The 113878-nt window shown below is 71.5% G+C and carries 98 protein-coding genes, 1 other RNA gene and 4 pseudogenes (2 of these 103 only partly in view); 53 read left to right on the forward strand and 50 right to left on the reverse strand.

Features of this window, described 5'->3' with window-relative positions; translation table 11 throughout:
- From ACZ5C2_RS04120 to ACZ5C2_RS04135, 4 genes are all read right to left on the reverse strand, one after another.
- A protein-coding gene (locus tag ACZ5C2_RS04120; RefSeq protein ID WP_468786303.1) for a nitric-oxide reductase large subunit crosses the window boundary here: on the reverse strand, positions 1-1350 show its 5' portion. 1119 nt of this gene lie to the left of the window's left edge; the window shows 1350 of its 2469 coding nt (coding positions 1-1350); the start codon lies at positions 1348-1350; the stop codon falls past the left edge of the window.
- 186 nt (positions 1351-1536) lie between these two features.
- Positions 1537-2403 (reverse strand): hypothetical protein, encoded by an 867-nt coding sequence (locus ACZ5C2_RS04125; RefSeq protein WP_468786305.1) that lies wholly within the window; start codon positions 2401-2403, stop codon positions 1537-1539.
- A 159-nt stretch (positions 2404-2562) separates the two neighbouring features.
- A complete protein-coding gene (locus ACZ5C2_RS04130) occupies positions 2563-3537 on the reverse strand; it encodes an N-acetylmuramoyl-L-alanine amidase (protein ID WP_468786307.1) in 975 nt (324 codons plus the stop codon).
- A gap of 18 nt (positions 3538-3555) precedes the next feature.
- Positions 3556-4206: a class I SAM-dependent methyltransferase gene (locus ACZ5C2_RS04135; RefSeq protein ID WP_468786309.1), complete on the reverse strand. Its 651-nt coding sequence runs from the start codon at positions 4204-4206 to the stop codon at positions 3556-3558.
- Positions 4207-4505: 299 nt separating this feature from the next.
- On the opposite strand from ACZ5C2_RS04135, the gene ACZ5C2_RS04140 reads away from it, so the two are divergent.
- Both ACZ5C2_RS04140 and ACZ5C2_RS04145 read left to right on the forward strand, forming a co-directional pair.
- Positions 4506-5939, forward strand: a complete 1434-nt coding sequence (locus tag ACZ5C2_RS04140; RefSeq protein WP_468786311.1) for an MFS transporter — start codon at positions 4506-4508, stop codon at positions 5937-5939.
- A gap of 322 nt (positions 5940-6261) precedes the next feature.
- Complete coding sequence (locus tag ACZ5C2_RS04145; protein WP_468786700.1) at positions 6262-7119, forward strand: MaoC/PaaZ C-terminal domain-containing protein; 858 nt, start codon at positions 6262-6264, stop codon at positions 7117-7119.
- A 78-nt stretch (positions 7120-7197) separates the two neighbouring features.
- Here ACZ5C2_RS04145 and ACZ5C2_RS04150 read toward each other — a convergent pair whose 3' ends face one another.
- Together ACZ5C2_RS04150 and ACZ5C2_RS04155 are read right to left on the reverse strand one after the other, a co-directional pair.
- The gene (locus ACZ5C2_RS04150; RefSeq protein ID WP_468786313.1) at positions 7198-7365 is read right to left on the reverse strand and encodes a hypothetical protein; all 168 of its coding nucleotides are present in this window, start codon (positions 7363-7365) and stop codon (positions 7198-7200) included.
- A 95-nt stretch (positions 7366-7460) separates the two neighbouring features.
- Complete coding sequence (locus ACZ5C2_RS04155) at positions 7461-8708, reverse strand: hypothetical protein (RefSeq protein ID WP_468786315.1); 1248 nt, start codon at positions 8706-8708, stop codon at positions 7461-7463.
- A 268-nt stretch (positions 8709-8976) separates the two neighbouring features.
- Between ACZ5C2_RS04155 and ACZ5C2_RS04160 the strand changes: the two genes are divergently transcribed.
- From ACZ5C2_RS04160 to ACZ5C2_RS04170, 3 genes are read left to right on the forward strand one after another with little or no spacing between them, the layout of a single operon-like run.
- Positions 8977-9834 (forward strand): Nif3-like dinuclear metal center hexameric protein, encoded by an 858-nt coding sequence (locus tag ACZ5C2_RS04160; RefSeq protein WP_468786317.1) that lies wholly within the window; start codon positions 8977-8979, stop codon positions 9832-9834.
- Complete coding sequence (locus ACZ5C2_RS04165) at positions 9831-10574, forward strand: zinc ribbon domain-containing protein (RefSeq protein WP_468786702.1); 744 nt, start codon at positions 9831-9833, stop codon at positions 10572-10574. The genes ACZ5C2_RS04160 and ACZ5C2_RS04165 overlap by 4 nt, the downstream gene beginning before the upstream one ends.
- Positions 10575-10610: 36 nt before the next feature.
- Complete coding sequence (locus tag ACZ5C2_RS04170) at positions 10611-12056, forward strand: bifunctional RNase H/acid phosphatase (RefSeq protein WP_468786319.1); 1446 nt, start codon at positions 10611-10613, stop codon at positions 12054-12056.
- Here the strand turns inward: ACZ5C2_RS04170 and ACZ5C2_RS04175 are convergent, their stop codons facing one another.
- The 5 genes from ACZ5C2_RS04175 to ACZ5C2_RS04195 form a co-directional block, all read right to left on the reverse strand.
- Positions 12057-12698, reverse strand: a complete 642-nt coding sequence (locus ACZ5C2_RS04175; protein WP_468786321.1) for a bifunctional 4-hydroxy-2-oxoglutarate aldolase/2-dehydro-3-deoxy-phosphogluconate aldolase — start codon at positions 12696-12698, stop codon at positions 12057-12059.
- A gap of 72 nt (positions 12699-12770) precedes the next feature.
- Positions 12771-13553, reverse strand: coding sequence for a peroxide stress protein YaaA (gene yaaA / locus ACZ5C2_RS04180; RefSeq protein WP_468786323.1), 783 nt, complete (start codon positions 13551-13553; stop codon positions 12771-12773).
- Positions 13554-13580: 27 nt separating this feature from the next.
- Positions 13581-14027 carry a TetR/AcrR family transcriptional regulator gene (locus tag ACZ5C2_RS04185; RefSeq protein WP_468786325.1) on the reverse strand — a complete coding sequence of 149 codons (447 nt, stop codon included), beginning with the start codon at positions 14025-14027 and terminating at the stop codon, positions 13581-13583.
- 94 nt (positions 14028-14121) lie between these two features.
- Entirely contained in the window at positions 14122-14661 is a 540-nt protein-coding gene (locus tag ACZ5C2_RS04190) for a hypothetical protein (protein WP_468786704.1), read from the reverse strand.
- 119 nt (positions 14662-14780) lie between these two features.
- On the reverse strand, positions 14781-15536 hold the full coding sequence (locus ACZ5C2_RS04195) for a MerR family transcriptional regulator (protein WP_468786327.1): 756 nt from the start codon (positions 15534-15536) through the stop codon (positions 14781-14783).
- A gap of 171 nt (positions 15537-15707) precedes the next feature.
- On the opposite strand from ACZ5C2_RS04195, the gene ACZ5C2_RS04200 reads away from it, so the two are divergent.
- The 9 genes and pseudogenes from ACZ5C2_RS04200 (at position 15708) to ACZ5C2_RS04240 (ending at position 23559) form a co-directional block, all read left to right on the forward strand.
- On the forward strand, positions 15708-16277 hold the full coding sequence (locus ACZ5C2_RS04200; RefSeq protein WP_468786706.1) for a Uma2 family endonuclease: 570 nt from the start codon (positions 15708-15710) through the stop codon (positions 16275-16277).
- 78 nt (positions 16278-16355) lie between these two features.
- An RNA gene (gene rnpB / locus ACZ5C2_RS04205) (RNase P RNA component class A) lies at positions 16356-16759 on the forward strand.
- Positions 16760-17053: 294 nt separating this feature from the next.
- Positions 17054-18154 carry a M23 family metallopeptidase gene (locus tag ACZ5C2_RS04210; RefSeq protein WP_468786708.1) on the forward strand — a complete coding sequence of 367 codons (1101 nt, stop codon included), beginning with the start codon at positions 17054-17056 and terminating at the stop codon, positions 18152-18154.
- Positions 18155-18259: 105 nt separating this feature from the next.
- Positions 18260-18403 carry a hypothetical protein gene (locus tag ACZ5C2_RS04215; RefSeq protein ID WP_468786329.1) on the forward strand — a complete coding sequence of 48 codons (144 nt, stop codon included), beginning with the start codon at positions 18260-18262 and terminating at the stop codon, positions 18401-18403.
- Positions 18404-18901: 498 nt separating this feature from the next.
- Positions 18902-20800, forward strand: coding sequence for a sensor histidine kinase (locus ACZ5C2_RS04220; RefSeq protein ID WP_468786331.1), 1899 nt, complete (start codon positions 18902-18904; stop codon positions 20798-20800).
- A gap of 80 nt (positions 20801-20880) precedes the next feature.
- Positions 20881-21340 (forward strand): annotated as a pseudogene (locus ACZ5C2_RS04225) (roadblock/LC7 domain-containing protein).
- Positions 21337-21693, forward strand: a complete 357-nt coding sequence (locus ACZ5C2_RS04230) for a DUF742 domain-containing protein (RefSeq protein WP_468786333.1) — start codon at positions 21337-21339, stop codon at positions 21691-21693. The pseudogene ACZ5C2_RS04225 and the gene ACZ5C2_RS04230 overlap by 4 nt, the downstream one beginning before the upstream one ends.
- Positions 21674-22291, forward strand: coding sequence for a GTP-binding protein (locus ACZ5C2_RS04235; RefSeq protein WP_468786335.1), 618 nt, complete (start codon positions 21674-21676; stop codon positions 22289-22291). The genes ACZ5C2_RS04230 and ACZ5C2_RS04235 overlap by 20 nt, the downstream gene beginning before the upstream one ends.
- Positions 22288-23559 carry a cytochrome P450 gene (locus ACZ5C2_RS04240; protein WP_468786337.1) on the forward strand — a complete coding sequence of 424 codons (1272 nt, stop codon included), beginning with the start codon at positions 22288-22290 and terminating at the stop codon, positions 23557-23559. The genes ACZ5C2_RS04235 and ACZ5C2_RS04240 overlap by 4 nt, the downstream gene beginning before the upstream one ends.
- 483 nt (positions 23560-24042) lie before the next feature.
- Here ACZ5C2_RS04240 and ACZ5C2_RS04245 read toward each other — a convergent pair whose 3' ends face one another.
- Both ACZ5C2_RS04245 and ACZ5C2_RS04250 read right to left on the reverse strand, forming a co-directional pair.
- Positions 24043-25269: a cytochrome P450 gene (locus ACZ5C2_RS04245; protein ID WP_468786339.1), complete on the reverse strand. Its 1227-nt coding sequence runs from the start codon at positions 25267-25269 to the stop codon at positions 24043-24045.
- Positions 25270-25646: 377 nt separating this feature from the next.
- Complete coding sequence (locus ACZ5C2_RS04250) at positions 25647-27290, reverse strand: CBS domain-containing protein (protein ID WP_468786341.1); 1644 nt, start codon at positions 27288-27290, stop codon at positions 25647-25649.
- 208 nt (positions 27291-27498) lie between these two features.
- Between ACZ5C2_RS04250 and ACZ5C2_RS04255 the strand changes: the two genes are divergently transcribed.
- The 3 genes from ACZ5C2_RS04255 to ACZ5C2_RS04265 all read left to right on the forward strand — a co-directional run bounded on the left by ACZ5C2_RS04255 (position 27499) and on the right by ACZ5C2_RS04265 (position 37787).
- Positions 27499-28893 carry a serine/threonine-protein kinase gene (locus tag ACZ5C2_RS04255; protein WP_468786343.1) on the forward strand — a complete coding sequence of 465 codons (1395 nt, stop codon included), beginning with the start codon at positions 27499-27501 and terminating at the stop codon, positions 28891-28893.
- A gap of 112 nt (positions 28894-29005) precedes the next feature.
- Entirely contained in the window at positions 29006-32092 is a 3087-nt protein-coding gene (locus tag ACZ5C2_RS04260; RefSeq protein WP_468786345.1) for an SNF2-related protein, read from the forward strand.
- 85 nt (positions 32093-32177) lie between these two features.
- Positions 32178-37787 carry an Eco57I restriction-modification methylase domain-containing protein gene (locus ACZ5C2_RS04265; protein WP_468786347.1) on the forward strand — a complete coding sequence of 1870 codons (5610 nt, stop codon included), beginning with the start codon at positions 32178-32180 and terminating at the stop codon, positions 37785-37787.
- A gap of 71 nt (positions 37788-37858) precedes the next feature.
- On the opposite strand, the gene ACZ5C2_RS04270 is transcribed toward ACZ5C2_RS04265, so the two are convergent.
- Both ACZ5C2_RS04270 and ACZ5C2_RS04275 read right to left on the reverse strand, forming a co-directional pair.
- Positions 37859-38074: a DUF397 domain-containing protein gene (locus ACZ5C2_RS04270; RefSeq protein WP_468786349.1), complete on the reverse strand. Its 216-nt coding sequence runs from the start codon at positions 38072-38074 to the stop codon at positions 37859-37861.
- Positions 38071-38994 carry a helix-turn-helix domain-containing protein gene (locus ACZ5C2_RS04275; RefSeq protein WP_468786350.1) on the reverse strand — a complete coding sequence of 308 codons (924 nt, stop codon included), beginning with the start codon at positions 38992-38994 and terminating at the stop codon, positions 38071-38073. Before ACZ5C2_RS04275 ends, ACZ5C2_RS04270 begins: the two co-directional genes overlap by 4 nt.
- Before the next feature lie 147 nt (positions 38995-39141).
- Here ACZ5C2_RS04275 and ACZ5C2_RS04280 point away from each other — a divergent pair, with 147 nt between their 5' ends.
- From ACZ5C2_RS04280 to ACZ5C2_RS04305, 6 genes are all read left to right on the forward strand, one after another.
- Positions 39142-39684 (forward strand): ATP-binding protein, encoded by a 543-nt coding sequence (locus ACZ5C2_RS04280; protein WP_468786352.1) that lies wholly within the window; start codon positions 39142-39144, stop codon positions 39682-39684.
- 65 nt (positions 39685-39749) lie between these two features.
- Positions 39750-40007 carry a hypothetical protein gene (locus ACZ5C2_RS04285; RefSeq protein ID WP_468786354.1) on the forward strand — a complete coding sequence of 86 codons (258 nt, stop codon included), beginning with the start codon at positions 39750-39752 and terminating at the stop codon, positions 40005-40007.
- On the forward strand, positions 40007-40387 hold the full coding sequence (locus ACZ5C2_RS04290; protein WP_468786356.1) for a PIN domain-containing protein: 381 nt from the start codon (positions 40007-40009) through the stop codon (positions 40385-40387). Before ACZ5C2_RS04285 ends, ACZ5C2_RS04290 begins: the two co-directional genes overlap by 1 nt.
- Before the next feature lie 31 nt (positions 40388-40418).
- On the forward strand, positions 40419-40625 hold the full coding sequence (locus tag ACZ5C2_RS04295; protein WP_468786358.1) for a type II toxin-antitoxin system Phd/YefM family antitoxin: 207 nt from the start codon (positions 40419-40421) through the stop codon (positions 40623-40625).
- Positions 40626-40760: 135 nt separating this feature from the next.
- Positions 40761-47834, forward strand: a complete 7074-nt coding sequence (locus ACZ5C2_RS04300) for a DEAD/DEAH box helicase (protein ID WP_468786360.1) — start codon at positions 40761-40763, stop codon at positions 47832-47834.
- Positions 47835-47881: 47 nt separating this feature from the next.
- Positions 47882-50149, forward strand: coding sequence for a UvrD-helicase domain-containing protein (locus ACZ5C2_RS04305; protein WP_468786362.1), 2268 nt, complete (start codon positions 47882-47884; stop codon positions 50147-50149).
- Between the two features lie 558 nt (positions 50150-50707).
- Here ACZ5C2_RS04305 and ACZ5C2_RS04310 read toward each other — a convergent pair.
- The 5 genes and pseudogenes from ACZ5C2_RS04310 to ACZ5C2_RS04330 all read right to left on the reverse strand — a co-directional run.
- A pseudogene (locus ACZ5C2_RS04310) lies at positions 50708-51205 on the reverse strand (DUF234 domain-containing protein); the annotation flags it as partial.
- A 170-nt stretch (positions 51206-51375) separates the two neighbouring features.
- The gene (locus ACZ5C2_RS04315; RefSeq protein WP_468786364.1) at positions 51376-52656 is read right to left on the reverse strand and encodes a hypothetical protein; all 1281 of its coding nucleotides are present in this window, start codon (positions 52654-52656) and stop codon (positions 51376-51378) included.
- Positions 52653-52919 carry a hypothetical protein gene (locus tag ACZ5C2_RS04320; RefSeq protein WP_468786366.1) on the reverse strand — a complete coding sequence of 89 codons (267 nt, stop codon included), beginning with the start codon at positions 52917-52919 and terminating at the stop codon, positions 52653-52655. The genes ACZ5C2_RS04315 and ACZ5C2_RS04320 overlap by 4 nt, the downstream gene beginning before the upstream one ends.
- Positions 52916-55570, reverse strand: a complete 2655-nt coding sequence (locus tag ACZ5C2_RS04325) for an SUMF1/EgtB/PvdO family nonheme iron enzyme (RefSeq protein ID WP_468786368.1) — start codon at positions 55568-55570, stop codon at positions 52916-52918. Before ACZ5C2_RS04325 ends, ACZ5C2_RS04320 begins: the two co-directional genes overlap by 4 nt.
- Positions 55567-56355: a class I SAM-dependent methyltransferase gene (locus tag ACZ5C2_RS04330; protein ID WP_468786370.1), complete on the reverse strand. Its 789-nt coding sequence runs from the start codon at positions 56353-56355 to the stop codon at positions 55567-55569. Before ACZ5C2_RS04330 ends, ACZ5C2_RS04325 begins: the two co-directional genes overlap by 4 nt.
- Positions 56356-56885: 530 nt before the next feature.
- On the opposite strand from ACZ5C2_RS04330, the gene ACZ5C2_RS04335 reads away from it, so the two are divergent.
- Together ACZ5C2_RS04335 and ACZ5C2_RS04340 are read left to right on the forward strand one after the other, a co-directional pair.
- The gene (locus ACZ5C2_RS04335) at positions 56886-57086 is read left to right on the forward strand and encodes a DUF397 domain-containing protein (RefSeq protein WP_468786372.1); all 201 of its coding nucleotides are present in this window, start codon (positions 56886-56888) and stop codon (positions 57084-57086) included.
- Between the two features lie 136 nt (positions 57087-57222).
- Positions 57223-57954: a DUF7873 family protein gene (locus tag ACZ5C2_RS04340; RefSeq protein ID WP_468786374.1), complete on the forward strand. Its 732-nt coding sequence runs from the start codon at positions 57223-57225 to the stop codon at positions 57952-57954.
- A 396-nt stretch (positions 57955-58350) separates the two neighbouring features.
- Here ACZ5C2_RS04340 and ACZ5C2_RS04345 read toward each other — a convergent pair whose 3' ends face one another.
- Positions 58351-58614, reverse strand: a complete 264-nt coding sequence (locus ACZ5C2_RS04345) for a hypothetical protein (protein ID WP_468786376.1) — start codon at positions 58612-58614, stop codon at positions 58351-58353.
- Positions 58615-58857: 243 nt separating this feature from the next.
- Here ACZ5C2_RS04345 and ACZ5C2_RS04350 point away from each other — a divergent pair, with 243 nt between their 5' ends.
- Positions 58858-59907 (forward strand): aldo/keto reductase, encoded by a 1050-nt coding sequence (locus ACZ5C2_RS04350; RefSeq protein WP_468786378.1) that lies wholly within the window; start codon positions 58858-58860, stop codon positions 59905-59907.
- Between the two features lie 267 nt (positions 59908-60174).
- Here ACZ5C2_RS04350 and ACZ5C2_RS04355 read toward each other — a convergent pair whose 3' ends face one another.
- Positions 60175-60984, reverse strand: coding sequence for an SDR family oxidoreductase (locus ACZ5C2_RS04355; protein ID WP_468786380.1), 810 nt, complete (start codon positions 60982-60984; stop codon positions 60175-60177).
- 134 nt (positions 60985-61118) lie between these two features.
- On the opposite strand from ACZ5C2_RS04355, the gene ACZ5C2_RS04360 reads away from it, so the two are divergent.
- Positions 61119-62759: an alkaline phosphatase D family protein gene (locus tag ACZ5C2_RS04360; protein WP_468786382.1), complete on the forward strand. Its 1641-nt coding sequence runs from the start codon at positions 61119-61121 to the stop codon at positions 62757-62759.
- Here ACZ5C2_RS04360 and ACZ5C2_RS04365 read toward each other — a convergent pair.
- On the reverse strand, positions 62746-63819 hold the full coding sequence (locus ACZ5C2_RS04365; RefSeq protein WP_468786384.1) for a Gfo/Idh/MocA family protein: 1074 nt from the start codon (positions 63817-63819) through the stop codon (positions 62746-62748). The genes ACZ5C2_RS04360 and ACZ5C2_RS04365 overlap by 14 nt on opposite strands.
- 143 nt (positions 63820-63962) lie before the next feature.
- Between ACZ5C2_RS04365 and ACZ5C2_RS04370 the strand changes: the two genes are divergently transcribed.
- From ACZ5C2_RS04370 to ACZ5C2_RS04380, 3 genes are all read left to right on the forward strand, one after another.
- On the forward strand, positions 63963-65297 hold the full coding sequence (locus tag ACZ5C2_RS04370) for a multidrug effflux MFS transporter (protein ID WP_468786386.1): 1335 nt from the start codon (positions 63963-63965) through the stop codon (positions 65295-65297).
- Positions 65249-66427 carry a serine hydrolase domain-containing protein gene (locus tag ACZ5C2_RS04375; protein ID WP_468786388.1) on the forward strand — a complete coding sequence of 393 codons (1179 nt, stop codon included), beginning with the start codon at positions 65249-65251 and terminating at the stop codon, positions 66425-66427. The genes ACZ5C2_RS04370 and ACZ5C2_RS04375 overlap by 49 nt, the downstream gene beginning before the upstream one ends.
- A 287-nt stretch (positions 66428-66714) precedes the next feature.
- A complete protein-coding gene (locus ACZ5C2_RS04380) occupies positions 66715-67716 on the forward strand; it encodes a small ribosomal subunit Rsm22 family protein (RefSeq protein ID WP_468786390.1) in 1002 nt (333 codons plus the stop codon).
- On the opposite strand, the gene ACZ5C2_RS04385 is transcribed toward ACZ5C2_RS04380, so the two are convergent.
- Positions 67713-67907: a DUF6243 family protein gene (locus ACZ5C2_RS04385; protein WP_468786392.1), complete on the reverse strand. Its 195-nt coding sequence runs from the start codon at positions 67905-67907 to the stop codon at positions 67713-67715. The genes ACZ5C2_RS04380 and ACZ5C2_RS04385 overlap by 4 nt on opposite strands.
- Before the next feature lie 102 nt (positions 67908-68009).
- Between ACZ5C2_RS04385 and ACZ5C2_RS04390 the strand changes: the two genes are divergently transcribed.
- Complete coding sequence (locus ACZ5C2_RS04390) at positions 68010-68663, forward strand: TetR/AcrR family transcriptional regulator (RefSeq protein WP_468786394.1); 654 nt, start codon at positions 68010-68012, stop codon at positions 68661-68663.
- A gap of 18 nt (positions 68664-68681) precedes the next feature.
- Here ACZ5C2_RS04390 and ACZ5C2_RS04395 read toward each other — a convergent pair whose 3' ends face one another.
- Complete coding sequence (locus tag ACZ5C2_RS04395) at positions 68682-69557, reverse strand: glycerophosphodiester phosphodiesterase (RefSeq protein ID WP_468786396.1); 876 nt, start codon at positions 69555-69557, stop codon at positions 68682-68684.
- 292 nt (positions 69558-69849) lie between these two features.
- On the opposite strand from ACZ5C2_RS04395, the gene ACZ5C2_RS04400 reads away from it, so the two are divergent.
- Positions 69850-70593 (forward strand): bifunctional DNA primase/polymerase, encoded by a 744-nt coding sequence (locus tag ACZ5C2_RS04400; protein ID WP_468786398.1) that lies wholly within the window; start codon positions 69850-69852, stop codon positions 70591-70593.
- A 66-nt stretch (positions 70594-70659) separates the two neighbouring features.
- Here ACZ5C2_RS04400 and ACZ5C2_RS04405 read toward each other — a convergent pair whose 3' ends face one another.
- The 4 genes from ACZ5C2_RS04405 to efeO are packed head-to-tail and all read right to left on the reverse strand — an operon-like array spanning position 70660 to position 74905.
- On the reverse strand, positions 70660-71658 hold the full coding sequence (locus ACZ5C2_RS04405) for an SCO2278 family lipoprotein (protein ID WP_468786400.1): 999 nt from the start codon (positions 71656-71658) through the stop codon (positions 70660-70662).
- Positions 71609-72490 (reverse strand): iron uptake transporter permease EfeU, encoded by an 882-nt coding sequence (efeU, locus tag ACZ5C2_RS04410; protein WP_468786402.1) that lies wholly within the window; start codon positions 72488-72490, stop codon positions 71609-71611. Before efeU ends, ACZ5C2_RS04405 begins: the two co-directional genes overlap by 50 nt.
- A 3-nt stretch (positions 72491-72493) precedes the next feature.
- Entirely contained in the window at positions 72494-73732 is a 1239-nt protein-coding gene (efeB, locus tag ACZ5C2_RS04415; RefSeq protein WP_468786404.1) for an iron uptake transporter deferrochelatase/peroxidase subunit, read from the reverse strand.
- Positions 73733-73747: 15 nt separating this feature from the next.
- Positions 73748-74905, reverse strand: a complete 1158-nt coding sequence (efeO, locus tag ACZ5C2_RS04420) for an iron uptake system protein EfeO (RefSeq protein ID WP_468786406.1) — start codon at positions 74903-74905, stop codon at positions 73748-73750.
- A gap of 393 nt (positions 74906-75298) precedes the next feature.
- Here efeO and ACZ5C2_RS04425 point away from each other — a divergent pair, with 393 nt between their 5' ends.
- Complete coding sequence (locus ACZ5C2_RS04425; protein ID WP_468786408.1) at positions 75299-75664, forward strand: cupin domain-containing protein; 366 nt, start codon at positions 75299-75301, stop codon at positions 75662-75664.
- Positions 75665-75677: 13 nt separating this feature from the next.
- Here the strand turns inward: ACZ5C2_RS04425 and ACZ5C2_RS04430 are convergent, their stop codons facing one another.
- Positions 75678-76313 (reverse strand): ankyrin repeat domain-containing protein, encoded by a 636-nt coding sequence (locus tag ACZ5C2_RS04430; protein WP_468786410.1) that lies wholly within the window; start codon positions 76311-76313, stop codon positions 75678-75680.
- Between the two features lie 246 nt (positions 76314-76559).
- On the opposite strand from ACZ5C2_RS04430, the gene ACZ5C2_RS04435 reads away from it, so the two are divergent.
- On the forward strand, positions 76560-77204 hold the full coding sequence (locus ACZ5C2_RS04435; protein ID WP_468786412.1) for a PhzF family phenazine biosynthesis protein: 645 nt from the start codon (positions 76560-76562) through the stop codon (positions 77202-77204).
- A 27-nt stretch (positions 77205-77231) separates the two neighbouring features.
- Here the strand turns inward: ACZ5C2_RS04435 and ACZ5C2_RS04440 are convergent, their stop codons facing one another.
- On the reverse strand, positions 77232-77924 hold the full coding sequence (locus ACZ5C2_RS04440; protein ID WP_468786414.1) for a DUF4232 domain-containing protein: 693 nt from the start codon (positions 77922-77924) through the stop codon (positions 77232-77234).
- A gap of 166 nt (positions 77925-78090) precedes the next feature.
- Positions 78091-78405 (reverse strand): annotated as a pseudogene (locus tag ACZ5C2_RS04445) (biliverdin-producing heme oxygenase); the annotation flags it as partial.
- A 148-nt stretch (positions 78406-78553) separates the two neighbouring features.
- Here ACZ5C2_RS04445 and ACZ5C2_RS04450 point away from each other — a divergent pair.
- The 4 genes and pseudogenes from ACZ5C2_RS04450 to ACZ5C2_RS04465 all read left to right on the forward strand — a co-directional run bounded on the left by ACZ5C2_RS04450 (position 78554) and on the right by ACZ5C2_RS04465 (position 83165).
- Positions 78554-78730, forward strand: coding sequence for a hypothetical protein (locus ACZ5C2_RS04450; RefSeq protein WP_468786416.1), 177 nt, complete (start codon positions 78554-78556; stop codon positions 78728-78730).
- Between the two features lie 345 nt (positions 78731-79075).
- On the forward strand, positions 79076-81931 hold the full coding sequence (locus ACZ5C2_RS04455; RefSeq protein ID WP_468786418.1) for a polymorphic toxin-type HINT domain-containing protein: 2856 nt from the start codon (positions 79076-79078) through the stop codon (positions 81929-81931).
- Positions 81932-81954: 23 nt separating this feature from the next.
- Complete coding sequence (locus ACZ5C2_RS04460) at positions 81955-82380, forward strand: hypothetical protein (protein ID WP_468786420.1); 426 nt, start codon at positions 81955-81957, stop codon at positions 82378-82380.
- Between the two features lie 141 nt (positions 82381-82521).
- Positions 82522-83165: pseudogene (locus ACZ5C2_RS04465) on the forward strand (PhzF family phenazine biosynthesis protein).
- Here ACZ5C2_RS04465 and ACZ5C2_RS04470 read toward each other — a convergent pair.
- Both ACZ5C2_RS04470 and ACZ5C2_RS04475 read right to left on the reverse strand, forming a co-directional pair.
- Positions 83150-83368: a DUF397 domain-containing protein gene (locus ACZ5C2_RS04470; protein WP_468786422.1), complete on the reverse strand. Its 219-nt coding sequence runs from the start codon at positions 83366-83368 to the stop codon at positions 83150-83152. The pseudogene ACZ5C2_RS04465 and the gene ACZ5C2_RS04470 overlap by 16 nt on opposite strands.
- Positions 83365-84249, reverse strand: a complete 885-nt coding sequence (locus ACZ5C2_RS04475) for a helix-turn-helix domain-containing protein (protein ID WP_468786423.1) — start codon at positions 84247-84249, stop codon at positions 83365-83367. Before ACZ5C2_RS04475 ends, ACZ5C2_RS04470 begins: the two co-directional genes overlap by 4 nt.
- Positions 84250-84439: 190 nt before the next feature.
- Between ACZ5C2_RS04475 and ACZ5C2_RS04480 the strand changes: the two genes are divergently transcribed.
- Genes ACZ5C2_RS04480 through ACZ5C2_RS04490 form a run of 3 tightly spaced genes read left to right on the forward strand, consistent with a single transcriptional unit; the run spans position 84440 to position 86881 of the window.
- The gene (locus tag ACZ5C2_RS04480) at positions 84440-85063 is read left to right on the forward strand and encodes an ATP-binding protein (RefSeq protein WP_468786424.1); all 624 of its coding nucleotides are present in this window, start codon (positions 84440-84442) and stop codon (positions 85061-85063) included.
- Positions 85064-85107: 44 nt separating this feature from the next.
- Complete coding sequence (locus ACZ5C2_RS04485) at positions 85108-86304, forward strand: AAA family ATPase (protein WP_468786426.1); 1197 nt, start codon at positions 85108-85110, stop codon at positions 86302-86304.
- A complete protein-coding gene (locus tag ACZ5C2_RS04490) occupies positions 86294-86881 on the forward strand; it encodes a DUF4276 family protein (RefSeq protein ID WP_468786428.1) in 588 nt (195 codons plus the stop codon). Before ACZ5C2_RS04485 ends, ACZ5C2_RS04490 begins: the two co-directional genes overlap by 11 nt.
- Before the next feature lie 12 nt (positions 86882-86893).
- Here ACZ5C2_RS04490 and ACZ5C2_RS04495 read toward each other — a convergent pair whose 3' ends face one another.
- Both ACZ5C2_RS04495 and map read right to left on the reverse strand, forming a co-directional pair.
- A complete protein-coding gene (locus ACZ5C2_RS04495) occupies positions 86894-87541 on the reverse strand; it encodes a biliverdin-producing heme oxygenase (protein WP_468786430.1) in 648 nt (215 codons plus the stop codon).
- A 147-nt stretch (positions 87542-87688) separates the two neighbouring features.
- Complete coding sequence (map, locus tag ACZ5C2_RS04500) at positions 87689-88546, reverse strand: type I methionyl aminopeptidase (protein WP_468786432.1); 858 nt, start codon at positions 88544-88546, stop codon at positions 87689-87691.
- Between the two features lie 59 nt (positions 88547-88605).
- Here map and ACZ5C2_RS04505 point away from each other — a divergent pair, with 59 nt between their 5' ends.
- Positions 88606-88836 (forward strand): hypothetical protein, encoded by a 231-nt coding sequence (locus ACZ5C2_RS04505; RefSeq protein WP_468786434.1) that lies wholly within the window; start codon positions 88606-88608, stop codon positions 88834-88836.
- A gap of 27 nt (positions 88837-88863) precedes the next feature.
- On the opposite strand, the gene ACZ5C2_RS04510 is transcribed toward ACZ5C2_RS04505, so the two are convergent.
- Entirely contained in the window at positions 88864-89466 is a 603-nt protein-coding gene (locus ACZ5C2_RS04510) for a hypothetical protein (protein ID WP_468786436.1), read from the reverse strand.
- A gap of 141 nt (positions 89467-89607) precedes the next feature.
- Between ACZ5C2_RS04510 and npdG the strand changes: the two genes are divergently transcribed.
- Positions 89608-90333: an NADPH-dependent F420 reductase gene (npdG, locus tag ACZ5C2_RS04515; protein WP_468786438.1), complete on the forward strand. Its 726-nt coding sequence runs from the start codon at positions 89608-89610 to the stop codon at positions 90331-90333.
- 56 nt (positions 90334-90389) lie between these two features.
- Positions 90390-90581 carry a hypothetical protein gene (locus ACZ5C2_RS04520; RefSeq protein WP_468786440.1) on the forward strand — a complete coding sequence of 64 codons (192 nt, stop codon included), beginning with the start codon at positions 90390-90392 and terminating at the stop codon, positions 90579-90581.
- Here ACZ5C2_RS04520 and ACZ5C2_RS04525 read toward each other — a convergent pair.
- On the reverse strand, positions 90571-91371 hold the full coding sequence (locus ACZ5C2_RS04525; RefSeq protein WP_468786442.1) for a site-2 protease family protein: 801 nt from the start codon (positions 91369-91371) through the stop codon (positions 90571-90573). The genes ACZ5C2_RS04520 and ACZ5C2_RS04525 overlap by 11 nt on opposite strands.
- A gap of 332 nt (positions 91372-91703) precedes the next feature.
- Here ACZ5C2_RS04525 and ACZ5C2_RS04530 point away from each other — a divergent pair, with 332 nt between their 5' ends.
- Entirely contained in the window at positions 91704-94991 is a 3288-nt protein-coding gene (locus ACZ5C2_RS04530) for an AfsR/SARP family transcriptional regulator (protein WP_468786444.1), read from the forward strand.
- Here ACZ5C2_RS04530 and ACZ5C2_RS04535 read toward each other — a convergent pair whose 3' ends face one another.
- The 3 genes from ACZ5C2_RS04535 to panB all read right to left on the reverse strand — a co-directional run bounded on the left by ACZ5C2_RS04535 (position 94992) and on the right by panB (position 97981).
- Complete coding sequence (locus ACZ5C2_RS04535; protein WP_468786446.1) at positions 94992-95834, reverse strand: ABC transporter permease; 843 nt, start codon at positions 95832-95834, stop codon at positions 94992-94994.
- Entirely contained in the window at positions 95831-96853 is a 1023-nt protein-coding gene (locus ACZ5C2_RS04540; RefSeq protein WP_468786448.1) for an ATP-binding cassette domain-containing protein, read from the reverse strand. The genes ACZ5C2_RS04535 and ACZ5C2_RS04540 overlap by 4 nt, the downstream gene beginning before the upstream one ends.
- A gap of 252 nt (positions 96854-97105) precedes the next feature.
- Positions 97106-97981 carry a 3-methyl-2-oxobutanoate hydroxymethyltransferase gene (panB, locus tag ACZ5C2_RS04545; protein ID WP_468786450.1) on the reverse strand — a complete coding sequence of 292 codons (876 nt, stop codon included), beginning with the start codon at positions 97979-97981 and terminating at the stop codon, positions 97106-97108.
- A 242-nt stretch (positions 97982-98223) separates the two neighbouring features.
- On the opposite strand from panB, the gene ACZ5C2_RS04550 reads away from it, so the two are divergent.
- From ACZ5C2_RS04550 to ACZ5C2_RS04560, 3 genes are all read left to right on the forward strand, one after another.
- Positions 98224-99819, forward strand: a complete 1596-nt coding sequence (locus tag ACZ5C2_RS04550; RefSeq protein ID WP_468786452.1) for an MFS transporter — start codon at positions 98224-98226, stop codon at positions 99817-99819.
- Positions 99820-99892: 73 nt separating this feature from the next.
- The gene (locus tag ACZ5C2_RS04555) at positions 99893-100513 is read left to right on the forward strand and encodes a TetR/AcrR family transcriptional regulator (protein ID WP_468786454.1); all 621 of its coding nucleotides are present in this window, start codon (positions 99893-99895) and stop codon (positions 100511-100513) included.
- 183 nt (positions 100514-100696) lie between these two features.
- Positions 100697-101749: an endonuclease/exonuclease/phosphatase family protein gene (locus ACZ5C2_RS04560; protein ID WP_468786456.1), complete on the forward strand. Its 1053-nt coding sequence runs from the start codon at positions 100697-100699 to the stop codon at positions 101747-101749.
- 97 nt (positions 101750-101846) lie between these two features.
- Here ACZ5C2_RS04560 and ACZ5C2_RS04565 read toward each other — a convergent pair whose 3' ends face one another.
- From ACZ5C2_RS04565 to ACZ5C2_RS04575, 3 genes are read right to left on the reverse strand one after another with little or no spacing between them, the layout of a single operon-like run.
- The gene (locus ACZ5C2_RS04565; RefSeq protein WP_468786458.1) at positions 101847-103607 is read right to left on the reverse strand and encodes an NAD+ synthase; all 1761 of its coding nucleotides are present in this window, start codon (positions 103605-103607) and stop codon (positions 101847-101849) included.
- Positions 103608-103652: 45 nt separating this feature from the next.
- Positions 103653-104267 carry a DUF305 domain-containing protein gene (locus ACZ5C2_RS04570; RefSeq protein WP_468786460.1) on the reverse strand — a complete coding sequence of 205 codons (615 nt, stop codon included), beginning with the start codon at positions 104265-104267 and terminating at the stop codon, positions 103653-103655.
- Between the two features lie 5 nt (positions 104268-104272).
- On the reverse strand, positions 104273-104929 hold the full coding sequence (locus ACZ5C2_RS04575) for a DUF3105 domain-containing protein (RefSeq protein ID WP_468786462.1): 657 nt from the start codon (positions 104927-104929) through the stop codon (positions 104273-104275).
- Between the two features lie 174 nt (positions 104930-105103).
- Here ACZ5C2_RS04575 and ACZ5C2_RS04580 point away from each other — a divergent pair, with 174 nt between their 5' ends.
- Both ACZ5C2_RS04580 and ACZ5C2_RS04585 read left to right on the forward strand, forming a co-directional pair.
- Positions 105104-105547: an RrF2 family transcriptional regulator gene (locus ACZ5C2_RS04580; protein WP_468786464.1), complete on the forward strand. Its 444-nt coding sequence runs from the start codon at positions 105104-105106 to the stop codon at positions 105545-105547.
- 238 nt (positions 105548-105785) lie between these two features.
- Complete coding sequence (locus ACZ5C2_RS04585; RefSeq protein ID WP_468786466.1) at positions 105786-107147, forward strand: glutamine synthetase family protein; 1362 nt, start codon at positions 105786-105788, stop codon at positions 107145-107147.
- A gap of 361 nt (positions 107148-107508) precedes the next feature.
- Here the strand turns inward: ACZ5C2_RS04585 and ACZ5C2_RS04590 are convergent, their stop codons facing one another.
- The gene (locus ACZ5C2_RS04590; RefSeq protein WP_468786468.1) at positions 107509-108066 is read right to left on the reverse strand and encodes a DinB family protein; all 558 of its coding nucleotides are present in this window, start codon (positions 108064-108066) and stop codon (positions 107509-107511) included.
- 284 nt (positions 108067-108350) lie between these two features.
- Here ACZ5C2_RS04590 and ACZ5C2_RS04595 point away from each other — a divergent pair, with 284 nt between their 5' ends.
- A complete protein-coding gene (locus ACZ5C2_RS04595) occupies positions 108351-109919 on the forward strand; it encodes a pectate lyase family protein (RefSeq protein WP_468786470.1) in 1569 nt (522 codons plus the stop codon).
- Between the two features lie 344 nt (positions 109920-110263).
- Here ACZ5C2_RS04595 and ACZ5C2_RS04600 read toward each other — a convergent pair whose 3' ends face one another.
- Genes ACZ5C2_RS04600 through ACZ5C2_RS04610 form a run of 3 tightly spaced genes read right to left on the reverse strand, consistent with a single transcriptional unit; the run spans position 110264 to position 112033 of the window.
- A complete protein-coding gene (locus ACZ5C2_RS04600) occupies positions 110264-110977 on the reverse strand; it encodes a DUF3618 domain-containing protein (protein WP_468786472.1) in 714 nt (237 codons plus the stop codon).
- Complete coding sequence (locus ACZ5C2_RS04605; protein WP_468786474.1) at positions 110953-111381, reverse strand: phage holin family protein; 429 nt, start codon at positions 111379-111381, stop codon at positions 110953-110955. Before ACZ5C2_RS04605 ends, ACZ5C2_RS04600 begins: the two co-directional genes overlap by 25 nt.
- 1 nt (position 111382) lies before the next feature.
- The gene (locus ACZ5C2_RS04610; RefSeq protein WP_468786476.1) at positions 111383-112033 is read right to left on the reverse strand and encodes a hypothetical protein; all 651 of its coding nucleotides are present in this window, start codon (positions 112031-112033) and stop codon (positions 111383-111385) included.
- A gap of 213 nt (positions 112034-112246) precedes the next feature.
- On the opposite strand from ACZ5C2_RS04610, the gene ACZ5C2_RS04615 reads away from it, so the two are divergent.
- The gene (locus ACZ5C2_RS04615; protein WP_468786478.1) at positions 112247-112384 is read left to right on the forward strand and encodes a hypothetical protein; all 138 of its coding nucleotides are present in this window, start codon (positions 112247-112249) and stop codon (positions 112382-112384) included.
- A 22-nt stretch (positions 112385-112406) separates the two neighbouring features.
- Here the strand turns inward: ACZ5C2_RS04615 and ACZ5C2_RS04620 are convergent, their stop codons facing one another.
- Complete coding sequence (locus tag ACZ5C2_RS04620) at positions 112407-112847, reverse strand: VOC family protein (RefSeq protein ID WP_468786480.1); 441 nt, start codon at positions 112845-112847, stop codon at positions 112407-112409.
- A gap of 29 nt (positions 112848-112876) precedes the next feature.
- Positions 112877-113386, reverse strand: coding sequence for a pyridoxamine 5'-phosphate oxidase family protein (locus tag ACZ5C2_RS04625; protein ID WP_468786482.1), 510 nt, complete (start codon positions 113384-113386; stop codon positions 112877-112879).
- A gap of 163 nt (positions 113387-113549) precedes the next feature.
- Between ACZ5C2_RS04625 and ACZ5C2_RS04630 the strand changes: the two genes are divergently transcribed.
- On the forward strand, positions 113550-113878 hold the beginning of the coding sequence (locus ACZ5C2_RS04630) for a bifunctional [glutamine synthetase] adenylyltransferase/[glutamine synthetase]-adenylyl-L-tyrosine phosphorylase (protein WP_468786484.1). Its footprint extends 2671 nt past the window's final position; the window shows 329 of its 3000 coding nt (coding positions 1-329); its start codon is at positions 113550-113552; its stop codon lies off the right edge, out of view.

Consider the following 113878-nt stretch of genomic DNA (forward strand, 5'->3'; position numbering starts at 1 on the left):
CGCGGCCAGGAAGAACAGCCACGGCATGTTGGCGACGCTCTCCCCCTGGAGCCGGCGGCGCAGCCCGCGGAAGAGGATGACGACCCAGATCACCATGCCGATGGTCAGCAGGGTCTGCCACACCCGTCCCAGGTCCAGGTACTCCCAGCCCTGGTTGCCCAGTTGGGCCCACAGATCGCCGAGCCAGCCGCGCTGACCGGCCAGTTCGCCCAGCAGGCTGCCGACGACCACGACGACCAGCGCGCCGAGCAGGATCCGGGTCAGCAGGGCCTGCCGGCGGGGCTCCCAGCCGCGGGCGATCAGCGGGACGATGAAGATGCCGATGGCCAGGAACGAGGTGACCACCCAGAAGATCGACAGCTGGGTGTGCCAGGTGCGGACCAGGTTGTAGGGCAGCCAGCGGTCGAGCGGGATGCCGAAGAAGCTCTGGAGGTCGGCCCGGTAGTGCTGGGCGGCGGAGCCCAGCAGCACCTGGACCAGGAACAGTCCCGCCATGACGAGGAAGAACCAGGCCGTCGCGCGCTGCGCGGGGGTGAGCCGGACCCGGTCGGGTGAGTGGAAGCGCAGCTCCCGGTGGTCACGGCGGTGCCAGCCGAGGAAGTTCCAGCGGCCGAACGCGGCGAACAGCGCGCCGGTCCCCACCAGCAGGAAGATCAGCGACAGCACGCTCCAGGTCACGGTGTGACCGGTCGGCTCGTTGTCGACCAGCGGCTCCGAGGGCCAGTTGTTGGTGTACGAGTAGTCGTGGCCGGGACGTTCGGCGGCGGCCGTCCACGCCGTCCAGGCGAAGTAGGCCGTGACGTCGTGGATCTCCTCGGGATCGGTGATCGCGTCCGGCTTGAGGCCCTGCTTGCCCTCCGGGCTGCCGAGCAGGTCGCCGTAGTGCTTCACCAGCTCGGGGAAGGCGGCCGCCTGCGCGTCGCTCCACACCAGGGTCCCGGTGCTGTCGTCGTAGCGGTTGGTGCGGTAGTCGTCGACCGTGCGGTCGTGGGCGTCCGCCGAGTCGGCGCCGCCATAGGACTCGCGCACGATCGTGGCGCTGCGGTTGAGGTAGTCGGCCGTGAAGTCCGGGCCCAGATAGGCGCCGTGGCCGTAGATCGATCCGTACTGCATGAGGCCGGTGCGCAGGAACACCTTCTGGCCGTCCATGACGTCGTCACCGGTGAAGACGACCTGGCCGGTCGAGGTGACCGTCTGCTCGGGAATGGGGGGTTGGGCCTGATAGGTCCGGATCGCCAGGAAACCGAGGACGAAGAACCCGCCCAGCGTGACGAGTATGGCCGCCTGGACCCAACCGCGGGCGATCATCCGCGGCCGCTTGGTTCCGGGTGGTCTGGGTGCTGCTCCCATGTGGCTTGCCCTTCTTGACATGGGGCGCCCGTGGAGGGGCGCTCTGTCCTGTCCGAAGAGTAGTACCAATAAAATTAGTATTAACAGGGGGGCTAGGTTAAACACCGCGCGCCCGGCCGGTCGGGTGCACGCGCAACGGCCCCCCGCCCGGAAGGGCGGGGGGCCGTGACGGGAAAGGGCCGTGGATCAGCCGCGCTGGATGCCCGACGTGTCCTGCAGGACGCCGCGACGGCCGTCCTGCGTCTGTGCGACGAGCGCCTGACCGCGCTGCTCGACCGCCAGGTACCAGGTACCGGGGGCCAGTTCGGCGATCGGCGTGGGTGAACCGTCCTCCGGGAACAGCGGCCGGGGCACCGGCACGGCGAACCAGAACGGCGAGAAGTCACCGGCGGGCGCCGGAGCGGTGGGCTGGCCCTGCTGCGGCTGGCCCGGGAAGGGCTGCTGACCCGGCTGACCGGGCTGACCCGGCTGACCGGGCTGACCGGGCTGGCCCGGCTGCGGCTGACCGCCGAAGGAGGCCGGCTGCTGCGCACCGGGGTAGCCGTAACCGCCGGGCGGCTGGGCGCCGTAGGGCTGCGGGGCGGCGGGACGCGCCGCCGGGAGGAGGGCACCCTTGAGGGCGGGGACCAGCGGGGTGGCGACCGCCGCGGCGGCCATGACGAGCGTGGCGATGAGGGCGAGGATCAGACCGGTGCCGGGGTCGGGTCCGTCGCCCCCGCCGCTGAAGTTGTCGGCGCCGCCGGCCACGTCGAAGATGTTGCCGAGCGCACTCCATGCGGCGAACACCGTGAAGGCCACGCCGAACTGGGCGAGGTCGAGCCCCGCGACCTTCGGCGACTGCGGCAGGCCACGGGTGACGACGATGAGCGCCGCGCCGATGATGCCCGCCAGCACGACACCGAGCAGTACCGGACCGCTCGACCACAGGCTGGGAATGTCGAGGCTGTCGGGCGCGCCGTCGACGGAGTAGAGGTCGAGGAACGACGCGATGAACAGCAATACCGCTGCTCCGATCACCACGCCGTCGCCTCGAGTGAGGGAGCGGATATTCACTTCAGGTCCTTCGTAGGTCGTCTCGTCGTCGGAAGAGGCGTCGCTGTCACCATGTCGCCCGAAGGGTCCGGTGCGAAGCGCGGGGGTGGGCCCCTCATCGTACGGGCGACACTATCGTCCGTACGATCGGGCTGTCCGCCCGGATCACTGCGCTGATCCCTACCCGCGCAGGAAACTCACGATTCCGTCGGAAATCCCTTGCGCCGCTTTCTGCCGCCAGGCACCGCTGGTCAGCAGTGCCGCGTCCTTGCTATCGCGCATGTTGCCGCACTCGATGAACACCTTGGGAACCGTTGACAGATTGAGACCGCCCAGGTCCTTACGCGTGACGAGACCGGTACCGCCGCCGGTGTAGTTGGAGGGCGCGCTGCCGGTGGCGCGGACGAAGTTGCCCGCGATGCGCTCACCGAGGTCGCGTGACGGCTCCACGACGGCCCGGGTGTCGGCGGCACCGGCGTTCACGGCGCCCGGGAGGATCACGTGGAAGCCGCGATTGCCGGTGCCGGAGCCGTCCGCGTGGATCGAGACGACCGCGTCCGCCTTCGCCCTGTTGCCGATCCGGGCACGCTCGTCCACGCACGGGCCGAACGGCCGGTCGGCGTCCTGCGTCAACTTCACCGTGGCGCCCCGCTCTTCGAGCAGCGTGCGCATCCGGTGGGCGACATCGAGGGTGAACTTCGCTTCCGCGTAACCGTCGTTGGTGGACGTGCCGGTGGTGTCGCATGCCTTGCGGTTCGTCCCGATATCCACCTGGCGGTTGATCTCGGTGGTGTGCTGGAAGTTGCCCGGGTTGTGTCCCGGGTCGATGACGACGACCTTGCCCTTGAGCGGGCCGGACGCGGCGGGGCCGGAGGCCGAGGGGGACTCCGCGGTGGCGGAGGAGCTGGGCTTCCTGCCCTCGCCACCGGCGGACGGCGACGCGCTCCGGGCGGAGGCCGACGGCGTACGCGACGCGGTGGACGCGGAGGCAGAGGCACTTCCCGAGCCCTCGTCGTCCCCCGACCCGTCCACGGCCGCGTACACCCCCCACCCGAGCAGGCCCCCGGACACGAGCGCGGCGAGCGCCACGGTCAGCGGGCCCCGCCGGGACCGTCGGGGCTGGGGAGGTTCGAAGCCGGGACCTGTGTACGACACGCAGCCACCCTAGCGGTGTCAGATGCCCGTGCCGGTACGGCGCAGTACGCGCAGGGAGCCGGTGGCCGAGAGATCCGTGAACGCGCCGGACGCGAGCGCGCGGAGGTAGACGCGGTAGGGGGCCTGGCCGGTGAACTCGTCGGCCGGGTCGGGGAAGACGTCGTGGATGACGAGGAGACCGCCCTCGGTGACGTGCGGGGCCCAGCCCTCGTAGTCGGCGGTGGCGTGTTCGTCGGTGTGGCCACCGTCGACGAAGACGAGGGCGAGCGGGGACGCCCACAGGGCCGCGATCTGCGGGGAGCGGCCGACCAGGGCGACCACGTGGTCCTCCAGGCCCGCCCGGTGCAGGGTGCGGCGGAAGGAGGGGAGGGTGTCCATCAGGCCCAGTTCGGGGTCGACCGTCTCCGGGTCGTGGTAGTCCCAGCCGGGCTGCTGCTCCTCGCTGCCGCGGTGGTGGTCCACGGTGAGCGCGGACACACCGGCCGAGCGGGCCGCGTCGGCGAGCAGGATCGTGGAGCGGCCGCAGTAGGTGCCGACCTCCAGCAGGGGCAGGCCCAGCCGGCCGGCCTCGGCCGCCGCCGCGTACAGGGCCAGGCCCTCGTCCACGGGCATGAAGCCCTTCGCCGCCTCGAACGCGGCCACGATCCCGGGCTCGGGTGCCATCGACATGGGGCTTGCCTCTCCCGGGGTCGTCCGTGTGTGCACGGGGCCATGCTGCCGTACCCCGGTGAGGCCGGGCGACAGGGGGTACCGGCGGGTAGCGGAGTTCCGTGCCGCGTCGCCGCCGGCTGCCAGGACTCCGCCCGCCCCCGGTGAGGGGGAGCGGGCGCGGATCCTATTGGTTTCCTCTTCAGTCGATCCATCGGCGCTCCCGCCCGGGCCGACACTGCTCGGGCCGAACCGCCCGGGACAGCGGCGGCCGGTGTCAACCGAAATGCCGGTGCGTGGGACACGGACGGGTTGAGAGCATGGCGTCCATGCTCGAAGCCACCGACACCACCCGCGTGCCCGGCCGTACCCCGTCTCCCAGGTGGCTGGTGGTGGCGCTGGCCTGCGCCGGGCAGTTCCTCGTGGTCCTCGACATCTCCGTGGTGAACGTCGCGCTGCCGTCGATGCGCACGGGGCTGGCCCTCGACGAGCAGGGGCTGCAGTGGGTGGTCAACGCCTACGCCATCGCCTTCGCCGGCTTCATGCTGCTCGGCGGACGTGCCGGTGACCTCTACGGGCGCAAGCGTATGTTCCTTATCGGCCTCGGCCTGTTCACGCTGGCCTCGCTGGCGGGCGGGCTGGCCCAGGAGGGATGGCAGCTGCTGCTGGCGCGGGCGGCGCAGGGACTGGGGGCGGCCGTGCTGGCACCCTCCACGCTGACCATCGTCACCTCGGCGGTGCCGGAGGGCGCGGCCCGGGCCCGGGCCATCGCGACCTGGACGGCCGTCGGGGCGGGTGGTGGCGCGGCCGGCGGATTCGTCGGCGGGCTGCTGGTGGACGCGCTGTCATGGCGGTGGGTGCTGCTGATCAACGTGCCGGTCGGCGTGGTGGTGCTGGCCGGGGCGGCCCGGTGGCTGGCGGAGAGCCGGGCCGGGGACGGACGGCGGCTCGACCTGCCGGGCGCGGTGCTGGTGACGGCCGGCCTCGCCACCCTGGCGTACGGCATCTCACAGACCGAGGCGGAGGGCTGGACGGCGGGGGCCACCCTGGTGCCCCTGTGCGCGGGGCTCGCCCTGATCGCGCTCTTCCTCCTCGTCGAGGCGCGGACCAGGACCCCGCTGATGCCGCTCGGGCTGCTGCGGCTGCGGCCGGTGGCGTCGGCGAACGTGGCGATGTTCCTGAGCGGCTCCGCGATGTTCTGCATGTGGTTCTTCATGACCCTGTACGCGCAGAACGTGCTCGGCTACACCCCGCTGAAGGCAGGCCTCGCCCTGGTGCCGAGCTCGCTCGCCGTGGTCCTCGGCTCCAAACTCGCGCCCCGTCTGATGCGTACGGCGGGACCGCGCACGGTGGCGGTGCTCGGCACGCTGATCGCGCTGGCCGGGTTCGGATGGCAGTCGACGATGACCGTGGACGGGGCGTATCTGACCGTGATCATGTTCCCCGGCATCCTGATGATGCTGGGCGCCGGCCTCGCCGGGACCCCGCTGGCCGCACTGGCCACGTCCGGCGCGGCACCGGAGGAGGCCGGCCTGGTCTCCGGCCTGATCAACACCTCCCGCACGATGGGTGGCTCCCTGGGCCTCGCCGTCATGTCGACCATCGCGGCCGCCCACACGGCGGGAGTCCGGACACCTGAGGCACTCACGGAGGGGTACGCGCGGGTGTTCGGCGTGGGGACGGCCGTGCTGGCGGTCGGCGCCGTGCTGATGTGGGTGTGGCTGCCCCGCCGGGCGGCGGGGGCCGGCCACTGATCGGTGGTGAGTGGACGCACGTCGGTCACGGCGCCGGTGTACGCGCCCTCGTTCCACCGGGGAGACGGTCCGGGGCGCCGCCCCCGTCGCCTCGTGCCGCATCCATCCGGCCGGACCGCGCGGGGAAGCGGCCTGCCGGGACCGGACCAGGGTGCGGATCGCCACCCGGGTCGAGTACGCCGGTGACCCGAGGGCCCGCTCCGTCCGCGGGCAGAGCCGCTCGCACGGCCTCCGGCACGACAAACGTCCCGCCTGCCGCTATACAGAATGCCGCGTCCTCACCCGCAAGGGGACGCTTCCGGCGATGGTGACCAGGAGAACCGTGCCCCTCGACGCAGCCAAGGCGCTCGCCGCCCCACCCCGTACCGCCCGGATCTCCTGGACCGCCAAGGACGTCCTGCTCTACCACCTCGGCATCGGTGCCGGCCGGCCCGCCACCGACCCCGGCGAACTGCGCTACACCCTGGAGTCCCGGCTGCACGTCCTGCCGAGCTTCGCCACCGTCGCGGGCGGCGGACCGCCCGGGGTGATCGCCGGGCTGACCGTGCCCGGCGTCGACGTCGACCTCGCCCGCGTCCTGCACGGCGGCCAGTCGCTCACCGTGCACCGCCCCCTGCCCGCCCACGGCCACGCCACCACCACCGAGCGGATCACCGCCGTCTACGACAAGGGCACGGCGGCGCTCCTCGTCCTGCGCACCGAGGCGGCCGGCACCGACGGCCCCCTGTGGACGTGCGACGCGCGGATCCACGTACGCGGCGAAGGCGGCTGGGGCGGCGAACGCGGCCCGTCCACGCGGGCCGAGGCACCCACGCGACCACCGGAGCGGACCCTCGACCTGACCGTCCGGGAGGACCAGGCCCTGCTCTACCGCCTCACCGGCGACCTGAACCCCCTGCACGCCGACCCCGCGTTCGCGGCCCTCGCCGGGTTCGAACGGCCCGTCCTGCACGGGCTGTGCACCTACGGCATGACCCTCAAGGCGGTCGTCGACACCCTGCTCGACGGTGACGTCACCCGCGTCCGCTCCTACCGCACCCGGTTCGCGGGGGTCGTGTACCCGGGCGAGACGCTGCGGATCCGGATGTGGCGCGGGGAGGGCGAGGTGACGGTGGCCGTCGCAGCGGTCGACCGGGGAGAGGCCCCCGTGCTCGCGGACACCACCGTCACACACTCCTGACCGGGTGGACGGCGAAAGGCCCCGCCCGTCGGTGTGCGACGGACGGGGCCCCTTCGGACAACGGTGCCTGAGGTGCCGTCAGGCGGCCGACTCCACGTGCTCGTGCTCCGGTGCCGGCCTGCGGTGGCGGCCACGCGGGGACGCTTCGGCCTCCTGCATGGAGACCGGTCCCCGGTGCCTGCCCTGCCCGGTGGTGGCCTGTCCGTCCTCGGCGGAATGCGCCTGATGTGTGATGACGTCGTTCATCGGAAAATTCACCCCGTAAACATGATCTTTCCAACAGCCGGGCGAGTCTAACCGGCACACCACGCCACGGATCCAGGCGGCCACGCCGACCGCCACTACTTCGTTACAAACCGCCCCAACGGTGCCTCCTGCAGGGGTACGGGACGCGGTGCGGGAAGGGTCTCGGAGAAGCCGTACGCCACGGGCGCGTCGCCGGACGGCAGTTCACCCGGGACGCCCGGCGACCCGGCCTGGACGGACGGGTTCTCACCGACGGCGCCCGGTGCCCCCGGGAGGTCCGCCGGCGGACTGACCCCCAGCCCCTCCGGCTGCCGCTCCTGTCCCGGTACCCGCACGACCGCCACACCGCACGGCACCGACCGGGTGGCGTACGGCAGTCGCAGCGCCCCGTCCGCCGTCCACAACCCGGAGCCGGTCAACCACCCCGCAGGGGCGGGGAGATGACGCACCTGCCGCTCCGCGGGCCGCCACACCCCGACCCAGCTGCCGGCCGTGCCGTCGATGCGCAGCGCCACCGCGCACCCCTCCGGGGTCAGCATCTGCCCCGGCTGGATCGCGAACGGCGTCACCCTGTGGTCCGGCAGCCGCAGGCACTCCGGGAAGCGCACCGGCAGGGTGCTGCCCAGCACCCCCCAGCCCAGCCGGTCCCGCCCGGGGGAGGGGGCGTCGGAGCGGATCAGCAGCAGACCGCTGTCCGGGTCGGCGAGCAGGACCCGGTCGTCGCTTCCGTCGGTGATCTGCAGCAGTGGGGACATCTCGCCGCCGCGCCCCAGGTCCACCACGACGGCCTTGACGCGCCCGCCGCTCTCCCGGTCCAGGGCCAGCATCCGTCCCGGCCGGTCCAGCCACACCCCGCCCGAGCAGCGGCCGGGGACCTCCGCGACGCGTTCGGGCCCGCGTGTGCCGCCCGCGACCAGCCACACCGCCGCCGACCGCCGGCCCGCGGCGAGGACGTACGCCCGCTCCCCGCCCGGTGCGGGCGGCAGCAGCCGCAGCCGGGTGTCCTCCTCCGGGCACTCGACCGTGCCCAGCGGCAGCTCGCCGGTGCCGGGGCCGGTCGGATACAGCAGGGAGAAGGCGTGCCGTCCGTCCACCAGCCGGTGGATGAGGACCCGCCCGTCGCCGAGCGGCTGCACCTCGGTGCCGGGTTCCTCGGGCTGGTTGCCGGGCAGCGGTACCGCGTAGGGCTCGGGGCCGTCCAGGGTCCAGCGCTCCGGGAAGAGTGAGTCGCCGGCGAGGGCGAGGCGTGCGGCGTAGCTCCCGTCCGCGGTGATGGCGCAGCCCGCCCGCCCGGCTGCTCCGTCCTCGTGTCCCGTCACAGGTTCGATGGCACAGACCGTCATCGTTCGGTCACCTCCGGTGGCGAACGGTAGTTTTCGCCCGCACGGGCGGTGGACCGGTGAGGGTCCGCTTCACACGGAAGGGTGCTCCAGGAACGATTCGCCTGAGGTGGGGGAGCAGTTGTGCTCCATGCGGCGGAGGCGGTCCTCGCGGCTCTCACCGCAGAGACCACCGCACCCCGTGGGCCGAGGAGCCACGACGCCGGGCGGCCACCGCCGCGAGAGCGGCGCCGGTTCAGGCGCGGAGGGGGTGCCAGGTAGCCTTGCAGACGTGCCCCGTCTGTCAGAAGTCATCGCCGCGCTGGAGAACCTGTGGCCCGCCGAGCGGGCCGAGTCCTGGGACGCGGTCGGCACCGTCGTGGGCGACCCCGAGCAGGAGGTCGGGCGGGTCCTGTTCGCCGTCGATCCGGTCCAGGAGATCGTCGACGAGGCGGTCGGACTGGACGCCGATCTGCTCGTCACCCACCACCCGCTCTACCTGCGCGGTACGACCACGGTCGCGGCCTCCACCTTCAAGGGCCGCGTGGTGCACACCCTCATCAAGAACGACATCGCGCTGCACGTCGCCCACACCAACGCCGACACCGCCGACCCGGGTGTCTCCGACGCCCTCGCCGGCGCGCTGGACCTCAGGGTCGTACGGCCCCTCGTACCGGACGCCACCGACCCCGACGGCCGCCGGGGCCTGGGACGCGTATGCGAACTCGACCACCCGCTGACCGTCCGCGAACTCGCCGCCCGCGTGGCCGAGCGGCTCCCCGCCACCGCACAGGGCGTCCGCGTCGCCGGCGACCCCGACGCGCAGGTGCGCACGGTCGCCGTCAGCGGCGGCTCCGGTGACAGCCTCTTCGACCACGTCCGCGCCGCGGGCGTGGACGCCTTCCTCACCGCGGACCTGCGCCACCACCCGGTCTCCGAGGCCCGCGCCCACAGTCCTCTCGCGCTGCTCGACGCGGCGCACTGGGCCACCGAGTGGCCCTGGTGCGAGCTGGCCGCGACCCAGCTCGACGAAATCTCCGACCGCCATGGATGGGGCCTCAGGGTCCACGTCTCCAAGACGGTCACGGACCCCTGGACCGCCCACGCGGCGTCTCCCACCATCACCGACACATCTGGAGCCCCCAACTGAACGCCGAGCCCGCCGACCAGATCAGACTCCTCGACGTCCAGGACCTCGACGTCCGTCTCCAGCAGCTCGCCCACAGGCGGAGGTCGCTTCCCGAGCACGACGAGATCGAGTCGCTGAACCGGGACCTCACCCAGCTGCGCGACCTGCTCGTCGCCGCGCAGACCGAGGAGAGCGACTGCGCCCGCGAGCAGACCAAGGCCGAGCAGGACGTCGACCAGGTGCGCCAGCGCGCCGTCCGTGACCAGAAGCGCCTCGACTCCGGGGCCGTCTCCTCGCCCAGGGACCTGGAGAACCTCCAGAGCGAGATCGCTTCCCTCGCCAAGCGGCAGGGCGACCTCGAGGACGTCGTCCTGGAGGTCATGGAGCGCCGCGAGTCCGCGCAGGAGCGGGTCACCGAACTGACCGAGCGGGTCGGCTCCGTGCAGGGGAGGATCGACGACGCGACCGCACGCCGGGACGCGGCCGTCGAGGAGATCGACGGCGAGGTGGCCTCCGTGACGAAGGAGCGCGAGGTCATCTCGGGTTCCGTGCCCGCCCCGCTGCTGAGCCTGTACGACAAGCTGCGCGAGCAGCAGGGCGGTGTCGGCGCGGCGAAGCTGTCCGCCCGTACCTGCCAGGGCTGCCGCCAGGAGCTCGCCATCACCGAGCTGAACGAGATCCGCTCCGCCGCCCCCGACACGGTGGTGCGCTGCGAGAACTGCCGCCGCATCCTGGTGCGTACGCCCGAGTCGGGGCTGTAGGAGACGGGGCCGGAAGGGCGGTAAGGGTTGTCAGCGATGCGGGAGTTCATCGTCGAGGCGGACGGCGGGTCGCGGGGCAACCCGGGGCCCGCGGGCTACGGTGCCGTGGTGAGCGACGCGGCGACGGGGGAGACCCTGGCGGAGGCGGCCGAGTATCTCGGCGTCGCCACCAACAACGTCGCCGAGTACCGGGGCCTGCTGGCCGGCCTGGGCGCCGCCCGCGAACTGGACCCGGAAGCACGGGTCCACGTCCGGATGGACTCCAAGCTCGTCGTCGAACAGATGACGGGCCGCTGGAAGATCAAGCATCCGGCGATGAAGCCGCTCGCGGCGGAGGCGGCGCGTGTCTTCCCGCCGGAGCGGGTGACGTACGAGTGGATCCCCCGTGAGCGCAACAAGCACGCCGACCGCCTGGCCAACGAGGCGATGGACGCGGGCAAGCGGGGCGAGGCGTGGTCGGCCGCGACATCGCGGGCCGCACTGGACACGCCGCCGGCCCGCTCGGTGACGCCCGCACCGTCGGGCCCGCCCGGAGACGCCACGGCGGGCGCCGCCCGGGCTCGCGCGGCCATGGCCTCGACATCCGGGGCTTCCGCCACCGGCACCGGCGCGCCGCCCGCTGACGCCGATGTGCGGGTGGCCGGGGAAGGTGTTGCGCCGGCGGTGGGCGCAGGGTCGTCGGGTCCGGCCGTTGTGGGGCGCGGGGCCGAGGAGGTGGCCGATGCCGAGCGTGCTGACGCCGGCGCGCGGGCGGCGGTGGCCGACGCCGGTCGCGGTGTGCGCGCCACAGGCGACGCCGATCGTCGTGCCGCCCGGGCCGTCGCCACGCCGGGTGTGGGGTGGGCGGCCCCCGACATGGGCGCGCCGGCCACCTTCGTGCTGCTGCGGCACGGGGAGACGCCGTTGACTCCGCAGAAGCGCTTCTCGGGCAGTGGCGGCAGTGATCCCTCCCTCTCCGGCGTCGGACGGGAGCAGGCCGGGAAGGTCGCCGACGCGCTCGCCCGGCGCGGGACGGTCCAGGCGGTCGTGGCCTCGCCCCTCGCCCGTACCCGCGAGACCGCCGGCATCGTCGCCGCCCGCCTCGGACTCGAGGTGGGCGTGGACGACGGGCTGCGCGAGACGGATTTCGGTGCCTGGGAGGGCCTCACCTTCGGCGAGGTCCGCGAGCGCCACCCCGACGACCTGAACGCCTGGCTGACCTCCCCGGACGCCGAACCCACCGGCGGCGGCGAGAGCTTCGCGGCCACCGCCGCCCGGGTCGCGGCGGCCCGGGACAGGCTGGTCCCCGCGTTCGCGGGCCGCACCGTCCTGCTCGTCACCCACGTGACACCGATCAAGACGTTCGTACGGCTGGCCCTGGGCGCCCCGCCCGAAGCCCTGTTCCGCATGGAACTGTCGGCCGCCTCGCTCTCCGCCGTGGCGTACTACGCCGACGGCAACGCCAGCGTCCGCCTGTTCAACGAGACCTCGCACCTGCGCTGACTAGGGCCTGAGCCCGGCCGCCTCCCGGGCCAGCACCTCGACCCGCGCCCAGTCCCGGGCGGCCACCGCGTCCGCCGGAAGCATCCAGCTCCCGCCCACACAGCCGACGTTGGGCAGCGCGAGATAGTCCGGCGCGGAGTCGGGGCCGATGCCTCCGGTCGGGCAGAAGCGGGCCCCCGGGAGCGGCCCGGCGAGCGCCTTCAGATACGCCGTCCCGCCCGCCGCCCGCGCCGGGAAGAACTTCATCTCCCGCACCCCCCGTTCAAGGAGTGCCACCACCTCGGACGTGGTCGACACCCCCGGCAGGAACGGCACCCCGGACGCCCGCATGGCCTCCAGCAGTACGTCCGTCCACCCCGGGCTGACCAGGAACCGCGCCCCGGCCGCCACCGCCTCGCCCACCTGCTCCGGTGTGATCACCGTCCCGGCCCCGACCACCGCCCCGGGCACCTCACCGGCGATCGCCCGGATCGCGTCGAGCGCGACGGGCGTCCGCAGCGTCACCTCGATCGCGGGCAGCCCCCCGGCCACCAGCGCACGCGCCAGCGGAACGGCGTCGGCGGCGTCCTCGATGACGACGACGGGCAGGACGGGCGCGAGATCGAGGACCGAGGACGAAGAAGTGGGCAGGGGTGAACTCATGCCGTCATCTTGCGCCGACGACGCATCTTGCGCAAAGGTCATTGCGCATGCTGCAACGCACCCGCGATACGCTCAGTGCACCTCGTCCACCAGCACGTCCAGCGCCCAGGCCGTCCCCGCCCTGGCCGGCGCCGCCGCCTCCACCTCGTACCCGAGGTCCCGCAGCACCTCCACCAGTCCTTCGGGGCTCCTGGGCGCCGCCCCGGCCGTCAGCAGGCTCCGTACGATCCGCCCCTTGGTCGCCTTGTTGAAGTGGCTGACCACCTTCCGGGTCGGCGCGTGCAGCACACGGACCGTCGCCGTCCGCCCGGCCACCTCGCCCTTCGGCTTCCAGGCCGCGGCGTACGCCGCCGACCGCAGGTCGAGAACCAGCCCGCTGCCCGCGGCCTCGGGCAGCACATCCGCCATCGGCGCACGCCAGTGCCCGCTCAGCGATCCCAGTCCGGGCAGCCTCACGCCCATCGAGCAGCGGTAGGAGGGAATCCGGTCGGTGATCCGGACCGCGCCCCACAGCCCGGAGAACACCAGCAGCGACTTCGCCGCCCGCCGCTTCGCCGCCGCGTCCAGGCTTGCCAGGTCCAGGGCGTCGTACAGCACCCCGGTGTAGATCTCCCCGGCGGGCCGGGTCCCGGCGGTCCGCAGTCCCACGTTCTTCGTGACCTCGCCCCGCAGCCCCTCGCTCAGCCCGAGCACCTCGCGTGCCTTGTCCTCGTCGCCCGCGCACAGGTCCACCAGCTCGGTGAGTACCGCCTCCCGCGCGGCCGTCAGCCCGGGCAGCGACAGCGACCCGGGCCTCAGCGGGGCACCGCGGCCGGAAGCGGCCTTGCCTTCGGACGGCGGCAGCAGGACAAGCACACGTACTCCTTCGATCGAACCCGTCAGTCAGGGTACGGCGTGCGTCAGGTCGTCCAGTTCGGCGCCGTGGAGCAGGCCCGGGTCGAAGCCCATGCCCGTGAAGTGGCCCGCCGGCTCCAGGGAGAGGACGCCGTGCAGACGGGTCCAGAAGGTCAGCGCGTGGCGCAGGGCGGCCGGGTCCGCGGGGTGGTCGCCGGCCCACTGGCGGTGCTCGGCGAGGTGCTCGTCGAGACGGCCGTCGGGGCCGGAACCGCCCCCCGGGCCCTCGACGAGCCGCTCCGTGATCAGTTCGTCGCGGCCGGAGAAGTGCCGGTAGAGCGCGGGTCCGCTCAGGCCCATCTGCTTGGCGATGGCGTTCAGCGACAGCCCCGGCGCCTCCGACGCGGCGATCTGCTCCCAGGCGCGCTCCTTGATCTCCGCGCGCACCTGGCTCCGGTACCGCTCGCGGGGCGTACACCCCTCCTTGCCCGCCACGTGCTCTGCCCTTCGTCCGCCGCCCGCTCACCGCCCGTCCGCTGTCCGTCCGCTGTCCGGGCCGTCCGGTGAGAGCTATCACCGGAGAGAGGGGTTACAGCGGGGCCGGCCCGGCGGCCAGGGCGCGCACCAGCGCGTCGGAGTCGTCCGCGTGGAAGCGGACCACGGAAACCTCGCGGCGGCGGCCGAGGACGGTGACGTGGGTGACCGGCTCGGTGAGCTCGACCGTGACGTTCGTCTGGGATCCGACGGCGAGATCGAGCTCGCCGTCCGCCGCCTCGTGCGTCATGCGCAGCTCATGCCGTACCGAGGCGATCCGCTCCAGCGGTATCCGCAGGTCGACGTGCACGGCCCGGCGGACCCGCAGCACGCCCGGGTCCACGACGTGGGGACGCACGACGGACGCGGCATGCAGTGCGACGACGAAGACGACCGTGTACACGTCCAGGAACAGCACCACCGCGTGCACTGTCGGCCAGTCGCTCAGCAGTACGGACATCGCCACCGTCTCGACCACGCACACGAACGCGAACCCCATCATCACGGCCGTCTGCCCCCGCGCGTACCCGAACGCCGTACCGCCACCGCCGGTACCGTGCGTGCGCCGCCCCAGCCACAGCCCCAGGCTCACCATCAGCCGCAACTCGTGCCGGGCCAGCGCCCAGCCCACCCGTACGCCCCTCACGACCCGCCCTCCCCTCTCCACCGGCGCTCCGTTCACGACCCGCCCTCCCCTCTCTACCGGCGCTCCGTTCACGACCCGCCCTCCGCCACGATCCGCAGCATCCGCCGGATCGCCTCCGCCTGGGCGGGAGCGAAGTCGGCATAGAAGGCCCGCAGGAAACTGTCGCTCTCGTCGAAGTCCGTCCCCTGCGCCACCAGCTCCGCGGGCACACACGCGGCGAGGAGCCGGGCGGCCTCCTCCACCCGCGGGTCGTCCGGCTCGGCCTCGGCGAGCGCGTCGAGCAGCCGGTACACGCTCACCGCCTGTTCCGCCCCGCCCGGAGCCCCGACCGCCCCGCCGATCAGCCGCATCAGCCGGTCCCGTTCCGCCGGTGGCGCCGAGGTCTCGATGAGCGCGAGGAGTTCCCGGTCCTTGGCGGCCATCGGAGAGTCGGTCAGGTGTCCCGTCTCCCGGAACAGCGCGGCCAGCTCGGGGGAGACCGGCCCCTCGGCACTCAGCCCGTCCTCCGACTCCAGCAGGCTCCGCAGCCGTGCCCGCCGCTCCCGGATCGCCGCCTCCTGCCGCGCCAGATCCTCGTCCAGCTCCGTCAGTACCTCGACGAGGTCCTTCCCGGCGTCGTCCGCGAGCACGTCCCGCACCTCGGCCAGCCCCAGCCCCAGCTCGGTCAGCCGCCTGACCCGCGCCAGCACGACCGCGTGCCGCAGGGTGTAGTCCCGATACCCGTTGCCGAGCCGCTCCGGCTCCGGCAACAGCCCCAGCTGGTGGTAATGCCGCACCGCCCGCGTGGTGACACCGACGGCGGCGGCGAGTTCTCCGATCCGCATGCCACCAGTAGAAACGTTGACGCTGCGGCAGGGTCAAGCCAGTGCCGTGCTGCCTGACGGCGGTCGTGATGCTGTGCCACGATCGAGGAACAGTGCCCAATCTCACGGACAGGTGATCATCCGATGCCCGAGTCTGGCGAGCGACCGAAGGAGGGGCGTGACATGACTGCCATGGCCCATGAACCGCTCACGCAGGCGGAGGTCCTGCTGGACGGGTTCCTCGCCCTGGACACCCCGGAGGGTTTCCGGGCGGAGCTGATCGGCGGGGACATCGTTGTGACGCCGCCGCCGGACGGGGATCACGAGGACTACATCAACCTGATCATGAAGCAGGTGATCAGGCGGTCCCGAACCGATATGGACTTCTCCGGGAACAAAGGCCTGAAGCTGAGGAGCGGCGGAGCCTGTCCGAAGGACCACGCCATCCCGGACGGCACCTTCGCTCCCACGGCCCTGCGTCTCTATCGCGGAGCCGACTCCTGGATGCCGTGCGACGGAGTCGCCATGGTGGTGGAGGTGACCTCCACCAGGCCGCACGCCGACCGCGAGGCCAAGCGCCGCTGCTACGCCCGCGGAGGCATCCCCCTCTACCTTCTCGTCGACCGCGAAGCCTCCTCGATCACGCTGTTCGGCAGCCCGGAGAGGGACGACTACCGGGAGAACTGCACCCGCCCCCTGGGAAAGCCGCTGTCCCTCCCCGACCCTTTCGCCTTCGACCTGGAGACCGGCGACTTCCTCTGATCCTCACCGGCTCCGTCCCGGCGACGGCCACCGCGCCGGAGTCCCGCTCGCGCCCGGTACCATGGTCCACACGGCAGACGAGCCGGGCGGGCGGCCGCGTGGAGTCCCTCACGGGACTTCCCGAGGAACGTCCGGGCTCCACAGGGCAGGGTGGTGGCCAACGGCCACCCGGGGTGACCCGCGGGACAGTGCCACAGAAAACAGACCGCCCGGCGCTCCGGCGCCGGGTAAGGGTGAAACGGTGGTGTAAGAGACCACCAGTGCCCAGGGTGACCTGGGCAGCTAGGTAAACCCCACCCGGAGCAAGGTCAAGAGGGGCGCCGTGAAAAGCGCTCTGCGCGGACGATCGAGGGCTGCCCGCCCGAGTCCGCGGGTAGACCGCACGAGGCCGGTGGCAACACCGGTCCTAGATGGATGGCCGTCGCCCGGGGCTCCGCGAGGAACCCCGGGAACAGAACCCGGCGTACAGCCCGACTCGTCTGCCGGCCGGGTTCAGGTCGGCCGGGGCTGTCGCGCCGGGCACCGGCGGTGCCCCAACGGGCAGTTCACCCTGTCCTCGCGGCCGGTGACGTCGCGTCACGGGCCCGCTAGCGTCTGAGCGTGAGCCGATACATCCCGCCGACAGCACGTCCCGCCGTTGTGCCCTCCTGGAGCCGGCCCGGCACGTGACCAAGGACAGGGAAGGCACGGCGTACCCCCTCGTGGCGGGGACGACCGGGAGCGAAGCCGCGCTGAACGAGACCGCGGGCGACGGCACGGCACAGCCCGCATCGCGGGTGCCCGAACCGCAGACGCCCGCCACGGAGCCGGCCGCCACGCAGACGCCCGCCACGAAACCACGCCGTCGCCGCGGCCCCGGGCCCTTCATCCTGATCGTGCTGCCCAGCCTGGTGACGCTCACCGGCGTCTTCGGGCTTCTCTCCCTGACCGGCGGCCTCGACACGGCCCCGCCGTCGGACCCGGCGCCGGGCCAGTCGGCCGTCAGCAACGTGGACGGCTCCTACGTCCCCTGGCTGCGCAGGGCGACCGCGGACTGCACGGGCGTCACGCCCGCGCTCCTCGCCGCGCACATCGACCAGCTGTCCGGGTGGCAGGACGACACCGCGAGCCTCTCCGAGCAGGGCATCGCCCGTTTCACGGACGCCGGCTGGAAGACCTGGGGCCGGGACGACGACGGCAACGGCACGTCCTCACCGCGCGACGCGGTGGACGCGATCATGGCGCTGGGGCGGCAGGACTGCTCCCTGGCCGAGCAGATGACCGCGCTGCGCACCAAGGGAACCGTCAACGGTGACGTCGCCGACCTCACGCTCGCCGCGTACGCGGCCGGGACGGACCAGGTCAGGAAGGCCGGAAAGATCCCGGCCCCGGCCCGCGCGTTCGTCGCCGAGGTCAAGAAGCGGCTGCCGCGGTACGACGCCCTGGTCCGGCGGAACCCCGGGCAGGACAACGGCCGGGCCGTCGGCGCGCTGCTGACACCGCCCGTCACCACGCTCGCCGTCACCTCGCCCTTCGGCTCGCGCGCGCACCCGCTGACCGGGGTCACCAAACTCCACACGGGCGTCGACTTCGGCGCGCCGCAGGGTGCCCAGGTGTCCGCGGCATGGGAGGGGCGGGTCGAGTTCGCCGGCCTGACCTCGGCCTACGGCTACCGCGTGGTGATCGACCACGGCACGGTCGACGGAAAACGGCTGGAGACCACCTACAGTCACCTGTCCGCCCTCCAGGTGACCACCGGCCAGAGCGTGACCACCGGCCGTCCCGTCGGGTTCGTCGGCTCGACAGGCCTGTCCACCGGCCCGCACCTCCACTTCGAGGTACTCCTCGACGGCCAGTACACGGACCCGACCGCCTGGCTCGCCGGCGCCGGGCGCTGAGCCGACCGCCGCGCAGCGGCATCCGCAGCGGCACCGCCGTCCCGGCCCGCTGGCACCCCCGCGGCTGCGGGCCCCATCAGTGCGTGGCCCGCGGCGGGTGCGGGCGTGGCGGGACAGGACGAGCGGACCGACCGCCGGGCGCGGTCCAGGACACGGGGTGCCCGCCTCGCGCTCGAAGCGGTCGCCCGGATCGGACACCCGTACGCCGTCTCCCCGGTCGGTGCCGGCGACCGGACCCGAGCGCTGTGACGCCTGTTTCCGGCATACGGCTCGACTCGTCTCCCGCTCCACGCCGGCCGTTATCACGGGACCTTCACGACCAGCGGCATTTCCACACCTCGACGCGGTGATCGCCACCACGGCAGGAGCGTGAAAAGGGTTGTGCGTACGCTCAGTTGGCCGAAATTCGATCGCACGTGTGGGCGTCTGATTAATAAATGCCGTGCGTCGGGGGCCATGTGACGGTCTGTCAGGCAAGCAGTCCCCTCGGTGTTCCTGCCCTTTGGCCGGTCTCGCCCGGCGCCTCCCGGATACCACAGTGGGACATACGAGCGATGGGTTCACGACGAAACTCCGATTGCCGACGGACTGTGCAGTCGATGGCATCTCCCCGCACCGCGGCGTGACTAGCATGAGCCGTACGTGGTCGGAAGATCGCCCTCCTGTTGGCTGACCTCCCTTCCGGCACGCGGCCGCCCTGTGCCGCCGCCCCGACTCCCCTGCACTCACGGACCGAGGGACCGCTCCATGCCAGTGCCTGCTTCGCCCAGCCCGCACCAACCGGTCGGGGCGCCGCGCACCTCGTTCACCGCGCCTTCGGTCGGGCTGGTGACGAGCGCCGCCGCCGGTGGCGCGGCGCTCGCCGTGGCACCGCCCGACGCCTTCACCTGGACCCTGGCCGTGGTGGCGGCCGCCTGGGTGTGCGTGGCCGTCGCCGTCCTCGTCGGCCACCGGCTCGTCCACCGGGCCCGGAGAGCGGCCGCCGAGCAGGAGGCGGAGAAGGGCCGTCTCGGGGCGGAGGCGGCCCGGCGTTCGGCCGAGGTCTCACACCTGGCCGGTGTGACGCTGCCCGCCGTGGCCCAGCGGCTGCGGGAGGGCGCGGGCGCGGCCGACGCACTGCGCAGTATGCCGTCGCCGTCGGACCCGCAGCTGCAGCGGCTCGCCCACACCTTCGCCACCGTCGTCGAGGAGGACGTGCGGCGGGCGGCCGCCCTGGACGGCGAGTACCGTGCCGTCCGGCACGAACTGGACGGGACGACCGCCGAGTTGGAGCGGCTCGCGCGGGAGACGCTGCCCGCCGCTGTGGCCCGGCTGCGCGACGGCCGGTCCGCCGGCACCGTACTCGCCGAAGTCGAGCTGCCCCGGCTGCCCGCGATCCGCACCCCGGCCGAGTCGTTCGTCCGGGAGCTCGCCCACAGCGAGCGGCGCGCCGCCGCGGCGCAGGCCGCCTCCGCCAAGGCGCTCAGCCGCGTCCAGGCGAAGGCCGTGAGGATGCTCGCCGACCTCCGGGAGATGCAGGAGCGGCACGGCGAGGAGGTGTTCGGCGACCTGCTGAAGCTCGACCACAGCACGTCCCAGCTCGGCCTGATGACCGACCGGCTCGCGCTGCTCATGGGCGGCAGGTCCAGCCGCGCCTGGAACAAGCCGATCGTGATGGAGAGCATCCTGCGCGGTGCCGTCGGCCGCATCGCCGCCTACCAGCGGGTGCGCCTGCACTGCTCCACCAGTGCCGCGGTCTCCGGCTTCGCCGCCGAGGGCGTCATGCACCTGCTCTCCGAGCTGATGGACAACGCCGCGAACTTCTCCCCGCCCATCGACGAAGTGCACGTCTACGTCGAGGACCGCAGCGCGGGCATCGTTGTCACCATCGAGGACAGCGGCCTGAAGATGGCCGACGCCGCCATGCGGCATGCCGAGGAGGCCGTGGCCGGCCGCATGAACGACCTCGCCTCGCTGCAGGGCACCCGGCTCGGTCTGGCCGTGGTGGGACGACTCGCCGACAAGTACGGCATCAGCGTCAACTACCGGCCCTCCTCACGCGGCGGCACCGGCGTCGTCGTCCTGCTGCCCCTGCACCTGCTCGCCCAGCAGCGGGACCCGGGCCCGCACGCCGCGTCCTCCCTGCCCGCCGCGACGACCGCGCCCACTCCCGCGCCCACTCCCACTCCTGCTCCCACTCCCGCCCCCGCCGCACCGTCCGCACCGCCTGCACCGGCCCCGTCGCCCGCCGTCGAACGCCCCGCCGCGCACCCCGAGCCCCTGGAGCGTCCCGTGCCCTCGGACCGTTCCGGGTACGGGGAGCGTCCCGCGGTCACGGAACGGCCCGCGGTCACGGAACGGTCCGCGGTCACCGAACCGTCCGCCATGGACCCCGGACTTCCCGAGCAGGGACGCCACCGGCGGCGCGACGGCACCACACCGAACGGTCTTCCGGTGCGCGCCCCCGGCCGCACCATGGCCGAGGCGGAACGGGAACGCGAGAAGCGTCACTCCACGCCCGACCGGCGCGACGGCGCGGCCCCCAAGCAGCGTCCGGTACGCGACGCGGGCGCACAGTTCGGCGCCTTCCACCGCGCACGGCGGTCCGGAAACGATGCCGCCGGGCCGGAAACCGGGCCCGGGGCCGAGTTGCCGCCGTCCCCGTAGCCCAAGCCCCCTTCCCGTACGGCTTCAGGGGCTACGGCGCCCCGTTCCACTCGAGTTCGTGAGATTGGAGGAACGGGCCGGTGACCGGTCAGCCGCGCACCACCGTCCCGACACCTAATGACGCAGACCACCGACAACAGCCTCAACTGGCTGCTGCAGGCCCTTCTGGAGAACACACCCGGCACGCGGCACGCCCTGGTGCTGTCCCGGGACGGCCTGAAGCTCTGCTGGAGCGAGCACCTGACGCTCGACCGGGCCGACCAGCTGGCGGCCATCTGCTCCGGTATCCAGGCCCTCGCCCAGGGCGCCTCCGTGGAGTTCGGCGACGGCACCGGCGGCGTCCGGCAGTCGATGACCGAGTTCCACGGCGGCCTGCTGTTCATCGTGGAGGCCGGCGCGGGGGCGCACCTCGCGGTCGTCGCCGGGGAGGACGCCGATCCCGGGGTGGTGGGCCACCAGATGACGGAACTGGTGGAACAGATCGGCGATCACCTGCGGGCCGAGCCCAGGGACCATGTCCGGGCGAGCGGCACGTCGTGATGCGCAAACCCGTCGACACGGGCGATCCCGACCGCCTCTACACGGTGACCGGCGGCCGCAGCCGGGCCGACGAGCCGTTCGACCTGGTCACCCTCGTGGTCAGCGAGTGCGCACCGGTGGCGGGCATGCAGTCCGAGCACGTACGGATCCTGGAGCTGTGCAGGCACCCCACCGCCCTCGTCGAGATCGCGGCGGAACTCGGCCTGCCGATCACGGTGGTGCGCATCCTGCTCGGCGACCTGCTCGACTCGGGCCGCATCACCGCCCGCCATCCGCGCGCGGCGCCCTCCGTCGCCACCCTGCCCGATTCCGCCCTACTCCAGGAAGTGCTCCATGGGCTCCGCAACCTCTGAGCTGCCCTCCCACCGCACACCGCTGAACGACACGGCGGAGACCGGCCTGAAGATCGTCGTCGTGGGCGGATTCGGCGTCGGCAAGACCACCCTGGTCCGTTCCGTCAGCGAGATACGGCCCCTGAACACGGAGGAGGTGATGACCGAGGCGGGCGTCGGAGTCGACGAGACCAGTGGGGTGGCGGCGAAGACGACCACGACGGTGGCGTTCGACTTCGGGCGGATCAGCCTCAACGACCGCATGGTGCTGTACCTGTTCGGCGCGCCGGGCCAGCAGCGCTTCTGGTTCCTGTGGGACAGGCTGTTCGCCGGAACGCTGGGCGCGGTGGTGCTCGTCGACACACGCCGGATGGACGACTCCTGGTACGCGATAGACAGGCTCGAGCACCACCGTACGCCCTTCGTCGTGGCCGTGAACCGGTTCGACGACGACACCGACAGGTACTCCCTGGACGAGATCCGTCAGGCACTCGCCCTGCCCGGGCATGTGCCGATGGTCGAATGCGACGCGCGGGTCCGGCACTCCGGCAAGGACGTGCTGATCACTCTCGTCGACCACCTTTACGCCATGGCCACGGCCCAGGAGGCGACACCGTGACCGACTCCGCCCACTCTTCCGGACACCCGGCGGACCCGACGGCCCCGGGGTGCCCCGCCCAGGCCGGCGCGGTGCGCCTGGGAGGACTCGAGTACCAGCAGACCCCGTCCCAGCTGTACCGCGCGCTGCGCCGGGACCACGGCCCGGTCGCACCGGTGCTGCTCGACGGCGGCATCCCGGCCTGGCTGGTACTCGGCTACTCCGAGGTCAGCTATGTGACCACCCACGACGAGCTGTTCGCACGGGACTCGCGGCGCTGGAACCAGTGGGAGAACATCCCGCCGGACTGGCCCCTGCTGCCCTTCGTCGGATACCAGCCGTCCGTGCTGTTCACCGAGGGCGACGAGCACCGCCGCCGGGCCGGGGTGATCACGCAGGCGTTGCAGGGGATCGACCAGTTCGAACTCGCCCGCGACTGCCGGCTGATCGCCGACGAGCTCATCGCCGATTTCGCCGGCAGTGGGCAGGCCGAGCTGATGTCCGGCTACGCGCACGCCCTGCCCATGCGGGCGGCGGTGCAGATGTGCGGGATGCCGAGCGCGGGGGACGACACCCGCCGGCTCGTCGACGACCTCCAGATCTCCCTGGACGCCGCGGAGGGCGACGACCCGGTCGCGGCGTACACGCGCGTGGGGGAGCGGCTGCGGCAACTGCTGAAGGAGAAGCGCGCCGCACCCGGCCCGGACGTCACCTCGCGCATGCTGGCGCACCCGGCGGGCCTGACGGACGAGGAGATCGTCCAGGACCTCATCTCGGTGATCGCCGCGGCGCAGCAGCCGACGGCCAACTGGATCTGCAACACGCTGCGGCTGCTGCTGACGGACGAGCGGTTCGCGGTGAACGTGTCGGGCGGCAGGCTCAGCGTCGGCGAGGCGCTCAACGAGGTGCTGTGGCTGGACACACCGACGCAGAACTTCATCGGGCGGTGGGCCGTGCGGGACGTACAGCTGGGCGGCCGGCTGATCAGGGCCGGGGACTGCCTGGTCCTGGGACTGGCCGCGGCCAACACCGACCCGCAGATCTGGCCGGAGGGTCACGTGGGCGCGGAGAACGCCGCGCACCTGTCGTTCAGCAACGGCGAGCACCGCTGCCCCTATCCGGCACCGCTGCTGGCGGACGTGATGGCGCGGACGGCGGTCGAGACGCTGCTGGAGCGGCTGCCGGACCTGGTCCTGGCGGCGGACCCGGAGGAACTGACCTGGCGCCCGTCGATCTGGATGCGAGGCCTGTCGGCGCTTCCGGTGCGGTTCACCCCGGTGGTGCAGTAGCGCGGCCCGGGCCCTGTGACTCCCGGAGCCGCGGCGCCCGGGCCCGCACTGTCGGGCAAACGGTTCTGGGGCCCACACCCCCGGGCAAACGGTTCTGGGGCCTGCGGTCGCGGGGTTGCGGTTCTGGGGCCTGCGGTCGCGGGGTTGCGGCTCCCGTGCCCGCGGTCTCCGGCCCTGTGGTCTCTGGGCTCGAGTTCCCGGACCGGTGGTCTCTGGGCGTGCGGTTGCTGGGCTCGCGGTCCCTCGGGCCCGGGGCGCCTGGGCCTGTGGTCTCCGGGCTTGCGGTGCTCCGGGCTTGTGGGGCTCCGGCCCTGCGACGCCCGGCCCTGTGATGTCCGGCCCTGTGGAACCAGACCCTGTGGAACCAGACCCTGTGGGGCCCGGCCCTGCGGGGCCAGACCACATGGGGCCGCCCCGGGGTCCCCGGGCCCGTCGCGGGCCCGGATCCCGGGGTGGACCGGCATGCGGTGGCCGGCCGTGCGGTCAGTCGTTCACGGGAGTGAACCGCACCGGGAGGCTCTGCGGTCCGCGGGTGAACACGCCCTGCTCGGCCGGTTCGAAGCCGTCGGCGAGGCGCACGTCCGGCATGGCGTCGAGGAGCTGTCCGACGCCGATCTCCACCTCGGCCTTCGCCAGCAGCGCGCCGACGCAGAAGTGCCGCCCGAGCGCGAACGCGAGATGGTCGGCGGCGGCGGAGAACGCGGTCGTGGTGGTGAGGTCGTCGCGGAGGATGTCGAAGCGGTCGGGATCGCGGTAGCGGTTCTCGTCCCGGTTGGCGGCACCTATCAGGCAGGTGACGGTGGCGCCCGCGGGTATGGTGCCGCCGCTGACCTCCACCTCCGTCGCGGACTGCCGCATGATCATGTGGACGGGCGGGGTGTACCGCAGGGTCTCGGCGAAGGCGCGCGGGATCAGCGAGCGGTCCGCGCGGACGGCGGCGAGCTGGTCGGGGTGGAGCAGCAGGTTCGCGAAGATGCCGGCGATGGCCTTGTCCGTCGTCTCCCCGCCGGCGGCGAGCAGCAGGCTGCAGAACGCCTTGACGTCCTCGTCGCTCATCCGCACCCCGTCGACCTCGGCGGCGCACAGCGCGGACAGCAGGTCGTCGCCCAGGTTGTCGCGGCGTTCCCGGATGATCGGCAGCATGTACTCGGCGAACTCCACCCGGGTCCGCTCGCCCGCCGCCGTCACCTCGGGGTCGCCCGACAGGTTCCCCAGGAACGCGATGACGGCCGTGTACCAGCGGTGGAAGCGGTCGTGATCGCCCTTGTCCAGCCCCAGCATGTCGGCGATGACGTTGACCGGGAAGCGGGTGGCGTAGTCGGCGACCAGGTCGGCGGAGCCGGCGTGCCGGAAGCCGTCGATCAGCTCGCGTGAATTGCGCGCGATGACCGGCAGGAACTTCTGCTCCAGGTCGCTGCCGCGGAAGGCGGGCGCGACGAGGGCCCGGCGCACGGCGTGCTCCCGCCCGCTGAGCTGGAGGATCGTCTTGCCGTGCACGGGCTCGACCTGCCACGCGTAGTTGTCGGTGGTGAACTCGCCGGCCTTGTCCTTGAAGACACGCTCGACGTCCTCGTACCGCGAGACGATGTAGCTCTTCGTGGCCTCGTGCCAGATGAGGGGCGCGGTGTCGCGCATGACCCGGTAGGCGGGGTAGGGGTCGGCGGCGAACTCGGGCGAGAGGATGTCGGGCACCTGCTGTGCGGTGGACATGGGGCTCCCTGTGCTCGTCATTTCGTGTACCGCACAAGGTTATTGATCAACCATCAGATGCGACAGGGCGCCCGGCGGCCGGTTGCACCGGGACCGGGCATCGGCCGAAAATCGCCCGCCGGCGGCACTGTGGTCTCCGGCGCCGGCGCTCGCCGCGACCGGGTACTTCTTGACCTCCTGTCGGCGGCCGGTGGGCCGGCCGCCGGTCACCGTGGCGGGAGCAGGTCATCTGACGTGCAGGTCGGCGTGGACCAGGCCGTGGTCCGAGAAGTTGGGGGTGGACTCCCACACCCGAGGCCGAGAGGGGTCGCGAAGACACGCACCTTCTTGCCGGCGACAGTGGTGCGGGCGGAGACGTACCCGCGGAACAGGCCCGGTCAGATCTGTGGGTCGAGCGAGCGCAGCAGCTCAAGTAGTCCCTGAGCCGGCCTCAACTGCTCCTCGGTCACTGGGTCGGGGCTGAAGTGCATGAGTCCGTTGCGGAAGTTCCGGCACTCCTCCAGCGCCGCCAGGAAGTGCTCCTGGTCGATGCCCCACCCGAGGGCGGCCCAGTTCTCCGGCGCCTTGAGGAGATGCTTGTACGCCCCGAACGTGAGGTTGGCGGCGGAGTGCACCTGAGCGGCGCGCCCGCGCGGGACGGTGGCTCTGATGCGTTCGAGGGGGATGCACCGGTCCACCACACGGCGCAGACGCTGCTCGATCTCCTCGACCAGGACGAACGGCCTCACCCGCGTGCCGAACTGAACCGTGAGGTCGGAGGCGGTGATCAGCCCGCACACCTTGTGGTCGTGGTCGCGGACGATGACGTACCCGAACTGCTGGATGGCCCCGATCCAGTCGAGCAGATCGTCCGAACCGTCCGCCTCCTGGCCCCGTACGGTGGCGGCCTGCAGTCCGGCGTTCGCATCGGCCATCCGGGCACGTCCGATCGACTCCCAGCTCACGACGCCACGCAGCCGCCCGTCCTCGTCGAGCACGGGAAGCTGGCTGTAACCGCGCAGTACCAGGAGCGTCGTGGCCGTCCCGAGGCTGTCCCCGACGCGCACGCACTCGGGCATGCGGTTCGCGGAGTCGAGATTGCTCACCCGGTAGGCGACGGCCTGGGTCTCGGCTGCCTCGTCGGAGGGCAGGTGGGCGCCGACCCCGGCCGACCCGCTGCCGGACGAGGCCCACCGGGCCGTGTCGCCCAGCAGGGCCGCGATGCTGTGCGCCGCCTCCAGCACCGCGCTGCCCGACAACCTGGTCACGGCGCTCGCGCCCGACTCGTCCGGTTCCGCACCCCCTGCCAGCACAGCGATCCTGCTCTCCAGCGTGCCCTCGGTGAAAGGCGGGACGGTCACCAGCCCACGGGCCTCCAACTCCTTCTTGATCTGCTCGGTGGACGCCGGGTACCGCCGCTGGACCCCCCAGACGGCGAGGAAGTCCCGGATGGACAGGGTGAGCGGCTCCTCGGTGCCTCGCCGTCGCACCTCCTCGAACAGCTTCGCGGGCTCGGTGAGGGTCGCCGCGAACTCGTCGGCGTCGGGCCGGCCCGGGTCGGGCTTTCCCTCGGCCAGCGCGGCCACGCGGTCCGCCGCCCCGAACCTGCTGATCTCGAAGACGGTCAGCAGGGAGCCCATGCTGTCCAGCAGATCGGACTGGATCTCCTGCCGGTCGATGTCGGTGACGAGCCACTCCACGCGCCGCACGTGCCGCATCCCCTCAGCGGCCCCGGCCCGGTACTCGTACGCTCCCACGACCTTGCCGACGGCCACCCGCAGGGACTTCAGCGGCAGGACGACCAGGTCGCCGGGCCGGATCTCGTGGACGAAGCGGTGGAGCTGGCCGGTCCAGTTCCCGATCGTGTACGGGCCTTCGTCGGGGTAGGCGGCGGCGACGGCGGCCTTGATGTCGTCACGGGTGGCGGCGTCGGCGAGGTCACCCATCGCGAGCCTGTCCCATCCGACGACGAGAACGCCCTCTTCCAGGGCCGCCCGTTCCCGCTCCCCGTTCTCTCCCGCGCGTACGACCCAGGCCCGCATACCGCTCCTCCCCGTGAGCACACCAGGCGATCACATGCCGTGACTGTCAGTCAGCACTTCCAACTGTTCCTGAAAAGACGTCACTTCAGCCTCTCAAGAGACGCTTTTCAGCCGTCCGTGTGCGTTCCGCCACAGCCCGTAGACTGTGCGGCGGCAATGGGGCCGGGGTGACGGCCGTGACCGGAGCGTGGGGGGTACGAGAGCGCCGATGAAGCCGCTGGACATCGATGCCGACCCACGCGTGGTGGGGCCGTTCGAACTGCTGGCCCGGCTCGGCGCGGGCGGTATGGGCGTCGCCTATCTGGCACGCAGGATCCCGCTGGAGGGCCTCCCGGACGAGATGGCCGCGGCCTACCGTCTGGCCGAGTCCGACGACGACGGGGAAGCCGACCCGGCACGGCTCGTCGTCGTCAAGATGATCCAGCCGCACCTGCTGGACGAACCGCAGGCCCGCGAACGGTTCGCCCGTGAGGTGGACGCCATCCGCGCGGTCGTCAGTGACCGGGTTCCGGCCCTGCGCGCGGCCGATCCGGAGGCCGCCGAACCGTGGTTCGCCATGGATTACATCGCGGGACCCTCCCTGCACACCCTGGTGAAGGAGTCCGGCCCCCTCGACGCCGGACCGTACGCGGCGCTCGGCCTGGCCCTGGTGGACGCCCTGCGCGCGATCCACGGGACGGGTCTGCTGCACCGTGACCTCAAGCCGAGCAACGTGGTGCTCGGCCCGGACGGCCCGGTGGTGCTGGACTTCGGTCTGGCGGTGCTGACCGAGCGGCGCTCCAGCCAGGCGCTCACCCGGACCGGCGACCGCATGGGCACGCGCCCCTACATGCCCGTCGAGCAACTGAGGGACACCAAGCACGTCGAGGAGCCCGCCGACGTGTACGCCCTGGGTGCCACCCTCTTCTTCGCGCTGACGGGACGGCCGCCGTATCCGCTCATGCCGCTGATGACCCCGCCCAAGTGGGACGGCGTGGGTGTGGACTTCCTGCCGCTGCTCGCCCAGGTGCTCGTCGCCGGTCCCTGTCAGCGTCCGCGGCTCGACGGCGTGCAGGAGAGCCTGTTCACCCTGCTCGCCGACGCGGGTCTGACGCTCGAAGCCGCCATGGAACAGCTCCGGGCCCGCGTCGCCGCCTCGGGGCTGACGCCGCAACTGCCGCCGCACGCGCTCGCCGACCGCGCCGACCCGGCCGTCCAGGAACTGGCCCAGAAGGCGGTCGACGAGGGCGCGGCCCCGGACGCCCCCTGGGCCGAGGACGACCCGGGCTTCTACGGCCTCGTGGACACGGACGAGATCGAGCGGGCGGCCGACGCCGCCGAGGGCCGGGGAAGGCCCGGCGGCTACACGCCGACGCTCGTCGATCCCGATCCCGATCCCGCACCCGGCCCCGCCGAGCCCACGCCACCGGCTCCTCGGGCCGAGCCCGGTGACGGTCCCCCTCCCGTCCCCACCAGTTACCCCCTCCCCGCCCCGCGGCCGGAGGAGCGGCACACGGCGGAGCCGGAGACCACCGCCCCGGGCACCCCGCAGGCCCCTCCCAGGGCCGCACAGCGCGTGGCCGACCGCCTCCGCGAGCGGTACGCGCACCGCGGGGACCTGTAACCCCACGCGCCGGCCCGTGACCGGCCGCACCGAGGACCCGACCGCGCCGACCAGCCCCCACCGCCACGGCGCTACTCTCGACGACGCCCGGAACCACCCGAAAGGACCCCTGATGCCTGCACCCGACGGCCCTCCGCCCGCCGGCACGGTGATCGAGGTGCGGGACGAGGAGTGGATGGTCCGCACCAGCAGGCAGGTCCGCCCCGGCGAGTACCTGATCGAGGCGGTCGGCGCCTCCGACCTGGTGCGCGGGCAGGAGGCCCGGTTCCTGGCGCCCACGATGGACCGGCCGCGCGTCCTGCGCCCCGAGGACACCGAGCTCATCGCCGACGGCTCCCCGCACTTCCGCCGGGGCCGCCTCTTCCTGGAGGCGGTGCTGCGCAAGACCCCGCTGCCGCAGCGGGAGCGGCGCCTGGCGCTGACCGGCGGCTTCCTCCTGGACCGCATGGACTACCAGCTGCGGCCCGCCGAGAAGGCCCTCGCCAACCCGCTGCGCCCCCGGCTGCTGATCGGCGACGTGGTCGGGCTCGGCAAGACCCTGGAGATCGGGGTGCTGCTCGGCGAGCTGATCCGCCGCGGCCGGGGCGAGCGCATCCTCGTCGTCACGCCCGCGCCCGTCCTCGAACAGTTCCAGCACGAGATGTGGACGCGGTTCTCCCTGCCGCTGGTCCGGCTCGACAGCGCGGGCATCGCCCGCATCGAACGGAAGATCCCGGCGGGCCGCAACCCGTTCACGTACTACAAGCGCGTGATCATCTCCATGGACACGCTCAAGAACCCCCGGCGCTACCGCCCGTGGCTGGAGCACATCCACTGGGACGCGGTCGTCATCGACGAGTCGCACAACCTGATCAACCAGGGCAGCGACCGCCGCGCCCTCGCCGACCTCCTCGCCGAGCGCACCGACGCGCTGATCCTGGCCAGTGCCACCCCGCACAACGGCGAGATGCCCGCCTTCACCGGCCTGGTCCGCCTCCTCGACCCGATGGCGGTCAAGGACCCGAGCCGGCCGAAGGCGGAGGAGCTGGAACACCTCATGCTGCGCCGCACCAAGGTCAGCGCCGAGGTGGCGGAGCAGCTCAAGGACCACTGGGCGCCGCGCGGCGGCTCCCACCCCGTGCGGTGCCGGGCGAACGACCTGGAGGAGCAGGTCTTCGCCGAGCTCACCGAGCACTGGCTGAAGCGGCGCGAGCAGCGGGCCGCCACCGAGGACCGGCTCTTCCCCTACGTCCTGCTCAAGTCCTTCCTGTCCTCGCACCGCGCCCTGTTCGCCACCGCCCGCCAGCGCCTCACCCGCACCGGACACGCCCTGCCGCAGCGGCACCGCGTCACCGACGACCCGCTGACCGGCGTCGCCCCGACGACCCCCGAGGCCGCCTCCCTGCTGCGCCTGATGGAGCTGGCCCGCGCGATCGAACGGGCCGGTGCGGGCAACGGCGACCCGGGTGCCGCATCCAAGCTGGCCGGGCTGGTGGAGGAACTGCGCCGCATCGGCGTGAAGGCGGGCAGCCGCACCCGCGCGGTCGTCTTCTCCGAGCGCCGCGAGACCCTCGACTGGCTCGGCGAGGTGCTCCCGCCCCTGCTCGGCTGGACGTCCGACGACGACGCGAAGGCCGCGGTCAAGGTCATGTACAGCGGTTCCGGGACCTCCGACCGGGTGCAGATGGAGTACGTCGACGAGTTCGCCCGCGCGGGCAGCGACGTGCGGCTGCTGCTCACCGGCGACGGCGCCTCCGAGGGCGTCAACCTGCACCGCCAGTGCCACCATCTCCTCCACTGGGACCTGCCCTGGAGCCTGATCCGGGTCGAGCAGCGCAACGGCCGCATCGACCGGTACGGGCAGACCGAGCCGCCGGAGTTCCGCGCGATGATCCTCGAGTCGGCGGTGGAGGGCGCGCTGGACGACACGGACATCGCCGAGAAGGTCCTGGCCCGCGAGGAGCGGGTGCACCAGGTCCTCGGCGCCGTGGAGGCGGCGACGAGGGACAACGACGCCGACCTGGAGGAGAAGCGCGTCATGGAGGCGCTGTTCCGGGGCGAGGCGCCGCAGCCTGCCGTGGACGCGCTCCAGACCGTCGCCCCGGAGACCCTCGACGCCCTCGGCGAGGGCGGCCTGCCCGACGGGCTGCCCCTCGCGCAGCAGCTCAACGCCGAGTTCGGCACGGGCACGGACGGGTACGACGACGAGGACCTCGACATCGGTTTCGACTTCGGCTTCGACGACGCCACGGAGACTACGGAGACCCCGGAGACCACGGACACCGTGTCCGGCACCCCGCAGGCGGCCCCGGAGCCCGCCCCGGCCGCGGCGGGCACGGGCCGCGCCCCGGTCCGGACCGTCGAGGAACTGCGCCTGTTCACGGACCGCCGCGACTACGTCCTCACCGGCCTGGAGGAGCTCGCCGACCTGGAGGCGTTCCGCCTGGACACCACCGTGCACGGCACCGACCTCAGCTTCGACACCCCGGAGGACCTGGCCGACCGGCTCGACGTGCTCCCCGCCGGCTACCTGCGCGACCACGGCATCACCAGCCGCATGAAGCTCACCTTCAGCCGTGAGGACGCGGCCGACTCCCTGCGCCGGGCCCGTGAGGACGCCGACTCGTCGTCGCTGTGGCCGGACGCCCATTACGTCGGCGAGCTGCACCCCGTCCTGGAGTGGATCACCGACAAGGTCCTGGTCCAGCTGGGCCGCCAGCAGGCCCTGGTGATGCAGGTGGACCGCGCCCGTGTGCCGGAGCCCGTCTTCCTCACCCAGGGGGTGTGGTCCAACCGGGACGGCCGCCCGACGGTCGTGGCCTGGCTCGCCGTCGACCACCTGGACCGGCCCGGCGAGGAGCCCAGGGTCCGGGAACTGACCCGTCCCCTCCTCGACGGCCTGGGCCTGGGCCCGTCCATGCCGGACCACTTCGCCGCGGGCGACCCGGCCGCGCTCCAGCGGCTGGTGCCGGCCGCCGTCGACGCCACCCGCCGCGAGATGGGCCGCCGCCGGCAGGAGGCGGAGGAGCACATCGACCGCCCGCTGCGCGCCTACGGGGCGAAGGTCGGCCACTGGCTGGAGCAGAAGCTGCCCGGCTTTACCGGCGGGCACACCGCGCGCGAGCGCGCCGCGGAGAACCTGGAGGCGGCGGCGGCCCGGCTGCGCACGACCGGCGACCCGATGGTGCGGGTCCTCGCCGTCCTGGAGCCCAGCTCATGACCACCGCCGTCCGTCCCCTCGACCCCGTGGGGCCCCGGCACCCCGCGCACCCCGTCACCGAAGCGACCCGGCAGGAGCGGCAAGCGTGAAGTTCGACGCGCTGATCAACGAGGGTGAGTACTTCCCGTCCTTCTACCTGGACGAGATCCTGCCCAAGCAGCTGAAGACCGGCCGCCTCAAGGAGTGGGCGGCCGAGGAGCGCCAGGGCCGCCCCACGCCCCGGCAGGGACTGCGCGACCTCACCGGCCCCTACCTGGACGTCCGGCTCGGCGTGGGCGGCGAGGCGGACAAGTACAACGTCCTGCCCGACCCGGAGGCCGCCGCCGCCCAGCAGCGGGCGACCGAGGCGCTGAAGGACCACACCGGCCCGGACGACGAGCCGCCCGCCTTCCAGCCCGCCCCCGCCCCCCGCCCGTACGGCGACGGCCCGGAGGAGACGTGGCGCGCGGGCCTGCACGCCTGGCACGACCGGGTGCTGAAGGCCCTCGGCTTCACCCCCCGCCCAGGCCACCTCACCGTGCACGGCGCCGCGGGCCCCGTCGCGGTGCCCGTCGCCCACAGCGAGCCGGGCGTCGCCGTCCTGACCGGCGGCTTCGCCGACGACATCGGCGCCACCCGCGGCGACGGCACCGCCAACCGCCTGTCCGTGCCCGTCCGCGTGGCCTCCGGCAAGACCCTCACCACGGTCACCGACCTCGCCGCCTGGCTGCTCTCCGCCGAGGGCGCACCCCGCTACGCCCTGCTCCTGTTCGGCGGGGTCATGGTCCTCGCCGACCGCGAGAGCTACGCCCGCGGCCGCCATCTCGCCGTCAGCCTGGAGGTCGCCCTGCCCCGCAAGGGCGTCAAGGGCGCCAGCGCCGGCGAAGTCGACGTGATCGCCGCCCTGTTCGGCGCCCAGGCCCTGCGCCCGGCCGAGGACGGCGGGGACGACGACATCGCCCGGCTGGTGGCGGAGTCCCGCGACCACTCCGTGGGCGTGACCGGCGACCTGCGCGAGGGTCTGAAGGCGTCCGTCCAGCTCATCGCCAACGAGGTCCTGGACCTCGCGCGCGGCTGGGGTGTCCCCCACGACGACCTTCCCGAGTGGCTGCCGGGCCCGCTCGCCGAGCGGGGCGCGCTGCCGCACCTGCTCACCAAGGAGTCGCTGCGCTACCTGTACCGCATCCTCTTCCTCCTCTACGCCGAGGCCCGCCCCGAGCTGGACATCCTCCCGATGAGGAGCGAGGAGTACGTCCAGGGCTACAGCGTGGCCCGGCTGCGCGAACTCGCCGTCCAGGAGAAGCTGTCCAGCACCTCCCGCGACCGCCACCACTTCCACGACTCCCTGGCCCTGCTCTTCGAGAAGGTCTTCACCGGCCACCCGACGGCGGACACCATCACCTCGCGCGAGGCGGCGGCCGTGACCGGCGCGGGCGGGGAAGCACCGGTCGTGGACGCGGTGGAACTGTCCGAGGACGACGGCTACGAGGGCGTGCGCATCGAGGCGCTGAAGTCCCGCCTCTTCGACCCGGAGTCGATAGAGCTCGTCGACCAGGTGATCGTCCACCCCGACGACAAGAATCCCGACGGTACGGCCCGCGAGGGGGCCCGACACCTTGATCTGCGGCTGCGCAACAAGGTCCTGCATCAGGTGCTGCGCAACCTGACCGTCGTCGAGGGGCGCGGGCGCGGCGGGCGCGGCGGCTTCATCTCCTACGCCAACCTCAGCATCAACCACCTCGGCGCGGTGTACGAGGGCCTGATGTCGTACACCGGCTTCATCGCCGACGAACCGCTGTACGAGGTCGCCAAGGGCGGTGACCCGAGCGGCGGTTCCTGGCTGATCCGGGCCAGCCAGGTCCGCTCCGGCCGCTACCCGGACGGCCCCGACGACAGCGTCTTCGTCGCCACGGAGATCAACCCCGAGACCCACGAGCGCGTCCCGGTCCCGCGCAAGGTCGGCAGTTACGTGTACCGCCTGGCCGGCCGCGACCGCCAGACCAGCGCCTCCTACTACACGCCGGAATCCCTCACCCAGGCCACCGTCGAGCAGACGCTGCGCTTCCGCCTGGACGAGAAGGGCGGGGTCGATCCCAAGGAGCCGGAGAAGGCGTGGGTGAACGCGGCGGAGGTGCTGCGCTGGCGGGTGTGCGAACCGGCCCTCGGCTCGGGCGCGTTCCTCAACGAGGCCGTCAACCAGCTCGCCGAGCTGTACCTGCGGCTCGCCCAGCGCGAGCGGGGCGTCGAGATCGACCCCGAGGACTACCAGCGCGAACTGCAGAAGGTGAAGGCGTACATCGCCCTGCACAACGCGTACGGCGTCGACCTGAACGAGACGGCCGTCGAGCTGGCGGAGATCTCGCTGTGGCTCAACACCATGCACCGGGGCATGAAGGCCCCCTGGTACGGCCTCCACCTCCACCGGGGCAACTCGCTCGTGGGTGCCTCGCGGAAGGTGTATCCCGGGAACAGCCTGAGCAAGGGTGGCTGGCTGACGTCGAAGGCCCCGCAGAAGCCCCGGCACGTCCCGCTGGGGGAGTCGCTGAAGGGCCGGGAGGTGCACCAGTTCCTGCTGCCCGCGATGGGCTGGGGCTCGATCGGCGAGAAGGTCGGGCTGCGCACGCTGAAGAAGGGCACGGCGGAAGAGACCGTGAAGGCCGTGGTCGACGGTGACGTCGTCGACTGGCTGGAGCCCGAACTGGTCGAGGCGCTGCGCAAGTGGCGCTCGGCGATGCGGCGCAACCCCAAGGGCGAGCCGAAGAGGGCGGCACCGAAGAAGAAGACGGCGCCTTCGGCGGAGCAGCTGGCGGCGGAGGCGGACGAGGGGCGGCTGGGGCAGGGGGCGTTCGACCTCGGGCTTGAGGTGTGGGAGCAGCCGTCGCTGGAGGTGTCGTCCGGCGGGGCTGGTACCAGTGTGAAGGCCGCCGCCCCGGTGCGGGAGGACGAGGACCGGGAGCCAGGGGTGCGGACGCAGACCGGGCGGCTGATCCGGCTCGCCCGGCGGGTCGAGTACCTGTGGGACCTGGTCGTCATGCGGCTGCGGCTGTCGGAGCGGGAGATCTCGCGGCACGTCGACGTGTGGGGTGCGGTGATACCGCGCGACGGGCAGGCGGCTGGGACGGGCTCGGGTTCGGGCGGCCGGGCGCCGATGGACCGGGACGCGGTGCTGGAGGCCCTGCACCGCAAGGGCACCCCCTACTGGCGGCTCAAGCAGCTCATGGACGCCTGGTGCGCGCTGTGGTTCTGGCCGCTGGAGGAGATCGGGCTGCTCGACGGCTCCGACGACTTCGAGTACCGCCCGGGCGGCGAGGACCGCACGCTGCTGAAGAAGGGCGACCCCCGGCGCCGGGTCGCGCTCAAGTCCCTCGACGACTGGATCGAGTTCGCCGAGGCCGTCGTCGGGCGCGTGGACGTGGACACGGGGGAGGGGCGGCAGACCTCGCTGCTCTCCTTCGACGGCGTGCGCAGCCTGGACGAGCTCGACGACAGGGAACGCGAACTCGACCAGAAGATGACCGAGGCCACGGCGTGGGCCAAGCCGGCGGACCTGGGGTACACGTTCCCCTGGTACGAGGCGGTGGAGCGGATCGCCAAGGAACGGGGGTTCTTCCACTGGGAGTTGGACTTCGCGCATGTGTTTGCGGAGGGCGGGTTCGACCTGATGGTGGGGAATCCGCCGTGGGTCCGGCAGGAGTGGGACGAGAACGGGGTCCTGGCGGAGTTGGAGCCGTGGTTCGTGCTGGGCGGCAAGGACGCGGAGGCCGACCGGGAACGGAACGTGGCCGAGCTGATGGCGAAGCCCGCGCATCGGTCTTTCTACCTGGGTGAACTGGGGACCGTGGCGGGGGTTTCGGAGTTCTTGTCGTCGGTGGATACGTATCCGGAGCTGGTGGGGACGCGGCCGGACATGTATCGGGCGTTCATGTTGTTGGGGTGGAGGGCCACGGGTGAGCGCGGGATCGCCGGGCTGATTCACCCGTCGACCCACTTCACGGGGGCGAAGGAGGCGGTCCTGCGTGGAGCTGCCTACCGGCACTTGCGCTTCCATGCCGACTTCACCAATGAGCTGCTCATCTTCGCCAACCCGGTGGGAAACAGTAGCCACTTCAGTGTGAACGTGTATGGCAGGGACCAGGACATCAGCTTCCAGCACATGAGCTGGCTGCTGCACCCGAGTGTGCTCGTTCGGTCCGTGCGGCACAACCATGACGAAGATCCTCTGCCGGGTGTGAAGCATGAAGGTAAGTGGGACCTCCGGCCGCACAAGGGCCGGATTCTCACGGTGAACCGCTCACGTCTTGTGCAGTGGCGGGAATTGGCAGGCAAGCATGATCCCCTTCCCGTCGAGCAGTCGAAACTTCTCTTCCCGGTAACGCAAGCTGAAGAAAAGGCACTCACTGCCCTAGCGAAGTGGCCGCATCGGCTCGCCTCGCTCAATCCACGCGTCACTATCGGTTTTTACGAGACGACAGATCGCAAGGCGGGCTATTTCGCGTGGGCGCCTGGCCCCGCCAGCACATGGCAGGATGTCATCCTTCAAGGGCCGCTGATCCACATCGCTACGCCATACCACAAGCAGCCGCCAGAGGGCGGTTCGAAGAGCATGCGTGATTACGAGGCTTGGGACCACCGGAACCTTCCGGTCGACGCCGTGCCGCGCACGAACTATCGACCCGTAGGTGACCTACCGCGATTCGTCGATGCGCAGGACTGCTGGGTGGACCACGTCCGACTTGAGCAGCTCCGGGATGACCCCGCAGCGGTCGAAGCTGCGGAGAACGACGTCAAGGCCACGGATCCCGAGCAGGAGAACCATGATCTGCACAGGGCGGCCGATGCGTTGCTGCGAGCGGCTAGCAAGCGGCCGTATTCGGAGTTCTACCGGGTGGTGTGGCGCAGGCAGATCGCGTTCAATACCGAGCGCAGCCTCTTTGCGGCCCTTATCCCGCCCGGCCCTACCCATGTCGACTTGATGAACTCGATGTCGCTGGGTAGCAGCACCGACACCGCACTGGTCGCTGGTTTCATGAGCGCCTTGCCGTCGGACTACTACCTGCGTGCCACGGGCCGTAACGACCTTCGTGTTGGCGAAGCCAAGACGCTGCCCGCGCCTACGCCCGGCCATCCTCTCGCCTCGTCCCTCCTCCTCCGCACCCTCCGCCTCAACTGCCAAACCAACGCTTACGCTCGCCTCTGGGAGGAGCTGTACGACCCCACCTGGCAGCAGGACACGTGGGCTGCCAGCAAAGCGTGGCCCGAAGACGCACCCCCGCTCGCCGAAGGGGTGGACCGGACCTGGACCCGCGACACCCCCCTTCGAACGGAGTTCACCCGCCGCGCAGCCCTTGTTGAGATCGACGCCCTCGTCGCCGTCTGGCTGGGCATCAGTGCCGAGGAGTTGGTGGCCATGTACGACGCCCGGTTCCCCGTGCTTCAGCAGTACGAGGAGAACATGTGGTTCGACGCCACTGGCCGTCGTATCGCCAAGGCGCACCAGCAGCACGGGTACGGCCAGCCCAAGGACGCCTGGAAACAGTTGAGTAAGCCGGAGGGCTTCCCGGAGGAGTACGCGGTACCGGAGGGCTATACCGACCCGCTCTACCGCGCCAACCGCAGGAAGGAAATGCGTGCCGCGCACGCCGAGTTCACGCGACGCCTGCGCGAGGCCGGCTGGGAGCCCGGTGACACCCGGCCGCCTGGAGACGCCGAGAGCTGATCAGGCGCCCGGCGCACACGAGAGCCCTGCCATCCCAGAGGAGTGGCAGGGCTCACGTGACGGTACGCGTGTCAGACGCTCCGCTCCGAGGAGGCCAGCCTGACGAACCCCGTCCACGCGTCACGCGAGACGGTGACGACGGGCCCGGCGGCGGCCTTGGAGTCCCGGACGTGCACACCTGCCGTACCGTTCGCGACCTCCACGCATTCGCCGCCCTCGGTTCCGCTGTAGCTGCTCTTGAACCAGGCGAGGCCGGAGGCGACGGTCGAGGACTCAGCGCTCTTCATAGCGATCCCAGCAACCTTTCGATGAACTCCGTTGACTCTCGCGGACTGAGAGCCTGTGATCGGATAATCCCATAGAGTGCGGCGGCCAGAACCCCTTGTTCCGGGTCGGTCTCCAGGGAGCCGATGCCTCGGGCCTCGGCATACACGAACTTCTTGCCGTCCTTGCGCGTGACGACTGTGAATGGACCGTTCACGCCCGCGTTGTCCTCACGATCGAGCGGCATGACCTGGATCTCGACGTTGCGCTTCTGTCCGATCAGCAGCAGGTGCTCCAACTGTCCCCGCAGTGCGGTCCTGCCGCCGTAGGGGCGTCGTAGGAGTGACTCGTCGAGCACGAAGCTCAGGAAGGGTGCCGGTTGCCGGTCGAAGATGTCCTGCCGGGCCAATCGTGCTGCCACGCGCTGTTCTGTGGTCTCTTCGTCCAGCGGGGGACGCCTCATACCGAGCAGCCCTCTCATGTACTCCTCGGTCTGGAGCAGCCCGTTGAGGACGGGCATGCTGTAGGAGACGAGCTCAACCGCCTCCTTCTCCAGCGTCGCCATCCCCTGAAAGAACACCGGATACTGAGCCCGCTCCACCTCCCCCTTCCACACGGACAGCAACCCGCCCGCCCCCAGCGCCTCGTCCGCCCGCTCGATGGTCCGGGGCGACGGAATCCTCCGCCCCTGCTCGAACGAGGCGACCGTGGCCGCCGAGTACCCGATCCGGCTCCCGAACTCCGCCCGGTCCAGCCCCTCCCGCAGCCGCAGCGTCTTCAACGTCTGCCCGAACGCGGCGACCACGCCGCCCTTCCCGCTGCCGTCCTCGGGGCGGCACGCGCCGCCACCGCCGTCGTCGCTCTCCCACCCGTCCCCGACGCTCACGACCGTTCCGCCGTCACCGCCGCCCGCCAGGGCGTCCGCACCCGTACGCTTCGTCATCGACCACCACCTTTTCCGGCCCAACGCGCCCACCGGGGCGACCGTCACGCCGCACGCCACGTACTCGCTCCGACACGTCGCGTACAGCGGCCCGCGTCGGTGCGTCACCACTGGTCACGCTACGCCACCGACGGAACCGTGGACGGCATGACGAACAACCCCGCCGGCCTCACCGGCCCCGGCCGACTCGCCACCCCCACCGCCCACTTGAGCACCACCCCACCCGAACCCGCACCGGCGGCGTCCCGCACCTTCGCGATGCGCTTCACCTCCACCCCGCGCGGAGCCCGCCTCGCCCGCCACCTCACCGCCGTCCGCCTGGACGCCTGGGGCCTCCCGTACGGCACCGACGACCACGACGCGGTCGTGCTGATCGTCGCCGAACTGACGGCGAACGCCGTACTGCACGGCAACGTCCCCGGCCGCGACTTCCACTTCCGCCTCGCACTCCTCCCCACCGGACCCCGCGCCGCCACCGTCCGCGTCGAGGTCACCGACACCCGGGGCGAACGAGTCCCGCCCCGACCCGGCGCACCCCGCCCCGAGGTCCCCGCCGTCGACGAAACCGGCCGGGGCCTCCTCCTGATCACCGCCCTCGCCACCCGCTGGGACTGGCACCCACGGCCGGACGGCCCGGGCAAGACGGTCTGGGCGGAGTGCGAGATCGCGACCGGACGGGTGGCCTCGTGATCGCGCACACTGGACGGGTACGTACCCGTACCCGTAATCTGGCGGCCCAGTCCGAAGGAGGCATCATGTCCGACGCCAACGTCCGCATTCCCGCCGAGGCCCGTGACAGGCTCGCCCGGATAGCTTCCTCCGAAGGCATGTCCCTGCGGGGCTACCTCTCGCACCTCGCCGATACGCTGCTCACCCCCGAGGAGCGTGCGGAGAGGGCCGAGCAGGCCCGCGCCGCCCTGCGTGAGTGGAACGGCTACGACCCCAGCGCGAGCGAACGGGCGGCTCTCGACGCGGAGCTGGACCGGCGGTTGAGTGAGGCGGGCGCCAGGTGATGGCCGAACCCCTGCACATCGTCCTCGACGACACCGCGATGGTCGCGGCCGGTAAGGGCAATGTGCTCGCCTCCCGGCTGATCCATCGCGCACATACCGAGGTGGGCTGGTTCCTCTACGCCCCGGCCTGCGCCCTCGTCTCGGCCGACCGCGTGCGGCCGGGTACGGCGGAACACCTCGCCGCGCTCCCCGGCATCACCGTCCTGGAACTGGACCTGCCCGCCGCGCTGGCCGTGGCCCGTGAGACCTCCTGGGCCCCGGCCCACACCCGGTACGCCGCCGAGCCGACGGCGGAGCGGACGAACGGTGCGGTCATCGCCACCACCACACCCGAAACATGGAAGGGGCAGTCCGTACGCGTCATTGACCTCGGCCCCTGACCGCTCGCACCCCTGGATAGCAGTGCCGCACATGGAGACGACCGCACGTGAGTTCACACGTAACGCCTCGAAGTACCTCGCCGCGGCCGAGCGTGGCGCGCGGATCACGGTGACCAGGAACGGGCGGCCGGTCGCCGTACTGTCGCCGGTCACGCAGGAACCCGTACCCGATCACCCCACGGACCCGATCGGCGACGACGACATCCCCGTGTTCCACAGCGGCTCCCGGACCTCCTGACCGGACACGCCGCGTCTCCGGCGGGTGTATGCCGGAATGAGAGAACCGTGGGGCGGTGTCCGACCCTCCTCGTAAGGTGGTCTGTGATCGATTCGGATCACGGGACGACTCGGGAGACGGGGGCCGCAGCGCGTCATGAGACCCACACTCGCCGCGCAGACACTGCGTGACACGACGGTCGAGTACCTGACGACGACGTTCGCGCTGGCCGAACCCGACACCCAGGACGCGCTGGAGGACTTCCTCACCGACCCGGCCGACGGGCTCTTCCGCGGGCCGTACCTGCGCATCCGGCGGCCCTTCCGGACGGCGGAGGACGGCTGGCAGCGCCACCTGGACTGGTACCCGGCCGACTTCCCGCCGCCCTACGCCCACCAGGCCGAGGCGTTCGCCCGGCTGACCGGCAAGGACGGTCACCGCCCCGAGCCCACGCTGGTGACCACCGGCACCGGCTCCGGCAAGACCGAGTCCTTCCTCATCCCCGTGCTCGACCACTGCCGGCGGGCGAAGGAAGCCGGGAAGCAGGGCATCAAGGCCGTGCTGCTGTACCCGATGAACGCGCTCGCCGGTGACCAGGCGGACCGCCTCGGCGACCAGCTGGAGGACGCACGGCTGCGCGAGGTGACGGCGGGGCTGTACATCGGCCAGGCGTCGTCGCGCGGCACCGCACCGTACAAGCGGGTCATGGTGGACCGCGCGGAGATCCGCCGCAATCCGCCGGACATCCTCATCACCAACTACAAGATGCTGGACCTGCTGCTCCAGCGGCAGCAGGACGCCTCCCTGTGGCGGGACGCCGACCTGGCGTACGTGGTGATCGACGAGTTCCACACCTACGACGGCGCCCAGGGCACCGACGTGGCGATGCTGCTGCGGCGGCTCGCCGCCGTCGCCGGGGCCGCCGAGGCCGGGAAGCCGCTCGGGTCGATCTGCCCGGTGGCGACCTCCGCGACCCTCGGCTCGGGCGGCTCGGCGGGCGGGCCCGAGGCCATGCTGCGGGTGGCCTCCCAGGTCTTCGGGACACGGTTCCCGGACGACGCCGTGGTGGGGGAGGACCGGCGGGACGCCGAGGAGTTCCTGTCCCCCGTCGACCACACGCTGCCCCTGCCGTCCCCGGCGGAGCTGGCGGGCCTGCCCGACCCGGCGCGGACGCCCGGCGGCCTGGACGCCGTCGCGCGGGCGACCGTGGGATGCGACACCGCCGACCCGCGTGAACTGGGGCGCCGGCTGCTGGCGCACCCCCTCACCCACGCGCTGCTCGCCGCGAAGGACGGGCCCCTCACCTTCCCCGCCGTCCTCGCGGCGTTCCCCGACGCCTCGGCGTGGCGGGCCGCGGCCGTCCAGGAGCCGCAGACGGCGGCGACCGCCCTGGCCCGGTTCGTGGCGCTCATCTCGGTGGCCCGCGACCCCGCCGCGCCCGCGGACAAGGAGCGGCCCCTGCTCCTCGTGGAGACACACGTATGGCTGCGGTCGCTGTCGCGCGTCCTGCGGTTCGTGGCGCCACAGCCGGTGTTCTCCTGGTCGGACGCCGACCAGGCGGCCCTCACCGAGCAAGGAGACGGGGCCTCACCCGGGGGGACCGGGACCGGACCGGACCGTGCGGACGCCGAGCGGCGGGCCCTGGCCGTCGCCGCCCAGACGGAACGGCGGCGGCAGGTCCAGCGCTCCGGACGGCTGCCCGCCGCCTACTGCCGGCACTGCGGGCGCTCCGGCTGGGCGGCGATCTGCCCGGACCGCAACCCGCAGAACCTGGTGCACGCACCGGACGAGATCTACCGCGCCAGTGTGACCGGCGGGGCCGCCAAGGGCCGGGTGCGGGCGATGATCGCCGCCACCCCGGCGGAGGCGGCCGAACAGGCCCGCGCCGTGCTGGCCCAGCGGGCGGCCCGCCGCACGCGCAGGGGCGTCCCGCACGACGCGACCCTCCTGGTGCTGGAGGACAACGGCAAGGCGCTGCGCAGGCTCGACCCGGACGAGGTACTCCTCGGCGGGGACCGGATCGCCCCGGCGCCCGAGAACGGCGTGTACGTGTGGACCTGGTTCGACAACCAGGAACAGGCCGAGTACGCCAAGCAGGACCGCTGCCCGGCCTGCGGGCAGGCCCAGGGCATCCGCTACCTCGGTGCCGGTGTCGCCCCGCTCGCCTCCGTCGTCGTCACCCAGCTGTTCACCGGCGGCGAGCTGCCGAGCGAGGACGAACACAGACGCGACCGGCGCAAGACGCTCATCTTCAACGACTCGGTGCAGGACGCGGCCCACCGCGCGGGCTTCGTCGCCAGCCGGTCCTGGAAGTTCTCGCTGCGCTCCCTCGTCCACGAGCAGCTGTCCGAACGCGTCGGCGGCAGCGAGGAGTTCGCCGCGGACGGCGTCCCGCTGAACGAGCTGATCTCCTCCCTGATCAGCCGCGCCGCCGTCCCGGAGCAGCGGCTCCTCGCCTCCGTCGTACCTCCCGACCTGCACGACGTGGACCGGGTCAAGCGGCTGCTGGCGGGCAAGAAGCGCATCCCCGAGTCCACCTGGGAACTGGTCGGCGAGCGCCTCGCCTTCAACACCCTGCTGGAGTTCGGCCTGCACTCCCGGCTGGGCCGCACCCTGGAACTCACCCGCACGGTCGCCGCCGAGGTCCACCTGCCCGAGCCGCGGGCGGCGGCCGAGGCGGCGTCGGCCCTCTTCCGCGTCCACCAGGAGAAGCTGCTGCCGCTCGCCGTGGACCGGGGGGAAGGAGCCGACGGGGGCGACGCCGACGACGCCGGGACCCCGAAGGCCGCCGTCCCGGCCGAGGGCACCCCGGAGCGCCTGCGCCACTTCGAGGGCTATGTACGCGGACTCCTCGAACACGTCCGCCAGATCGGCGGCATCCACCACCGCTGGCTGGACCGGTACATCGACGAGGAGGGCCGTAATCGGCACTTCGTCTCCACCGGCCGGGAACCCGGCATGCCGGCCTTCGGCCGCAACTCCGAAGCCCCCGCCTTCGTCCTCGTCGGCGCCCGCGCCGGACGCACCGACTTCGAACGGGTGGGCACCCGCGACAGCTGGTACGTCGACTTCACCCAACGCTGCCTCGGCCTGGACCGGGACACCGCGGGCGCCTACCTGGAGGACCTCTTCGCCGAGCTGGCGGGCGACCGCATCGGCGCGCTCGCCCGCCGCCGCACCACCCCGGCCGACCGGCAGACCGGCCACGGGGTGTACGGGCTGACGCCCGGCCACATCCGGATCCGCCCCCTCGACGACGAACAGACCGCGCTCGCCGCCCTCACCTGCCCCGAGTGCGGCTGGACACAGACCGTGCCACCGGAGCGGGCCGGGGTCTGGCAGGGCACCGTCTGCCCCCTCAAGCGCTGCGAAGGCGCCCTCACCCGGCCCTCCGAGGAGGCGGGCGGACGCGCCGCCCGCGACTACCGCTCCGACTACTACCGGCGCCTGTACCGGGAGGCCGACCCGTACAGCGTGGTCGCCGCCGAGCACACCGGCGTCCTCACCCGCAAGGAACGCGAGGAGGTCGAGAAGGGCTTCCGGCGCGGCCTCATGCACACCGACCCCAACGTCCTGTCGTGCACCCCGACCCTCGAACTCGGCATCGACATCGGCCAGCTGGAGGCGGTGATCCTGGCCTCCCTGCCGCCGTCCACCGCCGGGTACGTACAGCGGGTCGGCCGCGCGGGCCGCGCCACCGGCAACGCGTTCATGGTGACCCTGGCCGACACCAGCCCCCGTGCGCTGTACCACCTCGCCGAACCCGAGAACCTCATCGCCGGCCCCATCCTGCCCCCCGGATGCTTCCTCTCCGCGGGCGAGCTGCTGTGCCGCCAGTACACCGCCCACCTGATCGACCGCGCGGCCCGGGGCGACCTGGAGGGCGTGCCGCCCCTGCCGGACCGGGTGACCCAGCTGGTCGGCCGCACCGGCTGGCTGACGCAGTTCCGCAAGGCGGTGGCGGGACGCGCGGACCTCGCGGACGAGTTCCTGACCCTGTTCCCCGAGATCGACGGGGTCCCCGGCTCAGGCGTCTCCCGTGACGCCCGCAAGACCCTGCGGCGCTACGCCGAGCACAAGCTGGCCGACGCACTGGACCGCGCCCGGTCCGCCTGGGACGAGGAACGCGCCGAACTGGTCAGGCGCCGCGCCCTGATCAACGACGCGGCCGAGGCGCTCCAGGAAGCCGTGGAGGACGAGGCACGCGAGAAGCGGAACCTGATCCGCGAGGCGGCCGGCGTCTCGAAGATCCTCCAGGGCATGGGGCAGGCCGACGCGCAGGGCTTCCTCGTCGAGCACGGCCTGCTGCCCAACTACAGCCTCGTCGAGGACGGCGTACGCCTGGAGGCCCAGCTCAGCTACAAGGAGCCGGTACGCAAGAGGCGCTCACCGGGGGACCAGGGCGACGACCAGGCCCCCAAGGTCCGCTGGAGCAACGAGCCGCGCACCTACGACCGGCCCGCCGAAGCCGCCCTCACCGAACTCGCCCCCGGCAACGCCTACTACGTACGCGGCTACCGGCACGTCGTCGACGGCTTCGACCTCGGCCCCACCCCGCAGGACTCCCCCGACGGCATGCCCGTCGGGCTGCGGACCTGGCGGGTGTGCAAGGAGTGCGGCCACGTCCGCACCGGCGAGCGGGCCGAACAGGACACCTCGCCCTGCCCGCGTTGCGGCGGCCCCGGCATCGGCGGGCGCAACGCCGTGCACCGGGTGGTCGTCCCCCGCAAGGTCACCGCGCACGACAAGCGGGACGACGCGCGGATCGTCGACGACCACGACAACCGCACCCGCACCCCCTACACCACCGTCACCGCCGTCGACATCGACCCCGCCGACATCAAGCAGACCTGGCGGCACCAGAAGACCACCTTCGGCGTGGACCACGTCCGCGAAGCGGTCATCCGCCGCTTCAACCTCGGCAGGAGCCGCCACGGCCGGCGCAACGACGCCTCCTTCGCGGGCGCCGAGGTCGCCATCACCGGATTCACCGTCTGCCCGCGCTGCGGCGGCGCCACCGACCGCGAGCCCGGCCACGCACCCTCCCAGGACACGCTCGGCCAGTCCCTGCTCGGCCGGGCCGAACTCGCCCACCACCGGCCGTGGTGCCCCACCCGGCGCCGCGACAAGCAGGCCAGGCCGGAGGACGTCCAGGTCATCACCGCGACCGAGCACCGCACGGAGGCGCTGCGCATCCTGCTGCCCGCCGCCACGCTGAACGTGCCCGAACGCCTCGCCTCCTTCTCCGCCGCCCTCCACCTCGGACTGGCCCGCCGCTACGGCGGCGACCCCGCCCACATCCGCTCCGCCCCCGCCACCGAACCCGACCGGGAGACCGACCTCACCCGCAACTACCTCGTCCTCTACGACGCGCTGCCCGGCGGCACCGGCTACCTGCACCGCCTCGTCGACCGCGAGGGCGAGGAGTTCCGGGCCGTGCTCGCCGAGGCCCAGTCCCGCCTGCGTGACTGCCCCTGCGCGAAGACCCCGCGCCGGGCCTGCCACCGCTGCCTGCTCGGGTACGCCCCGGAGCGGGACTACAAGGACCTCGACCGGCAGGAGGCCCTGTGGATGCTGGACAGCCTGCTGGGCACCGACGGACACAGCGGATGGGACGTCCGCAAGGAAGCGGCCGACGCCGAGCTCCGCTTCGCCGACCAGGCGGAGAGCGACCTGGAACGCCGCTTCATCGAATGCCTCGACCGGTGGCTGGAGCTTCCCGGCAACGCCGCCGCGGCCGGCCACGCCACCACGCCCACCGGCCGCAGCGGCAAGCAGTTCACCCTCACCCGGCCCGACGGCGGCCCCGTCCACTGGGAGGTCGTCGCCCAGAAGGACCTGCACGGCTACCGCACCCGCCCCGACCTGCTGTTCCGGCCCGTCGCGGGGGACACCGCCGACGACGGGGCGCCGCCCCTGCCGGTCGCCGTCTACCTCGACGGCTACCGCTGGCACGCCTCCTCCCGCGCCAACCGCGTCGCCGCCGACGCGGCCAAGCGCGCCCGGCTGCGCGCCGACGGCATCCTCGTCTGGCAGATCACCTGGGACGATGTCGCCGCCTGGGACCGCACCCTCAAGGGTGAGGCGGCCCGCGACCCGGACGCCCCGGCCGACCCGCTCGACGCCGTCATCGCCGGCCGCGCCGCCGACGCGGCCTGGCCGCCCTACGACGTGACCTCCGCCGCCGGTCCCGGCGCCCTGGTGCGCGAGCAGTGGCGCAAGGCACGACGTGACCCCGCGGACGTGGACGCGCTGCTGTTCGCCGGGGCCGTCCCCTCCCTCCTCGGCTTCCTGCGCGACCCCCGCCCGGCCCGGTGGCAGCAGCTCGCGCAACTCGCCGTCAGCGCGCCCGCGTCCCTGCGCAGGCGGGAGCTCGTCGACGCGGACCCGGGCACCGCCGTCGCCTGGATCGACGCCGCCGTACGCGGCGAGGCGGCACCGGCCGTCGCGGGGCAGGGGGTGAAACTCCTGTCCTTCCAGGACGCCTCGGGGCTGCCGCTCGTCCTCGTCGGAGCCCGGCGCGCCGACGGCAAGGGACTGAGCTGGAGCGCCCTCGCCGTGCTCGACGACCGCCCGGAAGCCGTCGAGGGCGACCGGGACGACCACCGGCGCCGCTGGAAGGCGTGGCTGTGCTGGGGCAACATCATCCAGTTCCTCGACCCCACGGGCAGCGGCCGGGCCGACGGGCTCGCCCTCGCCCGCACCACCCTCGACACCTTCGACGCCGCCCTGCTCGCGGCGGCCTCCGGCCCCGCCGACGGACTCCTGTCCGCCCTGCGTGACGACCTCCCCGGCACGGGGCTCCACCTGGCGGACGACCACCCCGAGGACGAGAGCGGGCAACCGGCGACGGCACGGACACCCGCACCCGCGGCGGTGGCCGCCCCGGAGCCCGACGACGCCATGACGCCCGTGGAACGGACCGCCTGGGAACTGGTCCTCGCCGAACTGACGAAGTGGGGCGACCCGGAGGTCGCGGCCGTCGCCGAACGCCTGGCCGCCCTCGGTGACGTCCCGCCGGGCAGGGCCACCTGGGACGTCGACGGCGTGTCCCGCACCGTCGAACTCGCCTGGCCCGGGCCTAGGATCGGGATCGTCCTGGCCGAGGACGCCGAGGACGCGGAGTACATGGCGCAGTGCGCGGCGGCCGGCTGGCAGGTGCGCGCGCCGGACGGCTGGAACGTGCAGGAGCTCGCCCGTCTGCTGGGCGAGGAGGGGGTCGCACGATGAACCACGGGGCGGGTCGTCCGGGAGGCCGTGTCCGGACACGGGTGCAGGTGAGCCGGCAGGCGCACGCGGACCTGGAGCGCCGGGACGGGGCCGTGGCGGACGCGGTGGGGGACTTCGTCCACCGGCTGCGCGCCGACCGCACCAACCGGGCCCTGCGCCTGTCCCCGCTGCGCAAGGCGGGGGACAACGGCGACCTGTACCTCGCGCCCGCCCCGGACGCCCGCTGCGTGATGCTGCTGCTGTCGACGGACGGCGGCGACGAGATGCGGGTCCTCGCGGTGCGCGACGGAGCACGGGCCCGCGACGAACTCGCCCGGCTCACCGTGGAGATCAACCCGGTCTCGGGCGCGGTGGAGGTCGTCGACCAGAGCGAGGTCAGCGCCAACGTCGTCGCCCTGCCGGACCGCACCACCCCCCTGTTCGGGGAACACGACGACCGGACCCTCATCGACCTCGGCGTCGTTCCCTCGCTGCTGCCCGCCCTCCGCAAGGTCACCACCGACGAGCAGTTCGACCGGCTCCTCGCCCACAACCTCCCGGAACTCACCCGGGACGTCCTCCTGGCCCTGCGCGCCCGCACGGACCCGCGGGACGTGCGGCAGCACATCACGGACGCCTGGCGGGCCGACGAGGACGTCAACACCGGGGACTGGGCCCAAGCCGCCCGGCGGGCCGTCTCCCAGGCCGAGACCGACGACGACGCCGTCCTCGGCGCGCTGGGCCGCAGCTTCGACGCCTGGCGGCTCTTCCTCCACCCCGAACAACGCCGCCTGGCCACCGGCGACTTCAAGGGGTCCTCCAAGGTGACCGGAGGCCCCGGCACCGGCAAGACCGTCGTCGCGCTGCACCGCGTACGCCACCTCGTCGACCGGCTGCCGCCCGGCCGTACCCGTCCCGTGCTCCTCACCACCTACAACACCAACCTCGCCCTGGACCTCAAGGAGAGGCTGCGGCAGCTGGGCGGAGACGACCTGCTGAGCCGGGTCGACGTCAAGTCCGTCGACGCGCTCGCCCGCGAGATCGTGCAGGAGTCCCGCGCCGACGTCGGCCGTCCGCTGGACGACGACGCGGCCATGAACCTGTGGCACACCGTGCGCATGGAGGCCGACCTGCCGGAGTACGACGCCGACTTCCTGGACACCGAGTTCAAGCACGTGATCCTCGCCCACCGGTGCGGCGCGTGGGAGAGCTACCGCCGCGTCGGCCGCTCCGGACGCCCGCGCATCAGCACCGCACAGCGGCACGAGGTGTGGCAGCTCGCGCAGGCCTACCGGGCCCACCTGGACGCGCCGCCGCGACGGACGACGTACGCGCTCATCGCCGACCAGGCGGCCGGCCTCGAACAGCGCCGCATGGCCCGCGTCGAGGAACAGGCCCGCTACAAGGAGGAGCAGGGCGGCCGGGACCTCGTCCACCGGGAGGCGGGCAGCGGCATGTGGCTCAAGCCCCGCTACCGGCACATCGTGGTCGACGAGGCCCAGGACCTGTCCGCCTCGCACTGGCGCATGCTGCGCGCCATGGTCCGCAAGGGGCCGAACGACATCTTCCTCGTCGGCGACGCCCACCAGCGCATCTACGGAAGCCGGGTCGTCCTCAGCCACCACGGCATCGAGATCCGGGGCCGCGCGTCCCGCCGCCTCACCCTCAACTACCGCACCACCCGGCAGATCCTGGGCAGCGCCAACCGCCTGATCGAGGGAGCCCCCTTCGACGACCTCGACACCGGGACCGACACCCTGGACGGCTACCGGTCCGTCCTGACCGGGCTCGCCCCCCAGTTCTGGCGCGCGCCCGACCGGCTGACCGAGATGCGGGCCGTGGCCACCCTCGTCAAGGAGCGCCACGACCGCCACGGCACGCCGTACTCGGCGATGGCCGTCAGCGTCCCCGACGGCGGCTCCGCCCAGGAGTTCGCAGGCGTCTTCGCCAGGGAGTTCCGGCTGCCGGCCGTGGAACTCGGCAGGGACGGGGTGCGGGCCGACGTGGACGCCGTACGCATCGGCACCATGCACCGGTTCAAGGGCCTGGAGTTCCAGCGGGTGTTCCTCACGTCGGTCGGCGAGGGCCAGGTGCCGCACCAGCGCATCGAGCAGTACCGGGTCACGAACCCGGACCGGTACCGGCAGGAGGAGCAGCGGGCCCGCTCGCTGGTGTTCGTGGCGGCCACGCGCGCGCGGGACGAACTCGTCGTCACCTGGAGCGGCCGGGCCAGCCGGTTCCTGCCGCCCGACGCCGCTGAGACCGCCCACCGCGCCGCGGACCTGCTCAGGCAGGACGGCCCGCCTTCCGGCGCGTCAGGGCCGGCCGCGGCCTGACGCCGGGGCTGCCGTTCACTCGTACCGGCCACACGACGGCCACACGACGGCCACCGCGAACTGCCGTGGTGGGGAACCGAGGAGGCGCTCTGATCGTCTCTTTCAGTGAGTGGTCCGACGCGGACCGTGACGCATGTGGGGGTGGTGGCTGATGGATCCGGTGTCACTGGGGTTGCTGGCGGCACTGGCCGGCGGGGCCGGCGGAGAACTCGGACGGGACATGTGGGCGGGTCTGAGCGCGCTCGTGCGTCGTCCCTTCCGGAGAGGAGACGGCCACGAACCCCGGCCGGCTCTCACCTCGGGAGAAGAGGAGCTGGCTCAACTCGCGCAGGATCCCGGCGACGAGAGCCGCGCACAAGCCCTGAGCGCCGCCCTGGTAGCCCGGGCCGCGCAGGATGCGGAGTTCCGCACAGCCCTCGCGGCCTGGCTCCGGCAGGCGGAGGTCGTCACCGATGTTCAGGTCAGTTGTACTACGAGGAGGTGGCCATCGGGTACGGGACGACCGTGAGGTCGAGCAGGACTTCTGATCTCACCTAGGCCCGCTGGGATTGCGGTGGTTCACGCGGCGCAAGCCCAGGCATCCATCAGCCGCTCGGGCCCGTACGTCGCCGTCGGGCCGTCCACCGTGAACCCGGAGCGGGACACGGCAACCAGGGGAGTGTCCTCATCTGCGCCGGGTACGGCCAGGGCGTCCCGGGCCAGTGCGGCCAGGGCGCGACGGTCGAAGGAGCCGCGCTCGTGCCACTTGATCGAGCCGACGAACCCGATCTCGTGCGCCGGTGACCGGTCCGCCCCGACGAGGTCGACCTCGGGCTTGTTGGTACGGGGCCACCAGCCGCCCACTTCTCTCACCTGCGGCCACGTGTCATCGGGTAGCAGCCGGGCCAGGGACTCCCGTACGACGGGTTCGATCGCCCGCCCGCGCCACGAGGTCCAACCGCGCTCGACCGACTCGACCACGATCCGCCCGCGCCCCCGCTCGATCTCGGGGATCCCCCGTTCCAGGAAGGCGAGCCAGAAGCGGAGGTAGGGGTCGGCGACGCGATAGCGGCGGTCATACTCAAGTGAATCATAGTATGGAGAAGTAGAGTCTCGATCGAGATGAGCGGCACCCGCGCTCCAGCGGCCCGCCCGTTGTCGCGAGGGCCGCTGACACCTCCGGGGTCTGGTCGAGGGTGTGGCTGGTGAGGGTGACGATGGCCTTCGGGCGGAGCGGTTTGCCTCTCCTATGTTCTGTCGTCCCGACCTCGCAGTGACGACAGGACCATGCGGCCGTACCGGGTGGTGAGGATGGCGCCCGCCGTGGCGACCGACAGCGCGAGGGCGATGAGCAGGTGGGCCATCGATTCGTCGCCGAGGACCTGCAGGATGCCGAGGGCGGTGCCCAGGGGGAGGCCGAGAACCGTGAGGACGCCCAGGGCGGCCCCGATCTGCTGGCTCTCCTGCGTCTGCACGAGCCTGCTGTAGTCGGCGGCCTCGGTCAGGATCTCGCTGAAGCGGGCCGGAAGCCGGTGTTGGTGCTGGAAGGCGAGCAGCAGTTCGTTGGCCGGCCCGTGGGCGGTGAGATGCTGTCGCCAGTAGGTGCTGCGGAAGAGGGCGATGTTCCGTTCCAGGGTGGCCACGCGACGGGCGAGCCCCGCGGAGTTGAACACGTCGGAGAGCTCGTCGGTGAGTTCGTCGATGTGATCGCGCTGGAGGGAGCCGAGGAGCAGCGCGTCGAGATAGACGGTGCGCGAGTGAAGTGCGCCGAACTCGAAGAAGTCGCCGGTGCCGGCGTCGGGCCGGTGGCCGAGGAAGGCGGCACCCTGCCGGAGCACCAGGGCGCTCCAGTCGGCCGAGATCCTTATGGTGTCCTTGAGCTGTTCGTCGGCGGTCTCCGGCGGGAGGGGGAAGTCCTCCGGTGTGGACCGTGAGGCCAGTTGCCACAACCACTGATCCGCGGTGGCGGGCAGATGCTCGTCCATGCTGGTGCGGAGTGCTGGTGTGTGCCGCGATGTCGGGGTCAGGAAGGCGATCGTGTAGGGCCGGGCGATCGCGAACGGCGCTGCGTGGTTGCGGATGTTGGCGATGCCCGTCAGGAGTTCGGCCGGGTCGAACGGTCCGGTGAGCGGATCGTCGGCGGTGGCCAACTGTCGCCCGGCGAGAGCCCTCAGTACGGGCAGCAGTGGTCTTTCGACGCTGAAGTGCATTACCCCGAGGGCGTGGTCGGGATTGCGGGCGGTGGCCGCGCGCACGAGTTCCAGGCCCAGCAGGGTCAGCCCGTCGTGCTTGACATCAAGCGGCAGGTGCCAGCGAAGGTGCCGCCCGGGCGCCCCGTAGAGGACGCGGGCGGAGGCCGGGGCGAAATAGGTGGACCGGGTCCGGGCGTCGGTGCGACGGCCGCCCAGCTCGAACGGAAGGGGGCCCTTGGGCCAGCCGGGAACGCGCAGCAGCCGTACAGGCAGGACGACGGTCAGTTCCTGGCGCGCCCCGGTCACCTCGTCGAGCGGCGGAGGGGAAGCGGTCACGCGTAGTACTCGGCGGGGTCGGGCTGGTCGAGGCGGATGACGAACTCCGCCCGGTCGGGGCTCTCGGCGCTGACGTGGAAGCGGACGCGCTCGCCGGTGCGGATGGTCCTGAATCCCTCCGTCACAATCTGCCGGTAGTCGAAACCGTAGTACCGCTCGCCCTCGTCGTCCCGGACGATGTACGAGCCCAGGGCGCCGTTCACCCCTCCGCCGCTCGGCCTTCTGTCGACGATCGTTCCGTGCCGGGGCCCTCCGCCGCTCACGCTTCCGTCTCCTCCGCCTTGCCGCTGTCGACGTCCTGTACGCACCGGAATCCGACCGCGTTGCTTCCGCCGCGCTTCCGGTAGACACCCTTGCTGCTGACCTGCACCGCGCGCATCGGGTTGTCGTAGCTACCGCCGCAGATCACGGCCTCTCCGGGATCGCCCGGGCTGGTGGACGTCCATTCCCAGCAGTTGCCCACCATGTCGAGGACACCGAAGGGCGAGCGGTTGCCCGGGCGCTCCCCGACGGGGGTCGCGCCCGCCCTGCGGACGGCGTCACCCGCAAAATCGCGGTACCACGCCTGGTACGTGACGACGGGCCGCCCGACCCAGGAGTCCGCGCAGTTGACGCGGCTGCTGTCGGACGTATCGCCCCAAGGGAACAGACGTCCGTCCGTACCGCGTGCGGCGGCCTCCCATTCGAGGGAGGTCGGCAGGCGCTTGTCCTCGAACGCGGCGAAGGCGTACGCGCTCCACCAGTTCACGCAGACGGCCGGGTGATCGGCGTAGCGCGGATCCTCGTAGTAGTCCGGATGCCGCAGCCGGTCGGTCCAGGGGTGGTGCGTGATGTGCGCGGGCTGGTCCGGGTGGTCCCACCGCGAGGTGCCATCCACTTCGAGGGCATCGAGGAAGCGGCGGTAGCGGGCGACCGTCACCGCGTGGCGGTCGAAGCGCACGGCACGTGGGACGCGGCGAATGAGTAGCCGTTCGGCCGGACCGACCAGGTACGCTCCGGCCGGCAGTACGCAGTCGTCGGTCTCCGTGATGCCGGATGCTCCAGCGAGGAAGACGCGTACCTGCTCCGTGAGGAAGGCACCGCCCGGAACGTCCGCTGCTGCGTTCAGGTGCCCGGGCTCCGCCAGGTAGCGGGCGGCCATCAGCTCTTGGTACGCCGTGTGTACGAAGGCGACGTGGTCCGGCCCTGCGGGGCGCAACAGTGGCGCGAGGACGCACGCGCCGAGATCGAGGCGCGCGTCCGAGAAGGCACCGGCCCCCAGCGTCCTGTGGATGTCTAGGAGCGAGAAGGTGGTCCTGCCGTTCAGGAAGGCCGACCCGAAAGCGGAAGGCAACCGCTCCTCCGCGCCAGGACAACCGCGCTCGGTCAGTACCCGCGTGATGTGTGCGCCCAGGATGTCGCCGAGTGCCCGTCCCGAGGGGAGCTCCAGGGCCGCCGTGACGCGTCGCTCCAGCGGGGTGGCCTCGGGATCGGCCAGACGCACGACATGGAAATGCGGGACGCGTGACGGGTCGATGCCGTTCGCGTACATCTGCTCGACCAGTTGCTCGGACCGGCCCGCTCCGCTGTCCAGCAACTGACGTACCTGGGGTGAGTCCGCGAGGAACGACACCCGGGAGCTCATGACCACCGCCGACTCGGCGGACAGGACGGCCGCGAGGTCGGTGAAGAGTCTCAGGAACCCGTCCGGAGTGGGCTCCTCGACGCCCTCGTCAACGGCGTCGAGCACGCACAGCGCGGTCCCGGACCGGATCAGGTAGAGGAAGAGGTCCCAGGCGCGGGAGCGCTCCGGTCCCATCGCCGACGCCAGGAGCCGGGCCGCGTACTCGGAGAACGGTTCGTCCTTCGGTTTGAGACCGAGATCGAAGTAGAAGCGGAAGCGGCGGAGTTCCGGGTTGAGGGCGAGTGAGCGCAGGAGGGTGCTCTTGCCGCTTCCCGGACGACCGGTCACCAGGACGTTCGCGCTGCCGCGCGCCAGGCGGATCAGCAACTCCGCCGCGTCGCCGGACTGCTCCACCTTCTGCTCGCCGGTGCGCGGATCCGTGGTGAGTGTCGCCGCCGCGACGGCGGTCCGTGACTCGACGGACCCGCCGATGGACGTGAGGCCGGACAGGTGCGTTTCCAGGCTGACGATGGTGTTGACGAAACCGTCGTAGCGCACGATCCGGAAGTCGGTCCCCAGTAACTGGTGGAGGGCGCCGGGCACCGCGCCCCCGTCGTCGTCCAGAACGACGAATCGGGTGAGCTTGGGCAGTTTGGTGCGCAGCAACTCGCCCCCGCTTGCGGCGAGCACCGTCCCCAGGTCGTCGGCGTCTCTGGAGAGCATCAGCTCCACGTACTCCAGACGCATTCCCGACTCACGGCAGAACAACTGGTACACGGTGTCGGGGCTGAGGACGAACCGCTTGGCCTGCCGGTAGCCGAGGGTGATGTAGAGGCCGGCGAGAAACTCGCAGCGGCGCGCCACCTCTGGTGCCACGTCCGGTTCGTCGCCGAGAAGGGCCGCGCTTCCGGTCTCGGTGAACCACACCAGTACGTCGATGAGGCGGCGGGCCGCCAGCAGTCCGTCCTCATCGCTGATGTCGTACCCGTCATGGGTGGACCGGTTGCGCAACCGTCGGATGTCGTCGAGCGCGTCCATGACCGTACTGCTCCGAATGTGCGGTCGGCAGCGCTTGACGAGGTCGTTCAGGGCCTTCGTCGAAGGGTCACCCTCGATGCGGTGGTGGCGCCACAGCTCCTTGAGTAGCCTCTCGGTCAGCTTGCCGATGAGGGCCACCGCATTCTCGGGATAGCCGTCGTTCAGGGACCGCAGCGGCCGTTCCAGGTCGAGCCCCAGCCGGTCGGCGATCCGGGAATGGTCGTCCAACTCGCTCCGCAGCCGCTGTAACCGCTCGTCGACCACGGTGCTCATGCGGACTCCTTCGAGCGCTGACCCAGGACGAACGCGAACCGGTCGGGAAACACCAATACGGGTTCCGGGTGGGCTGCGCGCATCTCCTTGATGCCCTTCTCGATCTCACTGTCACTGAAGGTGGAGAGCAGGGACATGTACCGAGCGCGCACCATGCCGAAGTACCGGTCCCGGTCAATGCGCAACTCGTGCTCGACGTGGGTGAGACGCGCTTCCATCCCGGCCGCGCGCAGATGTTCCACGATGTGCGCCGGGTCCGGCTGCAACTCCTCGAACCGGGTGAGAGCCGCCTCGAACAGCGGGTACATGATGCTGGTCGGGAGCATCACCACCAGCAGCCGGCCACCGGGTGCCAGCAGGTCGGCGAGGCCCTGGAGGGTGCGCCCCGAGTTGGCCAGATGGTGTACCGACTCCTTGAGCCACATCGCGTCGAGCCGCTCGTACGGCAGTTGTGTACGGCCCTCCGCGATGTCCTCGGCGGAGGCGATCACCGGCGTCAGTCCAGATGGGGGAGGTGTGCCGAGCCGGTTCAGCATCGCCTCGGAGGGGTCGATGCAGAGGATGGGCCGGTGCGGCTGGAGTTGTCCGGCCACTTCTCTGGCGAACAGGCCGGTGCCTGCGCCGATATCGGCGATCCGGTCCGTGGGAGTGAGTCGCAGCGTTTCGGCGATCCGGCCGGACATCCAGGGGATGTAGTCCGGGCCGTAGACCCAGTGCTCGTCGTACTCGGCCGCAAGCTCTTCGTAGTGCCCCCGCACGTCGCCTCGCTCCACGCTCCCCCTCACGCCTTGTGCGTACTGCCGACTTGGTGTGTGCGCCGGTCATTGACAGGTTATCGCGGGTACCTGTGCGGCGACAGCCGGTAATGAGTCGACGGGGGTCCCGCTGGAAGATCGTGGAAGGCCGAGTACTCGATCTGGTGAACCGTGGTCGTTCACCGGTTCCCCTGCGCACTGAGCTCTAGCGTTGACGCCGGGTGAAGGGCCGACCGGATGTGTTGTACGCGTTCCGGCGGCGTGTGTAGGCGGGGCGGGGCGTGTCCCTCGGCGAGACGGGGGAGTTGGGCGGATCGACCGGTGGGCGGCGGAGGTGAGTGGACGATGAGCGAACTGGTGCGGGAGCCGGAGGAAACGACGGCCCGAGGAACACCCCGCTGTCGTCTCCGTAAACAGCGACCGCACAAGGCGCGCACATCTCAATCAGCAGCCAGGGCGCCCCGGAGGGCCAGGCGGCCACTCCCAGCGAGCCACAACACGGCAGAGAGCTATCAGCCACACCCGGCCCTCCCGGGCCACCTAACAACTTACGGAGAACTATGAGCGTCGAAGAGACCGTCCAGCTCGACTGGTTCAAGAGCAGTTACAGCGGCGGTGCTGGTGGTGAATGCGTCGAGGTGGCCACTTGCCCCCACACCGTGCGCGTGAGGGACTCCAAGGATGTGAACCGTCGGGGTTTGAGGCTCGGTGCGAAGTCGTGGGGCGCCTTCGTGGCGTTCGCCTCCGACCGGATCGGCTGACTCGCGTCGCTGTTGCTGTGCCCTGTGGCTTCGAGCGGGTCACAGGGCACAGGTGTGTGAGGGCTCGGGACGATAAAGGAAGTGCGGGTGTTCGAGCCGGTGGGATACGTTCCTGCCTGTTCGAAGGGGGCCCGACATGGCGAAGCTGAACCAGATCATCGCGGTCGAGAAGGGTGTCAAGAGCAAGTCGCTCCAGGACATCAACGCCGCGCACGCCAAGGTGCAGAAGCCGGCACTGCTGGCCGGTATCTCGCGTACGTACCAGCCGAAGGACGAGGAGGGTGAGCAGCTGCCGCCCGAGTCGACGCGGGTGCAGGTGCAGGGCGAGGACGTGCTGCGGGAGATGGCCGCCTCGCTGACCCGGCTGTTCGACGTGACCGCGACCAAGGACTGGGCGAACTGCGCGGCCCGCGCGGACGTGACCGTCGACGGACGGACCGTCGTCGCCGATGTGCCGGTCAGCTACCTGCTCTTCCTGGAGAAGCAGCTCACCGACCTGCACACCTTCGTCAAGAAGCTGCCCACCCTCGACGCCGCCGAGTCCTGGTCGCACGACCCGTCGACGGACTGGTGGAAGACGGACCCGGTGCGGACCATCCGTACGAAGAAGGTGCCGCGCAACCACGTCAAGGCGGAGGCGACCGAGAAGCACCCGGCGCAGGTCGAGGTGTACTACGAGGACGTGCCCATCGGGTACTGGACGACCGTGAAGTTCTCCGGTGCGCTCCCCGCGCGGCGGGTCAATGAGCTCGCCGAGCGGGTCGAGAAGCTTCAGCAGGCCGTGAAGTTCGCCCGTGAGGAGGCCAACGGCGCCGAGGTCACCGACCAGCGGGTCGGGGACGCGGTGTTCGGGTACCTGTTCGGCTGACGTGGCAGCACGTCACCACCATGATCGCCCCCGCGTGCGAGCGCGGGGGTGCGCTACGGGGCGCGGGCCGGACTGAGGACCGGTTCACGCCAGGAGCGCAAGCTGACACTGAAGTTCAGCCTGAAAGCGCGGCTCGCCGAGACGGCGGCCGCGGTCAATCTCAGACTCTCGCTCCAGTCTCAGCATCGCCGCCGATCGCCGGACCGACCGGGGACGGACGAACGCCGTCGGATGCGAGTTCGACTCTCGCCTGCGCCTCTTGCCTGGCGCGGTAGTTCAAAGGAAGAACACGACGGCATGATGACTGATCCGTCCTCTTAAACGCCGCCGGCGTGCGCAAGTGGGTGGCATCCCCAGGGGCCCGGGAGCTGGATACGACTCCCGGGCTCCGCCACGTCATGCCCAGGCCGCGACCAGGAGGACCGGGTAGAGCACGCTCAGGGATCCCGTGGCCAGACCGACGCCGCACTGGACCCGGTTGAGCCCCCGGCCCAGGCCGAGCAGCGCGAAGGTGAGGGCCAGGCTGCCGAAGAGCAGCGGGATCGCGATGCCGAGGAGGCCGGTGAACACGGCGGCGGCCAGAGCGGCCGTGCCGAGGACGAGGGAGACGGGCCCGTAGAGGGTCGCGGGGCTGTCCGTGGATCCGGATCCGGTGGCCATGCTGGCTCCTCGCTCGAGGTGGTCGGCGTCGTCGACGCGCGGGTGACGGACCCCTGCGCCGCCATCATGACACGTCGGAGCGATTATTTGAACGAGTTCAAAAGCTGTGCAGGGTGAGGCCCGACGAAGGGCGGGGCTGATGAGGATCGTGATTCCCGGGGCCGCGTCGGGTGCCCCGTGCCGCTGAGGCGGGGCATCCGGTGGATTGCCTTCGCGCGCGCTCGAACTTCTAGCGTTTCGGGCATGGACAGCACACGGACACTGGGACGCAGTGGTATCGAGGTCAGCGCCGTCGGGTTCGGCTGCTGGGCGATCGGCGGTGAGTGGCAGGACCCGGACGGGCAGCCGCTGGGGTGGGGCACGGTGGACGACGAGGAGTCGGTACGGGCGATCCGGCGCGCCCTCGACCTGGGCGTCACCTTCTTCGACACCGCCGACGTCTACGGCACGGGGCACAGCGAAGAGGTGCTGGGCCGGGCCCTCGGTCGGCGCCGGGACGAGGTCGTCGTCGCCACCAAGTGGGGCAACGTCTTCGACCCGGACACCCGCACCCTGACCGGCGGCGACGACTCCCCGGAACACCTCCGCCGCGCCCTGACCGCCTCACTGCGCCGGCTCGGCACCGAGTACATCGACCTCTACCAACTCCACCTCGCCGACGCCGACATGGGACGGGCGGCCCGGCTGCGGGACGCCTGCGAGGACCTGGTGACCCAGGGGCTCATCCGGTCGTACGCCTGGAGCACCGACGACCCGGAGCGGGCCGCCGTGTTCGCGAAGGGGCCGCACTGCACCGCAGTGCAGCACGCGCTGAACGTCCTCACCGACGCGCCGGAGATGCTCCGGCTCTGCGAGGAGGCCGATCTCGCCTCCGTCAACCGCAGTCCGCTCGCGATGGGCCTGCTCACCGGGAAGCACGCGGGGCGGGGGACGCTCCAGGAAGGGGACATCCGCAGCAGGCCGCCCGCCTGGCTGCAGGGGTTCGGCGCGGGCTCGGGCGCGGACCCGGAGTGGCTCGCGCGCGTCGAGGCGCTGCGGGACGTCCTGACCAGTGACGGGCGCACCCTCGCCCAGGGCGCCCTCGCCTGGCTGTGGGCGCGCAGTCCGCGCACCGTGCCGATCCCCGGTTTCCGGTCGGTCGCCCAGGCAGAGGAGAACGCGGGGGCACTGGAGAAGGGTCCGCTCAGCGAGGAGCGGATGGCCGAGGCCGGGCGGATCCTCGCCGGCCGGGAGTCGAACCCCGAGTCGAACCTCGGATCGAACCGGGAGCCGGGCAGGCTGCCGAACCGGTAACGGAACCGGCGGCAGGCCCGGTTGCTTCACGCGGCAGCCGTTCCACCCACCGGTGTGTACCCGCGGTCCCATGCGGGTCCACCCCCACCCGATGGTGTGGGACGGCTGCCGTCTCCCCCCTGGACATGGCCTCCGGAAGAGCCTTGCTCCAAGTGTGAAGCTTTGATGGAGGAGAGTTGAGCATAGGTCCGCCATCGGCCGCAAGAGTGCGGAGGTTCATGGTCCGTTTGTGAGAGATCCACGCGCCCGCCTGGCCGGCCGACCTCCTCAGCCCCGGCCCACGTACGGCATCGCCGTCGCCAGCACCGTCGCGAACTGCATGTTCGCCTCCAGTGGCAGCTCCGCCATGTGCCGCACCGTGCGGGCCACGTCCGCGACGTCCATCACCGGCTCGGGAGCGGTCTCCCCGTTCGCCTGGAGCGCGCCGGTCCCCATGCGCCGCGTCATGTCGGTCGCCGCGTTGCCGATGTCGATCTGGCCCACCGCGATCCGGTACGGCCGTCCGTCCAGGGAGAGGGACTTGGTCAGGCCCGTCAGCGCGTGCTTGGTCGCCGTGTAGGCGACCGAGAAGGGGCGCGGCGTGTGCGCGGAGACGGAGCCGTTGTTGATGATCCGGCCGCCCTGCGGGTCCTGTTCCTTCATCTGCCGGTACGCCGCCTGCGCGCACAGGAACGCCCCGTTGAGGTTGGTGTCCACCACGTGCCGCCAGGCCTCGTAGGGCAGTTCCTCCACCGGGACCCCGCCGGGACCGAAGGTGCCCGCGTTGTTGAACAGCAGGTCCACCCGGCCGAAGTGCCCGACGGTGGCCGCGAACAGGGCGGTCACGTCCCCCGGGCGCGACACGTCCGTCCGTACGACGAGCGGTCCGCCGCCGGACCCCCGAATGGTGAGTGATCCGCCGTCCGAGTCCGGCGCGCCGAGCGCCGCGGTCTCCTCCAGCGTCTCCGCGCGGCGCCCCGCCAGTGCCACCGACCAGCCCGCGCGCAGCAGTTCCAGCGCCACCGCGCGCCCGATGCCGGAGCCCGCCCCGGTCACCACCGCGACCCTGGTCCGTCCGTCCGTTTCCTTGGCGTTCATGGGCCCGCAGCGTACGGGAGGGTCCGCCATGCGGAACTCATCCGACCGTCATACGGATGCTGTGTACGCGTCAACGTCAGGTCGTCCCCGGCCGGTCCAATTCCTTCCGCATCCACATGCCAGGGGAGGAACGGATGACACCCGAGGTCCGCCAGTCACAGCACGCGCCCGAACTCCGCGCGGCCGCCCGGCACATCGGCCGCCGTCGCTTTCTGACCGTCACCGGTGCCGCCGCCGCGCTCGCCTTCGCGGTCAACGTGCCCGGCGCCGGCACCGCGGCCGCCGCCGAGCTCGACGCCGCACAGATCACCGACGACCCCTTCACGCTCGGCGTCGCCTCCGGCGACCCCCACCCGGAGTCCGTCCTGCTGTGGACGCGGCTGGCCCCCACCCCGTACCAGGCCGACAGCGGACTGCCCGCGAGGCGCGTCACCGTCGACTGGGAACTCGCCCTCGACGAGCGGTTCCGCCGCGTCGTCAGACGGGGCAAGGCCACCGCCCACCCCGAGTTCCACCACACCGTGCACGTCGAGGCCGGCCCTCTCGCCCCGGGCCAGGTCTACTACTACCGCTTCCGGGCGGGCCGCTTCGTGAGTCCGGTCGGCCGCACCCGCACCGCCCCGGCCACCCGCAGCCGGACCGCCGGCCTCACCTTCGGCGTCGTCTCCTGCCAGCGCTACGACCAGGGTTACTACACCGCGTACCGGCACCTCGCCGAGGAGGACCTGGACGTCGTCTTCCACCTCGGCGACTACCTCTACGAGTACGCCGTCAACGACGTCGCCGGCTCCCGCGCCTACCCCTCCGGCACGCTGCCCGGCCTGTTCAAGCGGGAGACGGTGACGCTGGAGGACTACCGGCTGCGGTATGCCCTCTACAAGTCCGACGCCGACCTGCGGGCCGCCCACGTCGCGCACCCGTTCGTCGTCACCTGGGACGACCACGAGACCGAGAACAACTACGCCGACGGCACCCCGGAGAACAGCGTCCCGCCGGAGGAGTTCCTGCTCCGCCGGGCCGCCGCCTACCGGGCCTACTGGGAGAACATGCCGCTGCGGCGCCCGCAGTTGCCCGAGGGGCCGGACCTGAGGCTGTACCGGCGCCTGCACTGGGGGCGGCTGGCCCAGTTCGACGTGCTCGACACCCGCCAGTACCGCTCCGACCAGGCGTACGGCGACGGCTGGCAGTACCCGGGCCCCGAGTCCGAGAACCCCTCGCGCACCCTCACCGGTGACGCCCAGGAACGCTGGCTGATCAACGGCTGGCACCGTTCGGACGCCCTGTGGAACGTGGTGCCCCAGCAGGTGACCTTCTCCCAGCGGTTCAACTCGACCACGGCGCCGTCCAAGGTCTCCATGGACTCCTGGGACGGCTACCCGGCCTCCCGCGAGCGGGTCCTGGCCGGCGCGCAGGCCGCCGGTGTCGAGAACCTCATGGTCCTCACCGGCGACGTGCACGTGCACTACGGCTTCGACATCAAGCGCGACTTCTCCGACCCGGGCTCGAAGACCCTGGGCACGGAGATCGTCACGTCGTCCGTCTCCAGCGGCGGCAACGGCTCCGCGAAGCCGTCCAACTGGGACACCTACCTGTCCGCCAACCCGCACATGAAGTTCTACAACGGGCTGCGCGGCTACACGACCGTGTCCCTCGGACGGGAGCGGGCGCGCGCCGACTTCAAGACGGTGTCCCACGTGACCACGCAGGGCGCCCCGCTCACGACCGCCGCCTCCTTCGTGACCGAGGCGGGGGAGCAGGGGCTCAAGCCGGCGTGACCTCGGCGGTCTTCGCGTCCTCCCGCGCGGTTCCCCGCGGATGACCCACCCGATGCCCCTGCGGACCCTCCTGCGGGTAGCGGACGCCGATGCGGTCCCGGATCGCGTCGAGCGTCCGCATCACGGCCAGGGTGCCCTCGAGCGGAACCAGCGGCGACTCGGTCTCACCGGCCCGCAGGGCGCGCATCACCTCGGCCGCCTCGTGCTTGAGGCTGTCCCGGGGTCCGTCGGCCGGGTCGGCCGTGAACTCCTCGGGATCACGGCCGTCCCGGTGCAGCGTGAACCGCTCCGGGAAGAAGAAGCCGTAGGGGATGTCGATCCGGCCCTGCGAACCGGTGATCGACGCGGAGGTCGCCGTGCCGCCCACGATGGAGCAGTGCACCGAAGCGAGGGCACCGCTCTCCCAGGAGAGCAGTGCCCCCGTCTGGAGATCGACGCTCTCTTCCGAGAGCACCGCTCGCGCCGTGATGTCCGACGGCTCACCGAGCAGCAGCTGCGTGAACGACACCGGGTAGACGCCCAGGTCCAGCAGCGCGCCCCCGCCCAGCGCCGGGTCCCGCAGCCGGTGCGAGGCGGGGAAGGGCCCCGCGAGACCGAAGTCCGCCTGCACGTGGCGCACCTCACCGATCGCCCCGTCGCCGACCAGCGCCTTCAGCCGCCGCACCATGGGATGGCAGTACATCCACATGGCCTCCATCAGGAAGCGCCCGTTGTCCCGGGCCAGCGCGACCAGCTCGCCGGCCTCCCGCGCGTTCAGCGTGAACGGCTTCTCGCACAGCACGTTCCGCCCGGACTCCAGCATCAGCCCGGCCGCCGCCCGGTGCGCCGAGTGCGGCGTGGCGACGTAGACGACGTCGAGCTCCTCGTCCCGCGCCAGCGACTCCCAGTCACCGTAGGCCCGCGGTATCCCGAACCGCTCCGCGAACCCCTTCGCCGATTCCACGGACCGCGACGCCACCGCCACGACCTCCGCGCCCGGCACGTCCACCAGATCCGCCGTGAACGTCGCGGCCATGCCGCCGGTCGCCAGGATTCCCCAGCGTGTCTTCTGCTCGGTCATTCGTCCCACCCTGTTCGTGTGTTCCGTCAAACGTGTCGCCATCGGACAGTCGTGGAAGCGCTCCCATGACATCGTCGTTGACGCCGAGCACTCCGTACGAGCTGAGAGCATAGGGAGCCGATGGCAGGGAAAGGGAGGGGCACATGCCCGAGGGTGGGGCGTTCATATCCAAATCGACCGAAAGCGGGGCGGCGGGCGCGACGGTGAGGGCGGCCGTGAGCGGCGGGACGGCGGACACGCCGGCACAGCGCCCCACGGCCCCCCGTGCCGGCCTGCTGGTCACCTTCCTCCTCGGCGGCCTGACCGCCGTGACACCGCTGGCGATGGACATGTACCTCCCCGCCCTGCCGGAGGTCACCCGGTCCCTGCACGCGTCCGCCGCCACCGTCCAGCTCACCCTCACCGCCTGCCTGGCCGGCATGGCGCTCGGGCAGCTGGTGGTCGGCCCGATGAGCGACCGTTGGGGCCGCCGCCGCCCTCTGCTCATCGGCCTCGTGATCTACGTCGTCGCCACCGCGCTGTGCGCCTTCGCACCGACCGTCGAACTCCTCGTCGCCTGCCGGCTGGCGCAGGGCCTGGCGGGTGCGGCCGGCATCGTCATCGCGCGCGCCGTCGCCCGCGACCTGTACGACGGAGTGGCCCTGGCCCGCTTCTTCTCGACCCTCATGCTGATCTCCGGAGTCGCCCCGATCATGGCGCCGCTGATCGGCGGGCAGGTCCTGCGGGTCACGGACTGGCGGGGCGTGTTCGTCGTTCTCACCGTCCTCGGACTGCTCCTGACGGCCCTCGTCTGGGCGAAGCTGCCGGAGACGCTGGCTCCTGCCGACCGGCACGGCGGAGGCCTCGGCGAGACCCTCGGCTCGATGCGCCGGCTCCTCGCCGACCGGGCCTTCACCGGCTACATGCTCGCCGGTGGATTCGCCTTCGCGGCCCTCTTCGCCTATGTCGCGGCCTCCCCGTTCGTCATCCAGGAGATCTACGGGGCCTCCCCGCAGACGTTCAGCCTGCTGTTCGGGCTCAACTCGATCGGCCTGATGGTCATGGGGCAGGTCAACGGGAAGATCCTGGTCGGCAGGGTCAGGCTGGACACGGTGCTGGGCCTCGGGCTCACCGTCGTGGTCGTCGCCGCCACCGCGCTGCTGCTGATGTCGCTGGGCGTGTTCGGTGAAGCGGGCCTGGTGCCGGTGGCTGCCGCGCTCTTCGTGCTGATGTCCGCCATGGGCATCGTCATGCCCAACACCCAGACGCTCCCCCTGTTGCGCGCCCGGCACGCGGCCGGCTCCGCGTCGGCCCTGCTCGGCACGACGGCCTTCCTCGTCGGCGCGATCGCGTCCCCGCTGGTCGGGGTGGCCGGGGAGGACACGGCCGTCCCGATGGCCGTCGTCCAACTGGTCGCCGCCCTGGTGGCACTCGGCTGCTTCCTGGGAATGTGCCGTCCGTGGGACAGGCGGACGAGCGTGAAGGGCGGGGGCATCTGAGCGCGCCGCGACTGCGCCACGGCACACCGGAACGGGCCGGGCTCGACGCCGGGGAACTGCGGCACCTGCTCCGGGCGGTCCACGCCGGCACCGGTGGGCGGCGGCCCTGGGCGGCGGGGGCCGTGGTGGCCGTCGGGCGCGGCCCCGTGCTCGCCGTGCACGAGGCGTCGGGCTGGGCCGTGCGCTATGCCGCGTACGACGAGGAAACGGACACCCCGGTCGAACTGCCGCCGGACGAACGCGTCCCGATGACCGTGCACACGCCCTTCGACCTGGCATCCCTGACCAAGCTGTTCACCTCGGTGGCCGTGATGCAGCAGATCGAACGCGGCACGCTGGGCATCGACGCGCGCGTGGGCGCGTACCTCCCGGACTTCACGGCGGCGGCACGGCACGGCATCACCGTGCGCCAGCTGCTCACGCACACCTCAGGGCTGCGGCCCGAACTCCCGCTGTACGACTGCGCCGACGACGCGGAACGCCTCGCGCTGCTCCGCGCGGAACCCCCGGTCGGCGTGCCCGGCACGTACTGCTACTCCGACCTCAACATGCTGCTCCTCCAGCACGTGCTGGAACGCCTCACCCGCCGCACGCTCGACACCCTGGTCCGGGACGGCATCACCCGGCCGCTCGGCATGACCGCGACCGCCTTCGGGCCGTGCCCGTCCGCGGCGGCGACCGAGGACCAGCGGCGGCCGTGGGCCAAGGTGGGCCGGGGGATGCTGCGGGGCGAGGTGCACGACGAGAACGCGTGGGCGCTGGGCGGGGTGGCCGGCCACGCCGGGCTGTTCTCCACGGGCCGGGATCTGGCGGTCTTCTGCCGGACCCTGCTGGCGGGCGGCTCGTACGGGCCCGCCCGCATCCTCGGCGCCGACTTCGTGGACCTGCTGTTCACCCCGCCCGGCCTGGGATTCGCCCTGGACCAGCCGTGGTTCATGGGCGAGCTGTCCGGCCACGGCGCCGCGGGTCACACCGGTTTCACGGGCACGTCCCTGGTCCTCGACCGCGCCACGGACACGTACGTGATCCTCCTGGCCAACACCGTCCACCCCCGCCGCCCGGCGTCCCCGGACAGCAGACCGAGAGCGGAGGCGGCGACGCGGGTGGCGCGGGCGGTGCGGGGGAGGTGAGCGGAGGCCTCCTCCGGCCGGGGGCCGGGCTCGTGCCCCGGGCCCCGCTCGAATGCGCCAGTGATCGAATGGGTGGGCATCCCGGCGGCCGGCGCCCTCACGGCGTGGCCGTTGCGCCGGACGGTGCGGCACCGCGCGGCGAGCGCTGCCCGAGGAGAGGCGATCAGGGTTCCCCGCCTGCTCCGGCATCCCGCCCGTGAGGGGCGGTGGCTTCGCGGGCGGATGACCACCGGGCGGTCGCCCAGCCGTCAGCCGAGCCCGCTCACTGAGCCCCGTAGAATCGCCGGGTGAACGCCCCCGCCTCCTCCCCGCACACAGCCGAAACCCTGCGTTCCGCCCTCGCCGGGCTGCTCGACGGGCTCCCGGCGCGGCAGGCCGCACAGGCCGTCGAGCGGCTGATCGCCAACTACCGCGGGGCCACGCCCACGGAGGCCCCCATCCTGCGCGACCGCGCCGACGTGGCCGCGTACGCCGCCTACCGCATGCCCGCGACCTTCGAGGCGGTGCGCTCGGCGCTGGAGGCGTTCGCGGACGCCGTGCCCGGATGGACACCCGGCGACCACATCGACATCGGCGGCGGCACCGGCGCGGCGGCCTGGGCGGTGAGCGCGACCTGGGCCGGCGAGCGGCCCGTGACCGTCCTCGACTGGGCCGAACCCGCACTCGCGCTCGGCCGGGAGCTGGCCGCCGCGAACCCCGCCCTGCACCGCACCCGCTGGCACCGCTCTCGTATCGGATCGGCGCTCACCCTCGAGAGCACTGATCTCGTCACCGTCTCCTACGTCCTCAACGAGCTCACCGCCCCCGACCGCGCAACCCTCGTCGACGCGGCCGCCGGTGCCGCCCGGGCCGTCGTGATCGTCGAACCCGGCACCCCCGACGGCTACGCCCGCCTCATCGAGGCCCGCGACCGTCTGATCTCCGCCGGTTTCCACGTAGCCGCCCCCTGCCCGCACAGCGCCGCCTGCCCCATCGCCCCCGGGACGGACTGGTGCCACTTCTCCGCGCGGGTCAGCCGTTCCTCCCTGCACCGCCAGGTCAAGGGCGGGTCCCTCGCGTACGAGGACGAGAAGTTCAGCTACGTCGCCGCCACCCGCGCCCCGGTCGCCCCGGCCCCCGCCCGGGTCGTCCGCAAGCCGCAGATCCGCAAGGGCCAGGTCCTCCTCGACCTCTGCGAGAAGGACCCGTCCCTGCGCCGCACCACGGTCACCAAACGCCACGGGGACCTGTACCGGGCGGCCCGGGACACGGACTGGGGCGACCCCTGGCCGCCGGGCGACGACGTCTAACCGCCCGACTCCGCCCCGTTCCCCTCCTCCCGCTTCTCCTTCAGCTTGCGCAACAGCTCCCGCTTCTGTGCCTGCGGGTCGAGCCCGCCCCCGACGCGCCCACCGCGCCCGCCCCCGCGCAGCGCCTTGCGGCCGAGGTGCTGTCGGGTACCGCCGACGCCCAGCATGTTTCCGGCTCCGCCTCGAGTCATGGCGCGATCCCCTCTCATTGGCACGAGACGTATCGTCTCGCTATCGGACGCCTCCACTGTCCGGCGAGACGTACCGTCTTGTCAACCTGATAGATTCGAGCCATGGCCCCGAACCAGTCCGCCAGCCCGTCCTCCGGCCAGTCGGCCCCCGACGCCACCCGCCGCAGCGAGCGCTCCCGGCGGGCCATCTATGACGCCGCCCTCGCTCTGGTCGCCGAGGTCGGCTACCCGAAGACCACCATCGAGGGCATCGCCTCCCGCGCCGGCGTCGGCAAGCAGACGATCTACCGCTGGTGGTCGTCGAAGGCGGACGTACTCCTGGAGGCGTTCCTCGACCTGAGCGACCAGGCCGCCGAGGCGGCGGCCCGGGACACCGACCAGGCGGAGTACGGCATCCCGGACACCGGTGACCTCGCCGCCGACCTCAAGGCCGTCCTGCGCGCCACGGTCGACGAACTGCACGATCCCACCTTCGAGGCCCCCTCCCGCGCCCTGGCCGCCGAGGGCGTCGTCAACGAGGAACTCGGCCGCCGGTTCGTCGCCCGACTGCTGGAACCCCAGCTCCAGCTCTACGTCGACCGGCTGCGCTCGGCCCAGGAGGCCGGAGACGTCCGCGTGGACATCGATCCGCGCATCGCCCTGGAACTCTTCGTCTCCCCCCTCGCCCAGCGCTGGCTCCAGTACACGGCCCCGATCACCTACGACTACACCGACACCCTCGTCGACTACGCCCTGAACGGCCTCGCCCCCCGCTGACCCCGGGCTCCGTACGCCTCACCGTCCCAGCGCCGCACTCACCGCACCCGGCCCCCGCACCGGATGCCGTGACAACCGTCCCGGGGCGTCGGTGATGATGCCGTTGCAGCCGAGGGACAGGGCGCGGTCGCGCTGGGCCGGGGTGAGGACCGTGTGGGCCCAGACCCGGGGGATGCCGGAGCGCACCGCGCGGGTGAGGTCCGCGTCGCGGGCCTTGATGTCGACGTCGAGCAGGTCGACGAAGGAGCGCCAGCGTTCGGGGCGGTCGGTGCGCAGCTGGCGGGCCGAGCGCCACAGCTGGGTCAGCAGGCCCAGGCCGTGGACCCGGCGGGCGACCTCGGGGTCGTTGGTGTTCACGAACACCGAGCGGGTCAGACCGCGGGAGCGGATCAGCGCGGCCAGCCGGTCGAGGCCGCTCGGGTCCTTCGCCTCCAGCATCAGCACGATCCGCCCGCCGAAGCGGTCCAGCACCTCGGCCACCGTCGGCGGCCGCTCCGCACGCCAGCTCCCCGGCAGCCGGTCGCGCGGACGAAGCCGTACGCCCCGCCACTCACCGGCGTCCAGTCCGCGCACCTCGCCGCCCAGGTAGGTGGTGCGGTTCAGGGTCGCGTCATGGAAGACCACCGGCGTCCCGTCCCGGAGCACCCGGGTGTCGAAGTCCAGCACCCGCGCCGTACCGCGCCGGTACGCCGCCATCAGCCCCGACATGCTGTTCTCCGGCACCTCGCGGGCCCCGCCGCGATGGGCGACGTACGGAATGCGGGGCAGCGAGTCCACCGTCAGCGGCCCGGCGCCCCACTCCAGCGGCGGACCACCGGCGTGGCCGCCCGTGAGGGTCAGCGAGACCACGGAAGCCACGGCCGCCAGGCCCGTCGACGCGATCGATGTGACCATGCCGACCACGGTAGGGGCGGATATCCGCGCAAGCCGTGCAGTGACACCCGCTCCCCGCGTTCCCCGCGTTCCCCGCGTTCCCCGCGTCCCCGCGCTCCCCGCGTTCCCCGCGTTCCCCGCGCTCCCCGCGTGGAGGGCGTGGAGGGCGTCCCCTTCGTCCTGCCCGGCACCCCTCGTCCGTTCGGGTCATCCTCGTCCCACCTGCGCCGATTGTGGGCTCCAGCCCCCCGATGCGGACGGTCGTGGGACGATAGGGCATGCTGGAACGCAGGACGGCAAGGCGAGGAGATAGATGAGCGCGGAGTTCGGTGCCCGGAGCGGCCGGCAGGGCAGACTCTCCCAGTGGCTGCGCGGACGCCGCCCGAAGCCGGCCGCCGACGAGGGCGACCGTGAGGCCCTGCTGCTCGCCGCCGCCGACGCGGGACTGCCGCTCGCACCCGCCGCCCACCCCGCCACCGCATACGGCTGCTCCTGCGACCGCGTGGGCTGTCCCACCCCTGCCCGGCACCCGGTGTCCTTCGCCTGGCAGACGCAGTCCACCACCGACCGCGCGCAGATCGAGCGCTGGGCCCGCCACCAGCCGGGGGCCAACTTCATCACCGCGACCGGCATGGTGCACGACGTCCTCGACGTCCCCCTCGACGCCGGCCGTGAGGCGCTCACCCACCTGTCCGACGCCGGTGTCGAGGTCGGCCCCGTCGCCGAGAGCGACGACGGCCGTCTGCTGTTCTTCACCCTCACCCGCGGCACCCCCGAGGACGAGGACGAGTGGTGGCCGTGTGAGCTGGACTGCCACCCGGAGACCATGGACGAGCATCCCGGCCTGCGCTGGCACTGCCGCGGCTCCTACGTCCTCGTACCCCCCGCCCGCCTCCCCGACAACGGCGACGGCGACCGGTCGGTGCGCTGGGTACGCGGCCCGGAGCATCCGCTGCCGGACCCGCTCAGCCTGCTGGAGTTCCTCACCGACGCCTGCGCCCGTCACGTCGGCGACCACTCCGACCACGCGGGCTCGGCCTGGCCCTCGCGCCGCTGAGTCCGGCGGGACCCGGCCGGACGGACCGGACGGACCGGACGGACCGGACGGACCGGACGGCCGGACCTACTCGCCCTTCGCCGACGTCAGTCCCTGGATCCGCCCCAGGACCTCCACCTCGCCGTCGGCCGGATCCAGCGCCACTTCGTTGGAGACGAACTCCATCGTCAGCGACTGCCGGATCTCCCCGGTCGTCAGCGCCAGCACGTCCTTGTTGGGCGTCGGCACCGACGCCCCCGCCGCGGCCGTCTGCTTCTCGAAGTGGCGCGTGGTGAAGAACACCAGCGCCCCGCCGTCCTCCGTGCGCAGCGCCAGCGGAGCGTAGTCGCCGTTCGTCATCGGCTCGTCGATGTACTGCGTGGCCAGACCCGGCCGTTGCGACTTCTTCTCCCGCGCCGCCCGCCATCTGCTGGTGTGCGGGCCGTCCGCGAAGACGTCCCCGCCATCCTTGAGGAACGTCGCGTACCCCTGGCTCAACTCGCCCGGCGGGACCGCCACATCGGAGGAGTTCGCCGGCACGGCCTGTGCCCAGCCGTCCTTGTCCGTCTTGAACTCCGGTATGTCGTCCGGTGCCACCAGCGTCAGATAGGCCACTTCCCACGGCTCGTCCATCCCGTCCCGGGTGAACACCAGCAGCCAGCGCGCCTCGCCGCCCTTGTTGGCGTCCGCGTCCGCGAGGAACCAGCGCGGCCAGCCCGCCTTCGCGGGAATGGTGAACCTCGCGTCCGTCAGCTCCAGCGGCACATGCCTGGGGTTGCCCTCCGGACTGTTGGCCCGCCCGGCCTTCAGCCGCGCCCCGTCGATGTCGGCGAGGGCGCCGGTGGTGTGATCGGCGTCCAGGGAACCGTCGTACGCCTTGTCGGCCTCGTTGTACGCGGTGGTGAACTGCTCGAGCGCCTTGGCGGCTTCGGCGCGGGTGGTGGCCGGGAGCACCTCCCGCTCGCCGTGCACCACCACACAGCCGCTCGCCGTCAGCGACACGGCGGTCACCGAGGCCGCGATCAGCGCACTCCGGTCACGCCTGCGGTGCCTGCGGTGCCTTCGAAGGCCGAGATCCCTGCTCATCCGGTTCCTTCACCTTCCCCTTCCCGGAGGCGAACCCTACCGGGGCGAGGAACAGCGCGAGCGTCGGGACCAGGTACAGCAGCCACACCGTGACCTGGAGGACGGTCGGATCGGGCTGGAAGTTGAACACGCCCTTCAGCAGCGTGCCGTACCAACTGTCCGGCGGGATCGTGCCGCTGACGTCGAAGGCCAGGTTCGTCAGACCCGGCAGCCAGTCGGCCTCCTGCAGGTCGTGGACGCCGTACGCCAGCACACCCGCCGCCACGACGACCAGCAGGGCGCCGGTCCACGTGAAGAACCTGGCGAGGTTGATCCTCAGCGCGCCCCGGTAGAACAGCCAGCCGAGCAGCACCGCCGTCGCCAGCCCCAGTGCCACCCCGATCAGCGGACGCGGACTGCCGTCACCGGCCGCGTGCACCGACGCCCACACGAACAGGGCGGTCTCCAGGCCCTCCCGGCCCACCGCGAGGAACGCGGTCACGACCAGCGCGCCGGTGCCCATCGCGAGCGCGGCGTCCAGCTTGCCGTGCAGCTCGGCCTTCAGGTGCCGGGCGGTGCGCCGCATCCAGAACACCATCCACGTCACCAGGCACACCGCGAGGATCGACAGCGAACCGCCGAGCGCCTCCTGCGCCTCGAACGTCAGCTCCTGCGAGCCGAATTCGAGCGCGCAGCCGAACCCGAGCGCGAGGGCGACCGCGACCCCGATGCCGGCCCACACCGGCTTCAGCGCGTCCCGCCGCCCGGTCTTCACCAGATAGGCGATCAGGATGCAGACGACGAGACTGGCCTCCAGGCCCTCGCGCAGACCGATCAGATAGTTGGAGAACACGGCTCAGGCCTCCTCGGAGAACAGCGCCCGGCCCCACCAGTCGTGCTGGTCGCGGACGCCCGGCGGCACGGCGAAGAGCGCCGAACCCACGTGCTGGATGTACTCGTTGAGCGCGTCTCCGGCCAGATTGCGCTGGATGCGGATGAACCCGGTGCGCGGATCGCGCTGATACGCGAGGAAGAACAGCCCCGCGTCCAGCCGTCCGAGCCCGTCGGTGCCGTCGGTGAAGGAATAGCCCCGGCGCAGGATCGTCGCCCCGGCGTTGGTCTCGGGATGGGCCAGCCGCACATGGGAGTCGGGCTTCATCGCCTTCAGGAACGGCTTGTCGTGCTCCTTCGCCTTGCCGACCGGCGCGCCTTCGCCCTTGTCGCGGCCGAAGATGTCCTCCTGCTCCTGCAGCGAGGTACGGTCCCAGGTCTCGATGTGCATCCGGATCCGCCGGGCCACGAGATAGGAACCGCCCGCCATCCAGCCGGGCCCGTCCTTCTCGTGAACCCAGACGAACTTCTCGAGGCGGTCCTTCTCGGTCCCCGAGATGTTGCGGGTGCCGTCCTTGAAGCCGAACAGATTGCGCGGGGTCTGCGCGTCGGGCGTCGTCGACGACGTCTTGCCGAAGCCGAGCTGCGACCAGCGCACCACGACCCGGCCGAACCCGATACGGGCGAGATTGCGGATCGCGTGCACGGCGACCTGCGGATCGTCCGCGCACGCCTGCACACACAGGTCCCCGCCGCTGCGGTCGCGGTCGAGGTTGTCCCCGGCGAACTTCGGCAGCTCCACCAGAGCTTCGGGACGCCGCCCGGCCAGATCGAACCTCCCGAACAGCGACGGGCCGAAGCCGATCGTCAGCGTCAGCCGGGACGGCTTGAGGTCCAGCGCCTCACCGGTGTCGTCCGGCGGCGCTTCCGCCAGTCCGCCGTACGCGCCCTCGCCGACCGCATGACCGGCGGTCATCCGGCGCGCGGCCTCCGTCCACTCCTTCAGCAGCTCGACGAGTTCGGCCCGGTCGTCGGTCGTCACGTCGAACGCGGCGAAGTGCAGCCGGTCCTGCACCGGTGTCGCGATGCCCGCCTGGTGCGTGCCGTGGAACTCCACCGCCGCACCCGCGCCCGACTCCGGTTCGTCCCCGGTACGGGCCGCCGCCACCGCACCGCCGGCCGCGGCGGCACCGAGCGCGAGCCCGGCCCCGCCCCAGCCGAGCAGCGCACGCCGCGAGGGTGCCCGAGTGCTGTCGTCCGTCATCACCCCGGCCCGCCCCTACTTCACCACGGCCGCGGCGAGCTGCGACAGCGGCTCCGCGAGCGCGTTGACGGCGTCCGACAGCTCCTTGCGGTCCCCCTTGCCGACCTTGTCGTACGGGGTGAAGTCGTACGACGTCGCGTCGGGCCGGTACCGGTCGAGCAGCGTGTTCAGTGCCGCGAACTGCTTGTCGAGCGTCTTCACCAGCGCCGGGTCGTTCTCCCCGGCGACCGGCTTGAGCAGCGCGTACGACTTCTCGGCGCCCTCCACATTGGCCTTGAAGTCGACCAGGTCGGTGTGCGAGTAGCGCTCCTCCTCGCCGGTGACCTTGCCGGTGGCGACCTCGTCGAGGAGTTCCTTGGCGCCGTTGGCCATGGACGTCGGGGTGATCTCGGCCTTGCCGACCCGCTTCTGCCAGTCCTTCAGGTCGGTGATCAGGCGGCCGGCGAGCTCCTTCTCCCGGTCGCCGATCTTCTCGTCCTGCCAGAGCGCCTTCTCCAGGCGGTGCCAGCCGGTCCAGTCGGTGGCCGGGTCCTGGCCGTCCTCCAGACCGTCCTCACGGACGTCGACCTTGGGGTCGATGTCGCCGAAGGACTCGGCGACCGGCTCGGTGCGTTCCCAGCCGATGCGCGAGGGCGCGTACGCCTTCTTCGCGGCCTCGACATCGCCGGCCTCGACGGCCTTGGCGAACTCCTCCGCCTTCGGCAGCGTCTCGTCCGCCTGCACCTGCACGTACGCGCGGTAGGCGGCCACCGCCTTGTCCAGACGCGGGTCGCGCTTCACGGCCTTGCCGCCGGTGGCCTTGACGTCCTGGCGTATGCCCTTGCCGCGCATGCCCGGCTTGCAGGCGATCTGGTAGTCGCCGGCCTTCACCTCGGCGGTGACGCGCTGCTTGGTGCCGGGGCCGATGTTCTCCCGCTCGGTGACCACCCGGTCGTCGGGGAAGAGGATGTAGACCTCGGTGACCTTGGAACCCTTGTTCTCGATGGCGAGTTCGACGTGCCCGGCCGGGAACTCCTTCTTCGACACCTCGCACGTGTCGTCGGTGGCCGTCACGGTGACGACCCCTTCGCCGTCCCCGCTGCCCTTCTCGGTGCAGCCGCTGACGGCGACGAGAGCCGCCGCGGTGGCGACAGCGGTGACGAGGGAGAGTCTGGCGGGTCCGGCGGATCGCATGAAGGCTCCAGTGTGGCCGAATTATTGCACAATCAACTTCACGTAAAGAAGGTGAGGCTCACCTAACATACCGGGGTATCGGCCGACTGATACCTGAGGATTCGGTGATCCACCTCTCATGGACGGTGTATGAGCACGGAGAGGTCACGGTGACTCAAAACAGATGCCATGGTCAGGTCAAGCGGCGGTCAGGCAGGGTCAAGCAGAGGTCAACCGTCCCGGTCGGGAAGGACCGGTACCGCCCCCGTTCGCGGAGTGGTGTGGCCACAGCACGGCCGGCTCGTCCTCCGGCTCCGTGCGCCGGTGATCACCGGTGACGCGGACTGTGCGGACTGCGCGGACTGCCCCGCCGGCGCTACCACGAGCTGTGCCCGGCGTACTAGCGTCCGCAGAGTGAACGACAGCGTGTACGTGGGCAAGGCCGGCAAGGACGCGGCGCTGGACCGGGGCTGGCTCCTCGGGCACTTCAAGGACGTCGGGGATCCGCGTCACAGCGAGGCGGTGGAGATCAAATGGGGTGTCCACCCCCGTGGCGAGGAGCGAGCGCAGTGGGTGAAGGGCGAGGAGCGCACCGCTCTCCTGGTCCTCATCAGCGGCCGATTCCGGGTCGAACTCCCCGGCCGCAGCGTCCTTCTGGAGGAACAGGGCGACTACGTCGTGTGGGGCCGGGGAGTCGACCATTCGTGGTGCGCGGAGGAGGAGTCGGTGGTGCTGACCGTCCGGTGGCCGTCGGTATCCGGCTACGCGGTGGCGGAGTAACGGGATCGGTGGTTCACCGCTCCTGGGACTCGGCGGTCCCGGCGGCCCCGGTGGCGCACAGGGCGTCGAGGATCCTGGCGTACCTCCCGGCCCGCTCCGGGTGTCTTTCCGCGCCCGCCCGCGCGTCTGCCATGGCCTTCGCCGTGGCGTCGGCGCCGCGGTCGAGCAGCAGGCGCACCGCCTCCACCTGACCGAAGGACACCGTCCACTCCAGGGGCGACCTGCCCTTGAAGTCCCTGTCCTCGATGTCCGCTCCACGGTCCAGCAGCAGTTCCACGACGTCCGTGTGCCCGAGGGTCGCCGCGAGCACCAGGGGCACATAGGGGATTCCCCCCGCCCGGGCCGCCGTCGACACTCCGGCGTCGATCAGCACCTCCGCGACCGCCACGCGGCCGAACATCGCCGCCTCGGCCATCGGTGTCAGTTCGTGATAGGGCCCCGCGTTCCCCTCGGCGTCGGCACCCGCGCCGAGCAGCAACCGCACGACGTCCGCGTGTCCTTCCTGCACCGCCAGATCAAGGGCCGTCCGCCCCTCCCGGTTGACCGCGTCCACGCCGATCCCGGACTCCAGCAGCCGTGTCACCAGCGCCGGGTCGTTGTCCTGCGCCGCCCGGGGCAGTTCGTCCGATCTCTCCCTGGGTTCTGTCACGGGCTGATCATGCGGCTTCGGCGCCCAGTACGTCACCCGGTTTCGCCGCGCACATGTACGGCGCGTTGCCCGGAGGTTCGGACGGAGACCGGCGGTCCCGCCCATTACTCGACGGGACCCTCGCCGAACGCCTGAGGGATGGGCGGACGACGGTCACGATGGTTCCGTCGGATCGAGGACTGTCGGGTACCCGTGGGCCTCATGACCTGGGCGACCCGGCCGCCCGCACGATGCTTGAATGCCCCCGTGACTGACTACGACGTGCTGCGCGTCTTCTGCGGACCCCGCGGCGGGTACGGCAATGAACTGGGTGTCGTCCGCGACGGCTCCGTGATGCCCGAGCGGGAGGAACGGCAGGAGTTCGCCGCGAAACTCGGGTTCAGTGAGACCGTGTTCGTCGACGACCCCGAGCGCGGGGTGATCGACATCTACACGCCCACCTTGCGGCTGCCTTTCGCCGGCCACCCCTGCGTCGGTGCGGCCTGGCTGATCGACGTGCCCGAACTCGTCGTCCCCGCCGGGGTGGTGGGGGCCCGGCAGGACGGGGAGTTCTGCTGGATCGAGGCGCGGGCGGAGTGGGTGCCGCCGCGCACCCTGCGCCAGTACGCCTCCGCCGCCGAGGTCGACGACCTGCCCGTGCCGCCGAAGGGGGAGTGGGTCTACGCCTGGGCCTGGCTGGACGAGCCGGCCGGCCGGATCCGCGCCCGTGCCTTCCCCGGCCGGGACGACGGCATCGACGAGGACGAGGCGACCGGCGCGGCGGCCATCCTCCTCACCGACCGGCTGGGCCGGGCCCTGAACATCACCCAGGGCACGGGCTCCCAGATCCTCACCGCCCCGCAGCCGGAGGGCTGGACGGAGATCGGCGGCCGGGTCTACCTGGAGCGGTGAGCGGGAGGAACCCGGCCCCCGGGTCCGTCACTTGGACATGATGAAGTCCAGCGCGCCGCCGGAAGCAGTCGTCCAGTAGGTGACGAGCTGGCCGTCGTCCGCGTACAGCGTCTCGGCGGGCATGGGAACGTCGATCGGCTCGCTCGCGGTGGTGCCGAGTCCGTGGCCGTGGAGCGTGAGCGTGATGGTCTTCGCCTCGTACTCGTCCATCTGGCCCCCGCTGACGAGCAGAGCGGCGTAGGCCTCCTCGGCCGGAGCGATGACGACGGGCGCGTCCGGGTCCGGGTCGCTGTTCTTGATCACGGGGGTGTTGCCCTGGGCGTCACCGATCATGACGTGGGGGTAGTGGTGGAGCGCGCACTTCTTCTCACCGGTGTTCTGCACGGTGAGGAGCAGGTGCCTGGCCTGCTTGCTGCTCGCCGGCTCCCGCTCGGAGGAGACCGCGAGGTGATCCCCGGTGCAGGCCGCGACTGTGCCGGACCCGCCGTTCTCGCCGTTCGCGTCGCTCGCGTCGTTCGCGTCGTGGTCGTCCGGCTTGTGCGAAGCCGTCTTACCCGGCTTCGCGGCGCCCGGCCGGTGCGAGGAACCGGACTTGTCCGAGCCGCCCGACGTCGGCTGGCACGCGGTGGCCGCGAGCAGGGCGGTGACGACGGCCACCCCGACGACGTACGGCCGCCGGCCTCTGGAGTTCTCGCGGTGCTTGCGGGCAGTGGTGTCCATGGTGTTCCCCCGTGATCGGTCGTGGGCGGCCGCTCACGAATCCCGGCCGCAGACAGAGTTTGCGCCGGATTCCGCCCCGACAACCGCGACCCACCGGGCTGTTACCGGCCGGGTACACGAAACCAACTGTCTCGTGAGGAACACACAGGGTCAGGGGCACGCGGGATCACGCCGACAGCGGGAACTCCTCGCCCAGCGCCCGGAAGACGTCCGTGTTGAGCGCGAACGCCTTCTTGCACTCCGTCACGCTGCGCTGTTTCTCCAGGTCGTCCGCCGGGACCGCGTCCAGGAGTTCGCGGTAGCCGCGCTTGAACGCGGCCGGGTTGGAGATCTCCTCGAAGACGTAGAAGCGGACGCCGTCGCCCCTCCTCGCGAAGCCCCAGGTCCTCTCCGCCTTGTCGCGGATGATCTGGCCGCCGGAGAGGTCGCCCAGGTAGCGCGTGTAGTGGTGGGCGATGTAGCCGGCCGGCCACGTGCGCGAAGCTCACGGCGAAGGGTGCGAAGGCGTTCGGTGGCCTGTGAACGGCCGGCGCGGAACTCGACCCGGTCGGCCTGTCCGTGGCACTCACCGACGATGCGAAGGTCCCCGACGGCACTGGTGGCACGAACGGCTCAGGCGGCAGTACCGGTTGCCTCACCACGGGCGGTTCCGGGGGGCGGGCAACACCGGTTCGATCACCGGCGGCGTCGGCTCGGCCATCGGCGGTGTCCAGGTCGGTCCCCTCGGCGCGGCGGCCGATGTGGCCGTTGCGGCGGGTGCGGGTATCGTCCTCGCGCTGCGCCGGCGCCGTACGACGTCCGAGTGAGGCCGCAGTTGCCAGCCTCACGGTGAAGCTGCCGGCCAGCAGCACTCCGCCGGGCACCCTGACGGCGCCCGGCGGCTGCTGTTCACCTCTCCCGCGGAAGCCTCACCAGGTGCCCGGCTCCGCGTACCAGGAGCGCCGCGGGTAGGGCGAGGGCCCGTCGGGCGCGTACGACAGGACGACGTACACGTACGAGCGTCGCGGCATGCTGGAGTCCGTCACGGACCAGGCAGGACGATCGCGTACGCGTACGACACGCTGAACCGGCCCCTCGCGACGTACGAGGGCTCCCTCCAGGGCCGCAAGCTCACCGAGCAGACCTACGACACCCTCCCGGGCGCCCTCGGTATGCCGGTCTCCACGACCCGCTACGTCGACGGCAACGCCTACAAGCAGGAGGTCACGGGCTACGACGAGGAATACCGTCCCCTCGGCTCGAAGATCACCATTCCGGAGTCCGAGGGCAAGCTGGCCGGGGAGTACGTGTACAGCAGCACGTACACCAAGACGACCGGCATGCTCCAGACGATGACGCAGCCGGCGGTCGCGGGCCTGGCCAAGGAGCGGACGTCACTCGGCTACAACGGCCTCGACATGATCGACAGGATGGCCGTCGCGGGCAGGACGTTCGTGGCCGGTACCGAGTACACATCGCTCGGTGATGTCGTCCGGACCCGGGTCGGCACGGCGGGCAAACAGCTCATCACGAGCCGCGAGTTCGACGAGCAGACCCGTCGCCCGCTCCGTACGGTCTTCGACCAGGAGGTCGGCACGACGGGCACGTCCCGGATCAGCGACGTCCGCACGGCGTACGACGCCTCCGGCAACATCCTGAAGATCACGGACGCCCAGGGCCCGAACCCGACGGCGACCACGACGGACACGCAGTGCTTCGCGTACGACTACCTGCGCCGCATGACGGAGTCCTGGACGTCGGCGAAGGCCGACGACTGTGCCGTCCCCACCGGTCCGGGCGCCAAGCCGCAGGTCGGCGGCCCGAATCCCTACCGGACGTCGTACACGTTCGACGCGGCCGGCAACCGGAAGACGGAGGTCAAGCACGACGTCACCGGTGACACCACCAAGGACGTCACCCGTGAGTACGAGTACGCCGAAGACGGCACCACCACCAGCAGGCTCCTCAAGGTCCACACCCAGGGACCCGAGGGCGAGCGTGAGGACTCCTTCGGCTACGACAAGGTCGGCAACACCACCCGCCGCACCGTGATGGGCACCACCCAGAACCTGGAGTGGAACATCGAGGGCCACCTGGAGGAGGTGACCGAGGGCACCGGCGACGAGGCCAAGTCCACGTCGTACGTGTACGACGCGGGCGGCAACCGCCTCATCCGGCGCGACCCGAACGGCACGACCCTGTACCTGCCGGGTACGGAGATCCAGCTGGACAAGGCCGGGAACGTCGTCAAGGGCACGCGCTACTACCAACACCCTGCCGGCCCGGCGATGGTGCGCACCGCCGAGAACGGCAAGACCACCACCGCCTACCTCCTCTCCGACCACAACGGCACGGCGACCGTGACCGTGGACGCCGCGGCGGGTGCGGTGACGCGTCGCGCGTTCACCCCGTTCGGTGAGGTGCGCGGTCAGAAGCCGTCGATGTGGCCGGGCGAGAAGGGCTTCGTCGGCGGCACGATGGACGAGTCCACCGGACTCACCCACCTCGGCGCACGGGAGTACGACCCGGCGATCGGACGGTTCATCTCGGTCGACCCGATGATGGACACGGCCGAGTCGCAGACGATGAACCCGTACGCGTACGCCAACAACAGCCCGATCACGTACAGCGATCCGTCCGGCCAGTTCTGGGGCTTCTTCAAGGTCATCCAGACGGCCGTCAAGATGTACAAGAAGGCCTACGCCGCACTCACCGGCGGCACACCTCCGGCCCCGTCCAAGCCGGTGCCCAGCGTCAGCAAGAAGGACGTGGAGCGGGCCAGGTGGCTGAAGAAGCAGTCCAAGATGGACATGGTCATGCACGTGGCCAAGGAGGCGGTGAAGGAGGCCAGCGGCTACAACGACATCGTCGACTGCCTCAACGGCGCCCTGGGCACCTGCGCCATGATCGCCCTCGAGGCCGCGGTCCCGTTCGCGGGCAAGGCCAAGCGCCTTCTCAAGGCCCTGGACAAGGCATGGAGCGCCTACCGCAAGTGGGAGGACGAGGTCCGCTGGGCCACCGGCATCATCAGGCGGGCCGACGACGACGCCAAGGCCATGGCCAAGTACACGGAGGACATGGCCGAATGGAAGAAACAGGCTGACGCCGCCAAGGCCGCGAAGAAGGCGAAAGCCGAGGAAGTCGAAGCGACAGCCGCCAAGAAGGCCGACAGCGACGGCGACGGCGGCGGAGGCGACGGCACCCAGTCCGCCGGCGAGTCCTGCCGGGTGAACAGCTTCACTCCCGAGACTCCGGTCCTGATGGCCGACGGGCAGAAGAAGCCCATCAAGGACGTCAAGCCCGGTGACAAGGTGCTGGCCACCGACCCGAAGACCGGCAAGACGGCGGTCAAGGAAGTCACGGCCCTCATCATCGGCAAGGGCACGAAGAACCTCGTCGAGATCACTATCGACACCGACGGTGAGAAGGGCAAGAAGACCGCCAAGACCACGGCGACGGACGGCCACCCCTTCTGGGTGCCCGAACTGCGCGAGTGGGTCAGTGCCACGGACCTTCAGTCCGGCGACTGGCTGAAGACGAGCGCCGGCACCCGCGTCCAGATCACCGCCGTCAAACGCTGGACCCAGCAGGCCACGGTCTACAACCTGACGGTCGCTGATATCCACACGTACTACGTGCTGGCCGGCGCGGCACCGGTCCTGGTCCACAACTGCGGCCCCAGTGTTGACGACCTGCACAAGAGCGCGACCGAGCCGCTCAATGGCAAGAAGAAGGGCCCCTCTGGCGCTGAGCGGGCCTACATGAAACACTCCAGGCCCAAGAAGGAAAATCCGCGGCCTGATTCAACACTGATCGATCTCAGCTCCGGTGCTGATATCAAGTACATTTCTCACGCCCTGGTTGAGGATCTTCTGACGAACCCTCGTTCGGCCGTCCGGTCCTATAATCACTCGGATCACGGTGATGTGATCGAATTCCATCTACCCGATGTGGGAGCACGATGGAGTGCATCCGGACGCTTCATCGGGTTCCTCGACCAGCCGAATCTGAAACGTGGAAAGCCATGATCCCAGGGGACCCAAAGGAAACGTTGAGGCGCCTCGAAAATCAGATCGGCGGCATGGTCGAAGTTTGGGTGCTTCACGCTGATCTCGATGCCTGGAACGCAGCCGTTGAGGCCTTGCGTGAAAATGGGTATCGCATCGAACTCACCCGTTCGGGAACTCCGATAGCGGGACCACTCACGGCGGAGATGTTCAGCGATGAAGGCGAGCAAGGTGACGCTTGCGAGATGTACGTGGACGTTGGCGTCGGACGCTGGTGGACGGGTATCTTCTCCACGGAACTGATCGACTTCCAGGGCCGTCCGGAGTGGATTGCATCGACTCAGGAGCTTGCTGAGATATCCGATTTCATGCAGGTCCTGGCTGATGCAACGAAAAAAGAGACGATCTTCATCCCTGAGTCGCTGGATGGGAAAGTGAAGCGCTACATGATTCGCAACCCGAAGGCTTAGGGCTCATGGTCTGGTAGTCGGGCCACTTCACTCCACGATGCCGGTCCGTGAAAGCGGGCCGGCATCGTGACGGTTGCCTCGACTCTCACGGCCGCACCGGTCCCTGCGGCCTCGCGGCTCGCACGGTGCTTGAATGCCCCCGTGACCGATTACGACGTGCTGCGCGTCTTCTGTGGGCCCCGTGGCGGGTACGGCAATGAGTTGGGTGTCGTGCGCGACGGTTCGGTGATGCCCGAGCGGGAGGAGCGGCAGGAGTTCGCCGCGAAACTCGGGTTCAGTGAGACCGTGTTCGTCGACGACCCCGAGCGCGGGGTGATCGACATCTACACGCCCACCCTGCGGCTGCCCTTCGCCGGCCACCCCTGCGTCGGCACGGCCTGGCTGATCGACGTGCCCGAACTGGTCGTTCCCGCCGGGGTGATGGGTGCCCGGCAGGACGGGGAGTTCTGCTGGATCGAGGCGCGGGCGGAGTGGGTGCCGCCGCGCACCCTGCGCCAGTACGCGAGCGCCGCCGAGGTCGACAACCTGCCCGTGCCGGCGAAGGGGGAGTGGGTCTACGCCTGGGCCTGGCTGGACGAGTCGGCCGGCCGGATCCGCGCCCGCGCCTTCCCCGGCCGCGACGACGGCATCGACGAGGACGAGGCGACGGGCGCCGCGGCCCTCCTCCTCACCGACCGACTGGGCCGGGCCCTGAACATCACCCAGGGCACGGGCTCCCAGATCCTCACCGCCCCCAGCCGGAGGGCTGGACGGAGATCGGCGGCCGCGTCTACCTGGAACGCTGACAGTTCCACTGCGTGACGAAGACGCCCCAGGCGTCCCGCCCGAAGGGGATCACCGGTCCGGCCGGGTTCTTGCTGTCGCGGACGGGGGCGAGGGCGGGGATGTTGTGGGCGAGTTCCAGGCACTCATTGTTGCCGCCGCTGTGAGTACTGCTACGCCACTCCGCGTCCGTCAGGTCCCGTATGTCGTGGCGTGCGGTGTTCATGCTCTGTGCTCCTCGGCCCTGCGTCGGATGACCGTGCGGGATTCCACGGGGGAGAGCGCAGAGGTACGGGCGGCGTCGAACAACTCCTGATAGCGGGCGACTTCGGTCTCCCGCTCCAACCACATCGAGCCGGTGGGGTTGTCTGCCAGCACCACGTCGAGCGCCGCTTCCTCGGGGAAGCCCAGTACTACGTACGGCCCGAACATACTCGCATGGGCGCCACGGGAGAACGGTAGGACCTGGATGGTCACATTGGGCTGCTCGGACACGGTCAGGAGTTGTTCCAACTGTGCCGCCATCACCTCCGGCCCTCCGACCTGCTGAAGAAGCACAGCTTCTGACAGGACGGCCCAGAGCTGGAGCGGGGAGTCACCGACGAGACGTTCCTGACGGGCAAGGCGTACCCGGACGAACTGCTCGATCTCGTCTGCCGTTTGCCACTGACGTGAGGCGACGGTCACGGCGCGGATGTATTCCGGGGTTTGCAGCAGGCCCGGCACCAGTTGCGCCTGGAACGTGCGGATGACTCCCGCCATGGTCTCGAGCGCGATGTAGTCGCGGTAGGTGTCGGCCAGCACCGATCCGTACTGGTTCCACCATCCTTGCCTGCGCCGGCGATTGGCCTTGCGGGCGAGCGTGCCGAGTCGTCCGTGGAGTTCGACGTCCGTGGCTCCGTACGCGAGCAGCATGGCGGTCAGGTCCGGGATGCGGACGGTCACGCGGCCGTTCTCGATGCGGCTGATCTTTCCCTTGGTGCAGTCGAGGGCTTCGGCTGCCTGCGCGGTGGTGAGCCCGGCGGCCTCACGCAGCCGACGCAGTTCGTCGCCCAGTTGGCGCCCGAGGACGGTCGACGGGCTTGAGGCAGTGGCGTTCGCAGACATGGCAATACCTCTAGCAGTCGGATAGATGGGATGTGCGTGCCGTAACTCGAACGATGGAATATCCAGCGCATCTCAACTGGAAACGTTGCTAGTACGCATAGCGTGCCTTCACTCTGTCGATGTGTGCGGTCCCGACGGGGCCCGCGTCAACGCGGATCTCGCCGCTGACGCCGAATCCTGAGGAGACCCCATGACCTCATCGAACGACATCGCCTTCCGGCTTCCGCGCAGCCGCCGCAGCGTCCCCCGTGCCCGGGCACTGCTGCACGCCGTGCTCGGTGACTGGGGTGTGGGCCAGGAGGCGTTGGACAACGCCGAGTTGGTGCTCTCGGAACTCGTCACCAACGCGTTGCGCGTCCCGGCGCCGGGTGACCGGCAGGTGGGCGTGCGGATCAGCCGTTCCGTGGCGGACGGGCTGCTGCGGATCGAGGTGAGCGACGCCGGAGGCGGACGGCCCGAGGTGCGGGAACCCGGGGAGGAGGAGACCGGCGGGCGGGGACTCCTGCTCGTCGCGGCGCTCGCCCATCGGTGGGGCTACGAGACGCGCCCCGCTGGGATCGGGAAGACGGTGTTCGCGGAGCTGAAGGCTCCCGACATCGTGGCCGGACCCGAGGTGCGTGAGGTGGCGGCGGTCATGGTCCGGGTGGGGCAGAAGGTACGGGTGTGGGGCGAGTGGCGCACCGTGCGGCGCGTGCGTAGCGAGCAGGACGCGGCCGGCGGCCCCGCCGCGGTGCTGGAGTTCGACGACGGTTCCGCACTGCGGGTGCACGCGGCCGAGCCGTTGGCCGTACGGGCGGGAGATCCCCGCGGATAATGTGGCGCAGTGCACATGTGGCAGTGTGGAGAGGAGGTGGCAGGGTGATCACGCGCATCGAGATCGACGGGTACAAGTCGTTCGACGGCTTCGCCCTCGACCTGTCGCCGTTCACCGTCCTGGTGGGAGCCAACGCCTCGGGCAAGTCGAATCTGCTGGAGGCCGTCGATCTGCTGGGGCAGCTGATCCGGGAGCCGACGAGCCAGACCCTGGTCGACCATGCCCGACGAGGCGGCCCGAAGGAACTGTTCCGGCGGGACCCGGACGGAGCGCCGGTCGGCGCCATGCGCATCGCCGCTCACGTCCTCGTGCACGGTTACGCAGGGTACTGCCACATCAGGGTCGAGGCGCGGGTGACGTACGCGGATCCGCCGGACCCCCTGCGGATCGACACCGAGGTGCTCAACGTGCACGATCACTGCGGGGGGAACCCGGACTGGACTCCGCCCGTTCTTCCGGCCTTTCCGTACCTCGACCACAGTGAGACCGGTCAACTGCATTGCACGGAAGTCCCCGTGCAGGACGCCGGCTACGGCAGAGAGCTCGCCGAGGCCACCAGGAACTGGCGGATCCTCGAACCCTCACCGAAAGCGATGCGCGTCGTCTCCTCCACGTACGACACCGCACCCCTCGCGGAGGACGGCAAGAACCTCGGGGCCGTCCTGGGGCGGATCGCCCGGGACCCGGAGCGCTGGTACGACTTCCGCGCCGACGCGGTGGCGTTGCTGCCCGACCTCGTGGACATCACGGTGGAGGCGAATGCCGAGTGGGGGCAGTGGGACGTCTGGCTCCAGCACCGGCACGAGCACCGTGTGACCCCCGGTGCCGCGTCGGCGGGCACCCTGCGCGTTCTGGCGCTGCTCGCCGCGGCTCACGACCCCGCACATGAAGGGATCCTCCTGATCGAAGAACCCGAGAACGGCCTCCACCCCACTCGGGTCCCGCAGTTGCTGTCCCGACTGAAGGGCAGAACCAGCGACCCGGCGACACTCACCGCCGGTGACGGAAGACAGATCCTGATCACCACCCACTCACCGGTCGCGCTCGCCGCCGCGCTGGAGGACGCCCCGGACTCGGTGGTGTTCCTGGACACCGTCACCCGGTTCGGTGACGGTCATCCGCCCCGACGGCTGAGCCGGGCGCGGAAGGTGGCGGAGAGCGGCGAGCGCGGGACGTTCGTCACCCCCCTCGAAGTGCGGAAGTACCTCGATCCCCTGGGACGGTACGCGCGTGGGGCGTAGGTATCTCAGTCTCGCCCTCCTGACGGAGGGAGCCAGTGACCAGTGGTTCCTCGTTCCACTCGTCGACCGGATGATCGCCGAGCTCGCCCTTGAGGCACCGGTCGGCTTCGACTACTCGGGAGTGGTGGCCGGCGAATGCTTCACCGTGGCGCATCGGGACCTGGTGGCGCGTGAAGTGACCGATCTGCTGCGCTACTTCGACATCGTGATGGTCCACCACGACCACAACGAGCGGGGCAAGGTCGATGCCGTCCGTCAGCGGTTCCCCGACGATGCGCACCGCATCGTGGCCCTGGTGCCCGTACGGGAGACCGAGGCGTGGATGCTGGCGGACCCCGAAGCGCTCGGAGAGGCCGCACCCACGCGTGACGCCGCGTGGGAGATGCCGCACGACGTGGAGAAGGTTGCCGACCCGAAGGCCGTGCTCAGGGCGGCACTGGGCGGGCGGCGCGACGCGGAGCGGGACTTCGGCCGACTGGGGCAGACGGTCGCGCTCGACGCGCTGAGCAAGGTGCCCGCGTACCGGCGCTGGACCACTGAGCTGCGCGGGGCCATGGAGCGACTGCGGTTCCTGTGAGCCCGGTCGGGGTCACGCCGACAGCGGGAACTCCTCGCCCAGTGCCCGGAAGACGTCCGTGTTGAGTGCGAACGCCTTCTTGCACTCCGTTACGATGCGCTGCTTCTCCAGGTCGTCCGCCGGGACCGCGTCCAGGAGTTCACGGTAGCCGCGCTTGAACGCGGCCGGGTTGGAGATCTCCTCGAAGACGTAGAAGCGGACGCCGTCGCCCTTCCTCGCGAAGCCCCAGGTCCTCTCCGCCTTGTCGCGGATGATCTGGCCGCCGGAGAGGTCGCCCAGGTAGCGCGTGTAGTGGTGGGCGATGTAGCCGGCCGGCCAGGTGCGGGCGCACTCGGCGACCCGGGCCGCGTAGGTCCGGGTGGCGGGGAGGGCGGTCAGCGTCGAGCGCCAGCCGGGGCCGCGCAGGTGGGCCAGATCCCGCTCCAGCGCGGCCAGCCGGAACAGTTCCGGCTGGATGAACGGGCCCGCCACCGGGTCCGGTGCCAGCCCCCGTACACCGGACTCCAGTGCCTCGTACACGAACCACAGCTGCTCGGTGTAGCGCGCGTAGGCGTCAACGCTCAGCCGGCCGCCGAGCAGATCGCTCATGAACGTCGACGTCTCCGCCTCCACATGCTGCTCGTGGGAGGCGGTGCGGATGAGGGTCGAGAAGGAGTCCATGGCCCGATCTTCTATGGTTAGGCTTACCTAAGTCAATGACTTGTCGACGGCTTGTCGGGAACTTCCCCGCCCTCGCGCCACGGCAAACAATGAGCCCGCCCCCGAGGAAGAGGACGGGCCAGGAGGGAGGGGGGGAGAGGGGTGGCTCTACGGCAGGGTCAGAATGTCCGCCCCCGTGTCCGTCACGACCAGCGTGTGCTCGAACTGGGCCGTTCGCTTGCGGTCCTTGGTCACGACCGTCCAGCCGTCGTCCCACATGTCGTACTCGTGGGTCCCCAGCGTCAGCATCGGCTCGATGGTGAAGGTCATCCCCGGCTGGATCACCGTCGTCGCGTGCGGACTGTCGTAGTGCGGAATGATCAGGCCGGAGTGGAAGGACGAGTTGATGCCGTGGCCGGTGAAGTCACGGACCACGCCGTAGCCGAACCGCTTCGCGTACGACTCGATCACGCGGCCGATGATGTTGATCTGGCGGCCCGGCTTGACCGCCTTGATCGCGCGGGCGAGGGACTCACGGGTGCGTTCCACCAGCAGCCGGCTCTCCTCGTCCACCTCCCCGACCAGGTACGTCGCGTTGTTGTCGCCGTGCACCCCGCCGATGTACGCGGTGACGTCCAGGTTGACGATGTCGCCGTCGCGCAGCACCGTCGAGTCCGGGATGCCGTGGCAGATCACCTCGTTGACCGACGTGCACAGCGACTTGGGGAAACCGCGGTAACCGAGCGTGGAGGGGTAGGCGCCGTGGTCGCACATGTACGCGTGCGCCACCCGGTCCAGTTCGTCCGTGGTCACGCCGGGAGCGATGAGTTTCGCGGCCTCCTCCATCGCCCGCGCGGCGATCCGGCCGGCGGTCCGCATCGCCTCGATCGTCTCGGGCGTCTGCACCTCCGGCCCGGTGTACGGCGTGGGGGCGGGCTTTCCGACGTACTCGGGACGGCGGATGTTCCCGGGTACGGAACGGGTGGGGGACAGTTCCCCCGGAACGAGCAGCGACTGGCCAGACATGCCGGCGAGTCTAATTCAGCGGCGATGGGGGACCATCTCCCTGGCGAGAGGAGCCGGTCATGCCCCTGTTCAAGAAGCGGACGGTCGGAAAGCCGGGCGAGTGGTACTACTGCCTGGAGCACAAGAAGGTCGAGGAGGGCCCGGACTGCCCGGCCAAGGACCGCTTCGGCCCGTACGCGAGCCGCACCGAGGCCGAACACGCCATGGAGACGGCCCGCGAGCGCAACCTCCAGTGGGAGAACGACGCCAAATGGCACGACGCCCCCACGGGTGAACGCGACGACGACTGACGTCCTGGGAGCATCCCTCCGGGACCGTCACCAGCGCGTCGGCGGCGGAGCCGTCAGCAGGTCGGCCAGCCTCGACAGGCGGTCCCGGAAACGGCGGGGCCCCCTGCGGGCCGGCAGGGTGTTCTCCCCGGCCGCCGCGCTCACCAGGTGCTGCACGGTGTCCAGGTCCAGCTCGGACCCCTCGGGCACCGGCAGGACCTCGTGGGCCAGCGCCGGGAGCTCGCCCTCGCCGGGGCCCAGGCAGAGCAGCGTCGCCCCGGCCCGGCGGGCGTCGGAGATCCGTTCGAGCAGTGGTGCGGGCGGCTCCCCGGGCGCCACCACCAGCAGCGTCTCGCCCCGCCGCGCCGCCTCCAGCCGCCCCGGGCCCACCGCAAGATGCGCGGGGCCCGAAGGGCGCGGGTCGTGCCGTACGAGCGTGGGGGCCAGCTCCGGCGTGCCCGACCAGGCGGCCTCGTCCACCAGATGCGCCGCCAGATGCCACGGCTCGTACTCCGGCGTGCCCACGAGCAGCAGCCCGCCGCCGTGCGAGACCACCGACCCGCGCAGGGTCCCCGCGAAGTGCCGGGTGTCACCCAGCCACCCCGTCCCGGCGAGCACGTCCCGCAGCAGCGCCACCCGTACGGCATCCATAGGTCGCATCCTGCTCCAACCGCTCGGCCACGGCCCGGCGTTCGCCCCGGGTTCACCCGTCCCGGGGACAGGGCGCCGCCGCTCCGTGACGGCGCTCACGCGCGCCGGAAACGGCCGGGTCACGGACGTAGGGTCGGGCCCATGACCTCTAGCGACAGCGCACAGCAGCCCGTCAAGGCCCCCGCGAAGGCACCGGCCAAGGACCCCTGGGACCTGCCCGACGTGTCCGGGCTCGTCGTCGGCGTGCTCGGCGGCACCGGACCGCAGGGCAAGGGCCTGGCCTACCGGCTCGCCAAGGCCGGCCAGAAGGTGATCATCGGCTCGCGGGCCGCCGAGCGCGCCCGGGCCGCCGCCGAGGAGCTCGGGCACGGCGTCGAGGGCGCCGACAACGCCGAGACCGCCCGCCGCAGCGACATCGTGATCGTCGCCGTGCCCTGGGACGGCCACGGCAAGACCCTGGAGTCCCTGCGCGAGGAACTGGCCGGCAAGCTCGTCGTCGACTGCGTCAACCCGCTCGGCTTCGACAAGCAGGGCGCCTACGCGCTCACTCCGGAGGAGGGCAGCGCCGCCCAGCAGGCCGCCGCGCTGCTCCCGGACTCCCGGGTCACCGCGGCCTTCCACCACCTGTCGGCCGTGCTGCTCCAGGACCCGGAGATCGACGAGATCGACACCGATGTGATGGTGCTCGGCGAGGTCCGGGCCGATGTCGAGATCGTGCAGGCGCTGGCGGGCCGCATCCCGGGCATGCGGGGCATCTTCGCCGGGCGGCTGCGCAACGCCCACCAGGTGGAGTCGCTGGTCGCCAACCTGATCTCCGTCAACCGCCGCTACAAGGCACACGCCGGGCTCCGCGTCACGGACGTCTGAGGCGATGGGGGACACTGGACGCCGTAGCAGTGTCCCCCGACAGGAAGCCGCCGGCCATGCCCCGCCTCGCCCTCTACGCCCTCGTCGTGTGCCTCCTCGCCGTCGCCGCGGCCGTCGTCTCCTTCGTGCAGGGCGACGTGTTCATCGGCGTCGTCTGGATCCTGCTGGTGGGCCTGTCGTCCAACATGACGTGGTACTACGTCAAGCGGGGGCGTGCCGAGCGGGGCGAGGGCTCCGTCACGGGCTGACCGAGCAGACGCCGCTCGTGTCGCTCCAGAAGCGGAACAGCTCGTAACCGCAGTACGTCTCGAACTCGTGGATCCCCAGGGTCCCCAGCAGCGAGTCGACGACCCCGAAGAACGCGCCGTTCACCTCGGGCACCCACAGCAGCGCGAACACGAACAGCAGACCGAACGGCGCGAACGGCTCCACCTGCCGCCGGACACCGTGCGACAGCCAGGGCTCGATCACCCCGTAGCCGTCCAGGCCGGGCACCGGCAGGAAGTTCAGGATCGCCGCCGTCACCTGGAGCAGTGCCAGGAAGGCCAGCGCGAAGCGGAAGTCGGCCGGTACGCCGTCCAGTGCGTCCAGCCAGAACGGGGCCGTGCACACGATCGCGAACAGCACGTTCGTCAGCGGTCCCGCCGCCGAGATCAGGCTGTGCCGCCACCGCCCCCGGATCCGGCCGCGCTCGATGAACACGGCACCGCCCGGCAGACCGATCCCGCCCATGATCACGAACACCACGGGGAGCACGATGCTGAGCAGGGCATGGGTGTACTTCATCGGGTTCAGCGTGAGATAGCCCTTGGTGCCGACCGATATGTCGCCGCTGTGCAGGGCGGTGCGCGCGTGCGCGTACTCGTGCAGGCACAGGGAGACGATCCAGGCGGCCGTCACGAACAGGAACACCGCGATCCCGGGCTGCTCCGCGAACCCGGTCCAGGTGGCCCACCCGGTGACCGCCGTCACGGCCAGGATCCCCAGGAAGACCGGGCTGATCCTCCGGTCGCTGTGACGGGCGGCGGCGGTGGTCATGGGGCTCCCTGGACTGTCGGGCACGCGGTGACACGCGGGGGACTGCCCGACGGTACCGGGCGCACGGGGAGAACGTCCCGCCCCGTCCGCGGGTTCCGTACGGCCCGGGGCGGGCGTGCTCGGTTACCCGGGCGCGCCCGGTACGCGGGGCGGCCCCGGTGGCGGTCGGCCCCGGTGGCGGTCGGCTCGGCGGCCCACCCCCGCACATCGCCGTCCGTCCGACTCCTGCCGGCTCCCCGCACGTGCTCGGCCCGCCCGGCGCCCGCTGCCGCGAGCGCGGACAGGGCTCACCGCCCCGACCCCGGTGCCCCTTTCGGCCGCCGCCGGACAGAATGGACCCCGTGCGCTATCGCATCCTCGGTACCACCCAGGCACTCCGTCCCGACGGCAGCGCCGTCCCCGTCGGCGGGGCGCGGCTGCGGGCGCTGCTGACCGTGCTCGCCCTGCGGCCCGGTCGTACCGTCCCCGTGAGCCTGCTGGTCGACGAGGTCTGGGACGGCGATCCGCCGGCCGATGCCCCCGGGGCGCTGCAGGCCCTGATCGGGCGGCTGCGCCGGGTCCTCGGCACGGATGCCGTCGCGTCCGTCGACGGCGGCTACCGGCTGACCGCCGCGCCCGACGACATCGACCTCCACCGCTTCGAGCGGCTGGCCGGCGAGGGGCTGCGCGCCCTCGCCGACGGTGACCCGGCGAAGGCGGCCGCCGTCCTCGACGACGCCCTCGCCCTGTGGCGCGGCCCCACCCTCACCGGCCTGCCCGACCGCACCGCGGAGGAGGCCCGCCTGGCGACCCGGCACGTGGACGTGCTGCGCGCCCGGCACATCGCGGCCCTCGCCCTCGGCGACGCCGAGCAGTCCCTGCCCGAGCTGACCGCACTGTGCGACAGCCACCCCCTCGACGAGCGCCTTCAGGCACTGCGGCTGCGCGCCCTGCGCGACACGGGCCGCACCGCCGAGGCCCTCGCCGCCTACGACGACGTACGGCGCCTGCTCGCCGACCGTCTCGGCTCCGACCCCGGGACCGAACTGCGCGCCCTGCACGCCGAGTTGCTGAAACCCGAGCCGGAGCCCGCCGCACCGAGGACTCCGGAGGGCGTGCCGCCCGGCAACCTGCGGGCCCGGCTGACCTCGTTCGTCGGCCGGGAGCGGGACATCGAGACCATCCGCGCCGACCTCGCCGCCGCCCGCCTCGTCACCCTCCTCGGACCGGGCGGGGCCGGCAAGACGAGGCTCTCCCAGGAAGCCGCCGAAACCGTACGGCAGACCGTCCCCGACGGCGTGTGGCTCGCCGAACTCGCCCCCGTCGACGATCCCGACGCCGTCCCCGAGGCCGTACTCACCGCCGTCGGGGCCCGCGAGACCGTGCTGTACGGCGCCGGCGCCGAGAGCATGCGGACCGTCACCGACCGGCACGCCGAACCGGTGGAACGCCTCGCCGAGCACTGCGGTCCACGCCGCATGCTGCTGATCCTGGACAACTGCGAGCACGTCGCCCTGGCCGCCGCCCACCTCGTCGAGACCCTGCTGGAACGCTGCCCCGGTCTCACCGTGCTCGCCACCAGCCGTGAACCCCTCGGCGTGCGCGGGGAGTTGCTGCGCCCGGTGGAGCCGCTGCCCGAGCCGGTCGCCCTGCGGCTGCTCGCCGACCGCGGCGTTGCCGCCCGCCCCGGTTTCCGAACCGACGCCGACGACGACACCGCGGCGGCCTGCGCGGAGATCTGCCGCCGTCTCGACGGACTGCCGCTGGCCATCGAACTCGCCGCCGCCCGGCTGCGGATGCTCACCCCGCGCCAGATCGCCGACCGGCTCGACGACCGTTTCCGGCTGCTCACCTCCGGCAGCCGCACCGTCCTGCCCAGGCAGCAGACCCTGCGGGCCGTCGTCGACTGGTCCTGGGACCTGCTCGACGAGGACGAACGCGACGTACTGTGCCGCCTGTCGGTCTTCGCGGGCGGCAGCGATCTCGCCGCCGCCGAGGCCGTCTGCGGACCGGCCGCTCTCGACGCGCTCGGCTCCCTCGTCGACAAGTCCCTCGTGGTGGCGGTCCCTTCGGGCGACGACGGGATGCGCTACCGCCTCCTGGAGACCGTCGCGGAGTACGCGGGTGAACGGCTCGACGAGTCCGGCCGGCGCCCTCGGGCCGAGCGCGCGCATCTGACGTACTACCGCGAACTCGCCCGCACCACCGAGCCGATGCTGCGCGGGCCGGACCAGCCGGCCGCCATCGCCCGGCTGGAGCGGGAGTACGAGAACGTGCGCACGGCCCTGCGCCACGCCCTCGTCCTGCGCGACGAGCAGGAGGCGCTCTGCATCATCCTGTCGCTGACCTGGTACTGGCAGATGCGCGATCTGCGCATCGAGGCCCGCAACTGGTGCGCCGAGGCCATGGCCCTCGCCCCCGACCCGTTCACCGAACCGGTGCGGCCCGCCGCCCCGCTGTGGCAGCGCTGCACCGACGCCCCGCCGCCCATGACCGGCGAGGTCCTCGCCGAGGCCCGCCGGGGGGTGCATCTGGCGCATCTCGCCCACATGGACACCGAGCTGGACGACTGGCAGACCCCCCAGGCGCAGCACAAGCTGCGCCTGGTCGGCGCGACGTACGAGCCCGGCATGCCGCAGATCTGCCGGCCGCCCGGTCTGCTCTGGGTGTTCGCCGTGATGCTGACCGGCGACATGGAGCGGCTGCGCCACGTGGTGGACGTGGCGATCCGCACCTGCCGGGAGAACCCCGGGTTCGAATGGGAGCTGGCCTGCAACCTCCAGCTGCGCGCCAACTTCCTGGCCAACCGGAGCGACTGGGCCGGTGACGCCCGCCGCGCCGCCGACGAGGCCCTGGAGATCCACCGCAGGCTCGGCGACACCTGGGGCATCGCCGAGGCCCTCTCCGCGCGCGGCGAGGCCCGTGAACGGGCCGGCGCGTACGAGGACGCCGCAGCCGACTTCGAGGCGGCGATCGAGTACGCCGACCGCCTGGGTGCCCGTGCCCATACGGCCGTGCTCACCGCCCGGCTGGGCAGCGCGCTGCTGGAGGCGGGTGACCCGGAGCGCGGTGAGCGGCTGCTGCGCGAGGTCATCGAGGACACGCGAGGACGGCACACCGAGGCCCTGCCAGCCGCCCGGCTCTTCCTCACCGGCTGGCTCTGCACGACCGGGCGTACGGCGGAGGCCCGGGAGCATCTGCGGGCTCTGCGTGAGGAGTTCCGCATCGCGCACTACGTCGTCTTCGACGCGTTCATCCTCGGTGCCGAGGGCTGGCTGGAGGTGGCCGAGGGCAACGACGAGCAGGGCCTGGCCGTCATCCGCGAGGCGATCCGGCAGGCGGGCGATCCGCTGTCCGCCGCCATGGCACCCCATATGCGCGCCGCCTACCTCACCCTGGGGGCCGTCGCCCTCGCCGGGCTCGACGGCGGGCGGCGCGCCCGGGACGCGGCCCGCTGCATCGGCGCCGCCGACTCCTGGCTGCCGCCCGGACACCACGCCACGCTGCTGGAACGCCAGGTGCGTGAACGTGCCGAGGCACGTGCCCGGGCGGCACTCGGCGGCACGGCGTACGAGACCGCGTACGCCGAAGGCGACGGCCTCCCCCCGGAGGAGGCCGTCGCCCTGCTCGAACCGGCGTGATCAGGTCTTCGTACGGAACGCGTGGATCGCGACCGGGGCCATCACCGCGGTGATCCCCACCGACCAGGCCAGCGTCATCCACAGGTCGTGCGCGACCGGGCCGCCCACCATCAGCCCGCGCGCGGCGTCCGCCAGCGCGGACAGCGGGTTGTACTCGGTGAAGTTCTGAAGCCAGCCCGGCATCGACTGCGGCGGCGCGAAGATCGACGAGCCGAACTGCAGCGGCATCAGCACCAGGAAGCCCATCGCCTGCACCGACTGCGCGTTCTTCATCACCACACCCAGCGTGAGGAAGACCCACATCAGCGCCGAGCCGAACACCGCGGACAGTCCCACGGCGGCGAACAGGCCCGGCCAGTGGGTGATGTCGAAACCGACGAGCACGCCGACGATCACCAGGATGGCGGTGGCGACCAGCATCCGCATCATCTCGACCGAGATCTTCGCGAACAGCACCGAGCCGCGCCCGATCGGCAGCGACCGGAAGCGGTCCATGACCCCGGTGTGGAAGTCCTGGTTGAACCCCGTGCCCACCCCCTGGGCCATGTTCATGCCCATCATGGCCATCAGTCCGGGCACGATGTACTGGACGTACGCCTCCTGTCCGCCGCCCAGCGACTGCCCGATCGAGCCGCCGAAGACGTACACGAAGAGCAGGGTGAAGACGACCGGGAACAGCACGGCGTCGAACATCGACTCCGGGTCCTGCCGGATCCACAGCAGATTGCGGCGCACGAGAGCCCCGGTGTGCCGCAGATGGGCGCGCAACGGGATCCGCGCGTCCGCGCGGAGACCGGTGACGTCGGCGGTGGCGGCGGTCGTGACGGTGGTGGCGGCACTCATACGGCGACGACCTCCTCGTGGGTGTCGGCGGGCACGGCGTCCTGCGGGGCACTGGCACGGTGGCCGGTGAGGGACAGGAACACCTCGTCCAGGCTGGGCAGTTCGGTGGTGAGGGCGCTGAGGGTGATCCCGCGGGCGTGGACGGCGCCGACGACGGCGGTCAACTGCTCGTCGCTGAGCACGGGCACGAGCACGGAAGCCCGCTCGGTGTCCACGGTGGTGCCGGCGAGCCCGGTGATGCCGAGTGCGTCGAGGGCCTCGGCCAGCGGGCGCAAGTGGAGCGGGTCGGCCGGGCGGATCCGCAGCGTGCGGCCGCCCACCCTGGCCTTCAGCTGCTCGATGCCGCCGCTCGCGATGACCTTGCCCCGGTCCACGACGGTCAGCATGGAGGCGAGCTGCTCGGCCTCCTCCATGTACTGCGTGGTCAGCAGCACCGTCACCCCGTCCCCGACCAGCCGCTCGACCTCGTCCCACACCTCGTTGCGGGTCCGGGGGTCCAGTCCCGTGGTCGGCTCGTCCAGGAACAGCACGGCCGGCCGGCCGATCATCGAGGCGGCCAGGTCGAGCCGCCGCCGCATCCCGCCGGAGTACGTGGCGGCCGGCCGCCGGGCCGCCTCGGTGAGCGAGAACCGCTCCAGCAGCTCGTCGGCGCGGGCCCGTGCCTCCCTGCGGGGCAGGTCGAGCAGCCGCCCGATCAGATACAGGTTCTCCCAGCCCGGGAGCTTCTCGTCCACGGAGGCGTACTGCCCCGTCAGTCCGATCACCCGGCGCAGCTGCCGGGGCTCGCGGACCACGTCGTACCCGGCGACCGTGGCATGCCCCGCCGTCGGTGCGAGAAGGGTGGACAGAATCCGTACCAGCGTGGTCTTCCCGGCCCCGTTCGGCCCGAGCACCCCCATCACGGTGCCTTCCCGCACCTCCAGATCGACCCCGTCCAGCGCCTTGGTCTCCCCGTAGTGCTTGACCAGCCCCCGCACGGAAACGGCGGCGCTCCCCGGTTCCTTGTCGTTTCGCGTCATGCCGATGACGCTCTCAACCCCCACCGACAAGCCACCGACAAACCACCGACATCCCACCGACAGGGCCGGCCAACGGCACCGACACCTCCCGCCCGGCCACCGCGACCGTCGGTTGAGCCACCCCAGCGGCGCACCGCGTCCGCGAGAGCGGCGTCGCCTCAGGCCCACAAAGGAGCCGGCCCCGTCGACGGGGGAAGATCGACGGGGCCGGCGGATGGTGCGGCAATGGCTCAGCGGCAGCCGCGAGGCTGCTCAGTGCACGGAGTGCTCCTCCTGCGGGAAGGTCCCGCCCACCACGTCCTCGGCGAACGCCTTCGCCGCCCCGCTCATGACCTCACGCAGATCCGCGTACTGCTTCACGAACTTCGGCACCCGCCCCCCGGTCAGCCCCAGCATGTCGGTCCACACCAGCACCTGGGCGTCGGTCTCCGCCCCCGCCCCGATGCCGACGGTGGGAATCTGCAGCACCCGGGTCACCTCGGCGGCCAGCTCCGCCGGCACCAGCTCCAGCACCACCGCGAACGCGCCCGCGTCCTGCACGGCCTTGGCGTCCCGCAGCAGCTGCTGCGCCGCCTCCTCGCCGCGCCCCTGCACCCGGTAGCCCATCGCGTTCACCGACTGCGGGGTCAGCCCGATGTGGGCCATCACCGGGATCCCGGACTCCACCAGCAGCTCGATCTGCCGGTGCGACCGCTCGCCGCCCTCCAGCTTGACGGCGCCCACGCCGGCCTCCTTGACCAGCCGGGTCGCCGAGCGCAGCGCCTGCACCGGTCCCTCCTGGTAGGAGCCGAAGGGCAGGTCGCCCACGATCAGGGCGCGCGAGGTGCCCCGTACGACCGCGGCGGACAGCATGGTCATCTCGTCGAGGGTGACGGGCACGGTGGTCTCGTACCCGAGGTGGCAGTTGCCCGCGGAGTCACCGACGAGCATGACCGGGATGCCGGCCTCGTCGAAGACGGACGCGGTCATCGCGTCGTACGCGGTGAGCATGGGCCACTTCTCGCCGCGCTCCTTGGCGGCGGCGATGTCCCGGACAGTGATGCGGCGCGTGCCCTTGCCCCCGTACAGCGTCTTGCCGGCGGAGGATCCGGGCGTCATCCCGGTCTGGGCAGCCGAAAGCTGCGTCATGGAACCGTCTCCCAACACGTCATCTCGAGGCGCCCTGACGGCGTCCCCGGACCACGTCCATGGTGGCACCTCGACCGGACGAGGGCCAGAGGCAGTCCCGCGAGCCCGTTCCGGGCCCTCTGTGAGCTCCGCCCCACCCCGCGCCGGTGCCCCGTCCGCCCCGGCGCGATGTCCGGCAGGAAGTGGGAGAAACGCCTTCGATACGAGACGGTACCGTATCGAAAGTCGCTACGCTGGACCGCATGACTTCTCCTGCCGCCCCTGCCCGCCGGGTCCCGGAAGCCGTGCACCGGCGCCGCTGGGTGATCCTCGGCGTGCTGATGCTGAGCCTGCTGATCGTCGTCCTGGACAACTCGATCCTGAACGTCGCCATCAAGACGATCTCCACCCCCGCACCCACCGGCCTGGGGGCGACACAGGGCGAGCTGGAGTGGGCGATCAACGCCTACACGCTCGTCTTCGCCGGCCTGCTCTTCACCGCGGGGCTGCTGGGGGACCGGCTCGGCCGCAAGAAGGTGCTGATCGGCGGTCTCGTCGCGTTCGGCATCGGCTCGGCGCTCGCCGCGTTCTCGGGCTCCCCGGCCGAGCTGATCGGCTTCCGCGCGGTGATGGGTCTGGGCGCCGCGTTCGTCATGCCGGCCACGCTGGCGGTCCTGATGAACGTCTTCGAGCGCGACGAACAGCCGAAGGCCATCGGTATCTGGGCGGGCGGCGTGGGACTGGCCATCGCCATCGGCCCGATCACCGGCGGACTGCTTCTGGACCACTTCTGGTGGGGCTCGGTCTTCCTCGTCAACGTGCCCATCGTGGTCCTCGCCGTCGCCCTGATGCTGTGGCTGGTCCCCGACTCCCGTGATCCGCAGCCCGGCCGGATCGACCCCGTGGGCGTCCTGCTGTCCGTCACCGGCCTGGTCCTGCTCGTCTACGGAATCATCAAGGGCGGCCAGCTCGCCGACTTCGGCGACGTCACCGTGCTGTCGACCACCGGCGCCGGTCTCGCCGTACTCGTCGCCTTCGTGGTGTACGAGAAGCGCAGCGACCACCCGTCCATCGACATCACCTATTTCAGGAACAGGGTGTTCTCCGCGGCGATCGTCGCGATCGCGCTGGTCTTCTTCGCGCTGATGGGCGTGACGTTCTTCGCGGTGTTCTACATCCAGAGCGTGCGCGGCCACTCACCGCTGGAGACGGGCCTGCTGATGCTGCCGCTGGCCGCCGCGCAAATGATCTTCGCGCCCCGGGCCCGCCTCCTCGTGGACCGCTTCGGCAACAAGGCCACCACGACGGCCGGACTGCTCCTGCTCGCGGCGACGCTGGCCGCGTTCACCGTCCTGGACGGGGACACACCGATCTGGATCCTGGAGGTCGTCTTCTTCCTCATGGGGGCCGGCATGGCGCACGTCATGACGCCGGTCAGCGTGGTCATCATGCAGACCATGCCGCGTGAGAAGGCCGGCTCGGCCTCCGCGCTCAGCAACACCTTCCGCCAGGTCGGCGGCGCCCTCGGCATCGCCGTACTCGGCTCGGCGCTGTCCACCGCCTACCGCGGCGACATCGAGGACAAGCTCGGCCCGCTGCCGCTGCCGCCCGGTGCCCGGCATGCCGCGGGGGAGTCCATCGAGGCGACCCTGGCCGTGGCGGACCGGCTGGGACCGCGCGGCGAGGCGCTGGCCCGCGCGGCCGACGAGGCGTTCCTGCACGCGATGCACGTCACCGCGCTGTGGGGAGCGGGCATCGCGGTGCTGGGCGCCGTCGTCGTCGCCGTGTACCTGCCCGGCCGTACGACGAAGCCCGTGGGGGACGACCAGGACCAGGAACTCATCTCGGCGGCGGACTGAAACCCCTGGGCGGTGGACCGCCGCCGCAGCCCACCGGGAGAATCACCGCAACCCACCGAGAGGATCCGACGACGTGAGTCCGGCCGACATCGACCCCCGGCAGGAGGTTCCCGCGCGGGGCCGCCCCCGCAGCGAGGCGGTCGAACGCGCCATCATCGAGGGGGTGATGAGGCTCCTGGAGGACGGCGTGCCCCTGGCGGAGCTCTCCATCGAGCGCATCGCCCGCACGGCGGGCGTCGGCAAGGCCACCATCTACCGGCGCTGGAGCGGCAAGGAGGATCTCTTCGTCGACGTCCTGCGGGCCGCCGAACCCCCGGACCCCGAACTTCCCGGCACCTCCATGCGCGATGACCTGGTCGTCCTGCTGGAGTCCGTGCGGCTGCGCGGCCTGGCAGGCAGGACCTCGGCGATCCTGCACCACGTGCACGCCCAGATGAAGAGCAGCCCGAACCTCTGGGCCGCCTACCACGACACCGTCATCGTGCCGCGCCGCAGGCTCGGTCTTGAAGTGCTGCGCCGGGGCCGGGAGAACGGCGAACTGCGCGCCGACGTCGACATAGATCTGCTCAACGACATCGTCGTGGGCCCCGTCCTCGTCCGCACCGTCATGCGCCCCGACGCCGACCTCCCGCACGACCTCGCCGAGCGAGTCGTGGACACCCTCCTCCAGGGCCTACGCCCCGTCAGTACCTAGCCGCACTGTGCGCGTTTCGTCACAGACCGCGCTTTCACCACCCCGCCCGGAACCCCCCGGGCGCACCCGTACGTCCTCGCCCCCGTACGGCCGCCGAGGGGCGGCGGGAACGGAACCGATCATCCCCTAGGGTCTTACGGACACGGGGCGGACGGCGTGCACGGCAGGTTGTGAGGCGACGGTATGGCGCAGCAGGCGTACATGACGGAGACGGACAACAAGGGCTCGGGGCCCGAGCGCCCGGCTTCCCGGCTTCGGCGCCTGCTGGACAGTCTGAGCAGAGGCTGGCGGGGCGATCGTCGCATCTGGCGCCGCGGGCTGGTCCTGGCGGTCTGCGCGGCCCTGCTGGCCCTGGTCATGCTGGCCCACTCCCGCATCCCGAACGCGATCGGCAACCTGGGCAGCCTGATCGAGACGTTCCTGCCCTGGCTGGGGCTGTTCATCCCGCTCCTGCTCGTCCTGGCGCTGGTCCGCAAGTCGGCGACGGCACTGATCGCGACGATTCTGCCCGCGGTCGTCTGGCTGGACCTCTTCGGCGGCCTGCTCAGCGACAAGAACGAGCCCGGTGGTGACCTGACGGTGGTCACGCACAACGTCAACGCCGACAACCCGGACCCGTCCCGCACGGCCCGGGACGTGGCCGCCTCGGGTGCGGACATCCTGGCCCTGGAGGAACTGAAGGCGTCGAAGGTTCCCGCCTACGAAGCGGCGCTGGCACCGGCGTACAAGCACCACGCGGTGGTGGGGACCGTGGGCCTGTGGAGCAAGTACCCCCTGAGCGACGTGAAGTCCGTGGACATCCGCCTCGGCTGGAAGCGCGCGATGCGCGCCACCGTCGCCGCCCCCGCCGGCCGGGTCGCGGTCTACGTCGCCCACCTCCCCTCGGTCCGCGTGAAGATGGAGGCCGGCTTCACGGCACGTCAGCGCGACAAGAGCGCCGACGCCCTGGGGGAGGCCATCACCCACGAACCCCTGGAGAACGTCGTCCTGCTCGGCGACCTGAACGGCACGATGAACGACCGCGCCCTGAACGCCGTCACCTCCCAGATGCGCTCCACCCAGGGCGCCGTGGGCAGCGGCTTCGGCTTCAGCTGGCCCGCGTCGTTCCCGATGGCGCGGATCGACCAGATCCTGGTCAGGGGCGCCGAACCGGAAAGCTCCTGGACCCTCCCGGCCACGGCGAGTGACCACCTCCCCGTCGCGGCCCGGGTGACGGTCGCCACCCCGTCCGACTGAAGCCGGCCCTCCGCGGTCGGGGCGCCGGCCGGGGCGGGCTGTCGCTCCCGGCCGGCACCGCAGGCGTCACCTGTCCGTCCCGCCCGGCTTTCGGGCGTCAGGCGGGCGCGCCCTCACGCCAGCCGTTGGTGATCGGCAGGCGGCGGTCCTTGCCGAAGCCCTTGGGGGAGATCTTCGTGCCCGGCGGGTACTGCCGGCGCTTGTACTCCGCCCGGTCCACCATCCGCAGCGTCTTCGCCACGAGTTCCGCGTCGAACCCGGCCGCGACGATCTCGTCGGCCCCCCGGTCCCGGTCCACGTACAGCGCCAGGATCCCGTCCAGCACCGGATAGTCCGGCAGCGAGTCCGTGTCCACCTGCCCCGGCCGAAGCTCCGCGCTCGGCGGCTTGGAGATCGAGTTCTCCGGAATCGGCGGCGTCTGTCCCCGCTCCACCGCAGCCCGGTTGCGCCACTGGGCCAGCTGGAACACCGACGTCTTGTACACATCCTTGATCGGGCCGTACGCGCCGACGGAATCTCCGTACAGCGTCGAGTACCCCACCGCCAGCTCCGACTTGTTCCCCGGAGCCAGCACGATGTGCCCCTCCTGGTTGGAGATCGCCATCAGCAGCGTCCCCCGCAGCCGCGACTGCAGGTTCTCCTCCGCGAGCCCCGTCAGTCCCAGCGAGTCCATATACGCGTCGAACATCGGCTCGATGGCGACCGTCCGGTAGTTCAGCCCCGTACGCCGCGCCAGCTCCGCCGCGTCGCCCTTCGAGTGCTCCGACGAGTACTTCGACGGCATGGACACGCCGTACACGTTCTCCGCACCCACCGCGTCACAGGCGATCGCGGCGACGAGCGCCGAGTCGATCCCCCCGGACAGCCCGATGACCACGGACCGGAACCCGTTCTTCGCGACATAGGCCCGCAACCCCACGACCAGGGCGGAGTACACCTCCTCGTCGTCGTCGAGCCGCTCGGCGTACCCTCCGGTCAACTCGGCGTCGTACGCGGGCACAGGCGTCTCGGACAGGACCACCCGGTCGATCCGCAGCCCGTCGTCCACCACTCCCACCGGCGCGTCGGCCGCCGCGGCGGGCAGCTCCAGATCGACCACCACACACGCCTCGGAGAACTGCGGCGCCCGCGCCACCACCTCACCGGCACGGTCGACGACGATCGAGTCCCCGTCGAAGACGAGCTCGTCCTGTCCGCCCATCATCGCGAGGTACGCGGTCGTGCACCCGGCCTCCTGCGCCCGCTTGCGCACCAGTTCCAGCCGGGTGTCGTCCTTGTCGCGCTCGTACGGCGAGGCGTTGACCGACAGCAGCAGCCCGGCCCGCGCCGAGCGCGCCGCCGGCACCCGCCCCCCGTCCTGCCACAGGTCCTCGCAGATGGCGAGGGCGACGTCCACACCCCGCACCCGCACCACCGGCATGGTGTCGCCGGGCACGAAGTACCGGAACTCGTCGAAGACGCCGTAGTTCGGCAGGTGGTGCTTGGCGAAGGTCAGCACCACCTCGCCCCCGTGCAGCACGGCGCCGGCGTTCTGCGGCGCACCGGCCGGCTGCCCGTACTTCGGCTGGGCGGCGGAGCTGCGGTCGAGGTAGCCGACGATCACCGGAAGGTCCCCGAAGCCCTCCTCGGCGAGCCGCGCGGCGAGCGAGCGCAGCGCCGCGCGCGAGGCTTCCACGAAGGACGACCGCAGGGCGAGGTCCTCGACGGGGTACCCGGTCAGCACCATCTCCGGGAACGCCACGAGGTGCGCTCCCTGCTCGGCGGAGTGCCGGGTCCAGCGGACAATCGTTTCGGCGTTGCCGGTGAGATCACCGACGCGGGAGTCGATCTGATTCAGGGCGAGACGTAGTTGAGGCACGCGACCCAGTGTAATCGTCAAAGCGACGCGATGTCTCGGAGCCCCCTAGGGCCGAGCCGCCGCCCCGCGCTCCTCGAGCATCCCCGCCATCAGCTCGATCTCCGACTCCTGCGCCTCGACCATCCCCCGCGCGAGCCGCTTCTCGACCCCCACCTCGCAGGCGCTCACACACCCCTGAGCCATATGGACCCCACCCTGGTGATGGTCCGTCATGAGCTGCAGGAAGAAGACCTCGGCCCGCTTCCCGTCCAGTGTCCCCAGCCGCTTCATCTCGGCGTTCGTCGCCATCCCCGGCATCAGCGCCCCGTCCTTGGCGGAGGCCGTGTCACCCATCCCCATCCAGGTCATGGGCGGATCCGAGGACACCTTGGGCAGCTCCCACAGGTCGAGCCAGCCCAGCAGCATGCCCCGCTGGTTGGCCTGCGTCTGGGCGATGTCGTAGGCGAGCCGCCGGACCTCCTCGTCGTCCGTCCGGTCCCGCACGATGTACGACATCTCCACGGCCTGCTGATGGTGCACGGCCATGTCCCGGGCGAACCCGGCATCCGCGGAGTCCGCGGCCGGAACGGCATCCGAGGACCCCTCGTCCCCGGCCACCGCGAAGGTGATCGCTCCGGCCGCGACGAGCACCGTCGCCGCGGCCCCCGCGATCAGCCCCATCTGCCTCACTTGGACAGCCCGTTGGTGCAGGCGGCCCCCGGTTCCGGCGTCTGCTGCCCCTGGACGAACTTCTCGAGGAACGCGTCCACGTCCGGATCCTCCGCGCCCGTCACCGCGCGCTGGTGCCCCCAGGCGGTCAGCAGGAGCGGTTCCTTCTGCCCGTCGACCGGGCTCATCAGCGTGTACGGCGTCTTCTTCACCTTCGCGGCGAGCGCGTCGACGTCGGCCTTCTCCGCATCGGCGTTGTACGTCACCCACACGGCTCCGTGCTCCAGCGAGTGCACGGCGTTGGTGTTGTTGATCTCGTCGGGGTAGACGTCCCCGTTGCAGTTCATCCACGCGGGGTGGTGGTCACCGCCCACCGGGGGCGAGACGGGATAGTCCACGGCCTTGGTCACATGGTTGCGCCCCAGCTCACCTTCCCAGGCCCGCACGCCGTCCTTGCCCGTGACGAACTTGCCCGTGTTCTTCGCGTCGCTGCCGCCGCCGTCGTCCGACTGCGACTGGACGAGCACCACACCCCCGACGACGAGTCCGCCGACGACCACCGCACCGGCCGCGATGGCGAGGATCCGGTTGCGACGCTCGCGGGCCTGCTCGGCGCGCCGCATCTCCTCTATGCGCGCCGTGCGGGACGCACTGCTCTTCTTGGCGGAGCCCATGGGGGAAGCCCTTCGGGGAGGCGTGGGACGAACGGATCAGCTGATCGTAATGGGAAGGCGGGGCGAGTCGTAGAGTGCCCGGAAAACAGGCCGGACGCACGGCCACAGCACCCGCACACATCCTCCACCCCGAATAATTTGAACCCCGGATGCGTATTACTTACGCTGCATGGTATGCGGCTCCTGCGCTCCACCGACCTGGCTCTCCGGGTCCTCATGCGCCTCGCCGTGACCGACGAATCCAACCCCACGACTCGGGACGTCGCGACGGCCATGGACGTGCCGTACACCCATGCCGCGAAGATCGTCGCCGAGCTCCAGCACATGGGTATGCTCACGGCCCGGCGCGGCAGGGGGGGTGGTCTGGCGCTCACGGAGGAGGGCCGTACCGCCTCGGTGGGCGCCCTGGTCCGGGCCTTCGAGGGGGAGGGTGACGTCGTGGACTGCGAAGGCGCGGCCACCTTCGCCCCCTGCCCGCTGAGCTCCGCCTGCCGGTTGCGCGGGGCTTTGCGCCGGGCCCAGGAGGCGTTCTACGCCACGCTGGACCCGATCACGGTGGCGGACATCGCCGCCGGCCCGACGGACACCCTTCTGCGGGGCATCTCCCCGAGGTCATGAGCGTCCCATGCCGGACGACCGTTACGGATACGGGCCCGAACAGGCAAGATGGACCCCGGAGCGGTACACCTGTCGTGTGCGAGGCATTCGAGTCACCGCCAGTCGGCCGATCAAGGTCGGCAACGCGTATGTAACGCTGGTGTGGTGGGATGCCCGTGTGCCCGCTCGGGTGCCCGCCCGCCTCCCGTGGCGCGAGCGCGAACAGGCGGCCTGACCGGCAAGGATGAGGAAGCGGAAGATGGACAAGCAGCAGGAGTTCGTGCTCCGGACGTTGGAGGAGCGCGACATCCGGTTCGTGCGCCTGTGGTTCACCGACGTGCTGGGCTTCCTCAAGTCCGTGGCCGTCGCCCCCGCCGAACTCGAACAGGCGTTCGATGAAGGGATCGGTTTCGACGGTTCCGCCATCGAGGGCTTCGCCCGGGTGTACGAGTCGGACATGATCGCCAAGCCGGACCCGTCGACGTTCCAGGTCCTCCCCTGGCGCGCCGAGGCCCCCGGCACGGCCCGGATGTTCTGCGACATCCTGATGCCGGACGGCTCCCCGTCCTTCGCCGATCCGCGCTACGTCCTCAAGCGCGCCCTCGCCCGCACCTCCGACCTGGGCTTCACCTTCTACACCCACCCGGAGATCGAGTTCTTCCTGCTGAAGGACAAGCCGCTGGACGGCAGCCGCCCGACCCCCGCGGACAACTCCGGCTACTTCGACCACACCCCGCAGAACGTCGGCATGGACTTCCGCCGGCAGGCGATCACCATGCTGGAGTCGATGGGCATCTCGGTGGAGTTCTCCCACCACGAGGGCGCCCCCGGCCAGCAGGAGATCGACCTGCGCTATGCGGACGCGCTCTCCACGGCGGACAACATCATGACGTTCCGCCTGGTCATGAAGCAGGTGGCGCTGGAGCAGGGTGTCCAGGCGACCTTCATGCCCAAGCCGTTCTCCGAGTATCCCGGCTCCGGCATGCACACCCACCTCTCCCTCTTCGAGGGTGACCGCAACGCGTTCTACGAGTCCGGCGCGGAGTACCAGCTCTCCAAGGTCGGCCGCTCCTTCATCGCGGGTCTGCTGAGGCACTCGGCGGAGATCTCGGCGGTCACCAACCAGTGGGTCAACTCCTACAAGCGCATCTGGGGCGGTTCGGAGCGCACGGCCGGCGCCGGCGGCGAGGCCCCGTCGTACATCTGCTGGGGCCACAACAACCGCTCGGCCCTGGTCCGGGTGCCGATGTACAAGCCGGGCAAGACGGGCTCGGCGCGCGTGGAGGTCCGCTCTCTCGACGCCGGCGTCAACCCCTACCTGGCCTACGCCCTGCTTCTCGCGGCCGGCCTCAAGGGCATCGAGGAGGGCTACGAGCTCCCGCCGGGTGCCGAGGACGACGTCTGGGCCCTCTCCGACGCGGAGCGCCGCGCACTCGGTATCGAGCCGCTGCCGCAGAACCTGGGCGAGGCCCTGGTCCTGATGCAGCGCAGCGACCTGGCCGCCGAAACCCTCGGCGAGCACGTCTTCGACTTCTTCCTGCGCAACAAGCGCCAGGAGTGGGAGGAGTACCGCAGCGAGGTCACGGCGTTCGAACTGCGGAAGAACCTGCCGGTGCTGTAGGCGCGGGTCGGGGTGGGGGCGGTTTCCGGCCGGCCGGACGTCCGGTCACGGTCGTACGGCCGGCAGCGTGGAGTGCGTCCTGCCGGGCACCCGGGCTGCCGACCAGGGCCGGGCCCGGTCCTGGGTCCGTTCGGCCACCTCGCGCACCTCGGCCACGACGTCACCACGTTCGCGTACCAGGCCGTCGGGGGACTGGAGGGTGATCCCTGGCAGAGGGCGGGGGCACGGGGGCGGGCTTGATCTGCGTGTGTGGGGAGTCCTTCCGGGCGTGGCCGGGCTGTCCCCGGCTACGAGGCCGGACGCACGGGCCCCGGGGCCGATGGCCGTCGACCCCGGGGCCCGTTCAGGGCTGCCCCGGTGGTCAGCCCATGCTCTTCGCGCCGTCCAGGGACTCGCGGACGATGTCGGCGTGGCCGGCGTGCTGGGCGGTCTCGGCGATGATGTGCATCAGGGCCCTGCGGGCCGTCCACCGTGCGTCGGACTCGAACCACGGGGCTTTCGGCAGCGGCCATGCGGCGTCCAGGTCGGGGAGTGTGGCGACGAGGTCGTCGGTGCGGCGGGCCACCTCGGCGTAGTCGGCCAGCACACCGGCCAGCGTCTCACCGGGCAGCATCCGGAACTCGTCGGCCCGCCGGGCCCAGTCCGCCTCGGTCATGGCCGTGAAGTCCCCCATCGCCGAGGGGCCGTTCAGGATGAAGTCCACCCAGTTCCGCTCGGCCGAGGTGACGTGTTTGATCAGGCCGCCCAGGCAGAGTTCGCTGCTGGTGGTCCGCAGCCCGGCCTGCTCGTCGGTGAGGTCACGGGTGGTGAAGCGCAGGAAGTGCCGGTGCTTGGCGAGCACCTCCAGCAGGTCGGCGCGCTCGCCGGTGACGGCCGGTGCTTCGGCCGCGTCGCGGGTGGTCGTCTCGTTCACGGTCATTGGTCTCCGCCTTGTGTTGTTCCAGTTCCGTCGTTCGAGGACCACGCTAGAAGCGATTGAGGTCAGATCCCGTCCTAAAGGCTCCCTCCATCCCCTCGCGAACCGGAAGCCTGCCTTCCGTAACTGCGCGGAACCTTGCCACCCCCACGGGGGTGGCCCTACTGTCGCGACGACAGAAAGAAAGCGCTTTCTCGCCGATGGGTCCGGCTCACCCAGCCCTCCCTCATCGGTCTCACTGTCATGCCCATGACAGCCCCACTCAGAGGACGAAAGGCGAGACGAGAATGAGACGATCAGTCGCCGTGCGGCTCTCCGCATTACTGGCAACGGGAGCCCTCGCGGCCGCGACCGGCGTGGCCCTGTCCACGTCCACGGCATCCGCCGCGACGGGGGGTGTCACCGGCTACGCCACGCAGAACGGCGGGACCACCGGCGGCGCGGGTGGCCAGACGGTCCGCGCCACCACGGGTACCGCGATCCACCAGGCCCTGTGCGGCCGGGCCAGCAGTTCCACCCCGATCGTCATCCAGGTCGAGGGCACCATCAACCACGGCAACACCACCAAGGTGTCGGGCAGCAGTTGCAGCACCGCCGCGGACAAGATCGAGCTCAAGCAGATCAGCAACGTCACGATCGTCGGCGTCGGGAGCGGTGCCGTCTTCGATCAACTGGGCATCCACATCCGGGAGTCCAGCAACATCATCATCCAGAACGTGACCGTCCGGAACGTCAAGAAGTCCGGCTCGCCCACGTCGAACGGCGGCGACGCCATCGGCATGGAAAGCGACGTCCGCAACGTCTGGGTCGACCACACCACGCTGGAGGCCTCCGGCGGGGAGTCGGAGGGCTACGACGGCCTCTTCGACATGAAGGACAACACCCAGTACGTGACGCTGTCCTACAGCACCCTGCGCAACTCCGGCCGCGGCGGCCTCATCGGCTCCAGCGAGAGCGACCGCTCCAACGGCTACATCACGTTCCACCACAACCTGTACCAGAACATCGACTCCCGCACGCCCCTGCTGCGCGGCGGCATCGCGCACACCTACAACAACCACTACAAGAACCTGAACGAGTCCGGGATCAACTCCCGGGCCGGCGCCCGCGCGAAGGTGGACAGCAACTACTTCGAGGACTCCAAGGACGTCCTCGGCACCTTCTACACCAGCGAGGCCGGCTACTGGCAGGTCAGTGGCAACATCTTCGACAACGTGACCTGGTCCGAGCGCGAGGGCGACACCAACCCGGCCGGTCCGAACCCGACGTCGAACACGTCGGTGAGCATTCCGTACGCGTACACCCTCGACGCGGCCAACTGCGTACCGAGCGTGGTCAGCCAGACCGCCGGCGCCAACAAGGGCCTCAAGGTCTCGGACGGCAGCTGCACCCCGCAGAACCCGGACCCCACCGACCCGGGCCCGACGGACCCGGACCCCACCGATCCGGACCCGGACCCGACCGACCCTGACCCCACCGACCCGCCCACCGGCACCAACCTCAGCCTCGGCGCGGGCGCCGACGGGTCCTCCAAGGCCGATGGCACCAGCTACGGCAATGTCCGGGACGGCGACATGAGTTCGTACTGGTCCCCGTCCGGCTCGACCGGCTCGGTCTCGATCAAGTGGAGCTCCGCCACCACGGTCTCCAAGATCAACGTCCGTGAGATGTCGGGCTCCGCGGGCACGATCGGCTCCTACCGGGTCATCAACCACGACACCGGAGCCGTCCTGGCCTCCGGCAACGGAGCGGGCGTCATCGGCTTCTCCGCCACCTCCCTGAAGAAGATCACCTTCGAGATCACCGGCTCGTCCGGCACCCCGAGGGTCGCCGAGTTCGAAACGTACGCGAGCTGACACCCCGGGGGTCGTCCTCGGGGCGGCCCCCGGCTTCAGTCGGCGGGACGTTCCACGAGGCGGGCCCCCGCCGCCGACGTGGGGGGTGAGGCGGGGCCCGCCGGAATGCCTGGAATCCCGGACGGCGACGGAGCCGGGCGTGCCGACCGCGTGTTCGTATGACGACGTCTCCGCCCGCATCGCTGCTACCGGGGCGGCCTGCCCGTGAGACCGCCCCTCGGAGGTACCGCCCTTTCACTGCTCCACCGATCTGCGTACCTTCCCGGCCACGGCGGCGAGCGCGCCGGTGTCTGCCCCCGGCCCGTCACAACCGGGGGCAGACGCGCGACGAGGCGGCGGCGGTCTCAGCCGGACGGGCCGGAGCGGTTCCCGGCCTCGTCCTTGAGGCTGCGGCCGGAGTCCCGGGCCTGGTCGGTGACTTGGCCGGCCCGGCCGCGGGCCTCGTCCTGGGTGGTGCGGGCCGCCTGCTGCGCGGTGTCCTTCACCTCCGCGACCGCGCCCTGCGTGGCCTCCCTGGCGTCCTCCTTCAGTTGCTGCGCGGACTCGGTGGCGGCCTGCTTGACCGGCTCCAGCACCTCGGCGCCGCGCTCCATCAGCTCGGAGGCCTTCTGCTGCTCCTTCTCCGAGGACGGCACCATCGAGGCGGCCAGCAGACCCACGCCGAAGGCGACCAGACCGGCGGCCATCGGGTTGCCCTGCGTCTGGCGGCGGGCCATCTCGGGTGTCTGCTGGACGGCCTGTCCCGCCTGCTCGGCGGCCCCGCGCGCCGACTCGGCCGCCCGCCCGGTGCCTTCCTGCACCGAACCGGCCGCCGAACCCGCCGCGGACTGCACCGAGTCGGACGCCGACCGGGCGGTGCCGGCCACACCGTGCGCCGTGTGGGACGCGGTGCCCATGACGCGGTCACGGACGCCCGACACCGTGCGGCGCATCCTCGCCTTGCGGCGGCGGGCCATGCGGCGCGGGCTGGCCCGGTCGGCGAGCTGGTCCACGTCCGCGGACAGCTGGTTGCGCGTGGCCGCTATCTCGGCCCTCATGTGGTCGGGTGACGTGCCCATTCCGCGTCCTCCTTCAGGGTCTGGACGGTGTGCTCCGGCTTGGGGGAGACGGTGCGCATCTTCGCGCGGCCCTTCTGGTACAGAACCGCTGCGGCAACGGCCCACAGCGCGGTGACGATCAGGGCGGCCCAGCCCTCGTCCATCACACTGGCCAGGGCGAACATGGCCGCCAGTGACAGGAACAGCAGGACCATGTAGCCGGCGAACCCGGCACCGCCGAGCATCCCGGCCGCCTTGCCCGCCTTGGTGCCCTCCACCTTGATCTCGGCCTTGGCCAGCTCCACCTCCTGACGGAAGAGGACCTGGAGGTCCGAGGTCACCTTGGACAGCAGCTCGCCCGTGGACCTCTCCGGTGCCGGCGGCTCGACCGAGCGGGCCCGGGACAGCGGTGACATCGTGGCCATCTCATGCCTCCGGGAACGGACGGCCCGGCGTGCCGGCCGGCGGTGTGCCCAGGGTCGGCGCGGTGGACGGTGCGGGCGGCGACGTCCCCGGCGGGGGAGCGACCGGCAGCGCCTCGGGGGCCGGGGCCGCGGGGACCTGCCGTCCCTGCCCGTTCCCGTCGGTCCGGGACGCCGACTGCGTCGCCTTCGCCAGGCGCCCGACGGCCAGTCCGGCCAGCAGCGCGCCGCCGAGGAAGGCGCCGGGGCGGCGCCGGGCGAAGCCCTGGATATCGGCGGCGAGCCCTTCGACTCCCTGCCGCTCCAGATAGTCGGCCGCCCGCTGTCCCCTGTCGCCCGCCCGGGCCGCGAGGCCCCGGGCGGGCGAGTCGTGGTCGGCGTGTGCGGCCAGGCCGGAGAAATCGTCCGCCCACTGCCGCAGCGTGCCGGCCGCCCGCCTGGTCTGCCCGTCCGCCTCGTCGATGGCGCGGCCGCGCAGGTCCTCGATGACGGTGCCGGCCTGCTGCCGCGCCTCACCCGCGACGGTCCGGGCCTGTTCCGCCGCGGTCCCCGCGACCTGGCCGGCGGCCTCCTTGGCCTGCCCCGCCGTCGCGGAGGTCTCTGCCCTGACCTTCTCTCCGGTGCTCCCGGCACCGGTTCGTACGGACTCACTCATCGGCGACTTCCCCTCATCGGATGCGTGCGTACGGCACGTGGCCCCCGTGACCCGGAGTGGGCCGGAGCCCGCGCTCCGGGCCGCACACGTGGCCGTCCGTCTCCACACGAGTGGCCATTTGTGAGGGTTTGACACGCTATAGACAAAGAGGCTTATGAGGTTCCCTGTGCTGCGGGCGGAACCCGGGAGCGCGCGGCCCCGTTCGTGGTACAGATGCGGGTGATCCTGGCCCCGCCGACGCCGGAGATCATGGATGCCGCGCTGGCCGTCCGAATCCGCTACGGGTCCCTGGACCTTGTGGACGCGGTCAACGTCGCTCTCGCCGCCGAGTACGGCACGGCTTCCCGGTGATCTGTGACCGGCGACCGCGGACCTACCCCTCCGCCTGATCCCCCAGCATCTTGTGCAGCGGCTCCTCCGCCCGCCGCCGGTACTCCTGGACCGCCCAGCCGTTGCCGTCCGGGTCCGTGAAGTACATGAAGGTGGCGCCGTCGGACTCGGCGTACTGCACCGGTTCGGAGACGTCCAGGCCCCGCTCGACCAGTTCCGCGCGGGCCGCCTCGATGTCGGCGACGCAGAGCTGGAGCCCCTGGTAGGTGCCGGGCGCCGGGGTGGGCCCGGGGGTCGACTCCCACAGGGTGTCGCCGAGGGCGATCGAACAGCCGGAACCGGGCGGGGTCAGCTGGACGATGCGCATGCCCGGCACGACCTCCTGGTCGATGTCGACGTGGAAGCCGACCTTGTCCCGGTAGAAGTCCCTGGCCCGGTCGATGTCGCTCACCGGGAGCGGGATCACTTCGAGGGTCATGTCCATGGAACAGCGACTCCTTCGTCGGCTTCGGGTCAGGCGAACCGCCACCTGGTCTGGCTGAACGGCTCTCCCTTACCGAATCCGAAAACGGTCCGCGGCGCCACCGAAAACACCACCGCGTGTCCCGGACCGTGGTGGAAGTGACCGTCCCGGACCTCGAAGTGCCAGAAACTGCCGTACTTCGCCTCCCACCGGGCCGCCAGTACCCGCAGCCGCGCGTCGTCGAAGACCCGTACGGCCTCGCCCTCCACCACCACGTCGTATCCCTCGTTCCACGTGTTGGCTCCCCAGGTCAGCACGACGTGCGGGTTCTCCGCCAGATTGCGGGCCTTGCGCTCGTCCGGCCCGGTGCAGAAGTGCAGCGCGCCGGCCGACCACACGGCGGGGAGCGGGGTGACATGGGGACGGCCGTCAGGGCGGACCGTGGAGATCCAGAACAGTTCCGCGTCGCTGATCAGCCGCTCCACCTCGGACCAGGGCGGCGAACCGGCTTCCGGATCGCTGTAGCGCGGGTCGAGGCGGGACTCAGGGGTGTCGCTCATGGGAACTCCTCCGGGGGTGGGCCGTGGTCGTGCTCCGCCATCAGACCCCGCCCGCACCCGGAACTCATCGCGGGCGCCGTCCCCGGAGCCGTGTGTTCCCGCTCCGGATAGGCTCGTCGCCGTACGACCCAGATCCGAGGCACGAGGCACGAGGGAGGCCGGGATGACGTCGGCGCCGGGGCGCAGGAGCAGTATCTTCACGCGGCTGCTGCGGCACGGCTTCACCGATCCGTCCGCCGCCGAGCGGCTGCTGGACAGCGACGAGCTGGCGCCCGTGCGCGACGACCCGGTCCTGCTGGACGCCCTCGGCCAGGCCGCCGACCCCGATCTCGCGCTGCTCGGCCTGGTACGGCTGCTGGAGGCGCAGGACGGGGGCACCGCCCGCCAGGAGCTGCTGGACACCCTGATAGCCGCCAAGCCGCTGCGGGACCGGCTGCTCGGGGTGCTCGGCGCGTCCGAGGCGCTCGCCGATCATCTGGCCCGGCACCCGAG

The sequence above is a fragment of the Streptomyces sp. NPDC031365 genome, assembly GCF_055569765.1.

What these genes read in the sequence shown, in the direction of transcription:
- ACZ5C2_RS04135 (WP_468786309.1), bottom strand. Translation starts at nt 4,206, where the DNA reads ATGTCGATGGCACCCGAGCCCGGGATCGTGGCCGCGTTCGAGGCGGCG.
- ACZ5C2_RS04140 (WP_468786311.1), top strand. Translation starts at nt 4,506, where the DNA reads ATGGCGTCCATGCTCGAAGCCACCGACACCACCCGCGTGCCCGGCCGT.
- ACZ5C2_RS04150 (WP_468786313.1), bottom strand. Translation starts at nt 7,365, where the DNA reads ATGAACGACGTCATCACACATCAGGCGCATTCCGCCGAGGACGGACAG.
- ACZ5C2_RS04155 (WP_468786315.1), bottom strand. Translation starts at nt 8,708, where the DNA reads ATGACGGTCTGTGCCATCGAACCTGTGACGGGACACGAGGACGGAGCA.
- ACZ5C2_RS04170 (WP_468786319.1), top strand. Translation starts at nt 10,611, where the DNA reads ATGCGGGAGTTCATCGTCGAGGCGGACGGCGGGTCGCGGGGCAACCCG.
- ACZ5C2_RS04175 (WP_468786321.1), bottom strand. Translation starts at nt 12,698, where the DNA reads ATGAGTTCACCCCTGCCCACTTCTTCGTCCTCGGTCCTCGATCTCGCG.
- ACZ5C2_RS04190 (WP_468786704.1), bottom strand. Translation starts at nt 14,661, where the DNA reads ATGGTGAGCCTGGGGCTGTGGCTGGGGCGGCGCACGCACGGTACCGGC.
- ACZ5C2_RS04195 (WP_468786327.1), bottom strand. Translation starts at nt 15,536, where the DNA reads ATGCGGATCGGAGAACTCGCCGCCGCCGTCGGTGTCACCACGCGGGCG.
- ACZ5C2_RS04200 (WP_468786706.1), top strand. Translation starts at nt 15,708, where the DNA reads ATGGCCCATGAACCGCTCACGCAGGCGGAGGTCCTGCTGGACGGGTTC.
- ACZ5C2_RS04220 (WP_468786331.1), top strand. Translation starts at nt 18,902, where the DNA reads ATGCCAGTGCCTGCTTCGCCCAGCCCGCACCAACCGGTCGGGGCGCCG.
- ACZ5C2_RS04235 (WP_468786335.1), top strand. Translation starts at nt 21,674, where the DNA reads ATGGGCTCCGCAACCTCTGAGCTGCCCTCCCACCGCACACCGCTGAAC.
- ACZ5C2_RS04245 (WP_468786339.1), bottom strand. Translation starts at nt 25,269, where the DNA reads ATGTCCACCGCACAGCAGGTGCCCGACATCCTCTCGCCCGAGTTCGCC.
- ACZ5C2_RS04250 (WP_468786341.1), bottom strand. Translation starts at nt 27,290, where the DNA reads ATGCGGGCCTGGGTCGTACGCGCGGGAGAGAACGGGGAGCGGGAACGG.
- ACZ5C2_RS04255 (WP_468786343.1), top strand. Translation starts at nt 27,499, where the DNA reads ATGAAGCCGCTGGACATCGATGCCGACCCACGCGTGGTGGGGCCGTTC.
- ACZ5C2_RS04260 (WP_468786345.1), top strand. Translation starts at nt 29,006, where the DNA reads ATGCCTGCACCCGACGGCCCTCCGCCCGCCGGCACGGTGATCGAGGTG.
- ACZ5C2_RS04270 (WP_468786349.1), bottom strand. Translation starts at nt 38,074, where the DNA reads ATGAAGAGCGCTGAGTCCTCGACCGTCGCCTCCGGCCTCGCCTGGTTC.
- ACZ5C2_RS04275 (WP_468786350.1), bottom strand. Translation starts at nt 38,994, where the DNA reads ATGACGAAGCGTACGGGTGCGGACGCCCTGGCGGGCGGCGGTGACGGC.
- ACZ5C2_RS04280 (WP_468786352.1), top strand. Translation starts at nt 39,142, where the DNA reads ATGACGAACAACCCCGCCGGCCTCACCGGCCCCGGCCGACTCGCCACC.
- ACZ5C2_RS04285 (WP_468786354.1), top strand. Translation starts at nt 39,750, where the DNA reads ATGTCCGACGCCAACGTCCGCATTCCCGCCGAGGCCCGTGACAGGCTC.
- ACZ5C2_RS04290 (WP_468786356.1), top strand. Translation starts at nt 40,007, where the DNA reads ATGGCCGAACCCCTGCACATCGTCCTCGACGACACCGCGATGGTCGCG.
- ACZ5C2_RS04295 (WP_468786358.1), top strand. Translation starts at nt 40,419, where the DNA reads ATGGAGACGACCGCACGTGAGTTCACACGTAACGCCTCGAAGTACCTC.
- ACZ5C2_RS04300 (WP_468786360.1), top strand. Translation starts at nt 40,761, where the DNA reads ATGAGACCCACACTCGCCGCGCAGACACTGCGTGACACGACGGTCGAG.
- ACZ5C2_RS04325 (WP_468786368.1), bottom strand. Translation starts at nt 55,570, where the DNA reads ATGAGCACCGTGGTCGACGAGCGGTTACAGCGGCTGCGGAGCGAGTTG.
- ACZ5C2_RS04335 (WP_468786372.1), top strand. Translation starts at nt 56,886, where the DNA reads ATGAGCGTCGAAGAGACCGTCCAGCTCGACTGGTTCAAGAGCAGTTAC.
- ACZ5C2_RS04340 (WP_468786374.1), top strand. Translation starts at nt 57,223, where the DNA reads ATGGCGAAGCTGAACCAGATCATCGCGGTCGAGAAGGGTGTCAAGAGC.
- ACZ5C2_RS04345 (WP_468786376.1), bottom strand. Translation starts at nt 58,614, where the DNA reads ATGGCCACCGGATCCGGATCCACGGACAGCCCCGCGACCCTCTACGGG.
- ACZ5C2_RS04350 (WP_468786378.1), top strand. Translation starts at nt 58,858, where the DNA reads ATGGACAGCACACGGACACTGGGACGCAGTGGTATCGAGGTCAGCGCC.
- ACZ5C2_RS04355 (WP_468786380.1), bottom strand. Translation starts at nt 60,984, where the DNA reads ATGAACGCCAAGGAAACGGACGGACGGACCAGGGTCGCGGTGGTGACC.
- ACZ5C2_RS04360 (WP_468786382.1), top strand. Translation starts at nt 61,119, where the DNA reads ATGACACCCGAGGTCCGCCAGTCACAGCACGCGCCCGAACTCCGCGCG.
- ACZ5C2_RS04365 (WP_468786384.1), bottom strand. Translation starts at nt 63,819, where the DNA reads ATGACCGAGCAGAAGACACGCTGGGGAATCCTGGCGACCGGCGGCATG.
- ACZ5C2_RS04370 (WP_468786386.1), top strand. Translation starts at nt 63,963, where the DNA reads ATGCCCGAGGGTGGGGCGTTCATATCCAAATCGACCGAAAGCGGGGCG.
- ACZ5C2_RS04385 (WP_468786392.1), bottom strand. Translation starts at nt 67,907, where the DNA reads ATGACTCGAGGCGGAGCCGGAAACATGCTGGGCGTCGGCGGTACCCGA.
- ACZ5C2_RS04390 (WP_468786394.1), top strand. Translation starts at nt 68,010, where the DNA reads ATGGCCCCGAACCAGTCCGCCAGCCCGTCCTCCGGCCAGTCGGCCCCC.
- ACZ5C2_RS04395 (WP_468786396.1), bottom strand. Translation starts at nt 69,557, where the DNA reads ATGGTCACATCGATCGCGTCGACGGGCCTGGCGGCCGTGGCTTCCGTG.
- ACZ5C2_RS04400 (WP_468786398.1), top strand. Translation starts at nt 69,850, where the DNA reads ATGAGCGCGGAGTTCGGTGCCCGGAGCGGCCGGCAGGGCAGACTCTCC.
- ACZ5C2_RS04405 (WP_468786400.1), bottom strand. Translation starts at nt 71,658, where the DNA reads ATGAGCAGGGATCTCGGCCTTCGAAGGCACCGCAGGCACCGCAGGCGT.
- efeB (WP_468786404.1), bottom strand. Translation starts at nt 73,732, where the DNA reads ATGACGGACGACAGCACTCGGGCACCCTCGCGGCGTGCGCTGCTCGGC.
- efeO (WP_468786406.1), bottom strand. Translation starts at nt 74,905, where the DNA reads ATGCGATCCGCCGGACCCGCCAGACTCTCCCTCGTCACCGCTGTCGCC.
- ACZ5C2_RS04440 (WP_468786414.1), bottom strand. Translation starts at nt 77,924, where the DNA reads ATGGACACCACTGCCCGCAAGCACCGCGAGAACTCCAGAGGCCGGCGG.
- ACZ5C2_RS04455 (WP_468786418.1), top strand. Translation starts at nt 79,076, where the DNA reads ATGCCGGTCTCCACGACCCGCTACGTCGACGGCAACGCCTACAAGCAG.
- ACZ5C2_RS04470 (WP_468786422.1), bottom strand. Translation starts at nt 83,368, where the DNA reads ATGAACACCGCACGCCACGACATACGGGACCTGACGGACGCGGAGTGG.
- ACZ5C2_RS04475 (WP_468786423.1), bottom strand. Translation starts at nt 84,249, where the DNA reads ATGTCTGCGAACGCCACTGCCTCAAGCCCGTCGACCGTCCTCGGGCGC.
- ACZ5C2_RS04480 (WP_468786424.1), top strand. Translation starts at nt 84,440, where the DNA reads ATGACCTCATCGAACGACATCGCCTTCCGGCTTCCGCGCAGCCGCCGC.
- ACZ5C2_RS04495 (WP_468786430.1), bottom strand. Translation starts at nt 87,541, where the DNA reads ATGGACTCCTTCTCGACCCTCATCCGCACCGCCTCCCACGAGCAGCAT.
- map (WP_468786432.1), bottom strand. Translation starts at nt 88,546, where the DNA reads ATGTCTGGCCAGTCGCTGCTCGTTCCGGGGGAACTGTCCCCCACCCGT.
- ACZ5C2_RS04505 (WP_468786434.1), top strand. Translation starts at nt 88,606, where the DNA reads ATGCCCCTGTTCAAGAAGCGGACGGTCGGAAAGCCGGGCGAGTGGTAC.
- ACZ5C2_RS04510 (WP_468786436.1), bottom strand. Translation starts at nt 89,466, where the DNA reads ATGGATGCCGTACGGGTGGCGCTGCTGCGGGACGTGCTCGCCGGGACG.
- npdG (WP_468786438.1), top strand. Translation starts at nt 89,608, where the DNA reads ATGACCTCTAGCGACAGCGCACAGCAGCCCGTCAAGGCCCCCGCGAAG.
- ACZ5C2_RS04520 (WP_468786440.1), top strand. Translation starts at nt 90,390, where the DNA reads ATGCCCCGCCTCGCCCTCTACGCCCTCGTCGTGTGCCTCCTCGCCGTC.
- ACZ5C2_RS04525 (WP_468786442.1), bottom strand. Translation starts at nt 91,371, where the DNA reads ATGACCACCGCCGCCGCCCGTCACAGCGACCGGAGGATCAGCCCGGTC.
- ACZ5C2_RS04530 (WP_468786444.1), top strand. Translation starts at nt 91,704, where the DNA reads ATGGACCCCGTGCGCTATCGCATCCTCGGTACCACCCAGGCACTCCGT.
- ACZ5C2_RS04535 (WP_468786446.1), bottom strand. Translation starts at nt 95,834, where the DNA reads ATGAGTGCCGCCACCACCGTCACGACCGCCGCCACCGCCGACGTCACC.
- ACZ5C2_RS04540 (WP_468786448.1), bottom strand. Translation starts at nt 96,853, where the DNA reads ATGACGCGAAACGACAAGGAACCGGGGAGCGCCGCCGTTTCCGTGCGG.
- panB (WP_468786450.1), bottom strand. Translation starts at nt 97,981, where the DNA reads ATGACGCAGCTTTCGGCTGCCCAGACCGGGATGACGCCCGGATCCTCC.
- ACZ5C2_RS04550 (WP_468786452.1), top strand. Translation starts at nt 98,224, where the DNA reads ATGACTTCTCCTGCCGCCCCTGCCCGCCGGGTCCCGGAAGCCGTGCAC.
- ACZ5C2_RS04560 (WP_468786456.1), top strand. Translation starts at nt 100,697, where the DNA reads ATGGCGCAGCAGGCGTACATGACGGAGACGGACAACAAGGGCTCGGGG.
- ACZ5C2_RS04570 (WP_468786460.1), bottom strand. Translation starts at nt 104,267, where the DNA reads ATGGGGCTGATCGCGGGGGCCGCGGCGACGGTGCTCGTCGCGGCCGGA.
- ACZ5C2_RS04575 (WP_468786462.1), bottom strand. Translation starts at nt 104,929, where the DNA reads ATGGGCTCCGCCAAGAAGAGCAGTGCGTCCCGCACGGCGCGCATAGAG.
- ACZ5C2_RS04580 (WP_468786464.1), top strand. Translation starts at nt 105,104, where the DNA reads ATGCGGCTCCTGCGCTCCACCGACCTGGCTCTCCGGGTCCTCATGCGC.
- ACZ5C2_RS04585 (WP_468786466.1), top strand. Translation starts at nt 105,786, where the DNA reads ATGGACAAGCAGCAGGAGTTCGTGCTCCGGACGTTGGAGGAGCGCGAC.
- ACZ5C2_RS04590 (WP_468786468.1), bottom strand. Translation starts at nt 108,066, where the DNA reads ATGACCGTGAACGAGACGACCACCCGCGACGCGGCCGAAGCACCGGCC.
- ACZ5C2_RS04595 (WP_468786470.1), top strand. Translation starts at nt 108,351, where the DNA reads ATGAGACGATCAGTCGCCGTGCGGCTCTCCGCATTACTGGCAACGGGA.
- ACZ5C2_RS04600 (WP_468786472.1), bottom strand. Translation starts at nt 110,977, where the DNA reads ATGGGCACGTCACCCGACCACATGAGGGCCGAGATAGCGGCCACGCGC.
- ACZ5C2_RS04605 (WP_468786474.1), bottom strand. Translation starts at nt 111,381, where the DNA reads ATGGCCACGATGTCACCGCTGTCCCGGGCCCGCTCGGTCGAGCCGCCG.
- ACZ5C2_RS04610 (WP_468786476.1), bottom strand. Translation starts at nt 112,033, where the DNA reads ATGAGTGAGTCCGTACGAACCGGTGCCGGGAGCACCGGAGAGAAGGTC.
- ACZ5C2_RS04615 (WP_468786478.1), top strand. Translation starts at nt 112,247, where the DNA reads ATGCGGGTGATCCTGGCCCCGCCGACGCCGGAGATCATGGATGCCGCG.
- ACZ5C2_RS04620 (WP_468786480.1), bottom strand. Translation starts at nt 112,847, where the DNA reads ATGGACATGACCCTCGAAGTGATCCCGCTCCCGGTGAGCGACATCGAC.
- ACZ5C2_RS04625 (WP_468786482.1), bottom strand. Translation starts at nt 113,386, where the DNA reads ATGAGCGACACCCCTGAGTCCCGCCTCGACCCGCGCTACAGCGATCCG.